The sequence below is a fragment of the Streptomyces sp. NPDC000229 genome (genome assembly GCF_040300825.1).
GTDB lineage: Bacteria > Actinomycetota > Actinomycetes > Streptomycetales > Streptomycetaceae > Streptomyces.
The window spans coordinates 56,206-171,548 of the sequence record NZ_JBEPEL010000003.1; the positions used below are offsets into that span (position 1 = coordinate 56,206).

Below are 115,343 nucleotides of genomic sequence, written 5' to 3' on the forward strand. Positions count from 1 at the left end.
AGACCAAGGTCACCGCCGCCGAGGCGCGGGTCTTCGTCGAGGCCAGGAAGGAGGGCCCCAAGGCCCTGACCACCGAGGCCGCCCAGTACAAGGTCCTCGGCCTCAAGGGCAAGGACGCGAACAACGTCTACGGCATCGCCCAGAGGCTCACCACCGAGAAGCAGGACTTCCAGGGCATCAGAGCGGCGTACGAGTTCGACCCCAAGGCCGAGAAGTACATTCCCGTCGCCCCCATGAAGGACGCCCGCTGGTACCCCACCCTGGTGACCCTCCAGGACGGCAAGGTGCTCGCCGTCTCCGGCCTCAACGACGTCGGCGACGTCGTGCCCGGCGACAACGAGATCTACGACCCGAAGACCAAGAAGTGGACCAAGGGCCCCTTCCGCTACTTCCCCACCTACCCCGCGCTCTTCCTCACCCAGGGCGGCAAGCTCTTCTACACCGGCTCCAACGCCGGCTACGGGCCCGCCGAGAAGGGCCGGGTCCCGGGCCTGTGGGACCTGAAGAAGAACACCTTCCAGGCGATCAGGGGCATCACGGACCCGGACCAGCTGGAGACCTCCGCCTCCCTGCTGCTGCCGCCCGCCCAGGACCAGAAGCTGATGGTGCTCGGCGGCGGAGGGGTCGGCGAGTCCGAGCTGTCCACGGCCCGCACCGCGCTGATCGACCTCAAGGCCGCCAAGCCCGCCTTCCGCACGGGCCCGTCCCTGCCCAAGGGCACCCGCTACCTCAGCAGCGTGCTCCTCCCCGACGACACCGTCTTCACCACCGGCGGGTCCGAGAAGTACCGGGGCCGCAGCGGCAGCGACATCCTCAAGGCGCAGGTCTACGAGCCGAAGACCGACTCCTTCCGGGAGGCCGCCGAGCCGACCGTGGGCCGCAACTACCACTCCGAGGCGCTGCTGCTGCCGGACGGGCGGGTGGCGACGTTCGGCTCGGACCCGCTGTTCGACGACAAGGACAACACCAAGCTCGGCACCTTCGAGCAGCGCGTGGAGATCTTCACCCCGCCCTACCTGCACGGCGGCGGCGCCGAGGCCCGGCCGGTGCTGGGCGAGGGCCCCCGGGAGCTCGACCAGAACGGCCGGGCCACCTTCCGCACGAAGGACGCCGCCCGCATCACCAAGGCGCGGCTGATGCGGCCCAGCGCGGTGACCCACACCACGGACGTGGAGCAGCGCTCCATCGAGCTGGGCCTGACCAAGGGCAGGGACGCGGTGACGGTCGAGGCGCCGCTGGACCGGACCCTGGTCCCGCCCGGCTGGTACATGCTGTTCGTGGTGGACAAGGACGGGCGCCCGTCGGTGGCGAAGTGGGTCCAGGTCGACTGAGCCCCGTACGCATCGGCCCGGGTCACGTCCTGAACGGGCTCACGTGACTGGCCCGGGTCACCCCCCTGACCCGGGTCACGTCCTGATGGGGGTCACGCCTTCGCGCGGCGCGCCAGGCCCAGGGCGTACTCGGGCCACCACGTCCCGGCCGCCGGGCCGCCCCGGCAGGTGCCGTCCGACTCGCCCGGGCGCTTGATCCACAGGTAGGCGTCCACCCGCGCGTCGCCGGTGTTCTCGGTCGGCGGTGTGCCCAGCGCCCGGCCCGGCGGGTTGCACCAGGCCTCCTCGCCGTCGCCCGCGAGCGGACCGGCCCCGTTGCGGCTGGTGTCGACGATGAAGTGGGTGCCGCCCAGCAGCGCGGACAGCTCCGTACCGAAGGCGGTGACCGTGGGTGTGGTCTGGAAATTCGACACGTTCAGCGCGAAGCCGTCCGCCTTCGCGACACCCGCCCGCCGCAGCGGCTCCACCAGCTTGCCGGCGTCCTTGATCCAGGCGGGGTTGCCCGCGTCCAGGTACACCTTGGTGTTCGGCTGCCGCTTGAACCGGTCCACCGCCTCGGCGAGCAGTTGGTAGCGCTCCTCGTGGTGCTGGGCGGGCGTACAGCCGTCCACCACGTGCGGCACGGCGTCCGGCTCCAGTACGACGACGGCGGGCGCGTCCCCGATGGCCTCGGCGAACGAGCCGATCCACTCCCGGTACGCCTCCGGGTTCGCCGCGCCGCCCGCCGAGTACAGGCCGCAGTCGCGGTGGGGGATGTTGTACGCGACGAGGACGACCTTCTGCTTCCCGGGCGCCGCGCCGCGCACGGCACGGCGGACGTCGGCCACGGGGTTGTTCCAGGCGGGCCACTGGGCGGCGGGCCGCTCCGAGATCCGTCGCAGCAGCTTGGCGTCCGCGGTGCGGCCCTCGGCCTCGTACGCCGTGACCTGGCGGGCGGCCGCGCTGTCCGGGTCGACCCAGAACGGCGAGCCCTTGGCGGGCGCGCTGCGGCCGACGGGTTCCTGCGCGGGCCCCTCCTCGCCACCGTCGCCGCCGCCCGGGGCGCAGCCGGCGGACAGCGCGGCGGCCAGGAGAAGGGTCGTGAGAACGCGGAAGGATCTGTGGCCGGACATCCAGCCCCCTCGTATGGCGTGAGCGACGGACGGACAGACCAGGTAATCGTGACATAACGGTCACAAGGTGTCGGGCTGCGACACCGTGCCGTCGTGGCGGAGGACCGAACCGCGAGACGGGGCTGACCAGCATGTGACCTGTCGGTAAGGTCGATCACGTGCCGAAACCGCTCAGTCTCCCGTTCGACCCCATCGCCCGCGCCGACGAGCTCTGGCAGCGCCGCTGGGGGCCCGTCCCCTCCATGGCCGCCATCACCTCGATCATGCGCGCGCACCAGATCCTGCTCGCGGAGGTCGACGCGGTGGTCAAGCCCTACGGGCTGACCTTCGCCCGGTACGAGGCGCTGGTGCTGCTCACCTTCTCCAAGGAGGGCGAGCTGCCGATGTCCAAGATCGGCGAGCGGCTGATGGTCCACCCGACGTCCGTGACGAACACGGTCGACCGGCTGGTGAAGTCCGGCCTGGTCGCCAAGCGCCCCAACCCCAACGACGGGCGCGGCACCCTCGCCTCCATCACCGACAAGGGCCGCGAGGTCGTCGAGGCGGCGACGGCGGACCTGATGGCGATGGACTTCGGCCTGGGTGTGTACGACGCCGAGGAGTGCGCCGAGATCTTCGCGATGCTGCGGCCGCTGCGGATCGCGGCACACGACTTCGAGGAGAAGTGACCCCGTAGGGGAGGCCCGCGCGAAGATCGCCCGGAACGTGACGTTACGCTCGACGCCATGAAGAGGAGCGTGCTGACCCGCTACCGGGTCATGGCCTATGTGACCGCCGTCATGCTGCTCGTGCTCTGCACGTGCATGGTGTTCAAGTACGGGTTCGACACGGGCGAGGACGTGACCTTCATGGTCTCCCAGGCGCACGGCGTCCTCTACATCATCTACCTGATCTTCGCTTTCGACCTGGGCTCCAAGGCCCGGTGGAAGTTCGGCAAGCTGCTGTGGATCCTGCTCTCCGGCACGATCCCCTTCGCCGCCTTCTTCGTGGAGCGCCAGGTCACCCGGGACGTCGAGCCGCTGCTCGCCGACGCCCCGCCGGTCGCCGCCAAGGCGTAAACGCCCCCGCGGAGCCCCCGCGAGCCGCCGCACGGCACGCCTGCGGCGGCTCCCCCATCGACATTTACTAGGACGTCCTAGTAAATTCGAAGGTATGGACGCTGACGCCATCGAGGAAGGCCGCCGACGCTGGCAGGCCCGTTACGACGCCGCCCGCAAGCGCGACGCCGACTTCACCACGCTCTCCGGCGACCCCGTGGAGCCCGTCTACGGGCCGCGGCCCGGGGACACCTACGACGGCTTCGAGCGGATCGGCTGGCCCGGTGAGTACCCCTTCACCCGCGGCCTCCACCCGACCGGCTACCGTGGCCGCACCTGGACCATCCGCCAGTTCGCCGGCTTCGGCAACGCCGAGCAGACCAACGAGCGCTACAAGATGATCCTCGGCAACGGAGGCGGTGGCCTGTCCGTCGCCTTCGACATGCCGACCCTCATGGGCCGTGACTCCGACGACCCGCGCTCGCTCGGCGAGGTCGGCCACTGCGGGGTCGCCATCGACTCCGCCGCCGACATGGAGGTCCTCTTCAAGGACATCCCCCTGGGGGACGTCACCACCTCCATGACCATCTCCGGGCCCGCCGTCCCGGTCTTCTGCATGTACCTCGTCGCCGCCGAACGGCAGGGCGTCGACCCGGGCGTCCTCAACGGCACCCTCCAGACGGACATCTTCAAGGAGTACATCGCACAGAAGGAGTGGCTCTTCCAGCCCGAGCCCCACCTCCGGCTCATCGGCGACCTGATGGAGCACTGCGCCCGCGACATCCCGGCGTACAAGCCGCTGTCCGTCTCCGGCTACCACATCCGCGAGGCCGGCGCGACGGCCGCGCAGGAGCTGGCGTACACGCTCGCCGACGGCTTCGGGTACGTCGAGCTGGGACTCAGCCGCGGCCTGGACGTCGACGTCTTCGCGCCCGGCCTGTCCTTCTTCTTCGACGCGCACGTCGACTTCTTCGAGGAGATCGCCAAGTTCCGTGCCGCCCGCCGGATCTGGGCCCGCTGGATGAAGGAGGTGTACGGCGCGAAGACGGACAAGGCGCAGTGGCTGCGCTTCCACACTCAGACCGCCGGTGTCTCGCTCACCGCCCAGCAGCCGTACAACAACGTGGTCCGTACGGCCGTGGAGGCGCTCGCGGCCGTCCTCGGCGGGACCAACTCGCTGCACACCAACGCCCTCGACGAGACCCTCGCCCTGCCCAGCGAGCAGGCCGCCGAGATCGCCCTGCGCACCCAGCAGGTGCTGATGGAGGAGACCGGCGTCGCCAACGTCGCCGACCCGCTGGGAGGTTCCTGGTACGTCGAGCAGCTCACCGACCGCATCGAGGCCGACGCCGAGAAGATCTTCGACCGGATCAAGGAGCGGGGCCTGCGCGCCCACCCCGACGGGCAGCACCCCATCGGGCCGGTCACCTCCGGCATCCTGCGCGGCATCGAGGACGGCTGGTTCACCGGCGAGATCGCCGAGTCCGCCTTCCGCTACCAGCAGGCCCTGGAGAAGGGCGACAAGCGGGTCGTCGGCGTCAACTGCCACCACGGGTCGGTCACCGGCGACCTGGAGATCCTGCGGGTCAGCCACGAGGTCGAGCGCGAGCAGGTCCGGGCCCTCGGCGAGCGCAAGGCGCGCCGCGACGACGCGCGCGTGCGCACCGCGCTGGACGGCATGCTGGCCGCCGCGCGGGACGGCTCCAACATGATCGGGCCGATGCTGGACGCCGTCCGGGCGGAGGCCACGCTCGGCGAGATCTGCGACGCCCTGCGCGACGAGTGGGGCACCTACACGGAGCCGCCCGGTTTCTAGACCGCCCGGTTTCCGCACCACCCGGTTCCTCCACTGAGCCGCATGGCAGCCCTCCCCGTACCGGTCCGCGGCGTCGCCGTCCGCTACTGGTACGTGGGGGCCTGCGGGCCGTTCGCGCTGTTCGACGCCGACTTCGAGCCGCCGGGACCGGACGGGGAGAGCGAGTTCCTCAACCTGGTCCCGGCCGGACTGCTGCCGCCCGAGTACGCGGACGCCTTCTGGGAGGGCATCCGGCAGGGGCTGGACGGCACGTCCGCCGCCGTCCTCCTCACCCACGGGCGGCACCACGAGGTGGACTCCTCGGAGCGGGCCTTCCGGGACGTCGGCGAGAGACGGCGCCGGGGCGGGCACGCACCGCGGAAACCCGGCTGCGCCCCTGGCCGCGGGCGGGGCATGCTGGACGGATGCAGATCAGCATCAGGGAAGCCACGGCCGACGACTGGCCCGCCATCTGGCCGTTCTTCCACAAGATCGTCGCTGCCGGTGACACCTTCACCTACCCGCTCGACCTGGGGGAGGAGGAGGGCCGCGGCTGGTGGCTGCTGCCCGCCCCGAACCGTACCGTCGTCGCCGTCGACGACGAGACCGGCACCGTCCTCGGCACCGCCAAGATGAACAACAACCAGGGCGGCAACGGCGCGCACATCGCCAGCGCCAGCTATATGACCGACCCCGCGCACGGCGGCCGGGGCGTGGGACGGGCGCTCGTCGAGTACACCCTGGAGTGGGCGCGTGAACGCGGGTTCCGAGGCATGCAGTTCAACGCGGTCGTGGAGACCAACGCCCACGCGGTACGGCTGTACGAACGGCTCGGCTTCCGGATCGTCGGCACGGTCCCGGAGGCGTTCCACCACCCCGGGCAGGGGTACGTGGGGCTGCACGTCATGCACCGTCCCCTCTGAAGGCGAGCCGGAACAGCGCGCCGCCGCCCGGGGCGTTCTCGGCGGTCAGCTCGGCGCCGTGCGCGCGGGCGATCTGACGGGCCATCGCCAGACCGAGACGTCATCCCCACGATCCTCGCCCAACTGCACTCGGGAGCACGGGAGATCAAGCTCGGCTCCCTCAGCCCCACCCGGGACTTCACCTACGTCACGGACACCACACGCGGCTTCCTCGCGCCGGCGGAGTGCGACCGGGCACTGGGCGAAGTGGTCAACCTCGGCACGGGCGGGAGATCGCCGTCGGGGAGCTGGCGCGCAAGCTGATCGAGGCCTCGGAGCGGGACGGCGTCGACATCGTCGTCGATCCGGCGCGGCTGCGCCCGTCGGGCAGCGAGGTGGAGCGTGCTGTCGGACAACGGGCGGGCGCGGGACGGGGCGGGCTGGTGGCCCGAGACGTCCCTGGAAGAGGGCCTGAAGCGTACGTCGGAGTGGATCGCGGAGAACCCGCACCTGTTCGCCGCCGACCGCTATCAGGTCTGAGCCGCGGCTCCCAGGCCCCCCAGCAGCAGGGCGGTGAAGCGCCGGACCCACTCCGTGTCGACGGGTTCGGCGCTCACCAGTGCCCGGTGGACCACCGCGCCCGCGATCACGTCGAAGATCAGGTCGTCGGTCCCGGTGGGCGACGCCGGGCTCGCGGGCAGCTCACCGCGGGCCTGCGCGCGCTGCCGCCCCGCCAGGACGAGCCGCTTCTGCCGCTCCACTATCGAGGTGCGGATCCGCTCGCGCAGCGGCTCGTCGCGGGTGGACTCGGCGATCACGGCCATCAGCGCCGTCTTGGTCTCGGGCCGCTCCAAGAGGGCCGCGAACTGCACGACCACGCCTTCGATGTCGGCCATGAGGCTGCCGCGGTCGGGCAGTTCCAGCTCGTCGAAGAGGACGGCGACGGCGTCGACGACGAGTTCGTTCTTGCTCGCCCAGCGCCGGTAGAGGGTGGTCTTGGCGACCCCGGCGCGGCCGGCGACGTCGCCCATCGTCAGCCTGGACCAGCCCAGCTCGACCAGGGCCGCCCGGGTCGCCTCCAGTATCGCGGCGTCGGCCTGTGCCGAGCGCGGGCGGCCGCCGGTACGGCCGCCACTGCGGGAGGGGGTGGGACTGCTGCACATGACGCCCGACCATACCGGCGAGTACGCCCGGTGTTACCGGCCCGTACGTGTGAGGCAGTTCACCGCGCGGTCCGGGCTCCGCGCGCCCCGGATCGGGGTTACGCTACGACCCGTAGCGAAAGGCTTTGAGCGGCCAGGAGCGACAACCACAGGCACCAGGGTGGGGACCCGGGGCCGAAAACATCTGCTGGATCGCGTACGTCCGTACGCCCCGCACACCGGCGGGGGGCGCGCGGGCGGTCGCGGTTCGGCCATGGCTTACCGGTTACGCGCGCGGAAGGGGGAGGATGTACCCATGCAGCCTAGGAACATGTCCATGAGCGGCGTCGTCGACCTCGCCGCGGTGAAGGCGGCCGGAGAGGCCAAGGCGAAGGCGGAGCAGGCACGCGCCCAGGCCGCCCGGCAGGGCGGCGGCGGAGCCGTTCCCCCGTCGGCCCTGGTGATCGATGTCGACGAGGCGGGGTTCGAGCGCGACATCCTCCAGCGCTCCACCGAGGTCCCGGTCGTCATCGACTTCTGGGCCGAGTGGTGCGAGCCGTGCAAGCAGCTCGGCCCGTTGCTGGAGCGGCTGGCCGCCGAGTACAACGGCCGGTTCGTGCTCGCCAAGATCGACGTCGACGCCAACCAGATGCTGATGCAGCAGTTCGGGATCCAGGGGATCCCGGCCGTTTTCGCGGTGGTCGCCGGACAGGCGCTGCCGCTGTTCCAGGGGGCGGCGCCCGAGGCGCAGATCCGCCAGACCCTGGACGAGCTGATCCGGGTCGGCGAGGAGCGGTTCGGCCTCACCGGCATCACGGTCGACGCGGACGCGGCCGGTGCCACCGCCGCCCCGGCGCAGCCGGCCGGCCCGTACGACGCGCTGCTGGAGGCGGCGGTACGGGCGCTGGACGCCAATGACTTCGGCGGCGCGATCCAGGCGTACAAGAACGTCCTGGTCGACGACCCGGGCAACACCGAGGCCAAGCTGGGCCTCGCCCAGGCGGAACTGCTCTCCCGGGTCCAGGGCATGGACCCGCAGACGGTCCGCAAGAACGCCGCGGACGACCCGGCCGACGTCCGGGCCCAGCTTGCCGCCGCCGACCTGGACCTGGTGGGCGGCCATGTGGAGGACGCCTTCGGCCGGCTCGTCGACACGGTGCGCCGCACGGCGGGCGAGGAGCGTGACACGGCGCGGGTGCGGCTGCTGGAGCTCTTCGAGGTGATCGGCCCCGACGACCCGCGCGTGACCAAGGCCCGTTCGGCGCTGGCGCGGGTGCTCTTCTGACGCCCTGACCCCGTACCGGGGCGCCGACGATTTGGCGACACAGTGACAAATCAGCGGCCGTGTTTACCAAAACTTGGTAAACACGGCCGCTGTTACTTGCAGTAAATCAACACCCTCTTTATGTCCGGCTTTTGCCGTCGAAATCACCTTCTGTCGAACCGGCGGGTAGCACCCTGTGTGCCCGGGCGACACCACCCCGTCGTGGCGTGGTTATCCACTCGTTACTAGCGAGTAATGAACCCCCTTGTGTCGAAGCCGTGAATGCACCACGATCGGCCACGCTCGGTCCAATCCCGTACCAGCCCGGCAACCAGCCGAGCTCACGGGAGCGGGTCCCCACCGAGCGGGCCGGCGACACTGCCGCCGGCCCCGGACAGGGGGGTTCCTGCCCATCCCGGCAGGGCCTGTCCAAGCAAGGTTGCGCGAAGGCGTGGCCAGTGGTTGTCGCTCGGGGGTGATCGCCGGTGATTCGGACGCGGCTAGCGCCTGATCTACGGGCGCTCTCCTTCCCGAGGACGTAGCACTTCTCCCATCCCAGGACGGGCCCTGGGCCCATCCGGAGATGTACGTCCGAGAAGGAGGAAATCTATGAAGTCCCAGGTTCGCGGTGGGACCAGATGGAAGCGGTTCGCCGTAGTCATGGTGCCGAGCGTGGCCGCGACGGCCGCGATAGGCGTCGGTCTGGCACAGGGAGCGCTGGCGGCGTCGTTCAGCATCTCCGGCCAGGAGTTCAAGGTCGAGGCCTCGGAGCTCACCGGCACTCAGTTCGTCCAGTACGGCAGCTATGCGGAGGGCAAGACCCTCAAGGGCGAGAAGTTCGCCGCGCCGGTGGCGGTGTCGGGCTTCAAGACGGCCACGATCACCAACATGTGCCAGTCCGTCGTGACGCCGCACGTGCCGCTGATCGGCACGGTCAGTCTGGAGCTGACGGCCGGTACCGGCAAGGAGAAGGTCAGGGCGACGGACATCTACCTCGATGTCTCCGACCTCAAGGCCAACGCCTACTTCGAGAAGATCGACATCGGCGTCGCCGCCGGTTCCCTGCCGAAGGAGAAGGGTGACCCCGGCATCCAGCCGGGCACCGAGGGCAAAGCCAGCCCGTTCGGCTTCGCGCAGCGCGCCGACTCGGTCAAGCTGACGGACGTGAGGCAGAGGGCGTGGGCGACCACGGCCGGAACGTTCAAGCTGCCGGACCTGAGCCTCAAGCTCCACCGTGGCACCAAGGAGTGCTTCCAGGACTAGCACTCGCCGGGCGGGTGGGAACGCGCATGGCGAACCTGCCCGTCCGGGCCACCTTCTCCCTCCTCTCTCTTCTTTCCAGCACCACCGCTTCCAGGGAGCTGTTTTCCATGAGCGCCGAGTCCACTGGTTCCCGCGGATTCACCTACTGGCGGCTGCGCTTCCGTGCGTGGCGGGGCAACCGGCCTTTCTGGGGCGGGCTGTTCACCATGATCGGCGGTCTGCCGATCGCCTATCTGCCGTATGCCGACCTCCGACTCGGCAACATGACGATCGCCATGGCCACCACAGCGGGTGCCGGTTCGCTGATCATCGGTGTCCTTCTCATCACGCTCGGCCTGACGATGTGGTTCCACTCCGTCGTGCGGGTGTTCGCGGGTATCGCCGCCATTGTGCTGGCGCTCGTCTCCTTGCCTGTCGCGAACATCGGCGGTTTCCTCATCGGCTTCCTGTTCGCCCTGATCGGTGGTGCTCTGTCTGCCTCGTGGGCGCCCGGTGCCCCGGTGAAGGAACCGACCGATGAGGCAGGACTGCCCGAGGTCGAGGGCGAGCGAGCCGATGAGTTGTCGGCCGTGGCCCCGCAGAGCAATGCGACCGACAGCACGATCGACGCCAACGGCGGGAGGAACAGTGCGGGGTGACGAGATACAGCCGGCGATGAGAAAGGGGCCGCGGCACGCGGCCCCCAGGAAGTCGCTGCTGTCCAAGCTTCAGGCACCGGCGGGCAAGGCGATGGCCCTGGCCGCGATGCCCACCGCGGTGTTCGTCGGCCTCGGACTGACCCCCAAGCTCGCCATCGCCGACGAGAAGGACATCCCCTTCGCGCCCGGTCCGTGCGTGACGCGGTCCGACGAGCCGTCGGAGTCCGAGAAGCCGACGGAGTCCGAGTCTCCGACGCCCACGCCGTCGCAGAGCGCGACCGAGTCTCCCGGGACCGAGTCTCCCGGAACGGACGAGGAGAAGGAGCCTGCACCCGGCGCCAGCCCGTCCGCGAGCGAGCCGGAGAAGGAGACGGAGACCACCGAGCCGAAGGCCGGCGAGACGAAGCCGCCCGCCGCCACGAGCCCGACTCCCTCCGCGACGCCCACGCCCACGCCGACGGAGACCAGGAACCCCCTGGACCCGCTGGGCATCGGTGACGCGATCAAGGACGTCTTCGACGGCCGGGAGGACGAGGAACCGTCGGCCACCCCGTCGACCAGCGCGCCCACGACGGTGGCTCCGTCCCCGTCCACGCAGACGCCGACGGTCAAGCCTTCCGCCGAGCCGTCGACCGAGCCCGCGGAGAGGCCGGCCGAGAAGGACGACGAGGCCGACGAGGTCGTCGACAAGGCCAAGGAAGCGATCAAGGACGCCGCCGACAAGGCCGGCGCCGAGGTCGAAGAGCTTCCGGAGGACGTCAAGGGACTCGACCCCAAGAAGGACGAGGACATCCCGGACGGCGCCAAGCCGCGCTTCCCCTGCCCGACCCCCGACCCGGAGGCACTCGCCGCCGCCGAGCTGGAGCCCGGTATCCCGCTGCTCCCCGACGAGCCGTGGAAGCTGCAAAGCACGGAGCTCACCCTGCGCGGGCTGGATTACCACGGCATCGTGGAAGTCAAGACGTACGGCGGCAAGGTGAAGAAGGTCCTCAAGTTCACCGCGAGCGAGGTCGACATCAAGGACCTCCACCAGCTCACGGCCCACTCCGAGGGCCACACCGGCCACGTGACGTCCAGCCGGGGCGAGAAGTCCACGATCCGGGGCGGCACGGTGACGATGTACACCGAGTCGCTGAAGGGCAAGCTCTTCGGCATCATCCCGATCGAGTTCAGCCCCGAGTCGCCGCCGCCACTGAACGTTCCCTACGCGGTCTTCACGGACGTGAACGTCACGCAGGCGGGCCAGTTCGGTGGCAACCTGACGGTGCCGGGCCTGAAGAACTTCATCGAGGGCTGACGCACGGAACCTCCGGGAGCCGCACAGCGAGATGGCCTCCTCGCCCTTCGGGGCGGGGAGGCCATCTCGTTTTCCGCGAGAGCTGCACCCGGCTACGACGATGCCCCCGGCACGTCACCGACGTACCGGGGGCACACACCGCGTACCGCGCTCAGTCCTCGAGGCGCGGGAGTACGTTGGTCTCGAGGCTGTAGTCGTTGAAGAGACCCACGAGCGCCCGGACCATGGAGTCCAGCCCGCCTTCACGGACCAGCACCAGGTCGTAGCACCGGAAGTAGTGCCCGTTGTCGTTTTCGCCGGTCGACTGCCAGCGATCCATGAGCTTCTGCGCATGGCGCAAGGTCATCAGGGACGCGGACCAGCGGTTGCCGTTCGGCGCGATGATCGTGGCGTCGACCTCCTCGATCGTGTCGGGGTCGTCGTCCCCGTCGAGGAGGAACTGCACCGTGAACTTCTCCGTCTGCACGGTTACATAGGGGCTAGAGTCCATAGAGCTTCTTCAACCTGTCGATGACTTGCTGCTCGTTGCTCTTGTCAGCCTTGGCGACGATCTCGACGCCTCCGTCGACGTTCCGGAAGAACAGACGTCCTGCGTTCTGGCCGCGGGCATAGCGTATGCCCTTGGTTCCCTCAAGGGCCTTGTTGCCCTTCCCGGGATTCATGTTTCCGTTCATCAGCTGCCGGAACATATTGTCGAGGTCGGTTTGGGCCGCTTGGTTCTTGCCCGCCTTCTGCGCCGCCTTCACCAAGAACTTGTCCTTGTTGATGGCCGACGAGACGCACACCTTGGAGGCGGCGGCCGCCTGGGCGGCAGCAGGCGCCGGACCGGACTTCCGAGGAGCGGCGGCGACGGCTCCGGCCAGGTCATCGGCGATGCTTACCAGGCACTTGAGCGGCTGGGAACCCTTGCGCAAAGTGTCCAGCACCTTGCGAAGGCGGTCCAGCGTGTGCTTCGCCTGCGCCACGTCGTCCAGGAATTTGGTGATGCCGGTGGCGACCCGGTAGATGGCCTTGGCCACCGCCGGCGCCTTACCGATCACCAGCCCGATGCTGGCCACGTCGACGAAGGACCACAGGCAGCTCTCGACATCACCCGAACCGAAGCACTTCTTGAGGTTGTCGACACCGATGACCTCGAGGAGGATGCCGGCGCCGTTCTCCTTCACCCAGTCGATGACGTCCATCGAGGCCATCGCCTTCGCGGCCCGGTACTCGTCGAGGCACTGCTGCCCGCACTCGGCCAGCAACAGCGCTTCGTCGTCCTGCGACAGGCCGGGGCCCGAGTCGGGGACACCGGTCTCGGCCTCGGCCGCCCGCTCGCGTTCGGCTTCCTCAAGGGCTTCCCGCTCGCTGCGGTCCGCCGCGGCGTCGGCGTCCTTCGCGGCGCCGTCGGCGTTCTTGGCGGCCGTCTCGGCGGAGGTGGCGTCCTTCTCCGCCTGTGTGGCGGCCTGACCGGCGGCGCCGGCGTCCTTCTCGGCGGCGGTGGCGGCCGAGCGGGCACTGGCCGCGTCGCGCTCGGCGTCGGTCGCCTCCCGGTCGGCCTGTACGGCCGCCGACTCGGCGTCGTTGGCGGCCATCGAGGCATGGACGGCGTCGGCGCCGGCCTGGGCGTCGTACTTCTGCGCGTTGGCGTCGGCCTTCTTGGCGGCAGCCGCGTCGGTCGCCGCCTGAGCGGCCGACGCCCGGGCCGCGGCTACCGACTGGAGCGCCCTGACCGCGTCGGCTGCGGCAGCGGCGGCGGCCTGGGCGGCGATCTTCGCGTCGCCCGCGGCCTTGTCCGCCAGCGCCTTGGCCGTGGCGGCCGCCTTGGCGGCCTCGTCGGCCTTGGCCTTGGCTGCGGCGGCCTGCTGCTCGGCCAACGGCTTGGCGGTCTGGCCCACCAGGACCGCGAACGCGGCCGAGGTATCGGTTTCGCGGTAGGGCGACCCGATGGAGATGGCCTCGTCGGCCGCCTTGGTCACGGCGTTCGCCGCGTCCCGGGCCGCCTGGGCGGCCTGGCCGGTCGCATAGGCGAAGCCCGCGGTCTTGACTGCCCACGCGGCCGTCTGCGCCGCCTCGGCCTTCGCCGCGGTGGCTTCCTGCCGGGCCTTCTCGGCCGCTGCCTGGGCCTTCTTGGCCTCCGCTTCGGCGTTGTCGGCGTTCTTCTTGGCGGCGGCCGCCGCATCGATCGCCTCGGCCGCCGCGGCGTGGGCGGTCGCCGCCGCCGCACTCGTGGTCGTGTACGCGGCCCAGGCGGCGTCCGCCGCCGCCCGTGAGCGCGCGGCGGCACCTTCGGAACGCGTCGCGGCGGCGCGTGAGTTCACCGCGGCCGAGGACGCCTCGTTCGCGGCGGTACGTGCGCGGCCCGCCGCACCTGCCGCGGCGTTGGCCTGGGAACGGGCCTCCGTCGCGGCGGCCCGTGTCTCGCCCGCGGCGGCCGTGCCCTCGGCCGCCGCAGCCGCTGCCTCCAGCGCGGCGGCACGTGACGCGGTGGCGTCGCGGTTGCGCTCGGCGCGTATCGCCGCGTCTCGTGCCTCGTAGGCGCGCCGCTCGGCTGCCTCTGCCTCGTCGAGCTTGCCGGAAGCCGTGGCGGCGGCCGTCTCCGCGCCGGTGCGGGCACGTCCGGCCGCGTCGCGCTCCGTCTGCGCCCGTTGCTCGGCCGCGGCGGCCTTTGCCCGCTCGGCGGCGGCGTTGTCGCGCTCACGCTCGGCGTTGGCCTTCTCGGCCTCCGCGATGGCGCGCTGCTTCTTCGCCTCGGCGGCGCCGGCCTGGGCCGTCTTCTCCGCTGCCTCGGCCGTGGCGCGCGCCTTCTTGGCGATCACCGCGTTGGCGGCTGCCTCCTTTGCCTGCTTGTCCGCGGCATCGGCCGCCGCCTTCGCCTGGGCGGCGGCCTCCAGCGCGGCGGCCTTGCGGAACTCGGTGTTCAGGGCGTGCGCCTGCGTCTTGCTCAGGGCGTAGAGAGCGCTGCTGTCCGCGACGGTCGCCTTGGCCGCGTTGGACGCGGTGAGCGCCGTCTTGGCAGCGGCCTGTGTGGCCGCGTACGAGGCCTTCGCCACCTGCACGGACTGCTGCGCGTACATCAGGCCGCGGCCACGGGGCAGTTGGGCCTTGTCGGCGATCGCCCATGCGGCGGTCTGCTGTGCGGCTGCCTTGTCGGCGGCGGTCTTGCTCCTGGTCACCGCCGCGTTGGCCACGGTCACCTGGGCGGCAGCCGCTGCTCGGGCCGCGTTCAGGTCGGCGGTGGCCTTGGCGAAGGCGGCCGGCTTCGGGTAGTCGAGGGCATCCTTGTTGGCCGCCCAGTGCTTCTGCCAGAAGAGGATCTGGTCGGCCTGCCAGGCCTGCCGGATGCCCTCGATCATGGCGTCCGTTGCGGTGCGCAGTTCCTTCGCCGTCGCCATCTCGGCGGTGACGATCTCCTTGCGGTGTGCCGCCTGGGACGTGTACTCCGCCTCCCATTCCGTATAGGCCTGGAGGACCACGCCGGACAGGGCCCGATAGTGGTCGATGGGATTGGCGCTGTCGCAGCCGGCCCAGGCGAGTTTCAGCGTCTCCACCTCGGAGCGGAACTCGGCGGAGTCCGGCTCCGGCGCCTTCGTCGGGAAGCCGCCGAAACGCAGGAAGGTGGCGATGTCGTTGGCCGAGCCGGGTGTCTCGTTCGGCTTCCCGAACAACTCGTCGCCCGCGAAGGGCTTGTACGCGGTCGCCCAGGAGTCCTCGGGTGTCGAGAGGGCGTCGAAGATCTGCCGCGCCTTGTCCAGGGAGGGCTTGCCCGGCCGTGGCGTGGGGTCGCCCCACGTCTTGTAGTAGAGGTCCCGCTGGTCACGCAGTGTGAACGTCAGGATGTCGCGGCCGAACTCGGGCGCGTGGTAGTCCCGGCCACCGAACCAATTGGTGGCCGCGTACGGCTTGTTGGTCTCGTCCAGTTTGAGCTGACGGGCCTTGTACACGTCCGCGTACGCGTCACCCGACGCCTTGTCCCGGTCCTGCGCCTGGCCGAGCGTCCCGAAGCTCCAGTCGGCGACGACCTGGCGCAGGTCGGCGTCCGTCCCCGCGAGTTTGTCGCGCGCGTGGGTCTTCATCTCCGGGCCGCCGTAGTGGACGGCGCGCGCGACCTGGCATCGGTCGTTGCGGGCCATGGCGCCCAGACTGATGCGCAAGGTGCGCTCGTAGGGGTTGGCCGGATTGTCACCCGGCTCATCGGCCACCGCCGGGGCGGCCGTCACCAGGCCGCCCAGGAGGGCGGCGGTCGTCGCCAGGACGATGCCTGACGTCATCCTCTTCGCCGGTCCGGCGCGTCTGCCACGCCGGCGTCCGGACAGGGGCGCTGTTCGCAACTTCTCAGCCTGTCTGCTCGACAAATGGGTCAGCCCAGGAGGAAGTACGCAAAGGAGCCCCAAGTCAGTGGCGTTGGGGCATGCCGCATGGATGCGTGGTGGTCGACTGGAAGGGGTCGCTGGTCAGTGCGACGGCCCTGGAAAATGCGTGCGCTCTCCACACGCACGGTTCCCCCGCCTTCCCCCCGAAGGCCGGGCGATCATCGCATGCCGGTCGCTGCGGGGGGAAGGGCGATTACCCGCCAGTATGCGGATGGGCCGCACCTTCCGCGTACGGAAGATGCGGCCCACGTGGGGGAGACGCGTCAGGAGGCGGACTGGCCGCCCAGGTGGTGCACCCGGACCATGTTGGTGGTGCCGGGGACGCCCGGAGGGGAGCCGGCGGTGATGATCATGGTGTCGCCGGCGTTGTAGCGCTGGAGCTTCAGCAGTTCGGCGTCCACGAGGTCGACCATGGCGTCGGTGTTGTCGACGTGGGGGACCACGAAGGACTCGACGCCCCAGCTCAGGGCGAGCTGGTTGCGGGTGGAGACCTCCGTCGTGAAGGCGAGGATCGGCTGCTGAGCGCGGTAGCGGGAGAGGCGGCGGGCCGTGTCACCGGACTTGGTGAAGGCGATCAGGGCCTTGCCGTCCAGGAAGTCCGCGATCTCGGCGGCGGCGCGGGCGACCGAGCCGCCCTGGGTGCGGGGCTTCTTGCCGGGGACCAGGGGCTGGAGGCCCTTGGAGAGGAGCTCCTCCTCCGCCGCGACGACGATCTTCGACATCGTCTTGACGGTCTCGATCGGGTAGGCGCCGACCGAGGACTCGGCGGAGAGCATGACCGCGTCGGCGCCGTCCAGGATCGCGTTGGCGACGTCGGACGCCTCGGCGCGCGTCGGGCGCGAGTTGGTGATCATCGACTCCATCATCTGGGTCGCCACGATCACCGGCTTGGCGTTGCGGCGGCACAGCTCGATGAGGCGCTTCTGCACCATCGGCACCCGCTCCAGCGGGTACTCGACGGCCAGGTCGCCGCGGGCCACCATCACACCGTCGAACGCCATGACGACGTCCTGCATGTTCTCGACGGCCTGCGGCTTCTCCACCTTGGCGATGACCGGCACCCGGCGGCCGACCTCGTCCATCACCTTGTGGACGTCCTTGACGTCGTCGGCGTCCCGCACGAAGGACAGGGCGACCAGGTCGCAGCCCATCCGCAGCGCGAACCGCAGGTCCTCGACGTCCTTCTCGGACAGGGCCGGCACGTTCACGGCGGCACCCGGAAGGTTGATGCCCTTGTGGTCGGAGATGACCCCGCCCTCGACGACGATCGACTTGACGCGCTGGCCGTCGACCTCGATGACGCGCAGTTCGACGTTGCCGTCGTTGATCAGGATCTGGTCGCCCTTGGAGACGTCCCCGGGCAGACCCTTGTACGTGGTGCCGCAGATGGACTTGTCGCCCGGCACGTCCTCGGTGGTGATGGTGAACTCGTCCCCGCGGACCAGCTCGACCGGCCCCTCGGCGAACGTTTCCAGACGGATCTTGGGGCCCTGGAGGTCGGCGAGGACGCCCACCGCGCGGCCGGTGTCCTCGGCGGCCTGACGGAGACGGTGGTACCGCTCCTCGTGCTCAGCGTGGGATCCGTGGCTCATGTTGAAACGGGCCACGTTCATACCGGCCTCGATGAGAGCCTTCAGCTGCTCATACGAGTCGACGGCGGGGCCCAGTGTGCAGACGATTTTGGAACGGCGCATAAGGCGGATCCTATCGGTTTGTTTCACTGCGGAATATTCCGTCTGGTGGAATGTACAAATGGGCGGACCGGCGCTCAATCGTGGGGCTCAATGGGCCGGTGAAGTGACCAGTGAGTAGGTTTGCTGCGCGATTTCCAGCTCCTCGTCCGTCGGCACCACGGCGACCGCCACCCGCGCGTACTCGGGCGAGATCAGCCGCGGCTCCGCCGAGCGCACCTCGTTGAGGCCCGCGTCCACCGCCAGGCCCAGCTCCTCCAGGCCCGCGACGGCAGCTTCCCGCACCGGAGCCGCGTTCTCGCCGACACCCGCCGTGAACACCACCGCGTCCACCCGGCCGAGTACGGCGTAATAGGCGCCGATGTACTTCTTCAGCCGGTGGATGTAAATGTCGAACGCGAGCCGCGCCCGCTCGTCGCCCTCATCGATCCGCCGACGGATCTCCCGCATGTCATTGTCGCCGCAAAGCCCCACCAATCCGCTCTTCTTGTTCAGCAGGACATCGATCTCATCGACCGACATTCCGGCCACCCGCTTCAGGTGGAAAACGACTGCCGGATCGACGTCGCCCGAGCGGGTACCCATGACGAGCCCCTCCAAGGGGGTCAGTCCCATCGAGGTGTCCACGCAGCGGCCGCCCGACACCGCCGACGCCGAGGCGCCGTTGCCCAGGTGCAGCACGATCACGTTCACCTCGGCCGGGTCCTTGCCCAGCAGCCCCGCGACCCGGCGGGAGACGTACGCGTGCGACGTGCCGTGGAAGCCGTACCGCCGGATCCGGTGCGCGTCGGCGGTCTCGGTGTCGATCGCGTACCGCGCCGCGTACTCCGGCATCGTCGTGTGGAACGCCGTGTCGAACACCGCCACCTGGGGAAGATCGGGGCGCAGCGCCCGGGCGGTACGGATGCCCGTGATGTTCGCCGGGTTGTGCAGGGGCGCGACCGGGACCAGCCGCTCGATCTCGGCGAGGACCTCGTCCGTGATGACGGTCGGCGCCGAGAACTTCAGGCCGCCGTGCACCACCCGGTGTCCGATCGCCGCCAGCTCCGGGGAGTCCAGGCCGAGCCCGTCCGCCGACAGTTCCTCGGCGAGGGCCTTCAGCGCCGCCTCGTGATCGGCGATCGGGGCCGTGCGCTCGCGCCGCTCGCCACCGGCGACGGGCGTGTGGACCAGGCGGGAGGTCTCCTCGCCGATCCGCTCGACGAGGCCGACCGCCAGGCGGGCGCCGTCGCGCATGTCGAGCAGCTGGTACTTCACCGACGACGAGCCGGAGTTGAGGACGAGGACACGGGTGGAGTCGGTCACTGGTGCGGTGCTTTCTGTCGTCATGCTCAGGCGGTGGGCTGGGACTGGATCGCGGTGATCGCGACCGTGTTCACGATGTCGCTGACGAGCGCGCCGCGCGACAGGTCGTTGACCGGCTTGCGCAGGCCCTGGAGCACCGGGCCCACGGCCACGGCACCCGCCGAGCGCTGCACGGCCTTGTAGGTGTTGTTGCCGGTGTTCAGGTCCGGGAAGATCAGCACCGTCGCCTGGCCCGCCACCTCCGAGCCCGGCAGCTTGGTCGCCGCCACGGACGGCTCGACGGCCGCGTCGTACTGGATCGGGCCCTCGATCTTCAGCTCCGGGTGCGCCTCGCGCACCAGCTTGGTCGCCTCGCGCACCTTGTCGACGTCCGCGCCGGAGCCCGAGGTGCCGGTCGAGTACGACAGCATCGCGATCCGCGGCTCCACGCCGAACCGGGCGGCCGTGGCCGCCGACTGGACCGCGATGTCCGCGAGCTGCTCGGCGTCCGGGTCCGGGTTGACCGCGCAGTCGCCGTACACCAGCACCCTGTCGGCCAGGCACATGAAGAAGACGGAGGAGACGATCGACGCGTCCGGCTTCGTCTTGATGATCTCGAAGGCGGGGCGGATGGTGGCCGCCGTGGAGTGCACCGAGCCCGACACCATGCCGTCGGCCAGGCCCTCCTGCACCATCAGCGTGCCGAAGTAGTTGACGTCCGACACCACGTCGTACGCCAGCTCCACGCTGACGCCCTTGTGGGCGCGCAGCTCCGCGTACCGCTCGGCGAAGCGCTGGCGCAGCTCGCTGGCCGACGGGTCGATCAGCTGCGTGTCCTTCAGGTCGATGCCGAGGTCCGCGGCCTTCTTGCGGATCACCTCGACGTCGCCCAGCAGCGTCAGTTCGCACACGTCGCGGCGTACGAGGACGTCGGCGGCGCGCAGCACACGCTCCTCCGCGCCCTCCGGCAGCACCACCCGGCGCCGGTCCGCCCGCGCCTGCTCCAGCAGGTCGTGCTCGAACATCATCGGCGTGACCCGGCCGGTGCGCGCCACCGAGATCCGCTTCAGCAGGTCGCCGGTGTCCACGTGCCGCTCGAACAGCCCGAGCGCGGTCTCGGCCTTGCGGGGCGTCGCCGCGTTCAGCTTGCCCTCCAGCGAGAACAGCTCGGCGGCCGTGGGGAAGCTGTTGCCGCTCACCGAGATCACCGGGGTGCCGGGCGCGAGCCGCCCGGCGAGGGTGAGGATCTCCCTGCTCGGCCGCTCGTTCAGGGTCAGCAGTACGCCCGCGATCGGCGGCGTCCCGGCCGAGTGCGCGGCCAGCGCGCCCACCACCAGGTCGGCGCGGTCGCCGGGGGTGACGACCAGACAGCCGGGGGTCAGGGCGTTGAGGAAGTTCGGCAGCATGGCGCCGCCGAAAACGAAGTCCAGGGCGTCGCGCGCCAGCCCCGAGTCGTCGCCCAGCACCACCTCGGCGCCCAGCGCCTGGCGGATCTGCGCGACCGTGGGCGCGGACAGCGCGGGCTCGTCGGGCAGCACGTAACAGGGGACGGGCAGCCGGGCGGCGAGGCGCTCGGCGATGGCGTCGCGGTCCTCGGGTGCCACCCGGTTGGCGACCATGGCGAGGATGTCGCAGCCGAGGCTCTCGTACGCCCGGAACGCGTTGCGCGTCTCGGCGCGCACGGCGTCGGCGTCCTGGCCCTTGCCGCCGACCACGGCTATCACCGAGGCGCCGAACTCATTGGCGAGCCGTGCGTTCAGCGCCAGTTCCTCGGGCAGTTGCGTGGCGTGGAAGTCCGTGCCGAGCACCAGGACGACCTCGTAGTCCCGCGCCACCCGGTGGAAGCGCTCGACCAGCTGGGCGACCAGCTCGTCGGTGCCCTTCTCGGCCTGGAGGGCGGACGCCTCCTGGTAGCCCATGCCGTAGACGGTGGCGGGGTCCTGCGACAGCCGGTAGCGCACCCGCAGCAGGTCGAAGAGGCGGTCGGGACCGTCGTGGACCAGTGGCCGGAACACCCCCACCCGGTCCACCTGGCGGGTCAGGAGCTCCATGACTCCCAGCTCCACGACCTGCCGGCCGTCCTTGCGGTCGATCCCGGTCACGTACACGCTGCGCGCCACGCAAGCTCTCCTGTCGCATGTCTGGCGTTCGAAAGAACGTGTGAACAAAAAACCCCGTGAGGGTGGCGATACCCTCTTGACAATACCTCTGTGGCTGGGTAGGGCGCCCGCCAGGTGTCTGGCCTGCGAAGACGGGGGAACCCGGTGCGGAAGCGCCTCCGGCGCGGGCGGCGTGAGCGCGAGCGGGACGCCCGACGTGGGACAATTCGGGAAGGCTCACCCGTACCACTACTGAGCAGGAGACACGGCACGATGCGCATCGGAGTTCTCACCGCAGGCGGCGACTGCCCCGGCCTGAACGCAGTGATCCGGTCGGTCGTGCACCGTGCCATGACCGGCCACGGCGACGAGGTGATCGGCTTCGAGGACGGGTTCAAAGGGCTGCTCGACGGCCATTACCGGCCGCTCGACCTCAACGCGGTCAGCGGCATCCTCGCCCGCGGCGGCACCATCCTCGGCTCCGCCCGCCTGGAGCGCGCGCGGCTCCAGGAAGCCGCCGAGAACTGCGAGGAGTTGCAGAAGCGGTACGGGATCGACGTCCTCATCCCCATCGGCGGCGAGGGCACGCTGACCGCCGCCCGGATGCTGTCGGACGCCGGAATGCCCGTGGTCGGCGTACCGAAGACCATCGACAACGACATCTCCTCCACCGACCGCACCTTCGGCTTCGACACGGCCGTGATGGTGGCGACGGAGGCCATAGACCGTCTGAAGACCACCGCCGAGTCCCACCAGCGGGTGATGGTCGTCGAGGTGATGGGCCGGCACGCCGGCTGGATCGCCCTGGAGTCCGGCATGGCGGGCGGCGCGCACGGCATCTGCCTGCCCGAACGGCCCTTCGAGGTCGACGACCTGGTGAAGATGGTCGAGGAACGGTTCGCGCGCGGCAAGAAGTTCGCGGTCATCTGTGTCGCGGAGGGCGCCCACCCGGCGGAGGGCTCGATGGAGTACGCCAAGGGCGCCATCGACCAGTTCGGCCACGAGCGCTTCCAGGGCATCGGCAACCGGCTCGCCGCCGAGCTGGAGAGGCGCCTCGGAAAGGAGGCCCGCCCGGTCATCCTGGGCCATGTCCAGCGGGGCGGCGTGCCGACCGCGTACGACCGTGTCCTCGCGACCCGTTTCGGCTGGCACGCGGTGGAGGCCGCGCACCGCAAGGAGTTCGGCAACATGACGGCGCTGCGCGGGACGGACGTGGTGACGGTGCCGCTCGCGGAGGCGGTCACGCGGCTGAAGACGGTGCCGGCGGACCGGATGTACGAAGCGGAGTCCGTCTTCTGACGCCGTCACCCCTCGCTCCGTTCCGAGCGGCCTTGATCGCCTCCCCCGTCGGCGATCGAGGCCGTTCGTCCTTCCGCTCTTGAGTCGGGCCGCGGATTCGGCAAGGCTTGCGCTTGTCCGGGACATGTCCCAACTCCGTCCCGGTGACGGGGTGGAGGGAGGGAGGGCGCATGGCCGACGGGGAGCAGGCCCCCGATCCCCGCGAGGCGCGCGACCCCGCCGGGTTCGTCGCACAGCTCCGGGCCCTCAAGGACTGGTCGGGCCTCACCCACCGCGAACTCTCGGCCCGCGCGGAGGCGGTCGGCGACGCCCTGCCCCCCTCCGCGGTCGCGAACATGCTCGCCCGCACCGCGGTGCCGCGCGAGGAACTCCTCGGGACGTTCGTCCGCGCGTGCGGCGCCGGGCCCGAGGCGCTGGAGAGCTGGCTGGCCGTGCGGAAGGAGCTCGCGTTGCGGGGGCCCTACGGCGGTACGGAGGGCCCGGCCGTCTCCTGGCCGGGCGCCGGGCACCACGACGACCCCGGCGCGGCGCCCCACGAGGGGCCCGGCGACGAGGCCGGTGGCGGGGCCTCGTGGTGGCGGCGGATGGTCGTGCCGGTGCTGGCCGGTGCCGCGCTCGTGGTCACCGCCTTCACGGTCGTGGTGTTCGTCCGGGGCGACGACGCCGGCCACCGATTACCGGAAGAGGGGCCCGTCGACATACGTGCCGTGCACTCGGGCCTGTGCCTGAACGAGCGGCGGGGGCAGCGGAGCGGCCAGGTGTACCAGGTGCCGTGCGCCGGGGCGGTCGTGCCGCGCTACTCGCTCGTACCGCTGGACGGCGGGCTGTGGCGGCTCCGCTCGGACCACCCCGACCACGGGCCCGGCTGCTCCGGCATCCCGGTGGAGGCCGTCGAGCAGGACGGGGCGCCCCTGGTGGACCAGGAGTGCGGCAAGCGGGGCCCGCGCGAGGCCTTCCGTATCGAGCCCGTCGACGGCTCCGCCAAGGGCTACCGCGTCCGGTCGGCGCACTCGGGCCTGTGCCTGGAGGTGCGGGACGCCTCGCGCGAGCCGTGGACGGACGTCGTCCAGCGGGCGTGCGACGACGGCGGTGCGGGTCAGCTGTTCAGCTTCGACCGGCGTCCGGGGTAGGGGTCAGATCCGGGCCAGCTCCCAGAAGTGTTCCACGATCCGCGCCAGGTACTGCCGGCCCGCCTCGCCGCCGCTGTCGCCGGTCACGTCGGAGCCCCAGCTGTTGGTGGCCACCATCCGCGACTGGTAGTCGGCGTACAGCTGCTGGAGCACGTCCTCCAGGTGGCGGCGGTCCATCGCCAGCAGTTTCGCCGCCGGTTTGACGTACGCCTGCCAGCGCGTCGTCGCCGCGCTGCGCAGCAGGTCCGCCAGCTCCTCGTCGCGGCCCGTGGCCGAGATCAGCTCACGCGGCCCGAGGGACAGCGCGTCCGCGAGAGCGGCGGTCTGCCGCTCGTTGCCGCGCCAGCGGCCGGACTCCTCCATGCGGAGGTACGTCTTGACGTCGAGGCCCACCCGGCGGGCGAGGTCCTCGGGTGCGATGGCCCGCGCCATGCGGTGCTCGCGCAGGGTCGTGGCGGCGGCCAGCAGCTCGCCGGGTGAGCACCACAGAACACCGGCCAGAGCGGTGAGCTCACGCGCGTCGGGTGCGGCGACGCCGCGTTCCCAGGCGATGACCGTTTCGGGCGGGACGCCGAGGCCGTACTGGGCGCGCAGGCCGTAGGCGACGTGCGCGGGAGCCATGCCCAGCGCCTCACGCAGTCGGCGCGCGGCGAGGGCGTTGAACGGTGGAGACGGGGGAGAGGGGTGCACGCCGCACACCGTAGAAGCGGAGGGTCACTTTTGGCTACCGTGGGTTCACCCAAGGCCAAATGTCGTAGGAACGTCCAGATGCGCCCACTACTTCCCTACCTGTCGGTAATTTACCCCGCCCCGGCGGGGGAGGACACCCAGCGGTACTGCAGCTCCGGGCGGCCGACCTGGCCGTACTGCGGGCTGCGCTCCGCCCGCCCGGAGGTCACCAGGTGCTCCAGGTAGCGGCGGGCGGTGATCCGCGAGATACCGACGGCCGCTCCTGCCTCGGTGGCCGTCAGCCCGGTGTCCGACGCGCGGAGGGTACGGGTGACGGCGGCCAGCGTCGGCGCGCTGAGGCCCTTGGGGAGGGCGGCGGGCTGCGGCGTACGCAGCGCGGCGAGCGCCCGGTCCACCTCCTCCTGGCCGGACGCCTCCCCGGCGGCCGCGCGGAACTCCGCGTACCGGGTGAGGCGGTCGCGCAGGGTCGCGAAGGTGAAGGGCTTCAGTACGTACTGGACGACGCCCAGGGAGACGCCCTCGCGGACGATCGCCAGGTCGCGGGCGGAGGTCACGGCGATGACGTCGGCATGGTGACCGGCGGCACGCAGTGACCGCAGCAGGTGCAGGCCGTGCCCGTCCGGCAGGTACAGGTCCAGGAGGATCAGGTCCACGGCCGTCCGCTCCAGCAGCCGCACGGCCGCGGCGCGCGAGTGGGCCACCCCGACGACGGTGAACCCCGCGACGCGCCCCGCGTACAGGGCGTGCGCGTCCGCCGCGACGGGGTCGTCCTCGACCACCAGCACTCTGATGGACGGACCGGCCGCCCCCGTCATGACGGCACCCCCACACCGCTGTCCGCCCCGTTCACCGGGGCCGGTGTGTCCGCCGCCGGCCCGGCGGGGCCCAGGGGCAGCCGGACCGTGAACTCCGCGCCCGCGTCAGGACCGTGACCCAGCTCGATGGTGCCGCGGGCGCGCTGGGCGGCCTGGCGGACGAGGGCGAGCCCCAGACCCCGCCCGGGGCCGCGGGTGGACCAGCCGCGTTCGAAGACGGCGTCGTGGTCGTGGGGGCCCACGCCCGGGCCGGAGTCGGCGACCCGCAGCAGCAGCTCGCCGGCGCCCTCGTCCGCCCGCGCGGTCACCGTGACGCGTGAGACCCGCGTGCCCTGGGCGGCCTCCAGGGCGTTGTCGATCAGGTTGCCCAGGATCGTCACCAGGTCACGCGCCGGCAGCGTCGGCGGCAGGACACCGTCGTCGATCCGGCTGTCCTCCGTCAGCACCAGCTCCACGCCCCGCTCGTTCGCCTGGGCCGCCTTGCCCAGCAGCAGGGCCGCCAGCACCGGCTCGGCGACCGCGTCGACCACCCGGTCCGTCAGCGCCTGCGCCAGCTCCAGCTCCGCCGTGGCGAACTCCACCGCCTCCTCCACGCGCCCCAGCTCGATCAGCGACACCACGGTGTGCAGCCGGTTCGCCGCCTCGTGCGCCTGGGAGCGCAGCGCCTGCGTGAACCCGCGCTCCGAGTCCAGCTCGCCCGACAGCGCCTGCAACTCCGTGTGGTCCCGCAGCGTCACCATCGTCCCGCGCCGCTCCCCGCCCACCACCGGCCGGGTGGACACCACCAGCACGCGCTCGGCCGTCAGGTGCAGCTCGTCCACCCGCGGCTCGGGGGAGAGCAACGCGCCCGTGAGTGAGACCGGCAGGCCGAGCTCCGCCACCGGCGTCCCCACCACGTCCCGGTCCAGCCCCAGCAACTCCCGCGCCCCGTCGTTGATCAGCGCGATACGCCGCTGCCCGTCCAGCATCAGCAGGCCCTCGCGCACCGCGTGCAACGCGGCCTCGTGGTAGTCGTGCATCCGGCTCAGCTCCGCGGCGTTCATCCCGTGCGTGTGCCGCCGCAGCCGCGCGTTGATCACGTACGTACCGGCGCCGCCGAGCACCAGCGCCGCGCCCGCCATCCCGAGCAGCGCGGTGACCTGGCCCCGCAGCTGCTCACTGATCCGGTCGACGGTGATGCCCGCACTCACCAGGGCGACCACTTCTCCACGGTCGAACACCGGCGCGACCGTCCGCACCGAGCGCCCCAGCGTTCCGCGGTAGGTCTCGGAGAACGTCCGGCCCTGCCGCGCCTCCTCGATGTGTCCCAGGTACTTCTGCCCGATCCGCTCCGGCTCGGGATGCGTCCAGCGCGTCCCGTCCGGCGCCATGATCGTCACAAAGGTCACGCCCGGTTCGCCGACCAGCGAGACGGCGTACGGCTGGAGGGCGGCGGTCGGGTCGGCCGAGCGGGCCGCCGCGACGACGGCGGGGGAGCGGGCGACCGCCGTCGCGGTCGCCGTCGTCTGCCGGCGCGCGGTCTCCTCGGCCTGGCCGCGGTCGTCGGCGTACGCGAAGAGCGCGCACCCCGCCACGATGGCGGCCACCAGTACGACCTGCATCGCGAAGAGCTGGCCGGCGAGGCTGCGGGGGCGGGTGTGCGAGATGCGCATGGGCCAAGTCTGCCTGTCCGAAAACGTGTGAACGAAAGGTACGCAACGGTGACCGCCGTCACCAGGTGAGAGATGGTCTCGGGGATCCACAGGGACAGTGGAGCGACTCACCGAGGAGGACCCCGTGGCCGCACGACGGGACCGTACCCACTATCTGTATCTGGCCGTCATCGCCGCGGTCGTGCTCGGCATCGCCGTGGGCTTCGCCGCCCCGGGCGTGGCCGTCGAGCTGAAGCCGCTGGGCGCCGGCTTCGTGAACCTGATCAAGATGATGATCTCGCCGATCATCTTCTGCACGATCGTGCTGGGCGTCGGCTCGGTCCGCAAGGCCGCGAAGGTCGGCGCGGTCGGCGGACTGGCCCTCGGCTACTTCATGGTCATGTCGACCGTCGCCCTCGCCATCGGCCTGCTCGTCGGCAACCTGCTGGAGCCGGGGGCGAGCCTGCGCCTGACGGACGAGGTCGCCGCAGCGGGCGAGAAGCAGGCGTCGGGGGCGAGCGAGGGCACCGTCGACTTCCTCCTCGGGATCATCCCCAAGACGCTGGTCTCCGCCTTCACCGAGGGCGAGGTCCTCCAGACGCTGCTGGTGGCGCTCCTCGCGGGCTTCGCCCTCCAGGCTTTGGGCAAGTCCGGCGAGCCGGTGCTGCGCGGCATCGGGCACATCCAGCGCCTGGTCTTCCGCATCCTCGCGATGATCATGTGGGCCGCCCCGGTGGGCGCGTTCGGCGCCATCGCCGCCGTGGTCGGCGAGACGGGCCTGGACGCGCTGAAGTCCCTCGCCGTCATCATGATCGGCTTCTACATCACCTGCGCCCTCTTCGTCTTCGTCGTCCTGGGTGCCCTGCTGCGGCTGGTGGCGGGCGTCAACATCCTGACGCTGCTGAAGTACCTGGGCCGGGAGTTCCTGCTGATCCTGTCCACCTCCTCGTCCGAGTCGGCGCTGCCGCGCCTGATCGCGAAGATGGAGCACCTGGGCGTCAGCAAGCCCGTCGTCGGCATCACCGTCCCGACCGGGTACTCCTTCAATCTGGACGGCACCGCCATCTACCTGACGATGGCCTCGCTGTTCGTCGCCGAGGCGATGGGCAACCCGCTCTCGCTCGCCGAGCAGATCTCGCTCCTCGTCTTCATGATCATCGCCTCGAAGGGCGCGGCGGGCGTCACCGGCGCGGGCCTGGCCACGCTGGCCGGCGGCCTCCAGTCGCACCGCCCCGAACTGGTCGACGGCGTCGGCCTGATCGTCGGCATCGACCGCTTCATGAGCGAGGCCCGCGCACTGACGAACTTCGCCGGCAACGCGGTCGCCACCGTCCTGGTCGGTACCTGGACCAAGGAGATCGACAAGGCGCGGGTCGCCGAAGTCCTCGCCGGACGGGTGCCGTTCGACGAGAAGACCCTGGTCGACGACCACGCCCCGGCGTCCGACCCCGAGGACGTGCCCGAGGCGCGTGAGCCCGCGAAGGTCTGACGTACGAAGACCTGACGTACGAACGGAGAACCGGGAACCGGGAACGGGGAGCCGCGCGGGAGCCCTCTCCCGCGCGGTTGCGCGTTCCCCGGCCTTACCCCGGGTAACGGGAGCGTGTCATCGTAGGGGCCCAGTTCTGGCATGTGCATGAAGGGACCCCCATGGCACGTCTTCCCGCACTGCTCGCCCTCACCCTCACCCTGGCCCTCGGCTCGGTCACCGCCTCCGCCGCAGAGGAGCCCCGGACCGCCCTGCGCGACGTCGTCGTCGTGGGCAACAGCGCCGACGGCACGGTCAGCTTCCTCGATTCCCGTACCTACGAGAACCTCGGCTCCCTGGACGTCGTCCCCGACCTCGACGAGATCCTCGCCGGCATGGACCCGATCCGCCGCGCCGCCTACGAGGTCGTCAAACAGCAGGCGGGCGGCGACAAGTTCGTCGACGACGCCCACCTCTCGCCCGACGGCCGCACCCTGTACGTCTCACGCGGCAACCTCGGCGACGCCGCCGCCTACGACATCGGCTCCGGCCGCCAGGTGTGGCGCACCCACCTCGACGGCCTCAAGGCCGACCACGCCGCCCTCTCCCCGGACGGCACCACCTTCGTCGTCTCCGCCATCACGGCCGCCAAGTCCCAGGCCCTGGACACCGCGACCGGCCGCATCACCGGGGAGTTCCCGACCGGCACGTACCCGCACGAGAACATGTACTCGGCGGACGGCAATCGCATCTACAACATGTCCATCGGCATCACCTCCTTCCCCAAGGCCCTCAACGCGCTCAAGGGCACCAAGCAGGTCACCGTCGCCGACGCCAAGACGCTCAAAGTGCTGCGGAAGTACACCTTCGACAAGGGTGTCCGTCCGGCCGTCGTCACGCCGGACGAGAAGACGATGTACGCCCAGCTCTCCTACCTCAACGGCTTCATCGAGTACGACCTGGTCGCCGGGCGCACGGTACGGACGGTCGAGATGCCCTTCAGCGCGGCGGGCGCGGCCCTGAAGCCCGACGACTACCCGCAGAACTCCGCCCACCACGGCATGGCCATGAACGGCGCGGGCGACAAGCTCTGCATGGCCGGCACCATCGACGACTACACGGCGATCGTCTCCCGCCCCGGCCTGACCACCGACGGCTTCGTCCACTACGAGCCCGGCGCCCTGCCCTACTGGTCCCTGACCGCCCCCGGCGGCCACCACTGCTTCGTCACGCTCTCCCACCGCGACGAGGTGTCGGTCGTCGACTACCGCACCGCCAAGGAGGTCGCCCGGGTGAAGGTCGGCGACTTCCCCCAGCGCGAGCGGGCCGGGAAGGTGGCGGAGGCAGCGCTGTCCGGACTGGACCGCTGAGCCTACGGCTCCAGCGACTCCACCAGTTCCTCCGCCCGCCCGGCCGGGACCCCGGCGGAGATCAGCATCGTCACCGCGGCGGACCGCCCGGCCCGGTCCGCCGCCAGCGCGCCCGCGTTGACGGCCTCCATCAGCCCGAACAGCACCTGCTCGTGCACGTAAGCGAGGGCGGCGGCGGGCAGCGGGGCGGCGAACACGCCGTCTTCCAGGCCCCGTTGGAGCACCGCCGTGCACGCCTCGCGCACCGGGGTGAGCCGCTCCCGGATGCCCTCCATCGTGACGCTGCGCTGGGCGAGGGCCACCAGCAGCCGGTAGCGGTCGGCGATCTCCCACACCGCGAGCGTGGCCCTGGCCAAGGCCTCGGCCGGATCGTCCACGCCTTCGCGGCCGCTCGCGTGCGCCCGGGCCACCGACTCGACGGCGCTGTCCACGAGCGCGGCGATCAGCGCCTCGCGGCTGGGGAAGTGCCCGTACACGGTCCGGCGTACGACACCGGCCGCGCGGGCGATCTGGTCCATGGAGGCGTCCGGGTCGCGCAGCAGCTCGGTGAGGGCCACCTGCTCGATGCGGCGCCGGTTGGCATCGGCTCGTCCAGAAGTCACGCCCTCATTTTGCACATACCTGTGCAGTGGCGTAACTTGCACAGCAGTGTGTAATTGCACACGACTGTGCAAGAGAGTGTCGTCGGAAGGGTGGAACGAGCCATGCGCCTCGTCATGAACGAGCCGGTGGAAAGGATGGAGCGGCCGTACGCCAAGCGCTGGTGGGCCCTGCTCGTGCTGTGCCTGAGCCTGCTGATCATCGTGATGGCGAACACCGCCCTCACCGTCGCCGCGCCCGACATGACCCAGGACCTCGGGCTGACCAGCTCCGACCTCCAGTGGGTCATCGACGGCTACACCGTCCCGTACGCGGCGCTGATGCTGCTGCTCGGCGCGATCGGCGACAAGTACAGCCGGCGCGGCGCGCTCGTCCTGGGCCTCGTCGTCTTCGGCGCGGGCTCGGTCGCCGGATCGCTCGTCGACTCCTCCACCGGAGTCATAGCCGCGCGGGCCGTGATGGGCGTCGGCGCGGCGATGATCATGCCCGCCACCCTCTCCCTGCTCGCCGCCACCTTCCCGCGCGCCGAGCGTGCCAAGGCCATCGTCCTGTGGACGGCCACCGCCGGTCTCGCCATCGCCGCCGGACCGCTGGTCGCGGGCGCGCTCCTGGAGAACCACGGCTGGGCGTCCACGTTCCTGATAAACGTCCCGGTCGCCGCGCTCGCGATCGTCGGCGCGTTCGCCCTCGTGCCGCCGTCGAAGGCGGCCCGGCACGGGCGCATCGACTACGTCGGCGGGCTGCTCTCCGTCGTCTGGACCGGCGCGCTCGTCTACATGATCATCCAGGGCCCGCACTTCGGCTGGGACGCCAAGGCCGTCGGGGCGGCGGTCGTCGCGGGCGCCGGACTGGTCGCCTTCGTCGCCTGGGAGCTGCGCCACCCCCGCCCCGTCCTGGACGTCCGCCGCTTCCTGAACCGCGGCTTCGCCGGCTCCAACCTGGCCGTCGCGCTCTTCTTCCTCGCGGTGTTCGGCGCCTTCTACTACCTCACCCAGCACCTGCAGTTCGTGCTCGGGTACGACCCGTTCGACACGGGTGTACGGATGCTGCCGCTGGCCGGCGCGGTGTTCGCCGGCTCGGCGCTGACCGGGTTCCTCACCCCGCGCCTGGGCATGCGGACCACGGTCACGGCCGGCATGGCCCTCGGTACGCTCGCCCTCGCCCTGCTGACCCGGGTCGACGCGGCGTCCGCGTACGGGGACTTCGTCGCCCCTCTCGTCATCCTCGGTGTCGCCATCGGCCTCGCGCTGTCCCCGTGCACCGACGCCATCATGGGCGCGTTCCCCGAGTCGGAACTGGGCGTCGGCGGCGCCGTCAACGACACCTCCCTGGAGCTGGGCGGCTCGCTCGGCATCGCGCTGCTCGGCTCGGTGCTGGCCTCCTCGTACTCCTCGCACCTCGCCGACGCCACCGAGGGCAGCGGCCTGCCGGCCGAGGCCCTCGCCACCGCGCAGGACTCGGTGGGCGCCGGGTACGCCGTCGCGCACGGCATCGGCGAGCAGGCCGCCCACGCCGCACCCGCGCAGGCCGCCCAGCTCGCCGAGGGCGCCCGCCGGATGACCGACGCGGTGGGCTCGGCCTTCTCCGACGCGGTCGCCCACACCAGCCTCGTCGGCGCGGCGATCCTGGCCGTCGGCACCGTCCTGGTGGCCGTCCTGCTGCCGGGGCGGAAGGCCCGTACGGACGAGGCCCAGACCGAGGCCCGCGAGCCCGAACTCGTCTGATCCCCCGCACGGCCAGGGTCTTTCGTTTGGATCAGGCGCCACGAGCCCAGCAAGATCCGAACGAGAGGCCCTGGGTCCGTGACGTGCTGCCGGGGGGCCGCACGTCACGGACCGAGCACGTCCAGCTCCCGCTCGTCCAGCACCAGTTCCGCCGCCGCGGCCGAGTCACGGGCCGTTTCCGGGCGGCTCGCGCCCGGGATGGGCACGACCACCGGGGAGCGGGCCAGCGCCCACGCGAGGGCCACCCGCTGCGGACTGACCCCGCGCTCCCGGGCCACCTGGTGGAACGCCCCGAAGCGGGGGTCCGCCTCCTGGGCGGACGTGCCGTCCAGCGAGCTGCGCGAGATCCCGCCGAGGGGGCTCCACGGCAGGAACGCCAACCCCAGCTCGGCGCAGAGCCGCAACTCGGGCTCGCTGTCCCGGACGGCGGGGGAGTACCGGTTCTGCACGGAGACCAGCCGGTCGCCCAGGACCTCACGGGCGAGGCGGATCTGCGCCACGTCCACGTTCGAGACGCCGGCCAGCCGGACGGTGCCCGCGTCCAGCAGCTCGCGGAGCGCGCCCAGCGACTCGGCGTACGGCACGGCCGGGTCCGGCTTGTGCAGCTGGTACAGCCCGATCGCCTCGACCCCCAGCCGCTTCGCCGACGCCTTGGCGGCACGCCGCAGGCGGGCGGGGTCGCCGTCGACGGTCCAGCCACCGTCGGGGGTGCGGCCCCGGCCGCCCTTGGTGGCGACGAGCACCCGGTCGCGGGCGCCGCCGTACGCCGCGAGGGCGCGGGCCACCAGGACCTCACCGTCACCGGGCGCGCCGCCGACGGGCGCGTGGTACGAGTCGGCCGTGTCGATCAGCGTGACGCCCGCGTCCAGCGCGGCGTGGACGGTCGCCAGGGCGCGGGCCTCGTCGGGGCGGCCCTCGATGGACAGGGGCATGGCACCGAGCCCGACGGCGCCGACCTCGACGTCCCCGACGTACCTCACGCCCGCCCTCCGAGCGTCTCGTCGACGGCCCGTTCCAGCCAGTCGGAACTGTGCCGGAAGGTGTAACCGAGGGCCGTGGCGCGCGTGTTGTCCATGGCGTACGAGCGCCGGAAGGAGAAGGGAGACACCTCGCCCACCTCCACCTCCTGGAACACGGCCCGGCGGCCGAGCCGCGCCTCGATGGGCGCGCAGATGCCGGCGGTCGTGAGCGGGCCGTGCGACGCGGCGTTCACGGGCCCGGTGAATTCCCGCTCGGCCGCCCACGCCAGGAAGTCGGCGATCTCCTCGACGTACACATAGGTCGCGGGGTGGTTCACGGCGGGTACGGCGATGGGCCGCCCCTCCCGTATCCGGTCCGCGTAATGCGCGAGGCGTCCGGTGAAGTCGTCGGCGCCGCCCAGCACATGGGCGACGCGCACGGCCGTGAACGCGAGGGACGGGTCCCCGGCGAAGACGGCTTCGGCCTGCCGCTTGCCCTCCCCGTAGGGCAGGTCCGCGGCCGGATCCACGGCCACCGTGCGCGGGTCGACGGCTTCCTCCCGCACGGGGGAGGCGGAGTCCTCGTACTCGTACACCTCGACCGTCGACGTCATCACATAGCGCCGGGTGCGGGGCCCGAGAACGCGCCGGGCGATGCCGGCCTGGCGCGGGGTGTAGCAGACCTGGTCGACGACGACGTCGAAAGTGCGGGAACCCAGCGCCTTTTCCAGGGCCCTTTCGTCGTCGCGGTCGGCGATGAGGTGAAAGGCTCCGGCGGGCGGCGCGGACGATCCGCGATTGACGACGGTGACACGGTGTCCCGCATTCAACAGCCGCTCTATGAGGCGCTTTCCGAAATACCGGCTCCCGCCGATCACGCAGATATCAGGCATGGGCACCAGTGTTACGGTGACGGGCCGCAGCCTGAAGGGGGAACCATGGGAGATCCGGCCGCCGCACCCAAAGAACAACGGCATCCGCGTCCCGCCGCCAGGGAAACGACGGCAGTCTCCTTCGACCAGCTGGACCGGCAGATTCTGGAGCTCCTCCAGACCGACGGCCGGATCAAGCTGAGCGAGCTCGGCCGCCGCGTCCGCCTCAGCCCGGCGGCCGTCGCCGAACGCGTCCGCCGCCTGGAGGCGTGCGGTGCCGTCACCGGGTACGGCGCGCAGGTGTCGGCGGTCCGGCTCGGCTACGGCATCCAGGCGTTCATCCGGGTCAATCCGCACGGCGGCTACACCTTCAAGCACCCCCGGACCCTGGAGCTGCTGGCCCGTCCCGAGATCCTGGAGGCCCACCACGTGGTGGGCGAGGACTGCTGGATCCTCAAGGTGGCGGTGACGGACACGGTCCACCTGGAGGACGTCCTGGAGCAGACGTCGGCGCTGGGCCGTACGACGACGTCGGTCGTGCTGTCGTCCCCGGTGCCCCGCAAACCGCTGTTGCCCTGACGCCGACGTCAACCTCTACCGTCGACGCATGCGAATCGGCGAGCTGGCCAGGCGCGCGGGTACGACCACCAGGACCCTGCGCTACTACGAGTCCCGGGGGCTGCTGCGCGCCCGGCGTGCGGAGAACGGCTACCGCACCTACGACGAGGACGACCTGCGGCTGCTCCAGCAGATCCGGACCCTCCAGGACTTCGGGTTCGAGCTGGAGGAGACCCGCCCGTTCGTCGACTGCCTGCGCGCCGGTCACCCGGCCGGGGACGCCTGCCCCGCCTCGCTCGACGTCTACCGGCGCAAGCTCGACGAGCTGGACGGCCTGATCGGCCAGCTCCGCTCGGTACGCGCCGAGGTCGCCGCCCGGCTCGCGCTGGCGACCGAGGTTCCCGAACCACGCTGCGAATTCGAGAGGACGACCGAATGACCCACGCCCCCGGGGTGCCCGAGGTGACGGACGCCGACTTCGACACGGAGGTCCTGTCCGCCGACCGCCCCGTCCTGGTCGAGTTCACGGCCGACTGGTGCGGCCCCTGCCGCCAACTGGCCCCGGTGCTGAGCGCGGTCGCCGCCGAGGAGGCGGACTGCCTGAAGGTGGTCCAGATCGACGTCGACCGGAACCCGGGGGTCACGGCCCGGTACGCCGTGCTGTCAATGCCGACCCTGATGGTCTTCCGCGCGGGCGAACCCGTGAAGTCGATGGTCGGCGCCCGCCCCAAGCGCCGCCTGCTCCAGGAACTGGAGGACGTACTGGCCTGAACACAGCTACGCCCCGGTCGCATTGACGGCCGGGGCGCTTCTTCGCGTATATTTGATAATTCGTGTGCAGGCATGGAAACGCGCACACGGAAGTTCAATAAACGCACCGTATCGCGTCAGGAGTTGGATTGTCAACCGAGGAATATCGGAAAGAGCAGCAATTCATCCATGAGCTCTACGCGCGACTCGACCACCTGCGCACCGAGGCCGAAACCGCCGTACAGGCCGCCCTCAAGGACGTGGGCACCGGGTTCCAGGCGCGGCTGGAGCGTGATGTGCTGGTCGCCGAGCAGTCCGGGCTGCTGGCCGCGTTCGACGCGGGGGAGAACGGGCTCTGCTTCGGCCGGCTCGAATTCCGGGACGGCCGTGACCACCACATCGGGCGCATCGGCATCCGCGAGGACGACGAGGAACGCACCCCGCTCGTCATCGACTGGCGCGCCGACGTAGCCCGGCCGTTCTACCTCGCCACCGGGTACGAGCCCATGGGGCTGCGCCGCCGACGCCACATCACCACCGAGGGCCGCGCCGTCACCGCCCTGCACGACGAGATCCTGGACCTCACCGACACCACCCGCACCGGGCACGAGGGCCGCGACGCCGACGAGGTCCTCCTCGCCGCGCTCGACGCCGCCCGCACCGGGCGCATGAGCGACATCGTGCAGACCATCCAGGCCGAGCAGGACCGCATCATCCGCGCCCCGCACCAGGGCGTCCTCGTCGTCGAGGGCGGCCCCGGCACCGGCAAGACCGCCGTGGCCCTGCACCGCGCCGCGTACCTGCTCTACGCGCACCGCGAGCAGCTGGCCCGCCGCGCCGTCCTGATCGTCGGACCCAACCCCGGCTTCCTCGGCTACATCGGCGAGGTGCTGCCCGCGCTCGGCGAGACGGGCGTGCTGCTGGCCACCATGGGCGAGCTGTTCCCCGGCGTCCGCGCCACCGGCACCGACACCCCCGAGGCCGCCGAGATCAAGGGCCGCGCGAGCATGGCCGACACCCTCGCCCAGGTCCTCCGCGACCGGCAGACCGTGCCGCCCACCGACGCGCCCCTCGAAATCGACCACGACGACTACGGCAGCCTCATGCTGGACCGGAACATGGCCGAGGACGCACGCTGGGACGCCCGCTCCACCGGCCTGCCGCACAACCTCGCCCGCCCCCGCTTCGCGTTCCGGATCATCGACGCCCTCACCGACCAGCTCGCCGAACGGCTCGGCGCCGACCCCTTCGGCGGACCCAACCTCCTCGACCCCGCCGACATCACCCAGATGCGCAAGGAGATCGCCGCCAGCCCCCACGTCCACGCCGCGATCGAGGAGTTGTGGCCCACCCTCACCCCGCAACAGCTCGTCGCCGGCTTCCTCGCCGAGCCGGACGGCCACCTGCCCGACGGGGAGGCGGAGTTCGTCCGCAGGACCGAAGGCCCCTGGACCGAGGCCGACGTACCGCTCCTCGACGAGGCCGCCGAACTGCTCGGCGAGGACGACACCGCCGCCCGCGCCGCCGCCGAACGCGAGCGCAGCGCCCGCATCGCCTACGCGCAGGGCGTGCTGGACGTCAGCTACGCCTCCCGGACGTACGAGTTCGAGGACGAGGAGTCGGAGGTGCTCGGCGCCCACGACATCATCGACGCCGAGCGGTTCGCCGAACGCCACGAGGAGGCCGACCACCGCAGCGCCGCCGAACGTGCCGCCGCCGACCGCACCTGGGCGTTCGGCCACGTCATCGTCGACGAGGCACAGGAGCTGTCCGCGATGGCGTGGCGGCTGCTCATGCGGCGCATCCCCACCCGCTCGATGACACTCGTCGGCGACCCGGCCCAGACCGGCGACGCGGCAGGTTGCGGCTCCTGGCAGGACATTCTCGGCCCGTACGTCGGTGACCGCTTCGAGCATGTACGCCTCGGCGTCAACTACCGCACGCCCGCCGAGATCATGGAGGTCGCGGCAGCGGTACGCCGCGCCGAGGACCCGGACTTCACCCCGCCCCGCTCGGTGCGCTCCACGGGCGTGGCGCCCTGGGAGAGGACCACGGACGACCTGGCCGGCGCGGTCGCCGACGCCGTACGCCGCGAGCGGCCCGCCGAGGGACGGCTCGCGGTCATCGCGCCGGCCGCGCACCACACGGCGCTGGCCGCCGCGCTGCCCGACGCCGCACACGGTCCGAACCCCGACCTCACCCGGCCGGTCGTCCTGCTGGAGCCGCGCCAGGCGAAGGGCCTGGAGTTCGACACGGTGATCGTCGCCGACCCGGACGCCATCCGGTCCGGGGGACCCCACGGCGTCAACGACCTGTACGTGGCGCTGACCCGCGCCACCCAGCGGCTGGGGGTCGTCCGCGTCAGCGGCTGAGGTGGAGGCGCGCCGGCTCCTCGGGGGTGGGCGCGGTGATCAGCCGCGCAGGACCGTCAGGCCGCCGATCGCGAGGGCGACCAGTGCGCACGTGACCAGGGTGTACACGGTCACGCGGCCGCCGCCCAGGGGCCGCTCGTCCGCCGGGGCGCCGGGCGGCAGGGTGCGTGGCTCGCACCAGAGGTACGTCAGGAACCCGGCGCCGGTGAGGAGACACGAGAGGTACCAGTACCCGGGGTTCGCGCGGGGCCGGGCCCGGAACGCGATGGCGGCCAGGACGGCGAGGCCGCACGCCAGGACGGACCAGCGCAGCCAGTCCTGGGGGATGAAGCGCCAGTAGAGGACGGGGACGAGCGCGGAAAGCCCGCCCAGTTCGGCCAGCGGGTCGTCCTCGGCGAAGACGACGGTCTTCCCCCGGGCGCGCGCCTCACCCCGCACGATGTCCTCGAAGATCCGGACACCGCCGGGGCGGAGCGGCAGTTCGGTGAAGCGGTGGGTGATCTCCTTGTCGCCGAGCAAGCCGGTCGACCAGCTCGCCCGGACCTCCAGGAGACCGCTCTGCCGGACGTGCACGACGGGAGATCCGTCCCGTCCGGCGTCCCGCACCAGGTCGGACACTCCGACCTGGGCGGGCAGCAGGTGCGACATCCCGCTGAGCATCCCGGTGAGCAGGACCATCAGGACCACCACGCGCACGGGACGGTCCGGTACGTGCCGGAGAGTGCGGCTCAGCAGGGATGTCGCGGCCACGATGTCAGTTCTCCTTCACTGGCGGACGGTCATTGTCCAGTAGTAGGTCTGGTGCACGCTGGCCATCTGCTTGCCCTGGCCCCGCTCCATGCCGATTCCCGTCCAGTCGGGCAGGTGGAACAAGGACTTGGTGCCCGTGTTGTTGAAGGCGGCGAAGGCGACGGTGAACTCCCGTTTCTTCTTGTTGATGTTCACCACCTGGTAGACCTGGTTGAAGCTGCCCATGAAGGCGTCCGGCGTACCGTGACCGCCCTGACCGTCCGTCTTCATCCCCCAGATGTCCTTGAGGATGTTCGTCTTGGGGTCACGATACGAGGCGTCGCCACCGACCTCGGCGAGCGGCATGTCCCAGTACGCGTCGATGGCCTGGCTCAGCCACTTCATGACCTGCTGGTTGTGCGGGCCGGTCGCGAGCTGCTGGGTGATTTTGGCCCCGGCGCCGAAGGACAGGGAACCGCCCTTCCCGTCCAGCCACCTCTGCAGCACGTCCTGCCAGACCACGTTCGACGTCTGGCCCTGCAGGTCGGCACACCCGGCTGCGACACCGGAGCTGACCTCGGCGCCGTTGACGCACGGTTTCGTGTTCCCGCCCAGCACGAACACGTAGTTGCGCAGCTCGACCGCCAGCCTCTTGTTGAGTCCCTTCTGGTCCCAGACCAGGGCGTTGAGGGCGTTCTTGCATGCCTGGTCGCAGCCCGGGGCGGGCGCCGTCGCCGGTCCGCGCGGGGCGTTGGGGATGCCGCCGCTCGTGTGCCGCCCGGTCGGCCGGCCGCCCACTTCCAGCGGTGGCCGGTCACCGCAGCGGCAGGCCCTGTCGAGGCCCGTGGGGTCGCTGTAGTTGACCGGATCGTTCGCCGAGTAGCTGTAGGAGCTCAGCTTCTGCGGCTGGTAGGGCGACTGCAGCGGGTCCGTGGAGAGGAACCGTCCCAGCTGGGGGTCGTAGACGCGGGCGCCCGTCAGGGAGAACCCGGTCGAATCGTCCTCCGCCATGCCGACGTACCCGCGATCGCTCGCCGAGGACAGGCCGGTGGACCCTCGCTGCGCCCCGAAAGGCGTGTACCGGCGCCGGGTGACCACGCCCGCCGTGGTGATCGCCAGCTGGGTGGATGCCTGGCCGTCGCCCAGCAGCCAGGTCAGCACCCCGGTGGCACTGCCGTCGGCCGTGCGCATCGCGAGGTTCGCGTCCTCGGCCGCGTAGTACCGGGTGGCCTTGGCGGCCGTGGTGCCCGCCTTGCGCAACTCGTGGCCGTCGAGGTACAGGACGTGCTCCCGGACCGAGGTGCGCAGGAGGACATTGCCGTCGGCATCGCGGACGTACCGGGTGGTCTCGTCACCGCCGGTCTTCTTCTGGGTGATCGAGGCCAACTGGCGCTCGGGGGTCCACGTGAGCGTGGAGGCGATCCCGGCGGCGGTACGGCTCGTGAGCTGACCCGCGGCGTCGTAGCCGTAGGTGTCCTTGCCCGAGGGCGAGGTCACCGAGGCCACAGCGTGCGGGCGGGGCTGGTCGGGGGTGTAGGCGGACTCGTCGGCGCTGTAGCCGGCGTAGGCGTAGTCCTTCGTCGTCGACCCGCTCGAGGTGGTGTCCACGACCGACTGGATGTTGCCCAGCCGGTCATAGGCGTACTTCGTCTGGTAGGGGGCCGGGCCCGTGAAGTCGGACTGTGGCGTGCTGCCGCAGCTCGTCGCCGCGGTGGTCCAGGCGTCCGTGAGCCGGTTCAGATCGTCGTAGCGGTAGCACTCCTGCTGGTTGTCGACCGATGCGCGCAGCGATGTCACCGAGCCGCCGTTGTCGCGGGTGTAGGTGTCGTCCTGCACCTTGGTGCCGGTGCCGTTCTTCAGCGTGCTGGTGACGACGTTCTTCAGCCAGCCGGTGCCGTTGGCATCGTCGTACCCGAAGGTCCGGGTGACGGACGTGCCGGTACCCGCGGTCCCGAGGGTGCGGGAGGTGAGCCGGCCGTAGTCGTCGTAGTCGGTGCCGGACAGGTACGTGGCCAGCCCGCTGGAAACCTTGGAGAGCCTGCCCTGCGCCGTGTAGCCGGTGGTGACGGTCTCCTGCGGCAGTCCCCCGATGGCCGGGTAGTTCACCGAGGTGACGTGGTCGGCGGTGTCGTAGCCGTATCCGAAGGTGTACGAGCCCGCGAGGCCCGCGCCGTCATCGGGCACGGTGACCGTCTTCGAGGTCGGGCGTCCGTTGGCGTCGTAGGCGTCCACCTTGCTGGTGTACGGCCGGCCGCCGGTGTACGTGGTGGCCGTGGCCGGCAGGCCCTTGCCACCGGTGACGGTGTCGTAGGTCCTGTTGGTCAGGACGGTGGTGCCCAGCTTGGTCCTGGTGGCCCGCATCAGGCTGTCGTACTCGTACGTCAGCACGGTGTCGTTGGCGTCCGTGGTGGTCGCCACCTGACCGTTGGCGTCATACGTCGACGAACTCGCACCCGCGTCGGGGTCATCGGTGGTGACCCGGTCGCCCGCCCAGTTGTAGGTGTAGTGGGTGGTGTTGCCGCGAGAGTCGTGGATGTACTTCAGCTTGCCGCTGCGCGTGTACTCGTACGACGTGGTGTACGACTCGGCGCCGATGTGCTCGATCACCTTCGCGGTCCGTCCGAAGACGTCCGTGTACGTGTCCACGGGCCCGCCGCTCGGCGGGAAGACCGTGGTCAGATCGGCGCCGCCGTAGCGGGTGACCGTCTTGTTGACCGGCTGCGTCACACCGTTGACCTGGATCTGGGTCAGGGTGGTGCGTCCCGCCCAGTCGACCACGGCGTCCGTGTACGAGGGAAGGTCGGTCAGGGCCGGATTGACCTGACCCGATCCGGCCGCTCCGGCGCTGTGGAAGGGGGCCGAGGTGCCGGCCACGTTGCCCGAGGAGTCGTACCGCGTCGTGGTCACGATGCGTCCCGTGCCGGACGGGGCAGGCTCCTGCTTCTCCCGTTCCCGGCCCAGGCCGTCGCTGTACACGACGCTCTTCGCGTACGTGGAACCGGACTGCAGTGCCTCGGACGTGGTCCTGAGGCCCGCGCCGGTGGCGACGTCGGGGACGCCCGTCGCGGAGGCGGCGACCGGCACGGAGTAGGCGAACCGGAGTGACGGGTTCCCGTCGGGGTAGTTCGCCGACTCGCTCGGCTTGAAGACCTTGGAGAGCCGGCCGACGGCGTCGTACTCCACTCGTGTGGTGTTGCCGTTGGCGTCCACGGTCTTCCACGGCCGCCCGAAGAAGCGGGAGGTGTGGACCGTGTTCTTCATGGCTGTGCCGGGGCCGGTGCCGTCCGGGTCGGGTGTCGTGGTGGTGATGCCGTCGGTGGGCCAGGACGTCGCGGGGCTGTAGGTCGTGGTGGTGGCGTTGTTCTTCCCGTCCCACGCCTTGATCCGGCGCCCGGCGTCGTCGTAGTCGCTCTTCGCGGACCGGTACGTGGAGGCGTCGGTGTAGACGCGCAGCTCGGTGGCGTTGCCGTCGTTGAGCTTGGTGTCGTTCTCCGTGAACGAGGTCGCGTGGTCGAAGAAGGTGACGGTCCGCCTGTCCTGGTGCAGCGTGTCGTTGCCGGCGGCCTGGTCGGCGGCCTGGGCGGTGCAGGACACGGAGTAGTGGCGCTCGTCGTCCTGGTAGACCATCCAGCGCTTGGTGCCGGTCGCGTCGAGGGTGTCGGTGTTGTAGGCGCGGCCGTACTCGGTGCAGGTGTTGTCGGAGACGGCGGTCACGCCCCAGTCGTCGATGCGCATCGGCAGGCCGAAGGAGGTCGAGGCCGTCTCGGTGTCGTCGTACTCGTTCTCGACGACGTGCTCTCGCCAGGTCACCGGGTCATCACTGGACGTCGACAGCTTCTCCAGGGTCCGGGTCTTGTTCTCACGGACGAACCGCGCGTCCGGAAGGCCGGTGTACTGCGCCGTGTTGTGCGTCCAGTACTCGTGCCACTGCCGTGACTGCGCCTTGTCCTCGTGGTCGCGGCTCGACGTCTCCAGCGTCCTGCCCGCCAGCCAGGGGGAGTCCGTCCACTCCTTGCCCTCCGAGTCGGTCACCTTCACCGCCCGTGTCTGCGACGGGTCCGTCTTGGCGGTCCGGTCACCGTCGAGGCCCCGGTACAGCCAGTGGTACGTGGAGTGCTTGTTGGCGTTGGCTCCGGTGGTCACCAGCACCTTGCCGTAGCCGCGCCACTCGGACCAGGATTCGTCCTCGTCCTTGGTGATCGGGTCCGCGGTGAACCGCCACCCGGGGGCTCCGTCGTACTCGTAGGTCGTGGTCATCGCCGGATCGCCCTCGGCCAGGTCGCCCGGATCGACGACCATCTTCTTCACCACGAACTTCTTGAACCAGCCGGTCCGCTCGGTTTCCGTGCCCTCGGGGGTCCACTTCTGCCAGAAGCACTCGTACGCGTTGGCCGACTGGGCCGGCGGATCGTTCTCGTCGCACTGGCGGCTGATCGCCCCGCCGTCGTCCGTGGCGTGCCCGTACGTGGCGGATATGGTCGCTCCGGTGTCGGTGAACACCTTGCTCACCCGGCGGAAGTTCAGCTCACCCGCGCCCACCTTGTTGTCCTGCCACTCGCCGTTGAAGTTGATCGTCGGCAGGGTGATGTCGGCACCCGAGTAACCGCGCCGTTGGATGTAGTCCAGCCACAGCTGGTCACCGACCGCTCCGGAGGGGTCCATCAGCGCGTACTTCATCTGGTACTGCCGCACGGTGTCCCAGGCCGCAGCGTTGTCGTCCCGGACCCTGACGACGATGTCCCACAGCATGGCGCGCTGGAAGAACGTGGGGAAGTACGTCTTGCCCGCGCAGCTCTCCCCGTCCTCAGGGCCGTCGCAGATCAGGTCGACGGGCACGTCCGGGTACGACTCCGGCTTGGCGTCGATGGTCGGGCAGTCCGGCGTGACGTTGTCCAGGGGGTCCTTCTCGGCCATCCGCTCGACACACCGGTTCACATGCTGGAAGTCCACCTGTCCCGGCAGCTGGGCACCCGGGATCTGGGAGGACCAGCCGTAGTCGATCCGCTCCAGGTAGGAGGCGGAGTCGTAGGAGCGCGCCTTGTCCGCAGCCGCCACCGAACGGTAGAAGTTCGTCTCCTTCGTGTAGAAGTAGGTGTTCTCCACCTCGTTGGGCGTCACCACGCGGTCGAGATTCCACCGGTACGCCTGCTTGCAGGGGTTCGGGTACGACGGCTTGCACGGTTCGCCCGCGTCGTCGCCGATCACGGGCACGGTGAGGACGGAATTCGTCTTCTCGTAGGTGTTCTGGGAATTGAGCCGCTCGGAGCGGCCCCAGCCGAAGTAGTAGCGGGTGCCGTCCTGGTGCGTGATGACCCAGAACTCGTCCGTGTTGTCGCTGCCGTAGCCGCCGTTGAGCTTCTGCACGCGCCAGCCCGGGTCGTCCAGCAGGTGGAATGACCCCGTGCCGTTGCCGTCCTGGACCAATGCCGAGGTGGTGCCGCCCAGATTGATCACATAATTGGCACCGTTGGGGTCCTGGCTCGAGTTGGGCGAGTCCCAGCACAGGTCGCCGAACGTCGGATGCCCGTCCTGGGCGCAGTTCTTGTAGCGCCGCTCGATGTAGCCGACATTGAGGTCCCAGCCCATGCCGACCCAGGAAGCCTGGTTGTTCGACGCGGAGGTCCGGCCGTCTATCGCCTGCGAGTTGTAGTTGAGGGAGATCTCCGGCGCCTTGCCCATCGGGGGCTCGGGGACTTCGATCGGCACCGAGTAGGTGAACGCGCCCGATCCGAGCGACACGTCCCACTTGCCGGTCGGCGACAGGGTGCTCGCGCGGTAGTCACCCTTGTCGGACGACGAGCCGGACGTCAGCGCGTACACGGCCGGCTCCGAGACGGCCGCCATGCCGGAGATCTGCCGCGTCTGCGGAGCCGCTTCGACCATCGCCGTCAGGGTCTGCCCCGAGGTGTCGTTGTCGGCGGCGACGAACCGGGATCGCTGGCACGCCTTGACTCCGGGAGTGGTGGCCGCACACGACGGGAGCTGGATCAGGCGCAGCCGGGAGGCGAAGTCGCCCCCATACGCGTGGGCGAAGCCCGAGTAGTCGATCGACACCTCGACCGGCCCCGCCGTGCTGCCGCCGTCCTTGCGGGACACCCGCAGGGCGAGGCCCAGACCACCGGCCGCCTCGGCCTTCTTGTGGTCCAGGACCTCCACATCGACCTTGGACGGGTCCGTCGCTCCGGCCGACGACCTCGCTCCCGCCGCTGCCCGCGGCTTCGCCGGCCGCACGGAGACGACGGATGTCCCGGCCGTGCGGGGCGCCGTCCGAAGGTCGACCGTGGCCTTCCCGGCCTTGGGCCAGGAGACGCCCGGAGCCTTCTCCAAGGTCGGCTCGGTGGCCTGCGGAACCGACGCGTCCAGCGCCCGGGCCCGGACACGGGGTTCGTCGCCCTCGGGCGCCGTCACCGCCGTCGCCGACGGTACGACCACCAAGGCGGACATCAGCCCCGCCACCATTGCCTTGCCGACCAACGCGGCCATGCCGCGCGAGCGCAATCGCCTCACAGAGTTTCGCCGACTTCCTCAAGCGCCGACGCACGGCGGCGTCTCGTCGGACTCTCGTGACTGCTGTGCCTCGGCTGTGGAGCTGCGCACCGAACGAGTCACAGCGAACGGACCCTAGACGGCACGGGAAAGTCATGTCTAGATCAACAAAGGGCGCAATCTTCACCAAACGCTCAACCCTCTGTTGCGATTGCAACTCTTCTGACAAGATCCGTCCCCGCCGCAGTCGCGGCACACGAACGCGTGGACGGATGCCCTCGTCAGGGCAGTCCGGACCACCAGGGGAGGAACTCGATGCGCTTCGCATCCCTGTGCAGATCACCCAGGATCGCCGCCGTACTCAGTACGGTTCTGCTGGTCGTGGGACTCCAGCTGACGGGTGCGTCACCGGCCGCCGCCACGGTGGCCGAGGGGCCGGTCTTCAACAAGCCCACCGGCACCGTGGCCGAGCAGGAGGCGATACGCGCGCGACTGCTGACGTACATCGACACCGCCGCCCCGGCGTCGGACATCAAGGTCGCGATGTACCACCTGTGGGACGAGGGCGTCGCCCAGGCGCTGGCCGACGCGCACACGAACCGCGGGGTCAACGTCCAGGTGATGCTCGATTCCACGAGCGCCGCCTCGACCACGGACACCTCTTACGCCATCCTGGCGAGCGCCCTCGGGACGGACCGGGCGCGAGCGTCCTTCGTCGGCACCTGTCCGCAGAAGCGGTCCTGCCTGGGTGATCCCGACGCCCTGACCAGCAACGGCATCAACCACAACAAGTTCTGGCTGTTCTCACAGGTCGACGGTGCCGCCAACCTCGTGGTGCAGAGCTCCTCGAACATGTCCCCGTCGGCGTACAGCCGCATGTGGAACAACGCCTTCGTGCTGCCGTTCAACACGCCCATGTACACCGCGTACTCGAACTACTTCTCGAAGCTCAAGGGGATGGACTGGCAGAGCTGGTCCTACAGCACCACCACGTCCAGCCCGTTCAAGGCCTACTTCTACCCCTACCCCGGCTCCGGGAACACACAGGACACCATCTGGAACGTCCTTGACAATGTGACCTGCAAGTACACCTCCGGCGGGGTCGCCAGGCAGACGAAGGTCCGTGTCGCCGTCCTCAAGATCACGAGGCAGGGAGTGGCGCAGAAGCTGACGGATCTGCAGCGGGCCGGCTGTGCGGTCGAGGTGGTGTACGCGGAAGCCGACAGCCTCGCCAGCAGCGGCGGCACGTCGACCGGCACCTGGGAGGCGTTGCACGCCTCGGGTGGCCCGACCGTGCGGTGCCACAACTGGGACGAGGACGGGAATCCGGCCACCACCAACTCGGTCATCCACTCCAAGTACCTGCTGATCGACGGCATGTACGACGGCGCGGTCAACAAGGTGCTGTGGACAGGCAGCCACAACTACTCGGGGCCCGCGCTCCGGGAGAACGACGAGGCGCTGCTCAAGGTCGACGTCACCGCGCACCACGACGCCTACGTCGCCAACTTCAACCAGGTGAAGACGGCCTCCGTGCCCGGCGCCGCCGACACCACCGACGAGTGCAAGGGCGTCAAGAAGACGGCGGACTGACCGTGTGCGCGCCGCCGCCGCAGCCGCCGGCTCGTCCGCGTCAGCGGCTGAGGTGGAGGCGCGCCAGTTCCTCGGGGGTGGGCGCGGGCGAGCCCGAGCTCCGCTCGATCCGCTCCCGCAGCGCGGCCATGTCCCGCTGCCCGGTCGCCTCGACGACGACCGGGCCCCGCCACCCCTCGGGCGCGGTCAGGGCGACCCGTTCACCGTCGACCGTGAAGGCCTCGTACGTCCCGTCCGCCACGTCGACCGCTTCGAACTCCAGGGCCGCGGCTTCGAAGGAAGGCACGACGTACACCCAGTCGTCACGGTCGAACACCAGCAGGGTCTGCGCGGGAAGGTCGGTCATGGCGGTCATGGTCACCCGCCCGCCGGCCTTCCCGCACCCGAATTTCGTACCGGCTGTCAGGCAGGTTTCATCCACACCGTCGCCAGCGGAGGCAGCGTCAGCCGGACGTGCCCGGCCTCCGGCTTCACCGGGTCGGCGTTGCGTACGCCGCTGCCGCCGTACTCGGCCGCGTCGGTGTTCAGGACCTCCGCCCACGCCGAGATCCGGTCCGGCACCCACAGCCGGTAGTCGTCGCGCACCACCGGCGAGAAGTTGCTCACCGACAGCAGCGGCGCCCCTTGCGCGTCGTACCGCAGGAAGGCGAAGACGTTGTCCTCGGCGGCGTCACCGAGCGACCACTGGAAGCCCTCCGGGACGGTGTCCCGCTCCCACAGGGCGGGCGTCGCCCCGTACACCGCGTTGAGGTCGCGGACCAGGTCCCGCATCCCGCGGTGGTCGCCCGCCGAGTGGTAGTCGTCCTCCGTGAGCCACCACTCCGGGCCGTGCGCCTCGGACCACTCGGCGCCCTGCGCGAACTCCTGCCCCATGAACAGCAGTTGCTTGCCGGGGTGCGCCCACATGAAGCCCAGGTAGGCGCGCTGGTTGGCACGCCGCTGCCACCAGTCGCCCGGCATCTTGGTCACCAGCGCCTGCTTGCCGTGCACCACCTCGTCGTGCGAGATCGGCAGGACGTAGTTCTCGCTGTACGCGTACACCATCGAGAACGTCATCTCGTTGTGGTGGTACTTGCGGTGCACGGGCTCCTTGGAGACGTACACCAGCGAGTCGTGCATCCAGCCCATGTTCCACTTCAGCCCGAAGCCGAGGCCGCCGCTGTCGGTGGGGCGGGTGACGCCCTCCCAGGCCGTGGACTCCTCGGCGATGGTCACCACGCCCGGGCAGCGGCGGTAAACGGTGGCGTTCATCTCCTGGAGGAAGGCGACCGCGTCGAAGTTCTCCCGCCCGCCGTGTTCGTTGGGGACCCAGTCGCCGCCCTCGCGCGAGTAGTCCAGGTACAGCATCGAGGCGACCGCGTCGACCCGCAGGCCGTCGATGTGGAACTCCTCGCACCAGTAGACGGCGTTCGCGACGAGGAAGTTGCGGACCTCGGTCCGCCCGTAGTCGAATTCGAGGGTGCCCCAGTCGGGGTGCTCGGCGCGCCGCGGGTCGGGGTGCTCGTACAGCGGCGTGCCGTCGAAGCGGGCCAGCGCCCAGTCGTCCTTCGGGAAATGGGCCGGCACCCAGTCGACGAGGACGCCGAGCCCGGCCCGGTGGCAGGCGTCCACGAAGTACCTGAAGTCGTCGGGCGTGCCGAGGCGGGCCGTGGGCGCGTAGAAACCGGTGACCTGGTAGCCCCAGGACGGGCTGTAGGGGTGCTCGGCGACCGGCATCAGCTCCACGTGCGTGAAGCCGAGGCCCTTGACGTACGCGGGCAGCTCCTCGGCCAGCTCCCGGTACGTCAGACCGGGCCGCCAGGACGGCAGGTGCACCTCGTACACGGAGAAGGGCGCCTCGTGGACCGGGCGGTCACCGCGGTGCGCCATCCACTCGGCGTCCTGCCACTCGTAGTGGGAAGCGGTGACGATGGAGGCCGTCTCCGGCGGGCACTGGGTGCGGCGGGCCATCGGGTCGGCGCGCAGCGAGCAGTGGCCGTCGGGCCCGGTGACGGCGAACTTGTACAGCGCGCCCTCGCCCAGCCCGGGCACGAACAGCTCCCACACACCGGTGCCGCCCAGCGACCGCAGCGGCAGGCCGGTGCCCGCGTCCCAGTAGTTGAACTCGCCGACGAGCCGCACCCCGCGCGCGTTCGGCGCCCACACCGTGAAACGGGTGCCGGCGACGCCCTGGTGGGTCATGGGCTGGGCGCCGAGCGCCTTCCACAGCTCCTCGTGCCGGCCCTCACCGATCAGATGCAGGTCCAGCTCCCCGAGCGCGGGCAGGAAGCGGTACGGGTCGTCCACGTCGACGACCCCGGAGTCGTAGGCGACCTGGAACGTGTACGCGGGGACCTCGGACAGCGGCAGCACGGTCGAGAACAGTCCGTCGCCGTCGTCGTGCAGCTCGGTGCGCGCCCCGTCCACCAGCACGGCCACGCTCTTCGCGCACGGGCGCAGGGCACGGACGGCGATGCCGCCGTCGACCGGATGGGCACCCAGCAGGGCGTGCGGGTCGTGGTGCTCACCCGCGAGCAGCCGCCCCCGGTCGGCGGGGTCGAGCGGCGGGGCTCCCACGGTGGTGGTGCCGCCCACGCGGGGCTTGGGCGTCGCGCCGGGCGGCGGCGCGGGCAGGGCGGTGGCGTCCCCGACCGGCGTCTTCCGGGTGGCCGGGGCCTTCTGGGTGGCGGGGGTACGGGTGGGACGACGGGGGGTCACGGGGGAGGGCCTCCTCAAGGGCGTTCACATCACGGAGTGGTGGTCTGCGCGGCAAGGCGGCGGATGGCCGCCATCGGGACCGGGAGCCAGTCGGGGCGGTGCCGGGCCTCGTACACGACCTCGTACACGGCTTTGTCCGTCTCGTACGCGCGCAGCAGCGCGGGCTCGGCGCGCGGGTCGGTGCCCGCGGCCTCGGCGTACCCGGTGCAGTAGGCGTCCCGGCACCGCTCGGCCCAGTCCGGGTTCCAGGGGCGGTAGGAGCGGGCCGCGTAGTCGAAGGAGCGCAGCATGCCGGCCACGTCACGCACCGGTGGCTGGGGGCGGCGGCGCTCGGCGAGCGGCTTCGCGGGCTCGCCCTCGAAGTCGATCACCGACCAGTCGCCGTCTTGCGTGCGGAGCGTCTGGCCCAGGTGCAGGTCGCCGTGGACCCGCTGGGCCCGCCACAGCCGGCTGCCCGATCTCATCTCGCCGACCGCCTCGAACGCGGCGCGCAGCCCGGGGACGTACGGCATCAGCGCGGGCACCGCCTGGGCGGCGGCGTCCAGGCGGCGGCTCATCCCGTGGACCAGGTTCTCGGTCTGCGGACGTCCCAGTGTGACCGTCGGCAGGGCGTCCGCCAGCGCGGTGTGCACCTCGGCGGTGGCCCGGCCGAGGGCCCGCGCCTCGGAGGCGAAGTCGCGCCCGGCGCCGAGCGCGTCCAGGGCGAGCTGCCAGCCGTCCTGGGACCCGCGCAGATACGGCTGGAGCACACCGAGGGTGCTGGCCTCCGGCCGGCCGTTGCCCGTCTCGTACCAGGCGACGGGCGCCGGGACCCGGGTGCAGCCGGCGCGGGCGAGCGCGAGCGGCAGCTCCAGGTCCGGGTTGGCGCCCGGGTAGACCCGGCGGAACACCTTCAGGATGTAGGAATCACCGTACACCAGCGAGGAGTTGGACTGCTCGGCGTCCAGGGCGCGGGGCGTGAGGCCCTCGGGGATCGCGACGGTCCGGGAGAACCGCAGCGGGCCCATCGGTCCGGGTGTGCGCAATCGTTCCAGCAGGAGCGCCGCGAGCCGTGGGTCGCTGAGCCCCTCGTAGATCGTCCGCCCGGCGAGCGGGCCGTCCGGGACGTGGCCGATCAGGGCGGACGCGAGCTGCGGCGGCAGGCTGCTCCGCACGCCCAGCAGCAGCTGGTAGCAGTCACCCTGGGCGGCGGTGTTGAGGCCGGGCTGCTGGACCCGCACGAGCAGGTGCAGCAGCCCGGGCCCGGTGGTGTCGAGCGGGAGCAGTTCGGTGACCGAGACGAGGGCGAAGCCGGTGACGGGCCGCCCCTTTCCGGCGAACCAGCGCTGGCGCGGCAGCCATTCGTGAAGCAGCGGCACCAGGGAGGGGAGCAGGGCGACCGGGGCCCGGGCGGTGGATGCGGTCTCCGACATGGCAGCGCGTCCTTTCCCCGGGCACTACGAAATGCACAGAACGTGCAGAGTGTCCCGGAATGCGGCGAGTGCTGTCCGGCTGTGCGGGACGTGTCGGGCGGGGATGGTCGAGATAGACCCGAATCGACGTATGAGGGGGAGAGTGCCCAGGGCGGGGCGTCGGAAACGCCCCGCCCCGATGTCCTCACCCCTTCCCGGCCGCCCGGGCTCCGCCATCGGTGGGTGCGCCGCTCCGTCCGGCCGCGCCCACCCCACCGGCTGACGTCCCGTCGGCCGCCACCATCCGGGCGGTCACGCCGGGCGCCCCGGTGGATGGCGCCGCCCCGGCCGTACTCGCCCGTGCCACCGCCTTCGCGGCGGTGGCGGGGCTCGCCGCCGTGCCGGGGTACGGCGCCGGGTGGTCGAGCCCGCCGGCCGCACCCGCCCGTGCCGTAGCCACGCCCACCGTGCCGGATGCCCCGGAAGCCGCCGTCCCGGAAGCCGCCGCGCCGGGGGGCGTCGCTCTGTCCGCCGGGGCCGGCGCGGCTACGGCCGCCGCGCCGGTCGGGGCCGGAGCCGCCGACGCCCCGGTGGACGCCGTGTGGGCCGGCCCGCCCGCCGTAGCCACGGCGCCCGTGACGGCCGTGCCGGACTTGGCCGGGGTCACCGTGCCGGACGTGGCCACGGTGGCTTCCGTGACCGTCTTGCCCTTGGCCGGCTTCGCGGTGTCCGCGCGGAGGCGGAACCAGTAGAAGCCGTGACCCGCGAGGGTGAGCAGATACGGCCATTCGCCGATCGCGGGGAAGCGGACCCCGCCGATCAGCTCCACCGGGTGCATCCCGTTGAACCGCCGCAGGTCCAGCTCCGTCGGTTGCGGGAAGCGCGAGAAGTTGTGCACGCACATCACCAGGTCGTCCCCGTACTCCCGGAGGAACGCGAGGACCGCCGGATTGGACGACGGCAGTTCCGTGTACGAGCCGAGGCCGAAGGCCACGTTCTGCTTGCGGATCTCGATCATCCGCCGCGTCCAGTGCAGCAGCGACGAGGGCGACGCCATCGACGCCTCGACGTTGGTGACCTGGTAGCCGTAGACCGGGTCCATGATGGTCGGCAGGTAGAGCCGGCCCGGGTCGCAGGACGAGAAGCCCGCGTTGCGGTCGGGCGTCCACTGCATGGGCGTGCGCACACCGTCGCGGTCGCCCAGCCAGATGTTGTCGCCCATGCCGATCTCGTCGCCGTAGTACAGGATCGGCGAGCCGGGCAGGGACAGCAGCAGCGCGGTGAACAGCTCGATCTGGTTCCGGTCGTTGTCGAGCAGCGGGGCCAGACGCCGCCGGATGCCGATGTTGGCGCGCATCCGCGGGTCCTTGGCGTACTCGGCGTACATGTAGTCACGCTCTTCGTCCGTGACCATTTCCAGCGTCAGCTCGTCGTGGTTGCGCAGGAAGATGCCCCACTGGCAGTTCGCCGGGATCGCCGGGGTCTTGGCCAGGACTTCGGAGACGGGGTAGCGGGACTCGCGGCGCACCGCCATGAAGATGCGCGGCATGACCGGGAAGTGGAACGCCATGTGGCACTCGTCGCCGCCGGCCGCGTAGTCGCCGAAGTAGTCGACGACGTCCTCCGGCCACTGGTTGGCCTCGGCGAGCAGCACGGTGTCGGGGTACGCGGCGTCGATCTCCTTGCGCACCCGCTTGAGGAAGGCGTGGGTGGCCGGGAGGTTCTCGCAGTTGGTGCCTTCCTCCTGGTAGAGGTACGGCACGGCGTCGAGGCGGAACCCGTCGATGCCGAGGTCCAGCCAGAAGCGCAGCGCGGACAGGATCTCCTGCTGCACGGCCGGGTTCTCGTAGTTGAGGTCCGGCTGGTGGGAGAAGAACCGGTGCCAGTAGTACTGCTTGCGCACCGGGTCGAAGGTCCAGTTGGACGTCTCGGTGTCGACGAAGATGATCCGCGCGTCCTGGAACTGCTTGTCGTCGTCGGCCCAGACGTAGTAGTCGCCGTAGGGGCCGTCGGGGTCGCTGCGGGATTCCTGGAACCACGGGTGCTGGTCGCTGGTGTGGTTCATCACGAAGTCGATGATCACTCGCATGCCGCGCTGGTGGGCGGCATCGACGAACTCGACGAAGTCGGCCAGGTCGCCGAATTCGGGCAGTACGGAGGTGTAGTCCGATACGTCGTAACCGCCGTCCCGCAGGGGGGACTTGAAGAACGGCGGGAGCCAGAGGCAGTCGACCCCGAGCCACTGCAGATAGTCCAGCTTGGCGGTGATGCCCTTGAGGTCGCCGACACCGTCGCCATTGCTGTCCTGGAACGAACGCACCAGAACCTCGTAGAAGACGGCTCGTTTGAACCAGTCGGGATCACGATCCTTTGCCGGTGTGTCCGCGAACGTGTCGTGGACGGGCTCGTTGACGATCATGATGTGGGTGACCCTCCGATCGGCGGGGACGGTCGCAGGACGAGAATGTGCGCGGGCGTGACACCCGGCTCGAGGCGCACATAGTTGGCCCTGCCCCAGTGATAGGTCTCACCGGTGAGCTCATCGCGCACCGGCACGGTCTCGTGCCAGTCGAGGCCGAGTTCCGGCATGTCCAACGACACCGTCGCCTCGTGGGTGTGGCGCGGGTCGAGGTTGACGACCGTCAGAACAATGTTCGAACCCGCTCGCTTGCTGTACGCGATGACGGCGTCGTTGTCGGCGTGGTGGAAGCGCACCGAGCGCAGCCGGCGCAGGGCGGCGTTGCGGCGCCTGATCCGGTTCAGTTTCGCGATCAGGGGGGCGATGGTGCGGCCCTCGCGCTCCGCCGACTCCCAGTCCCGGGGCCGGAGTTGGTACTTCTCCGAGTCGAGGTACTCCTCGCTGCCCTCCCGTACCGGGGTGTTCTCGCACAGCTCGTACCCGGCGTACACGCCCCACGTCGGGGACATCGTCGCGGCGAGCACCGCGCGCACCTCGAAGGCGGGGCGGCCACCGTGCTGGAGGTAGGCGTTCAGGATGTCCGGGGTGTTCACGAAGAAGTTCGGCCGCATGTAGGCGGCGGCGTCACCGGACAGCTCCGTCAGGTACTCGGTCAGCTCCTGCTTGGTGTTGCGCCAGGTGAAGTACGTGTACGACTGCTGGAAGCCGATCGCGCCGAGGGTGTGCATCATCGCGGGCCGGGTGAAGGCCTCCGCCAGGAAGATCACGTCCGGGTCGGACTTGTTGATGGCGCCGATGACCTTCTCCCAGAACACCACGGGCTTGGTGTGCGGGTTGTCGACGCGGAAGATGCGTACGCCGTGGTCCATCCAGTACCGCAGCACGCGCAGGGTCTCGCGGACGATGCCCCGCATGTCCCGGTCGAACGCGATCGGATAGATGTCCTGGTACTTCTTCGGCGGGTTCTCGGCGTACGCGATGGTCCCGTCGGCCCGGTGGTGGAACCAGGCCGGGCGCTTCTTCACCCACGGGTGGTCCGGCGAGCACTGGAGCGCGAAGTCCAGCGCCACCTCCAGGCGCAGTTCGCGCGCCCGTTCGACGAAGGCGTCGAAGTCCTCGATGGTTCCCAGGTCGGGGTGGATCGCGTCGTGGCCGCCCTCGTGGGAGCCGATCGCCCACGGCACGCCGACGTCGTCGGGGCCGGCCGTCAGGGTGTTGTTGGGGCCCTTGCGGTGGGTGGTGCCGATGGGGTGAATGGGCGGCAGATACACGACATCGAAGCCCATCGCGGCGATGGCCGGAAGTCGCTCTGCGGCCGTGCGGAAGGTCCCGGAGACCAGGCGGCCGTTCTCCACCCTGGCTCCCTCGGAGCGCGGGAACATCTCGTACCACGACCCGAACAGCGCCCTCTCGCGCTCCACCAGCAACGGCAACGGCCGCGAGGAGGTGACCAGTTCGCGCAGTGGATGGGCGGCGAGCGCCTGGACCGCCTCCGTGCCGAGGGCGGCGGCGAGCCGGTCCTCGGCGGAGCGCCGCTCGTCGCGCAGCGCGTCCACCACGGCGAGCACCGCCTCGCGGCCCTCGCCCTTCGGTACGCCGTCGGCGGCCCGCTCGTGCAGGGAGGCGCCCTCGGCCAGGACCAGGTCGGTGTCGATACCGGCCGGGATCTTGATGCCGGCGGTGTGGCGCCAGGTGGCGATCGGGTCGCTCCACGCCTCGACGGTGAAAGTCCAACGCCCTTCGGCCGTTGGAGTGACCTCGGCGCCCCAGCGATCGGTGCCGGGCGCCAGTTCCCGCATCGGGGTGAACGGGCCCGGCTGTCCGGCCGGGTCCGTCAGGACGACGTTCGCGGCCACGGCGTCGTGGCCTTCACGGAACACCGTGGCCGTGATCTGGAAGGTTTCGCCGACCACCGCCTTGGCGGGCCTTCTGCCGCAGTCGACGAGCGGGCGTACATCGAGAACGGGAATGCGGCCAATCAGCGAGTTCACGGCATCACCTGAGGGTTGCGTACGGGGTATCGCTCTTTGTACTTGCTCGGTTGACGAGTGGCAGAGCGCAGGCATCACCGCTCCTGTCCGGGTTCACTCGGGTGGGCGGGTACCGGAGGAGCCCTACCCACACCCTTCGGGTGGGCAATCCGGCGCGTTGCTAACTACTCAGGCGTAGACGGAGACGAAAAGAACCGGCCCCGTTCGAGTGGAAAATCGAGGCCGGTTCCTGCTCGGGTGTGTCCAGTGGCGTTCAGGTGAGCGTTTGGGCGTCCTGCTCCTCCGGATCGCTCGCCCACATCTGCCACGGCTGGCGCGACACCCACTCCTCGACCGGCGTGGGCGGCACCGACAGCGCCCGGGCCGACGCGCCGTCGTCACCCGCCATCAGCAGCGGCTCCTGACCCCCCGCCATGTAGTGGTAGATGCCCGCCACTCCGGCCGCCGCCGCCGGGCCGATCGCCTCGGCCAGGCCCCGCTCGAAGACGTCCGGCGCCAGCGCCTGGTAGCGCACCTCGCGCCCCAGCCCCCTGCCGAACGCCTCCGCCAGCTCATCACCCGTCAGCGCCCGCACGCCGCCGATGTCGTACGTACGCCCCTCCAGGCCGTCCACGGTGAGCGCCGCGTACACCGCCCGCGCCAGGTCCCGGTGCGAGAGCCACGCCGTCGGCGTGTCGGCCGGCAGCGGATAGGCGAGGATGCCGTCGTTGACCAGAGCCGGTCCGTTCCACGGGCTGAACAGGTTGTCCAGGTAGACCGGCGGCCGCAGCACCACCAGCGGCACGCCGCTCTCCCGCAGCACCTCCTCGGCGATCCGCCGCGTCTCGAACGCGGCCACATCGGTGGGCGTACGGGGGACGCGGGTGTTGGCGTTGTACACCAGCCGCCGCACCCCGGCGGCGACGGCCGCCTCCGCGATGTTCCGGGCGTAGGCACGCACCCGCTTCGCCTCGTACACCAGCGGCATCACCACCGCGGCGTGCGTCGCGCCCGCGAACAGCTGCCGTACGGCCTCGGCGTCGTCGAGGTCGCCCGTGGCGCACGAGACCCCGGGCAGCGGGGGCCGGTCGCCCTCGGGGCGCCGGGAGAGCGTACGTACCCGGTGGTCACGCTCGGTCAGCAGACGGGCGACCGCGCCGCCCTGGAAACCGGTCGCTCCCACCACTGCTACCCGCATCTGATTCTGCTCGGACATTGGCTCCGACATATTCCTGATTGGCCCTTCGATAGGGTGTGACTGCTGCCATGACGGCTCCTCTCAGGCTGGCGGCGGCGGCTTTGGCCGATCAATTAACAATTCGGGGCGGGGGTTGAAGGATCGTCCATGGACACCGTGCGCACCGAAACCGGGAACGACGACCGCAACGACGACCTCCTCAGTGAGCTGTTGCAACCGCTGCGCCTCACCGGCGTCTTCGACAGCCGCTGGCACGTCCGCGCCCCCTGGGCGATCGAGGGCGACGCCGAGCAGGGCTGTGCCGTCCTCCACTACATCGTCGAGGGCGGCTGCTGGATCACCGCCGACGGCCAGCCGCCGCAGGAACTGCACGCCGGTGACCTGGCCGTCTTCCCCACCGGCACCGCCCACCGGCTCTCCGACCGGCCCGACCGGCAGGGCGTGCCGCTCAAGGCGGTCCTGCCCGAGCGCCAGCCCGGCACCTCGGGCGAGATCCGCATCGGCGGCACCGGGCCGGAGAGCCGGCTGCTGTGCGCCGGGCTGCACTACGACTCCAGCGCCGCCACAGGTCTGTACAAGGCGCTGCCCTGGGCGCTGGTCCTCGACCGTTCGCAGGTCGACCGGGAGCCGCTGCTGCGCGACACCCTGCGGCTGCTCGCCGCCCCCGACCGGCCCGTCGGCCCCGGCGACCGGCTGATCACCCTGCGGGCCTTCGAGATGGCCCTGGTGCTCGCGCTGCGCCCGCTGCTGCGGGAGTTCGCCGAGAACCCCGCCTCCCTGCCGGTCCTCCGCCACCCCGGGGTGAGCCGTGCCCTGGTGATGATCGCGACCCGGTTCGCCGAGCCGTGGACCATCGAGTCGCTGGCCCGCGAGGTCGGTATGTCCCGCTCCGCGTTCACGGCCGCGTTCCGCGCGCTGGTCGGCGAGGCCCCGGCACGCCATCTGACCGGGCGGCGCATGCAGGAGGCGGCGCGGCTGCTCGGCGAGACGTCACTGCCGCAGTCGGCGGTGCCGCAGCGGGTCGGCTACCAGAGCGCGGTCGGTTTCCACCTTGCCTTCCGCAAATGGTTCGGCGTCACTCCGGGTGAGTACCGGGCCGGTGCGGCGAACGCCGCGTAATGGTTTCCGGAAGCTGACTGGCCGGTTCTTAAGGACCATTGGACGGACGTTCATTGCCGTAGGTGTGGACCAACGGACAAGCTCTGCTGCGGCAATGACATCCGCAAGAGGAGAAAAGGTGACGAGGTCCGGTCACGAGTATCTGGCGTCGCTGCGCGACGGCCGGGAGATCTGGCTCGACGGGGAGCGGGTCGAGGACGTGACCTCGCACCCGGCGTTCCGCAACACCGCGGCCTCGATCGCCCGCCTGTACGACCTGGCGCACGACTCCGAGCACACCCCGGTCCTCACCCAGGGCGGCGTCCACCGCGCGTACGCGATCCCGCGTTCCTACGAGGACCTCGTCGCGCGCCGTGAGGCGTACAAGGTGTGGGCCGAGGCGAGCTTCGGCTTCCTGGGCCGCACGCCCGACTACATGGCGGGCGGCGCGGCGGGCTTCGCGGCGCTGCCGTCCCTGTTCAGGACGGAGGGCTACGACGGCTCCGCCGCGGCCCTCGCCTACCACCGGCGGCTGGCCGAGGGCGACCTGTACCCGACCTTCACCATCACCAACCCGCAGATCGACCGCACCAGGTCCGCCTCCGAGCAGGAGGAGGACGACCTGGTGGTGCGGGTGGTCGCCGAGAAGGACGGCGGGATCGTCGTGCGCGGCGCCAAGATGATCGGCACCGCGGCGGTCTTCGGCAACGAGGTGATCGTCGGCACGATCGAGCCGCTCGCCCCGCAGGACGTCGAGCACGCGGTGTGCTTCTCGGTCCCGATCGGCACGCCGGGGCTGAAGCTCATCTCCCGCACCTCCTACGAGGCGCAGGCGCGGAGCGTCTTCGACAACCCGCTCTCCTCCCGCTTCGACGAGAACGACGCGCTGCTCGTGTGCGACGACGTGTTCGTGCCGTGGGAGCGGGTGCTGGCCTACCGGAACGTCGACGTGTCGTTCCGGATGTGGTGGCAGACCCCCGCGTACCTGAACTTCGTGCACCAGGCCGCCACCCGCTTCTGGACGAAGCTGGAGTTCCTCACCGGCATCGCGATCCTGGTCACCAAGGCCAACAACACCTACGAACTGCCGCCCGTCACCCAGGCCATCGGCCGGCTCCTCGGCCGCGTCGCCCAGGCCAAGGCCTTCGTCCTGGCGGCGGAGGCGTCGTACGAGGAGGTCGACGGCGGCCGCGGCGGCGTCGCGCCCGGCAAGGACATCTCCTTCGCGCAGCGCATCATGGCGGGCGAGCTGTACCCGCAGGCCGTCCAGGAGATCAAGCTCCTCGCGGGCGGCGGGCTCATCCAGCTGCCCGCGTCGGGCGAGGACCTGCTGCACCCGGAGCTCGGCCCGCTGGTCCGCAAGTACATCCGCTCGCCCGGCACCCCGGCCGAGGACCGCGTCAAGCTGCTGAAACTGGCCTGGGACGCGCTCGGTTCGGAATTCGCGGGCCGCCACGAGCAGTACGAACGCTTCTACCACGGCGCCCCGCACGTCTACCTCATGCAGCAGGCATGGGAGGGCGGCGCCCCCGCCTGCGAGGCCCTCGCCCAGGCCTGCCTGGACGGCTACGACCTGGGGCGTACCCGATGACCGCCCCGGCGCGGCTCCGCGCGGCCGACCCGGGACAGTGCGCCCGGGGGGGACGTGCGGTGCGATCGGCGGGCGAACCGTACCCGGGCCTCCCGTGCGCCGCCGATCCCGGCTGGACGCGCGCCGAGGGCGGGCGGTGAGCGCCGTGGCGGGAACGCGCGGTGCGCTGGGGTTGCTGGCGGCGACACAACTGTTGATGATCATGGACACGGCCATCGTCAACGTCGCCCTGCCGTCCGTCGGCGACGACCTCGGGGCCGGATCCGCCGGCCTGTCGTGGGTGGCCAACGCCTACCTCATCACCTTCGGCGGGCTGCTCCTCCTCGGCGGCCGCACCGCCGACCTGTTCGGCCACCGGCGGCTGTTCACGGCCGGGCTCGCGCTCCTCGCGGCCGCCTCCGCCGCCGGGGGGCTCGCGCAGTCGACCGGCGCGCTGATCGCCGCCCGCGCCGTGCAGGGCGTCGGGGCGGCGCTCGCCGCGGCCGCCGCTTTCGCGCTGCTGCTGATCCTCTTCCCGGACGGGCCCGCCCGGCACAAGGCGCTCGGCGCGTTCGCCGCGATGGGCGGCCTCGGCGGGGTCCTCGGCACCGTCCTCGGCGGGGTCCTCACCGACCTGCTCGGCTGGCGCTCCACCTTCTGGCTGAACGTCGTCGTCGCCGCGGTGCTCGGCCTGCTGGCCCTCCGCCTCCTGGAGGGCGGCACCCGGGGCGCCGAGCCCGGGTTCGACCTGCTCGGTGCGCTCACCGCCACCGGCGGCCTCGGCCTCCTCGCGTACGCACTCGTCGGACGCAGCCTCCTCGCGGGCGCTGCCGGGCTGGCCCTGCTCGCCGCCTTCGCCGTCACCGAGGCCCGCGTCGCCCGGCCCCTCGTACCGCCCGCCGTACTGAAGCGGCCCGCCCTGCGCCTCGCCAACGGCCTCAGCGCGCTGGCCCAGATGGCGCTGTTCCCCATGTTCTTCCTGGTCAGCCTGTACCTCCAGAGCGTGCTGGGACAGTCCCCGCTCGCCGGCGGCCTCGGCCTGCTGCCGCTGTCCCTGGTCGTCGTCGCCACCGCCCCGCTGACCGGCCGCCTGATCCTCCGCCTCGGCCTCGGCCGGACCATGACCCTCGGCTTCGGGCTGCTGCTCGCCGGCATGGTCTGGCTCGCCCTGTCGCTGAGTGCCGACGGCACCTTCGCCACCACCGTCCTCGCACCCAGCCTCGTGCTGGGTGCCGCCCTGCCGCTGGTCATGGTCACCACCAATGTGGCCGCCACGGCAGAGGCCACGCCTGAGGAGACCGGCCTCGCCTCCGGGCTGATCAACACCAGCCAGCAGTTCGGATCCGTCCTGGGCCTGGCCGTCCTCGTGGCCGTGGCCACCACCCGTACCGGCACGGCCACACCCCAGGCCGAAACCGCGGGCTTCCAAGCGGCGCTGCTCACCGGCGCCGCGTTCGCCGCAGCGGCCGCACTGCTGTCCGTACGGCTCAGCCCGCCCGCGCCCGCACCGGCGCCGCCACGCCGAGGCCGGGTGGGCGACCCGCGGTGACCGCCTGACCAGCGAGCACCGCGCCACTTTCGAACCCACACTGCCCGAGGGGGGCATCCCGTTGACCCTGTACGACCTTGTCGCGCCCGGTCTCGATACCTGCGCCGAACCGCGCTACCGCATCACCGAGATACGCGACGCCGACCCGCTCGGCGCCGACGCGCTGCTCGCCGCGCTCCCCGCGATGAACCGTGACGCCGACGTCGCCGCGCTCACCGTCGCGCTGCGCACCCTCGTACCCGACCTCGACCGGGTCGCCGAGTGGTGCGTCATCGAGGCGCTCGCCGCGATGCGCGACCTCGGCATGCTGCTCGGCTCCCTCAAACGGCACGGCGTCCAGCCGGTCGCCGCCGTCCCCGAGGTCCTGCCGGTCCTGGAGGAACTGGCCCGCCGCACCGACATGGTGCCCCGCGACACCGTGCACCACTACACCACCTGGAACCCGCTCGGCGACCGGCAGCGGATGTACACCGGCCACGAGATGGAGGCCCACCTCCAGGAAGCCGTCCGGATGGTCTTCCCCAGTCTCGTCGCCGCCCTCGACACCTGCGGCCAGCTGGCCCGCCTCGAACCGTACGACCCGGGCTTCGCCCTCGCCCTGGACCGCACCGCACAGCACGTCCAGGCGATGGTCGACTCCATCGACTTCACCATCTCCCACGTCTCCCCGTCCTACTTCGCCCGCACCCTGCGGCCGTACTTCGAGGAGGTGGACGTCGCCGGCCGCGACTACCTCGGCCCGGCGGCCGCCCAGGTGCCGCTGTGGCTGGTCGACCTGACGGTCTGGCAGTGCGACCGCACCGACCCCGGCTACGACGCCTTCCTCGCCGAATCGGTCGAGTACAGCCTCCCGTCGTGGCGCGCCTTCCACGCGGCCCACAAGGGCGGCGTCTCCGCCGTCAGCAAACTGTCCGCCGCGCTGAGCTGGGAGACCGTCCACCGGCTGCCTCCCCGGCTGGTCGCGTCCGCCCACTCGCTGGCGCGGGTGCTGCGCATCCTCAAGACCTTCCGCGCCCGCCACCTGGGGATCGCCCGCAAGGCCTACAGCGACGACCTGCGGCTCTACGACGAGGGCAGCGGCGGCGCGCCGGTCGTGCTGCTGCGCTCGGTGCTCGACCTGACCAGGGACAACGAGACGCTGGTGCGCCAGGCCACCCAGCGGCCGCGCCCCGCGGCCGCGTGAGAGGAGCGACCGCATGACCCCGCACATACTCGTGGCCGGCGGCGGAGTCGCCGGCCTCACCACCGCGCTCGCGCTGCACGCCGTCGGGTTCCACCGCGTCACCGTCGTCGAGGCGGCGCGCGAGATCCGGCCGGTCGGCGCCGGGCTGAACATCATGCCCAACGCCGTCCGCGAACTCGACGCGCTCGGAATCCTCGACGACCTGGAGGCCGACGCCGTACGCACCCGGGAGCTGCGGTACTACCACCGCTCCGGCGGACTCATCTCCCGGGAACCGCGCGGGCTGCGCGCCGGTTACCACTGGCCCCAGCTGTCCATCCACCGGGGCCGGCTCCAGCAGGTCCTCGCCGACGCGGTACGCAGCCGGCTCGGCACCTCCGCGATCGTCACCGGCGTCCGGGTGTCCGGCCTGGAGCAGCGGCCCGACGGGCGCCCGCGTGTGCGCCTGGAACACCGCGAGGGTGACGTGCGCGGCCGGGCGTCGCTGGAGCCGGACGTCCTGATCGGCGCCGACGGCATCCGCTCGGCGGTCCGCGCCTCCCTCAACCCGCGCGAGGGCGAGCCGCCCTGGAACGGGATGCTGGTGTGGCGCGGAGTGTCGTGGATGGAGGCGCGCCGGGCAGGAACGTTCATGCTCATCGCGGGTGACGACCGGCAGAAGGCCGTCGTGTACCCGATGGCCGAGCGGCCCTCCGGGGACGTCCTCGTCAACTGGGCGCTCGCGATGCCCGCCGACAGCATCGCGAGCACCACCCGCCGGGACTCCTCCCGGGGCGACTGGAACCGTGCCGTACCGGTATCGGACTTCCTCCACCACTACGCCGGCTGGGAGTTCGACGGCGTCAGCGTCCCCGACGTGCTGCGCGCCGCCGACACCGCGTACGAGTACCCCATGGTCGACCGCGAGCCCCTGCCGCGCTGGAGCCACGGCCGCACCACCCTCGTCGGCGACGCCGCCCACGCCATGTACCCCATCGGCTCCAACGGCGCCACCCAGTCGATCATCGACGCCCGGGCCCTCGCCCACGCCATGGCCCTGCACCGCGACCCGGCCGACGCCCTCGCCGCCTACGAGGCGGACCGCCGCCCCGCCATGACGGAGCTTCAGCGCGCCAACCGGCGCCTGGGCCCCGAGGTCGTCATCAATCTGGCCCATGAGCGCGCCCCCGGGGGCTTCACACACATCGACGAGGTGATCCCCCCGTACGAACGGCGCGAAATCGCCGCCCGGTACGCCGCGACCGGCGCGTTCGACCCCGAAACGGTCAACGCGGGCTCCCCGTACGAGGTCCCGGTGAGCGCGCTGTGAACGCGCCCCCCTGAGTGCGCCGTGGTTGCGGAGGGCGGGGTCCCGATAACGTCGGAGGGTGAAGGCGGACGCACAACGCCCGTGCGTTCCGCCCCGATACGTACCTGCCCTGCGAAGGTGGAACACGTGAAGGCAATCCGTCGATTCACCGTGCGCCCCGTCCTCCCCGACCCGCTCCGGCCGCTCAGCGACCTCGCGCGCAATCTGCGCTGGTCCTGGCACGCCGAGACCCGTGAACTGTTCCAGGCCGTCGACCCCGAGGGGTGGCGGGCGGCCGGCGGCGATCCCGTGCGGCTGCTGGGCTCCGTGTCCGCGGCCAGACTCGCCGAGCTCGCCCGCGACCGGCGCTTCCTGCGCCGCCTGTCCGCCGCCGCCGACGACCTCGACGACTATCTGCGCGGCCGCCGCTGGTACCAGAACCACACGCTGCCGGACGGCGACCTGCCCGCCGCCGTCGCCTACTTCTCGCCCGAATTCGGCGTCACCGCCGCTCTGCCCCAGTACTCCGGCGGCCTCGGCATCCTCGCCGGCGACCACCTGAAGGCCGCCTCCGACCTGGGCGTACCGCTCATCGGCGTGGGGCTGCTCTACCGGCACGGCTACTTCCGCCAGTCCCTCTCCCGGGACGGCTGGCAACTGGAGCACTACCCGCTCCTGGACCCCAACGAGATGCCCGTCAGCCTGCTGCGGCAGCCGAACGGCACCCCCGTGCGGGTCTCCCTCGCCCTGCCGGGCGGCCGCTGCCTGCACGCCCACATCTGGGTGGCGCAGGTCGGCCGCGTACCGCTGCTGATGCTCGACTCGGACGTGGAGGAGAACGGCCCGTCCGAGCGCGACGTCACCGACCGGCTGTACGGCGGGGGCAGCGAGCACCGACTGTTGCAGGAGATGCTGCTGGGAATAGGAGGTGTCCGGGCGGTACGCGCGTACTGCGAGCTCACCGGCCACCCCGCCCCCGAGGTGTTCCACACCAACGAGGGGCACGCCGGTTTCCTCGGCCTGGAGCGCATCCGGGAACTGAGCGAGGAGGGCGTCGAGTTCGACGCCGCCCTGGAGGCCGTCCGCGCGGGCACGGTCTTCACCACCCACACCCCCGTCCCCGCCGGCATCGACCGGTTCGACCGCGAACTCGTCGCCCGGCACTTCGGCGACGGTGCGGAACTGCCCGGCGTCGACGTCGAGCGCATCCTCCAGCTCGGCATGGAGACCTACCCCGGCGGCGAGCCCAACCTCTTCAACATGGCCGTGATGGGACTGCGCCTCGCCCAGCGCGCCAACGGCGTGTCCACCCTCCACGGCGCCGTCAGCCGCGGGATGTTCGCCGGCCTGTGGCCCGGGTTCGACGCCGACGAGGTGCCGATCACCTCCATCACCAACGGCGTGCACGCCCCGACCTGGGTGGCGCCCGAGGTCTTCCGGCTCGGCGCGCGCAAGATCGGCACCCAGCGGGCGGAGGACGCCCTGAGCGTCGGCGGATCCCAGCGGTGGGACGCCCTCGGCGAGATCGCCGACTCCGAGATCTGGGACCTCCGCCGTGAGCTGCGCGAACAGCTGGTGACGGAGGTCCGCACCCGGCTGCGCGCCTCCTGGCGGCAGCGCGGCGCGGGCTCGGCCGAGCTGGGCTGGATCGACGGGGTCCTGGACCCCGACATCCTCACCATCGGGTTCGCCCGCCGCGTCCCCTCGTACAAGCGCCTGACGCTGATGCTGCGGGACCGCGACCGGCTGATGGAGATGCTGCTGCACCCGGAGCGGCCGGTGCAGATCGTCGTCGCGGGCAAGGCCCACCCGGCGGACGACGGCGGCAAGCGGCTGGTGCGGGAGCTGGTGCGGTTCGCCGACGACCCGCGCGTACGCCACCGGATCGTGTTCCTGCCCGACTACGGCATGGGCATGGCCCAGAAGCTCTATCCCGGCTGCGACGTGTGGCTGAACAACCCGCTGCGGCCCCTGGAGGCCTGCGGCACCTCCGGGATGAAGGCGGCGCTGAACGGCTGCCTCAACCTCTCCGTCCTGGACGGCTGGTGGGACGAGTGGTACGAACCGGACTTCGGCTGGGCCATCCCGACCGCCGACGGCCCGGCCATGGACGAGGACCGGCGCGACGACCTGGAGGCGAACGCGCTGTACGAGCTGATCGAGAAGCGCGTCGCGCCCCGCTTCTACGACCGGGGCGCGAACGGGCTGCCCGAGCGGTGGATCGAGATGGTCCGCCGTACGCTCGCCAACCTGGGCCCCAAGGTGCTGGCGGGACGCATGGTGCGGGAGTACGTGGAGCGGCTGTACGCCCCGGCCGCCCTCGCCCACCGGTCGCTGAGCACCGACGCGGCCCGTGAGCTCGCCGCCTGGAAGGCCAAGGTGCGCGCCGCGTGGCCGCGCGTGGCGGTCGACCACGTCGAGGTCGACGAGGCCAACGGCGTCGCCGAACTCGGCTCCACCCTGGCGCTGCGGGTACGGGTCGCCCTCGGGGACCTCCAGCCGGAGGACGTCGAGGTCCAGGCGGTCGCGGGCCGCGTCGACACCGACGACCGGCTCCGGGACGCCCAGACGGTGCCGCTCAAGCCGGCGGGCGGACCGGACCAGCAGGGGCGCTGGGTCTACGAGGGCCCCCTCACCCTCGACCGGACCGGACCCTTCGGGTACACGGTCCGGATACTGCCCACCCACCGGCTGCTGGCGGCGGGCACCGACCTCGGCCTGGTCGCCCTGCCCACGGAGGCGACGGGGGAGGGCGCCGGCGTCCTGATGAGGTAGCGGTTTCCCCGGCTCGTCGCCTTCTCTCCGTGGGGGCGACGAGCCGGCGACACGACGAGCCGCCCGGGGAACGACCCCGGGCGGCTCCGGTGCCTCGTGGACGCCGACCCGTTACGGGAAGGTCAGCTTGAAGCCGTTGATGTAACCGGTGTCCTGCGCGGCCTTGTCCTGGACGCGGAGCTTCCAGCTGCCGTTTGCGACCTCGCTGGAGGCGTTGACCGTATAGGTGGCCTTGACGTTGTCGGCCGAGTCGGAGGAGCTGAACGGCTTCAGGTTGTAGACCGAGCCGTCGGGGGCGACCAGGTCGACGACCAGGTCACCGCGCCAGGTGTGGACGATGTCCACGTCCACCTTCAGCGCGGAGGGGGCGTTGCCGGTGACACCGGTGACGTTGACGGCCGAGGTGACGGCGGCGCCGTTGTCGGGGATGGCGACGTCGGCGGTGTTCTCGAAGGTCTTGCCGGTGCCGGGGTCGCCGCCGCCGGGACGGGAGCCGACGTTGACACCCGCCCAGGCGTGCTCGACGGCCTTCACCTCGGCGCTGCCGGCGCCGTACAGCTCCGTGGCGACCGCGACGGTGCCGGTGCGGGCGCCGGCGTAGGTGGTCGTCGAGGTGAACTTGGTGGTGAGCGCCTTGTACCAGATCAGTGCGGCCTTGTCGCGGCCGATGCCGGTGACGGGCAGGCCGTCGGAGGTCGGCGAGTCGTAGTTCACGCCGTTGATGGACTTGGCGCCGCTGCCCTCGGAGAGCAGGTAGAACCAGTGGTTCGCCGGGCCCGAGGAGTAGTGGACGTCGATGCCGCCGATACCGGAGTACCAGGCGTCCTTCGACGAGCCGTCCCTGCTCGGCTTGTCCATGTAGCGCAGCGGGGTGCCGTTGCCGCGGATGTCGATCTTCTCGCCGACCAGGTAGTCGCCCTTGTCCTGGGCGTTGTTGGCGTGGAACTCGACGGCGGCGGCGAAGATGTCGGAGGTCGCCTCGTTCAGGCCGCCGGACTCGCCGCTGTAGACCAGCTTGGCGGTCGCGGAGGTGATGCCGTGGGTCATCTCGTGGGCGGCGACGTCGATGGACGTGAGCGGCTTGGCGTTGCCCGCGCCGTCGCCGTACGTCATGCAGAAGCAGCTGTCGGTCCAGAAGGCGTTGACGTACGCGTTGCCGTAGTGGACGCGGGAGTACGCGCCGACGCCGTCGCCCTTGATGCCGGAGCGGCCGTGGACGTTCTTGTAGTAGTCCCAGGTGACCCCGGCGCCGTAGTGGGCGTCGGCGCCGGCCGTCTCCAGGTTCTGCGGGGTGCCGTCGCCCCAGGTGTCGTCGGGCCCGGAGAACAGCGTCCCGGTGCCGGAGGTGCCGCGGTTGAGGTTGTACGTCTTGTGGTTGCCGCGCCCGGTGTCGGTCAGCGTGTACGAGGGCGCGGTGCCGAGCGTCACCTGGCCGCTGTACTGGGTGTTGCCGGTCCCGTTGTGGACGGCCTGCCACTCGAAGAGCTTGGCGCCCGTGGTGGCGTCGGTGACGACGTGCAGCTCGTTCGGGGTGCCGTCGTGCTGGAGACCGCCGACGACCGTCTCGTACGCGAGGACCGGCTTGCCCTGCGCGAGCCACACCACCTTGCGCGGGGCGCGCTCGGGGGCGGTGGCCTTGGAGCCCTCGGCACGCGCCGCGCTCAGGGCCTGCTTCTGGGCCGCGGCCGGGGCGACGTCCGCGGAGGTGTCCACGCCCTTGAGTTCCGCCCGGGAGGCCTTGCTCACCGCCTCGGTGCGCCCGGCCCCGGTCTCGGTGACGACGAGGTCGCCGCCGAGGACCGGGAGCCCGGCGTAGGTGCGCTCGTAGCGCGTGTGGGTGGTGCCGTCGCGGTCCTGGACGACGTCGCGGACGGCGAGCTTCTCCTGGGCGCCGAGGCCGAGTTCCCTGGCCGTCTGCGCCTTGGCGGCGTCGGCCGCGCGTATCAGCGCGGTGCGCTGGGCGGGGGAGAGGTCGGCGGGCAGGGAGCCGGGGTCGGCCTTGCCGGCCGCCTGGCCCTTGGGGGCGGCGGTCCAGGGGTCGTCGGCGGCGGTGGCGGCACCGGTCTGCACGCCCACGGCGAGCATGGCGGCGGCGGCGATCAGAGCGCCGGTCGCGGTGGCGCGACGGCTTGGCGTGGATCTCACGCAGACTCCTTTTGCGAGGGGGGTACCGGGCGGCTGGGTGGGCCGGCCGGGCGGAGCAGCCTGAAAGAGCGCGGAACACGTGCGGAACGAACGTGAGAACGTCCGTCGAACAGGTGATGCGGAGAATGGGGTAAGAGTGGAGGCAGCTGCGGCGTCCTGTCAGGAGCGCGTCAACAGATTGGCCGGAAATCGTCCGTTGCCCGAAAAGCCGTGTTCGTTAAGCGGACGTTTCGCCGTTGCGTGCCGCCGCGTGCTCGGATGTCCCGCGCGGCCCCGAAGCGACGGGCGCGCCGGGGCCGAACGCGAACCCGCCCGTGTGAACGGGGCGTTGAGCACGGGATACGTGCCCTCCGTCGCGACCTCCCGGCCCCGGGGCACGCTTCCGGCCATCCGGTCCCGGCCCCCTCGCGGGCCGGTGTTCCGTACGCGCCGCCGTGCGGCTACCGCTCCTCGTGGGGGAAGCGGGCGAGCGGGGCCTCCCGCTGGAAGAAGCTCTTGGCGCGGATCATCGCCCGCTCGTCGTTCCGCACCTGGCCGGGCCGGGACCCGTTGCCGAACAGCACCCCGCCGAACCGCATCCCCAGGTACGCCGCCGAGTTGTTGAGCGTGGTCACCAGGCCGTCGGCCACGGACTCGTCGCGGTCCGCCATCACCGTCACCCCCCACAGGGTCCGGCCCGCCATCCGCTCCTTGAAGTCGGAGCCGGGCACCGTCAGCCAGCCCGACCAGTAGTCGAGGTAGCGCTTGGTCTGCGCGGAGAGGGTGTACCAGTACAGGGGTGAGACGAGGACGACGTCGGTGGCGCCCACGGTCGCCTGCCGCAGCGCCTCCTCGCTCTCGCCCGGCGCCCAGGACAGGCTCTCGTGCCGTCCGTCCTGGAAGTCGGGCAGGGGCAGTTCGTTCAGGTCCACCCATCGCTGCGGTATCGCGGCGGGCAACTGCGCGGCCGCGGCCCGGGCGAGGATCTCGGTATTGCCGTCGGCGCGGGAACTGCCCAGGACGAAGAGGAACGAGCGGTCGGTACCGGGGATGGTGTCGGTGGTCATGTCCGTCTCCAACTCCCGGTCCCGGGGCGGGTATTCCTGGGGGCCCGACGGTTGACCTGTAGGGCGCGGGCTGGGGGTCTGTCGAGAGGGCGGTCAGCCGGCGAGCTGGCTCTGCCAGTGGTGCAACGGCTGGATGAGGCGGCCTCCGGCCTGGTGGTCGATGGCTTCGGCGAGGCCGTGCAGGAGGGAGGTGAGCATGGCGCGGGTAGTGGGGTCGGTCAGCCGCTCGCCAGGCTCGGCCTCGTGGTCAAGGCGGGTGTGGACTTCGGGGACGGCGACCTGGGGGCCGCCGACCACGTAGACGTTGAGCAGGGCGAACAGTTCACGCAGCTGGCTCTGGGCGCGGATACCGCCGAAGATGCCCGGGGAGGCTGACAGGACTATCGCGGCGTGGCCGGGCAGGGCGCTCGCGCCGTAGGGGCGTGAAGCCCAGTCCAGGGCGTTCTTCAGCACGCCGGGCATGGCGCCGTTGTATTCGGGGGTGGCCACGATAAGGCCGTCGGCCTCGGCGATGGCCTGCCACATCCTCCGCACGGTGGCCGGCGGGTCGGTCTCGAGGTCTTCGTTGAAGTGGGGCAGTTCGTCCAGGCCCTTGAACAGCTCGATGTGCATGCCTTCGGGGGCGAGGGTCTGAAGGTTCTGGAGCATCTGGGTGTTGAACGAGGCGGCTCGCAGAGAGCCAGAAATGGCCAGGACACGGCTCATGAGGGGGACTCCGGGACAGACACGGGCGTGGCAGTGTCGCCGCGCCGACATGGACAAGCGGCATTGGGGGACAAAGGCTGGCCCCGCCGGGCGGGGCAGCGGGGCGGGGCCGGCGGTCAGGACAGTTCGGTGGGTCAGCCGCGGAAGCTCTCACGCTGGGCGAAGTCGGGGATCTCACCGGCCGCGAAGGCGTCCGTGTAGTGCAGGGGGCGGGCGGTGTCGATGTTCCACACGTAGATCGGCAGCCGGTCCCGAACCACGGCCAGGCGTGCCTGGTTGGGGCCGTGGTTCATCCCGCCGGGGGTGACGCTCATCAGCCCGGGGGGCGGGCCGACCCTGCGGCCGTCGGGGGCGCCGAGGGGGACGATCACCTCGTCGTAGTCGACGTTGCGGTGGTACGGCTGTGCGCGCTCGGCGTCCTCGGCGGTCTGCATCGGGCGCGGGGCCATGGTGACGATCCAGTTCTCGCCCGCCTGGAACGTGGCCTGTGCCATAGGCGGTACATCCAGCCGCTCCGATGTCAACGGCCGGATGTCCGCCAGCCGGAGACGAAACGGGGCGAGGCTGCCGGTCCAGCCCTCGACGTCGGCGGGATCGAAGGCGTAGAAGATCGACGACAGCTCCCCGTCGCGCGTGACGAGCACCTCCCACTCCCCGCTCGCGTTTTCCGGCGCCGGGACGGCGTCCTGGGCGTCGAGCTGGGGGACGTCCAGGACGCCCCTGTCGAAGGGCAGGAAGTGACCGAGCAGGCCGCGTTCGGGAAGCGCGATCGGCTCCCGCGTCTCCACCACATACGTCAGGTGCTCGACACCTTCGTCGGGCACGAGGCGGTAGTTGGTGCCCTTCGGGATGACCAGGTACTCCAGCGGCCCGTAGGCCAGGGTGCCGTAGTCGCAGACCAGGGTGCCGCTACCGGACTGGGTCAGCAGCAGCGTGTCGCCGTCGGCGTTGCGGAAGTAGTACGGCATCGCAGCGGACCGCTTGGACACCGAGATCTTGATGTCGTCGTTGAACATCAGCAGCGTCGGCAGCGCCCTGGGGTCGGACGCGTCAGCAGTCGCGAGGGCGGCGAGCTGGATACCGCGTGGCCGGATCGGGCCTTCGACGCGCAGCCAGTCGGTGGTGGGGTGGGCGTGGTAGAGCTGGGAGACCTCCCCCTCGAAGCCGCGGCGTGCGTGGTGTTCTTCGAAGGTGCCGTCCGGCACCTTCGAGTGGGCCTGACCGGATACCCGGCCCTGGACGTGCTTGGCGAACATGGAGACTCCTCCACCGGCGCAAACCGGTGCCGCGCCAGTCGGGTGAGTGGTGTGAGGGTGCGGCGGGGCAGGCGGCAGCCCCGCCGCACCGTTCGGGGGAGGCGGGGGTGCCGCCGTGCTGGTAGCGGGTCAGTCCAGGGTGAGGACGAGCTTGCCGCGTTGGCCGCCGGTCTCCATCAGCCGGTGCGCCTCGCTCAGCTCCGCCAGTGTGAAGCGGCGGGCGATGGGCAGGTCCAGGTCGCCGCGGGCGGCGAGGCCGGCGACCTGGGCCACGGTCTCGGCCGCGCGGGTGCCGAACATCATCGTGATGCCGTACTGCTTGGCCAGCGGCGGGCTGGCCAGCGTCACGATCCGGCCCTTGTCGCCGGTCACGGAGATCGAGACGGTGATCGCCTCCTGGGAGCCGGTCAGATCGAGGGAGGCATCAACCCCCTGCGGGGCCAGCTCCCGCACACGCTCCTGAAGGCCCTCGCCGTACGTCACAGGCGTACCGCCGAGGGATCGCACGTAGTCGTGGTTGTCGTCACTGACGGTGCCGATCACCCGGGCGCCCCAGGCACGGGCGAACTGGACGGCAACCGAGCCGACCCCGCCGGCCGCACCGTGAATCAGCACGGTCTCGCCCGCTGCCACCTCCAGCATCCGCAGCGCGTTGTACGCCGCCTGGCCGACCGCGCCGATGACCGCTGCCGTCTCCCAGGAGAGTTCTGCAGGCTTCAAGGCCAGGTTCTCGACGGGGACGACGACCTGCTCGGCGCAGGCCGCCAGATCGACGAACCCGATCACCTCATCCCCCACCGCGAAGCCCTCGACTCCGGCGCCGACCTGGTCGACCATGCCCGCGAACTCGTTGCCGAGCTGCTGCGGGAAAGAGATGTCGAAGACCGCGTCGAACTCCCCGCGCCGGATCTTCGCGTCGATCGGGTTCAGCCCCGCCGCCTTGACCCGCACCCGCACCTCGCCCGGCCCGGCCTTCGGCTCGGGAAGATCAGCCACCCGAAGAACCTCCGGAGTGCCGTAGGAGTCCATCACTACTGCCTTCACGCTGCCGCCGCCTTACCTTCGATTAAGTGAATCAGTGCCGGAAACGGCCTTCGATCAGTGCCGTCCGGCGCCCTTCCGGTAACTAAGTCAACGCCTACGGCTCACTCGCGTCCAACACTCCCGAGCTGATACATGACAGTCAAAGGCTGTTAACGTGGAAGGCGTGGACCTTGACCTGCGCCAGGTGCGCTACGCCGTCACCCTCGCCGAGGAACTGCACTTCGGCCGGGCGGCAGCGGCGCTGACCATTGCCCAGCAGACGCTTTCCTCGCAGATCAGCGCCCTGGAAAGCCGTGTCGGTGTACCCCTGTTCACCCGCGACCGCCGCCATGTAGCCCTCACCCCCGCCGGCGAAATCTTCATCAAACGCGGCCGACGCCTGCTGGCCGACGCCCAGCGCCTGGTCGACGAGGTCGCCCTCACCCGGGCACCGCTGCGGATCGACGTCCTCACCGAAGGGCTCACCCCTTCACTCATCACCCAGCACTTGCGCGGCGAGTCACCGTGCCTGCCCTTCGAGGTGTTCCAGAGCCAGGGCCTGGCCGCCGCCCTGCCCCGCCTGCTCGCCGGAGACCTCGACATCGCCTTCGGCCGACCCCACGGGCTCGGCCAGGATCTCCAAACGCCCCTGGGCACCATGCCCGTCCGGCTGGAACCCATCGGCATCGTTATGCCCACCGATCACCCCCTGGCGGCCCACGACGAGGTGACGCTCGCCGCGCTTGCCGACCACCCACTCCTCGTCCACACCGCCGAGGAAGCCGCAGAATGGCGCGACTGGATCGACGAAGCCATCAACGACTTCAACCTCCAGGCCGCATTGCGCCTACGCGGGCACGGCCGCGCCGCCATCCACGCCACCGTCCTCGCTCGCGGCTACCCCGCCTTCGGCCTCATCACCGGAGGACTCCCCGACGGCCTCACCGCTCGCCCCCTGATCAACCCCATACCGCTCTACCCATGGCACGCCGTGTGGAATACGCAAACAGCCGCACCTACCGTCAACCGCGCCCTGGAACTCATCCACACCTACGCCCAAGACCACCACTGGCACCAGTTCCCCGACCGCACCTGGTGGCTCCCAGACCCAGACCGGACCCACCTGCCCGGCCCCTCCTGACAACTGTCGCGCCCGACCCGTAAATCCCGCGTCGGCAAGGGGAAACCAATCGCACCTGCCGGAAATTGCGGCGGATCCTGTCCAGGATCCGCAACTCGCCGTACACGGGTTCCTGCAAAACGTCGGAATCCGCGCGGAGGTCGCCTGCTGCGGCCGGTGGCCGGGCACTCTGTCGCCATACCGGAACGGTGCGAACAGTCGCGCCGCCCAGCCGGAAGTTCACGAACAACCGTCACTGACTGCTACTGACCGTGACAACTGCTCATGATCGCGTGGAAATGCTCGATCGGTGCTCATGATCACGCGGAAGTGCTCACGAAACCGCCGAACCTCCATGGCCGGTCACCCCACCAGGCTCTCCCGCCACGCCCGGTGCAGACCCGCGAACCGGCCCTTGCCCTCAATCAGTTCGGACGGTGACCCGTCCTCCACGATCCTGCCGCCCTCCATCACCAGCACCCGGTCCGCGATCTCGACCGTCGACAGCCGGTGGGCGATCACCACCGCCGTGCGGCCGTGCAGCACCGTGTCCATGGCACGCTGCACGGCCCGTTCGCCGGGGATGTCGAGGGAGCTGGTCGCCTCGTCGAGGATCAGCACCGCCGGGTCGGCCAGCAGGGCCCGGGCGAAGGCCACGAGCTGGCGCTGACCGGCCGAGATACGGCCGCCGCGCTTGCGTACGTCGGTGTCGTAGCCCTCCGGGAGGCCCGCGATGAAGTCGTGGGCGCCGATGGCCTTCGCGGCCTGCTCGATCTCCTCCCGAGTGGCGTCCGGCCGCCCGATCGCGATGTTCTCCGCCACCGTCCCGGAGAACAGGAACGCCTCCTGGGTCACCATCACCACCCCGCGCCGCAACTCCGGCGTGGCCAGCTCCCGCAGGTCGACGCCGTCGAGCAGGACCCGTCCCCCGGTGGGGTCGTAGAACCGGGCCAGCAGCTTGGCGAGCGTCGACTTGCCCGCGCCCGTCGAACCGACCACCGCGACGGTCTGCCCCGCCGGGATGGTCAGCCCGAAGGGCGACAGCACCTCACCGCCCGTGCGGTACCCGAAGCGGACGTCCTCGAAGACGACCTCCCGGCCCGGACTCCCGGCCCGGGGCGGCGGCAGGGGACGGGGTGCCGCGGGCTCCCGGACCGTCGGGGTCTGCGCCAGCAGTCCGGCGATCTTCTCCAGCGAGGCGGCCGCCGACTGGTACGAGTTGAGGAACATCGCCAGCCGGTCGATCGGGTCGTACAGCCGCCGCATGTAGAGCACGGCCGCCGCCAGCACCCCGAGCGCCAGCGTCCCGGCCGCCACCCGGTAGGCGCCCCACAGGACCATGCCGGCCACCGCCGTGTTCGCCACCAGCCGGGAGCCGACGACATAGCGGGCCATCTCCAGTATCGCGTCGCCGTTGCGGCGCTCGTGGCGGTGGTTGAGCGTGCCGAACGCCGCGTCATTGGCCCGTTCCCGCCGGAACGCCCGCACCGGACGGATGCCGTTCATCGTCTCCGCGAACTTCACGATGACGGCGGCGACGGCCGTCGACCGCGCGCTGAACGCGACGGCGGCGCGCCGCCGGTAGAGCCGCACGAGCAGGTACAGCGGCAGGAAGGAGGCCACCGCGACGGCGCCGATGCCCAGGTCCAGCCAGAGCAGGAGCACGGAGATGAACGCGAACGAGAGGAAGACCCCGACCAGCTCCTGGAGCCCCTCGCCGAGCAGCTCGCGCAACGACTCGACGTCGGTGGTGGAGCGGGAGATCAGCCGGCCGGAGGTGTACCGCTCGTGGAAGTCGATGCTCAGCGCCTGCGCGTGCCGGAAGATCCGCCCGCGGAGATCGAGCAGGACGTCCTGGTTGACGCGGGCGGAGGTACGGATGAACGCGTAATGGAGGAGCCCGGCGCCCGCCGCGCACACCGCGTACCCGACGCCCACCGCGACCAGCGGCCCGTGGTCCCCGCGCCGGAGGGCGGGCACGGCCCGGTCGATGGCGAACGCGACGAGCAGCGGACCGGCCTGCACGGCGGCCTGCTGGAACAACAGCAACAACGCGGCCAGCACTACACGTCCCCGGCGCGGCGCCAGCAGCGTCCGCAGCAGCCCGCGCGTGGCTCCCTCCGCCACGGGCAGGTCGTCCCGGTCGAACGCGTCCGCCCCACCGGTACCGGACGCCTCACCGGCGCCGCTCGCCCCGTCCGCGGTGGGCGTCCCGCCGGCGCCAGGTGCCCCGCCGCCCGTGCCCGGCGCCTCGTCCCCACCGGGCGCCCCGCCGTCCGTGCCGCCCGCCCCGTCCTTGCCGGGCGCGGCGCCCCTGCGGTGGGCGTTCCGGGTGGCCGGAGTCCGGCTGCTGCCGCCCGCCCCGCCGTGCCCGCCGTCCCCGCCGGGCGGATCACCGAGCGGGGGTGTCGGGGGTGTTCCACCGACCGTGTCCGTCATCGTGCACCACCCGTCCTTTCGGCTCCCGACATCAGCCAGGCGTACTCCGCGCTGTCCCTGAGCAGTTCCTGGTGGGTGCCCACCGCCGTGATGCGGCCCGCCGAGAGGAGCGCGACACGGTCGGCCAGCATGACCGTGGACGGGCGGTGGGCCACGACCAGGGCGGTGGTGTCCCGCAGCACGTCCCGGAGCGCCGCTTCGACCAGCGCCTCGGTGTGGACGTCCAGCGCCGACAGCGGGTCGTCCAGCACCAGGAACCGCGGCCTGCCCACCACCGCCCGCGCCAGGGCGAGGCGCTGGCGCTGGCCGCCCGAGAGGCTCAGGCCCTGCTCGCCGACCTGCGTCGCGGCGCCCTGCGGCAGGTTCCGTACGAACCCGGCCTGGGCGACCTCCAGAGCCCGCCGCAGCTCGGGCTCGCCCGCGCCCCCGGGGCCGGCGCCCATCAGCACGTTCTCACCGACGCTCGCCGAGAACAGCGTGGGTTCCTCGAACGCCACCGACACCAGCTCCCGCAGCCGCTCCCGGGGCATCACCGCCACATCGACCCCGTCCAGCAGGATGCGCCCGCCCGTCACCTCGTGCAGCCGCGGCACGAGCGCCGTCAGCGTGGTCTTGCCCGAGCCGGTGGCACCGACCAGCGCCATGGTCTCGCCGGGGCGGACGACCAGGTCGACCCCGTCCAGGACCGGCCGTGCGTCCTCCGGAGCGTCCGGATACCGGAACGACACGTTCTCGAAGCGGATTCCGCCGGACGGCACCGCGGACGAACCGCTTCCGCCCGTGTCCTCCTCCGCCTCGTCCATCACCTCGAAGAACCGCTCCACCGACGTCGCCGCCTCCTGGCTCATCGCCAGCAGGAACCCGATCGACTCCACCGGCCACCGCAGCGCCAGCGCCGTCGACAGGAACGCCACCAGCGTCCCGGCGGACAGCTCACCGTCCGCCACCTGGACCGTGCCCAGCACCAGGGCGGCCCCGATGGCCAGCTCGGGCACGATCGTGATGACCGCCCAGATGCCCGCCAGCAGCCGCGCCTTGCCCAGCTCCGTGCCCCGCAGCCGTTCCGCCAGACCGTGGAACGCCTCCGCCTGTGTGCGGTGGCGGCCGAAGCCCTTGATGATCCGGATGCCGAGCACGCTCTCCTCGACGACCGTCGTCAGGTCACCGACCTGGTCCTGTGCGCGCCGCGCCACCAGCGAGTACCGCGACTCGAACAGCGAGCAGACCATGATCAGCGGAACCACCGGCACCAGCAGCACCAGTCCCAGTGTCCAGTCCTGCACCAGCAGCACTCCGCAACCGACCACCACGGTCACGCCGTTGACGAACAGGAACGTCATCGGGAACGCCAGGAACATCCGTATCAGCGACAGGTCCGTCGTCGCCCGGGACAGCAACTGCCCCGACGCCCACCGGTCGTGGAACGCGATCGGCAGCCGCTGCAGATGCCGGTACAGGTCGGCCCGCATGGCGGCCTCGACACCCGCCAGCGGCCGGGCCACCAGCCACCGCCGCAGCCCGAACAGCACCGCCTCAGCGATCCCCAGCGCCAGCACCACCAGCGCCCCGAACCACACCCCTCCCGGGTCGCGTCCGGCCACCGGCCCGTCCACGATCCACTTCAGGACGAGCGGGATGACCAGGCCCAGGCAGGACGCCACGACCGCGACGACCGCCGCCGTGCCCACCCGCGCCCGCACCGGACGCACATACGGCCACAGCCGCAGCAACGTGCGAACGGCTGAACGGTCCTTGGTTGTTGCATCCTGTTCCGACATCAGCAGCGAGCCTACGATTCACCACTGACATCGCCCACCCGGTTTTCGCCGGCCTCGTCAGCGGTCGTACCCCCGCATCAACCGATCGGCTGATGCCGGTCCGAGCGGGACGGCCGATGTGGCGCACCCCGCCCCACCGGCACGCTCTTCACATGTCGACCACCCACATGATGGAAGTGCGCGGGCTGCGCAAGGCCTACGGAGGCAGGACGGCCGTCGCGGACGTCTCCTTCGCCGTCGCGGAGGGCGAGATCTTCGGGATCCTCGGCCCCAACGGCGCCGGCAAGACCACCACCGTCGAATGCGTCGAAGGGCTCCGCGTTCCCGACGCCGGCACCGTACGCGTCGCCGGCCTCGACCCCGTGACCGACCACGACCGGGTGACCCGCCTCCTCGGCGCCCAGCTCCAGCAGAGCGAGCTCCAGCCCAAGCTCACCGTCCGCGAGGCCCTGGAGCTGTACGCCTCCTTCCACCACCGTCCCGCCGACTGGCGGGTCCTCGCCGAACGGCTCGGCCTCACCGATCACCTCACCGCCCGCTACGCCACGCTCTCCGGCGGCCAGAAACAGCGGCTGTCCATCGCCCTCGCCCTCATCGGCAACCCGAAGGCCGTCGTCCTGGACGAGCTGACCACCGGCCTCGACCCGCGCGCCCGCCGCGAGACATGGGCGCTGATCGAGGAGGTACGCGACAGCGGCGTCACCGTCCTGCTCGTCACCCACTTCATGGAGGAGGCCCAGCGGCTCTGCGACCGGATCGCCGTCATCGACAAGGGGCGGGTCGCCGCGCTCGACACCCCCGCCGGGCTGGTCCGCCGCGCCGGCGTCTCCACCGTCATCTCCTTCACGCCCTCCGGGCCGCTCGACGACCGGGAGCTGACCGCGCTCCCGCACGCCACCTCCGTACGGACCAAGGAAGGCCGGATCGTCGTCGAAGGCACCGACGAGACCGTCAACGCCGTCATCTCGCTGCTCGCCCGCCACCGCATCACCGCCCGCCAACTGCGCGTCACCGAAGCCACCCTGGACGACGCGTTCCTGGACCTCACCACGGGAGCCGACCGATGAACACCACCGTCCTGAAGGCCGAGGCCCGCCTGTTCACCCGCGAACCCGGCTCCGTGTTCTGGGTGACCGTCTCCCCGACCCTCCTCCTGGTGATCCTCGGACTCGTCCCCGCCTTCCGGAAGGCGTCCGACGACCTCGGCGGGCTGCGGGTCATCGACCTGTACGTCCCCGTCTCCGTGCTCTTCGCCCTCATCATGGCCGGACTCCAGGCCATGCCGCCCGTCCTGGCCGGTTACCGGGAACGCGGCATCCTGCGCCGCATGTCCACCACCCCCGTACGCCCCTCCGCCCTCCTGGCCGCCCAACTGCTCGTCCACGCCGCCGTAGCGCTGCTCTCGGCGGTCCTGGTCGTCGCCGTCGGCCGGGCCGCCTTCGGCGTACGCCTCCCCGAACAGCCCGCCGGATACGCCCTGGCGCTGCTCCTCGCCGCCGCCGGAGCCCTGGCGCTCGGCGCGGCCGTCTGCGCGGTCTCCCGCACCCAGAAGATCGCGACGGCCGTCGGCTCGGCGGTCTTCTTCCCCACGATGTTCACCGCCGGCGTGTGGGTGCCCGTGCAGGCCATGCCGGACACCCTGCAGCGCATCGTCCACCTCACCCCGTTCGGCGCGACCTCCGAGGCGCTGGACAACGCGGCGGCGGGCGGCTGGCCCGGCTGGACGCACCTGGGCGTGCTGACCCTGTGGACCGCGCTGCTGACATGGGCGGCCGCCCGCTGGTTCCGCTGGGAATGAGCCACCGGGAGACTGGCCCCATGACACCGACGACCGTCGAGGAGCGCTGGGACAGGTTCTTCCGCTGGGGCCCCTACGGCCTGCTGGCCCTGGCCACCGCCATCGGGGCGGTGACGTCGGACTTCTTCATGACCCGGAGCGAGACGTACGCAGCCGGCGGGCTCGTCCTGGCCGTCCTCGCCCTCCAGGCGGGGTGGGGCGAGCCTCGGCCGGGCCACCCGGTACGGGGGCAGGTGTACTTCGCCGTACGGACCGTGCTGGCCGCCGCGCTCTCCTGGTTCAACCCGCTGTTCTCCATCTACGCCGTCATCGGCTACTTCGACGCCGGGCGGCTGCTGCCCGCCCGGCGGGCCCGCCTCGGACTCCTCGCCACGGCCGTCGTCATGGCCGGCTCCCAGTCCGGCGGTCTGCCGCCGGCCTCCGCCCTCCAGTGGGTGCTGTTCGCCGCCCTGCTCGTCCTCAACGTCTGCCTCGCCCTGGTCTTCGCCCACCTCGGCGACAAGGAGGCCGAGCGGACCGCCGAGCGGGCCGCCACCATCGCCGAACTGGAACGCGCCAACGCCCGCCTGGAACAGGCCCTCGCCGAGAACGCGGGCCTGCACGCCCAGCTCCTCGTGCAGGCCCGGGAGGCGGGCGTCGCCGACGAGCGCCGCCGGCTGGCCGCCGAGATCCACGACACGATCGCCCAGGGCCTGACGGGCATCATCACCCAGCTCCAGGTCGTCTCCGCCGCCCCGGACCCCCGCCTCGCGCGCGTGCACCTGGAGCGCGCCACCGCACTGGCCCGCCACAGCCTGGGCGAGGCACGCCGTTCCGTGCAGAACCTCGGCCCTGCCGCCCTGGAGCACGGCACCCTCCCCGAAGCGCTCCACAAGACGGTGACCGACTGGTCCGAACGCACCGGGGTCGCCGCCCGGTTCACCGTCACCGGTACCGAGGAGCCCCTGCACGAGGAGGTCGCCGCCACGCTCCTCCGCATCGCCGAGGAGGCCCTCGCCAACACCGCTCGGCACGCGGGCGCCACCCGCACCGGCGTCACCCTGTCCTACATGGGCGACGAGGTCACCCTGGACGTACGCGACGACGGCCGCGGCTTCGAGCCCGCCGCCGTGCCGCCCCGCTCCGGCACCGGCGGCTTCGGGCTGGACGGCATGCGCGCCCGTGCCGCCCGCCTCGCCGGCACCGTGTCGGTCGAATCCGAATCGGACGGCGGTACGGCGGTGTCGGCTCGCGTACCGTTGGTGTCCCATGGCTGACCGCGTGATCACCCTGCTGATCGTCGACGACCACCCCGTCGTACGGGACGGGCTGCGCGGCATGTTCACCACCGAGCCGGGCTTCGAGGTGCTCGGCGAGGCGTCCGGCGGTGTCGAGGGCGTGGCGTGCGCGATGCGCCTGGACCCGGACGTCGTCCTGATGGACCTGCGCATGCCGGGCGGCAGCGGGGTGGACGCCATCAGGGAGCTGACCCGGCGCGGCGCCCGCACGAAGGTCCTCGTCCTCACCACCTACGACACGGACTCCGACACGATTCCCGCCATCGAGGCGGGCGCCACGGGCTACCTCCTCAAGGACGCGCCGCGCGAGGAGCTGTTCACGGCCGTCCGGGCCGCCGCCGACGGCCGCACCGTCCTGTCGCCCGCCGTCGCGTCCCGCCTGGTCTGCGCCGTCCGCTCCCCGACCGCGCCCGGCGGCACCCGCGCCGAGGCGCTGTCCGCCCGCGAAAGAGAGGTCCTGGGGCTCGTCGCCAAGGGCACCTCCAACCGGCGGATCGCGGCCGAGCTGTTCATCAGCGAGGCCACCGTGAAGACGCACCTCACCCACATCTACGGCAAGCTCGGCGTGGGCGACCGCGCCGCGGCGGTCGCCGCCGGGTACGAACGCGGGATCCTCGGGTAGTCAGTCCCGCACCCTCAGCAGCAGCACCGACCGCGCCGGCACCGTCACCACCTCCCCGCCCGGACACACCGTGCCCGGCGCCTCGGACTGGTCCTCCCGCGAGGTGTCCACCACCAGCTCGTACGCCGCCGCCCACGGCGGGCCCGGGAGGCGGAAGCCGACCGGCTCGGCACCCGCGTGGAGGACCGCCAGGAAGCTGTCGTCCGTGATGGGCTCCCCGCGCGCGTCCCGGCCCGGGATGTCCCGCCCCGACAGGTACATCCCGATCGTCGCGGTCCGCGCGTACCAGTCCGCCTCCGTCATCTCCGTGCCCGCCACCGTGAACCACGCCAGGTCCCGCAGCCCGTCCGCGCCCTGCGGGCGGCCCGAGAAGAACGCCCGGCGCCGCAGCACCGGGTGGGCGTGGCGCAGCGCCAGCAGCCGGGACGTCAGCTCCAGCAGCCCCTTGGGACCCGGTTGTTCCGGCAAGGACCAGTCGACCCAGCCGATCTCGTTGTCCTGGCAGTAGGCGTTGTTGTTGCCGCCCTGGGTGCGGCCCATCTCGTCGCCCGCGACGAGCATCGGCACGCCCGTCGACAGCAGCAGGGTGGTGAGCAGGTTGCGCACCTGCCGCCGGCGCAGCGCGTTGATGTCCGGGTCGTCCGTCTCGCCCTCGGCGCCGCAGTTCCAGGCCCGGTTGTCGTTGGTGCCGTCCCGGTTGCCCTCGCCGTTGGCCTCGTTGTGCTTGTGCTCGTACGACACCAGGTCGCGCAGCGTGAAGCCGTCGTGGGCGGTGATGAAGTTGACGGAGGCGTACGGCCGCCGCCCGCCCCACGCGTACAGGTCGCTCGAGCCCGACAGCCGGTAGCCCAGGTCCCGTACGTCGGGCAGGGCGCCGCGCCAGAAGTCGCGGACGGCGTCCCGGTAGCGGTCGTTCCACTCGGTCCACAGCGGCGGGAAGGCGCCCACCTGGTAGCCGCCGTTGCCCACGTCCCACGGCTCGGCGATCAGCTTCACGCGCCGCAGCACCGGGTCCTGGGCGATCGTCGCGAGGAAGGGCGAGAGCATGTCGACGTCGTGCATGGAGCGGGCCAGCGCCGCCGCCAGGTCGAAGCGGAAGCCGTCGACGCCCATCTCCGTGACCCAGTAGCGCAGCGAGTCGGTGATCAGGCGCAGCACGTGCGGCTGGACGACGTGCAGGGTGTTGCCGCAGCCCGTGTAGTCGGCGTACCGGCGGGGGTCGGCGGCCAGCCGGTAGTAGCCGCGGTTGTCGATGCCGCGCAGCGACAGCATGGGGCCCAGCTCGCTCGCCTCGGCCGTGTGGTTGTAGACCACGTCGAGGACGACCTCGATGCCGGCCGCGTGCAGCGCCTTGACCATCCGCTTGAACTCACCGACCTGCTGCCCGGTCGTGCCCGACGCGCTGTACGCGGCGTGCGGCGCGAAGTATCCGATGGAGTTGTAGCCCCAGTAGTTCTTCAGCCCGCGCCGCAGCAGGTGGTCCTCGTGCGCGAACTGGTGCACCGGCAACAACTCCACCGCCGTCACCCCGAGGGCCACCAGGTGCTCGATCGCCGCCGGGTGGGCGAGGCCCGCGTAGGTACCGCGCAGCTCCTCCGGGATGCCCGGGTGGCGCTTGGTGAAGCCGCGTACGTGCACCTCGTAGATGACCGAGTCCGCCCACGGTGTCTTGGGCCGCCGGTCGTCGGACCAGTCGTCGTCGTCGTGGACGACGACGCCCTTGGGGACGTACGGGGCGGAGTCCCGGGTGTCGCGCACCGTGTCGGCGACATGCTGCTCGGGCCAGTCCCGCACATGCCCGTACACCTCGGGCGGCAGGGTGAAGTCTCCGTCGACCGCCCGCGCGTACGGGTCCAGGAGCAGCTTCGCCGGGTTCCAGCGGGCGCCCGTCCACGGGTCCCAGCGGCCGTGCACCCGGTAGCCGTACCGCTGGCCCGGCCGTACGCCCGGGACGAAGCCGTGCCAGATCTCGTGCGTCAGTTCGGTCAGCGGCAGCCGGGTCTCGGTGCCGTCCTCGTCGAACAGGCACAGCTCGACCGCTTCCGCCCCACCCGCCCAGAGCGCGAAGTTCGTCCCCGTGGCCCCGCCCGGTCCGGCCCGGAAGCGGGCGCCCAGTGGCGTGGGCGCGCCCGGCCATACGGGTGGGGCGGGCGCGCCGGGGTCCCGGGGGAGCCCGTTCAGCCCTTGGCGCCGCGCCCCGGCGGGGGCGGCCCTCCCGTCCAGCAGTGCGTCACCCACCGCACGCTGCACTGCCTGCTGCTCGGCTGCGCTCGACACCTGCCGGCCTCCTGCGGCTCGTCCGGCTCCATGAGGCGCGGGGCGCGCGGCGTCCCGGCCGCGGCCCCGCACATGGTCCTTCACCTGTTCTGCCCGGACTGCCCGGCTCCCAACATGACCCGCACTCACGTTTCCCCTGGAGGGTGGCAGTCGTTGGTCGCATCGTGAGACACGTACTGAAGCGGGCAGGGCTCGGCATCGCCGCTGCCGTGACATGTGCAGGGCTGATGGCGGGGGCGGCGGGGTGCACCGGCGGCGGCGGTCTGGACATCGGCATGGGCGACAAGGGGCGGTCGCCGGAGGACACCATCCGGGTGATGCCGGACGACGGTGCGAAGGGCGTGGCCCCGGACGGCAGGGTGGAGGTGCGCGTACCCAGCGGGCGCCTGGAGCGGGTCGAGGTGGTCAAGGTCGAGGACGACCGGCCGGTCCGGGTGCCGGGCGCCATCTCGGAGGACGGGCTGCGCTGGCGCCCCGTCCCCGGTACGCGGCTCGCGCTGGCGGCCAAGTACAGGGTGGACGCGGTCGCGCTGGACGGGCACGGCCGGCGCTCGGCCCGGCACACCACGTTCACCACCGCGGTCCCCGAGCACCGGTTCATCGGCTACTTCAAGCCGGAGAACCGCTCCACCGTCGGCACCGGCATGATCGTCTCCTTCGGTTTCAGCCGGCCGATCGAGAACCGCGCGGCCGTCGAGCGTGCCATCCGGGTCACCTCCCGGCCGCCGGTGGAGGTGGTGGGCCACTGGTTCGGCAAGGAACGCCTGGACTTCCGGCCGCGCGCGTACTGGAAGCCGGGCACGGAGGTCACCGTCGACCTGCGGCTGCGCGATGTGGAGGCGGCGCCGGGCGTGTACGGCATCCAGCGGAAGACCGTGGGCTTCACGGTCGGCCGCTCGCAGATCTCCCGGGTGGACGCGGAGAAGCACACCATGGAGGTACGGCGCGACGGCCGGCTCGTCACCACGCTGCCGATCACGGCCGGGGCGCCGAAGACCACCACGTACAACGGGAGGATGGTGGTGACGGAGCTGTTCGACGTGACCCGGATGAACGGTGCCACGGTGGGTTTCAAGGACAAGGACGGCAAGGGCGAGTACGACATCAAGGACGTCCCGCACGCGATGCGGCTGACCGACTCGGGGACCTTCCTGCACGGCAACTACTGGGCGCCCGAGTCCACCTTCGGCAGGGCCAACGTCAGCCACGGGTGTGTGGGGCTGCGCGATGTGAAGGGCGGGAGCGCGGATTCCCCGGCGGGCTGGTTCTTCGACCGGACGCTGATCGGGGACGTCGTGGAGGTGGTCAACTCCAAAGACCGGAAGGTCTCTCCCGACAACGGCCTGGGCGGCTGGAACATGGACTGGACCCGCTGGAGGGCCGGTTCCGCCCTGCGGTGACCCCGGTCGGCCACGGCCGACCCTCGCCGTGCCGGCGGGATCCGGCATGGCGCCCCCCCCGGTCCTGGACACGTTGGGACTGAACGGTGACATTCGCGGGCGCTCCGGGGCGCCCGCGGTGTGATTATCTATCGCGGTGCACGCGCGTGTGGCGTGCGGGGGTGCGGGCCGTGGCGGGGCCAGGCCGTGCGAGGGGAGAACAGCAAAGTGAACGTGCAGCCGATATCGGGGGCATCGGCCGGGGCGGGCAGGCGCGGATCCGGAGCCGGCAAGGGTCTGCCGGCTCTGGTGCTGGGGGCGTTGCTGCTGCTGGTGACGGCGTGTGGAGGATCGGGGTCCGCCGACAGCGGCAAGGGCGGGGAGAAGGCCAGGGACGGTGCGAAGGTGGAGAACGCGGCCTCGCAGGCCGTCGTCACCATCGCACCCAAGGACGGTGCCGCGTCGGTCGCGACGAGCGGCGCACTGAAGGTCACCGCCGAGAAGGGCAAGCTGACCACGGTCACCGTCGCCGACCCCAAGGGCAACCAGGTCGAGGGCAGGCTGACCGCCGACGGCACCAGCTGGGAGCCGGTACGGCACCTGGCCGCCGCCACCAAATACAAGGTCCACGCGGTCGCCAAGGACGCCGACGGACGCGAGTCGGCCAAGGACACCACCTTCACCACCCTCGTGCCGAAGAACACCTTCATCGGCCACTACACGCCGGAGGACGGCTCGACCGTCGGCGTCGGCATGCCGGTGTCCATCAACTTCACGCGCGGCATCACCAACCCGGAGGCCGTGGAGAAGGCCATCAAGGTGACCGCCGAGCCGTCCGTGCCGATCGAGGGTCACTGGTTCGGCAACGACCGCCTCGACTTCCGCCCCAAGAAGTACTGGGCGGCGGGTACCAAGGTGACCGTGCGGCTGAACCTGGACGGCGTCGAGGGCCGTCCGGGCGTGTACGGCAAGCAGGCCAAGACGGTGAAGTTCACCGTCGGCCGCAGCCAGGTCTCCACGGTCGACGCGAGCGAGAAGACCATGAAGGTCGTCCGTGACGGGAAGCTGATCAAGACCATCCCGATCACCGCCGGCGCGCCGTCGACGACGACGTACAACGGCCAGATGGTCATCAGCGAGAAGTACAAGGTGACCCGGATGAACGGCGCCACCGTGGGCTTCGGCGGCGAGTACGACATCAAGGACGTGCCGCACGCGATGCGCCTGTCCACCTCGGGCACCTTCGTCCACGGCAACTACTGGGCGTCGGCCGGCACGTTCGGCTCGGCCAACGTCAGCCACGGCTGCGTGGGTCTGCGGGACGTGCGGGGCGCCTACGACGGCTCGACCCCGGCGGCCTGGTTCTACAACAACTCGATCATCGGTGACGTGGTGGTCGTGAAGAACTCCAAGGACAAGCAGATCCAGCCGGAGAACGGCCTCAACGGGTGGAACATGCCCTGGTCGGAGTGGATCAAGTAACGCCTGACGCGTACGGGCCCGGTGCTGTGAGGAACAGCACCGGGCCCGTACGCGTTAACGGCGGCTAACCTGCCCTCCATGACAGTCACTCTCGAAGTCTCCGAAGGCGTCGGCACCATCCGCCTGGACCGCCCGCCGATGAACGCGCTGGACATCGCCACCCAGGACCGGCTGCGCGAGCTCGCCGAGGAGGCGAGCCGCCGCGACGACGTCCGCGCCGTGGTGCTGTACGGCGGCGAGAAGGTGTTCGCGGCCGGCGCGGACATCAAGGAGATGCAGGTGATGGACCACGCGGCCATGGTGCTGCGCTCCAAGGCCCTCCAGGACTCGTTCACCGCCGTCGCCCGCATCCCCAAGCCCGTCGTCGCCGCCGTCACCGGGTACGCCCTGGGCGGCGGCTGCGAGCTGGCGCTGTGCGCCGACTTCCGGATCGCCGGTGACAACGCCAAGCTGGGCCAGCCCGAGATCCTGCTGGGGCTCATCCCCGGCGCGGGCGGTACGCAGCGGCTCGCCCGCCTCGTCGGCCCGTCCAAGGCCAAGGACCTGATCTTCACGGGCCGTCATGTGAAGGCCGACGAGGCGCTCACGATCGGTCTCGTCGACCGGGTCGTACCGGCGGCCGAGGTGTACGAGCAGGCGCACGCGTGGGCCGCCAAGCTGGCCCAGGGACCCGCGCTGGCGTTGCGTGCGGCCAAGGAGTCCATCGACGCGGGCCTGGAGACCGATATCGACACGGGCCTGACCGTCGAACGCAATTGGTTCGCCGGGCTGTTCGCCACGGAGGACCGGGAGCGCGGCATGCGCAGCTTCGTGGAGGAAGGGCCCGGCAAGGCCAAGTTCCTCTGATCGAAAGCGAGTTGTCAGCCGTGTGGGTGGTTTGGGCAGCCTTGACCGGGCCTTGAGCGCGGTGCGTCGTACGGCCGGTCCACTCTTTGGTGTCGGCGGTGTCGCCGCAGGTCAGAACCATCTTTCCGGACTCTGTGTGCCAACGTCATATGCCGGGCGATGCCCCAGGAGCTCTCTGTTCCGGGGCATCGATTCCGGAGGAACGGCCACGCGGAGGCCGTCGGGCGGCCATGATGGTGGGCATGGCGGGGCTGGAAGGTGTAGAGCAACCGGGGCAGCGCGGCAGCGCTACCGCCGCGCGGTGGGTACCCGCCGCGGATGACGAACAGGCGCTCAAGGCGCTCGAACTGTTCGGCAACCCGACGGAGGAAGAGGTGCGGCTGCCGTCCCGCCCCGAATCCGCCGCGACCGCCCGCCGGCTCACCCAGTGCGTCGTGCTCCGCCAGTGGGGCCTCCCCCCGCAGACCGCCGAGCACGCGGTCCTCCTCGTCTCCGAGCTCGTCGGCAACGCCGTCCGGCACACCGGGGCGCGCGTCTTCGGCCTGCGGATGCTGCGCCGCCGCGGCTGGCTCCGGATCGAAGTGCGCGACCCGTCACGCGGGCTGCCCTGTCTGATGCCGGTGCACGAGATGGACACCAGCGGCCGTGGGCTCTTCCTCGTCGACAAGCTCTCCGACCGCTGGGGTGTGGACCTGCTCCCGCGCGGCAAGACCACCTGGTTCGAGATGCGGGTCTCCGACCACTGACGGTCATGGCCGCCCCGAAGCACGGAAGCCCCCTCGCGCCGTGATGAGGCGCCGCGGGGGCTTCCATGAAGGGCGTCGTGGACTTGGGGGGTGTATCCACGGCCGCTGGACGACCTGGCCCGGGTCAATGGGGGTCGTGTGTCTCCGACTATGGCAGACAGGGGGCCTTGCCACCAAAAGACCAAACCGCGTCAAAATCAGCAAATCGGTCCAGTCGGGGAATGAATCGCAGGTGAGATGAGCCACGAGCCTCATAAACCATGAATAAATATGGGTTCTGATGCGTGATTCATCGACCGGGTGGGCCGTTGACGTGGACCGGTGACATCACTGAGGCAGCGGACCGGAGGCCCCGGCGCCCTAATGGGGCGCGTGACGATGCTGCACCTGACGAAGCGATCGAAGAGCCTCCTCGCGGCCGCCGCCCTGCTCGCCGTCGCGGCGACGCTCCCCGGGTGCGGCAGCGGCGGCGAGAACCGGCCGGAGGCGCGCGGTACCGCCGTCCCCGTCTCCGTACCGAAGAAGACCGCCCCGGCGGGGCTGCCGGGTATGCCGCCCGTCCTGGATCCCCGGGACATCTACGCGGCCGACCGCCCGGGCCGGCTGTCCCCGGTGGTCAAGGGCTTCCCGTCGCGGGTGTACGTCCCCAACACCCTGTCCAACACCGTCTCGGTCATCGACCCCAGGACGTACAAGGTCGTCGAGACCATCCCGGTCGGCGTCCAGCCGCAGCACGTCGTGCCGTCCTGGGACCTCAAGACGCTCTGGGTCAACAACAACCGGGGCCACACCCTCACCCCCATCGACCCCGCCACCGGCACCCGGGGCAAGGACGTCGACGTGCACGACCCGTACAACCTGTACTTCACGCCCAACGGCAAGTACGCCGTCGTCATGGCCTCCCTCGACCGGGAGCTGGTCTTCCGCGACCCGCACACCATGGAACGGCGCCACACCGAGCCGGTGACCTGCTACGGCGTCAACCACGCCGACTTCTCCGCCGACGGCCGGTACTTCATCGTCAGCTGCGAGTTCTCCGGCGAACTGCTCAAGGTCGACACCGAACGGATGAAGGTCGTCGCCCAGCAGAAGCTCCCCTTCCAGGGCGCCATGCCGCAGGACGTGAAGGTCTCACCGGACGGAAAGACCTTCTACGTCGCCGACATGATGGCGCACGGCGTGTGGGTCCTGGACGGCGACTCCTTCGCCACCCCCCGGCTCCTGCCCACCGGCAAGGGCGCCCACGGCCTGTACGTCTCCCGCGACTCCAAGGAGATGTACATCCCCAACCGGGGCGAGGGCTCCGTCTCCGTGTTCGACTTCGCGCGGAACGAACTGACCAAGAAGTGGTGGCTGCCGGACGGCGGTTCACCGGACATGGGCGGGGTCTCGGCCGACGGCAAGGTGCTCTGGCTCTCCGGGCGGTACGACTCGGAGGTGTACGCGATCGACACCAGGACCGGGAAGCAACTGGCCCGGATCCCGGTGGGCGGCGGCCCGCACGGCCTGGCCGTCTACCCCCAGCCCGGCCGGTACTCGCTCGGCCACACGGGCGTCTTCCGCTGACGCGCCACCGGCCGCGCTCCCGCTCATTCCGCTCAGCCGCTCAGCCCGCGATGAACAGCGCCTCCGAGCCGACCGGGCGATAACCGGCGGCCTGGAAGGTGCGGACGCTGCGGGCGTTGCCCGGGGACTGCTGGGCCCACACCACCGGGCCGGGCACCAGGTGGCGGGCCGCGACCGCCAGGTCCCGGCCCAGCCCCCGGCCCCTGGCGTCCTCGTCGACCTCCACGGCCGCCTCCCAGCGGCCCGCGACGCCCCGCCCGAGTACGACCACGCCGCCGTCGGCCGCCCAGACCCGTACGCCGTCACGGAACTTCACCGCCCGGGCGACCCGGGGGTGCTCCGGGTCGACGATCTCGCGCAGTGCGACGGGCGGCGGGCCGGGCAGCGCGTCGGCGACGGTCAGCAGGTCGATGGTGTTCATGTGCCGGCCGCGACGGGCCATCAGCCGGGCGAGGAACACCGGGTTCATCGCGGCGGCCAGAGCGTCGCTCGACGTGGCCGCCAACTCGGCCCGCACCCAGTCGGGGTCCTCGTCCGTGAAGACCACCGAGTGCGCCGTGAAGGCCAGCACCCCGGCGTCGCGCTCGTTCGGCTGCGCGACCACCGTGACCGTGCCGTCCGCGGGCGGGAACTCCCCCCGGGAAGCCGCCGCAAGGATCCGCGCCACCTCGTCACTCATGCCTCCATGGTGGACCATGGCCCCCGAGCTCCTTCCCCAGCACCTGCCGATAATCTGACCGGCGTCAGTTATGCACCAAGAAGGGGTGGACCAGTGGCGGACATCGAGGCGGCGCGCAAGGCGTTCGAGCGGTACGACGTGAACGGGGACGGGCTCATCTCGGCCGCCGAGTACAAGAGCGTCATGGCGCAGCTGGGCGACTTCAACGTCACGGAGACCGTTGCCCAGGCCGTGATCAACGCGCAGGACGGCAACGGTGACGGGCTGCTCACCTTCGACGAGTTCTGGACGCACCTGAACAAGGCGTGACCGTACACACGGAAGACGGCGCCGCCCGGCGATCCGGGCGGCGCCGTACTCGTACCGCGCTCGTCATCGGTGCGCTCGTGGCGGTGGCCGTGGCGCTGTTCGGCGCGGGCATCGCCGCGCGCGGCACCGGAGAGCTGCACATCCCGGCGGCCGGGGCGACGACCGTGCTGCGCGTCGCCGTCTTCGCCGCCCTCGCCCTGCACCTCGGCGAACTGGTCGGTGCCCGGCTCGCCGGCCCCGGGCGTACGCCCCGCTCCTGCGCCGTGTGGGCCGCCCTCGGCGGGGCCGCCGCGTCGGCCGGGCAGATCGTGCTGCTGGCCGACATCAGCGACCTGGACCTCACCGCCACGTACGGGACCAGGGACGGCCGGCTGCTGCTGGCCATGGCCAACGGCTTCGCGCTGGCGGCCGGATGCGCCGCGCTGGGGCGCCCCGGCCGGGCGGTCGTCCCGCTGGCCCTGGTGGTCGGCGCGGAGGCGCTGCGCGCCCATCCCGAGCCGTACACCCCGGAGCTGGGCACCGCCCTCACGGTGGTCCACCTCACCGCCGCCTCCCTGTGGGCGGGCGGGCTGTTCCACGTGCTGCGGACGGCGTGGCTGCGCGGCGGCGGCCGGGACGTGCCGGCCCGGTACGCCCGGCTCGCCGTCTGGCTGTACGCCGCGCTCGCCGTCACCGGCACCTGCTCGACGCTGCGCCGCCTGCCCGCCGAGGCGGTGTTCACCTCGGCGTACGGCAGGGTCCTGATCGCCAAGCTGGCGCTGGTGGCCCTGGTGAGCGTCCTGGCGCTGGCCGCCCGCCGGCGGCTGCGCGGCGGCGGTGACGCGACGCGCCCCGCCGGCGCCGAAGCGGCGGCGCTGGCGGGGGTCGTGCTGGTCTCCGCGATCCTGACCGTGGTGCCCGACCCCCACTGGCTCAGCGTGCACTCCGCGGTGCTCAGGTGACGGCCGCGGCCAGCACCGTCGCCGCACGGGCGACCAGCGGGTCGTCCGCGGGGGCGTCCTGCTCCGGCTTGGTGGTCAGCACGGCGAGGACGACCGGGGCGCCCTGTGGCGTCCAGGCGACGCCGACGTCGTTGTTGGTGCCGTACGAGCCGCCGCCCGTCTTGTCGGCCAGCCGCCAGTCCTCCGGCAGCCCCTTGCGGAACCGGTGGGTGCTGGTGGTGTTGCCCAGCAGCCAGCCGGTCAGCCGCTCCCGGTCGCCCCGGTTCAGCGCGTCACCGAGCACCAGCCGCTCGTAGGTACCGGCGATGGCCGCGGGCGTGGTGGTGTCCTCGACGCGCCACGGCTCGCAGCTGTTCAGCTCCGGCTCCCAGCGGTCGAGCCGGGTCGTGCCGTCCCCGAGGGAGCGGCAGAACCGGGTGACGGCGGTGGGGCCGCCGAGTTCGCGCAGGAGCAGGTTGGCCGCCGTGTTGTCGCTGTGGCAGATGGCGGCCCAGCACAGCTCCGCGACGGTCATGCCCGTGGCCAGGCACTCCTCCGCCGTGTCGGAGTTCACCACGAGGTCGTCCTCGGTGTACCGAATGCGCTTGGCGAGCACCTCGCCGTGCCGGTCGAGGTCCCGCAGGACGGCCGCCGCCGCGAGGGTCTTGAACGTCGAGCACATGGGGAAGCGCTCGTCGGACCGGTACAGCACCGTCGCCCCGGTGACCGTGTTGCGGGCGACCGCGCCCAGCCGGGCCCCGTGCCGGCGCTCCAGCGCCCGCAGCTGCCCGATGGCAGCCGCGCGGCGGGAGGAGCCACCGCGCGGTCCGGCCCCGTCGCGCGACTGCCCGCGAGCGTGGGCGGCGGAAGCGCCGGCCGTGCCGCTCGTGAGGAGCGCGGCTGCGCCCGCCGCGGCGGTCAGCAGCGCGCGGCGGGAGGCCCGGCCCCGTAACGTCGATACCGTCTCGTTCTCTGTCATGGGCCGAGCCCATCACGGGCAGAACGCCGGAAGGAAACGTTCCGGGCGGCGTGTCAGCACTCGATGATGTTGACCGCCAGGCCGCCGCGCGCGGTCTCCTTGTACTTCACGCTCATGTCGGCGCCCGTCTCCTTCATGGTCTTGATGACCTTGTCCAGGGAGACCTTGTGGCTGCCGTCGCCACGCATCGCCATGCGCGCCGCCGTGACCGCCTTGACCGCCGCCATGCCGTTGCGCTCGATGCACGGGATCTGGACCAGGCCGCCCACCGGGTCGCAGGTCAGGCCGAGGTTGTGCTCCATGCCGATCTCGGCGGCGTTCTCCACCTGTTCGGGGCTGCCGCCCAGCACCTCGGCGAGCGCGCCCGCCGCCATCGAGCAGGCCGAGCCGACCTCGCCCTGGCAGCCGACCTCTGCGCCGGAGATGGAGGCGTTCTCCTTGAAGAGCATGCCGATCGCGCCCGCGGCGAGCAGGAAGCGGACCACACCCTCCTCGTCCGCGCCGGGCACGAAGTTCATGTAGTAGTGCAGGACCGCCGGGATGATGCCGGCGGCACCGTTCGTCGGGGCCGTGACGACCCGGCCGCCCGCGGCGTTCTCCTCGTTCACGGCCATCGCGTAGAGCGTGATCCACTCCATGGCCAGCGCCTGCGAGTCGCCCTCGGAGCGCAGCTTGCGCGCGGTGTTCGCGGCGCGGCGGCGGACCTTCAGGCCGCCCGGCAGGATGCCCTCCCGGGACATGCCGCGGTCCACGCACGCCTGCATGACGCGCCAGATCTCCAGCAGACCCTCGCGGATCTCCTGCTCCGTGCGCCAGGCCTTCTCGTTCTCCAGCATCAGCGCGGAGATCGACAGGCCGGTCTCCTTGGTGAGCCGCAGCAGCTCGTCACCGGTGCGGAAGGGGTACTTCAGCACGGTGTCGTCGGGGACGATCGGGTTCTCGCCCTGGACGGCGGCCTCGTCGACGACGAACCCGCCGCCGACCGAGTAGTACGTCTTCTCCAGCAGGGTGGCGCCGTCGGAGTCGTACGCCCACAGGGTCATGCCGTTGGCGTGGTACGGCAGCGCCTTGCGGCGGTGCAGGACCAGGTCCTCGTCGAAGTCGAAGCCGATCTCGTGGGCGCCCAGCAGGTTGATGCGCTTGTCCGCCTTGATCCGCTCGACCTGCTCGTCGGCGGTCTCGACGTCGACCGTGCGGGGCGAGTTGCCCTCCAGACCCAGCAGGACGGCCTTGGGGGTGCCGTGGCCGTGGCCGGTCGCGCCCAGCGAGCCGTACAGCTCCGCGCGTATCGAGGCGGTCGGGGCCAGCAGGCCCTCGTTCTTCAGGCGTCGGGCGAACATCCGGGCGGCGCGCATGGGGCCCACCGTGTGGGAGCTGGACGGGCCGATGCCGATCGAGAACAGGTCGAAGACCGAGATGGCCACGGGGAACTCCTTGGTTGGTAGACGTCGCTGTCTGCCGGGGTGGTGCAGGGGCGCAACGGGTGGTGCTCGGGTGGGACGGGTGACGGGGCAAGAGATGGGGCACCGCACTCACTGTCCAGTGTGCGCGGTGCCCCGCAGATCAGTCTGTTACGTACGTAACGCCGTAAGGGCTACAGACCAGGGTAAAGCGGGTGCTTCGCGGCGAGGGCCGACACCCGGGTCTTGAGTGCGTCCGCGTCGTACGACGGCTTCAGCGCCTCGGCGATGATGTCGGCGACCTCGGTGAAGTCCTCGGCCTGGAAGCCACGGGTGGCCAGGGCCGGGGTACCGATCCGCAGGCCCGAGGTGACCATCGGGGGCCGCGGGTCGTTCGGGATCGCGTTGCGGTTGACGGTGATGCCGACCTCGTGGAGCCGGTCCTCGGCCTGCTGGCCGTCCAGCTCGCTGTTGCGCAGGTCGACCAGGACCAGGTGCACGTCGGTGCCGCCGGTCAGGACCGACACGCCGTGCTCCGTGACGTCCGGCTGGATCAGGCGCTCGGCCAGGATGCGGGCGCCGTCCAGGGTGCGCTGCTGGCGCTCCTTGAAGTCCTCGGTCGCGGCGACCTTGAACGCCACGGCCTTGGCGGCGATCACATGCTCCAGCGGGCCGCCCTGCTGGCCGGGGAAGACCGCGGAGTTGATCTTCTTGGCGAGCTCGGCGGTGGACAGGATCACGCCACCGCGCGGGCCGCCCAGCGTCTTGTGGGTGGTGGTGGTGACCACGTGGGCGTGCGGCACCGGGTTGGGGTGCAGACCGGCGGCGACCAGGCCCGCGAAGTGGGCCATGTCGACCATCAGGTACGCGCCGACCTCGTCCGCGATGCGGCGGAAGGCGGCGAAGTCCAGCTGGCGGGGGTAGGCGGACCAGCCGGCGACGATCAGCTTCGGCTTGGACTCCTTGGCCAGGCGCTCGACCTCGGCCATGTCGACCTGACCGGTCGCGTCGTCGACGTGGTACGCGACGACGTTGTAGAGCTTGCCGGAGAAGTTGATCTTCATGCCGTGGGTCAGGTGACCACCGTGGGCCAGGTTCAGACCCATGATCGTGTCGCCCGGCTTCAGCAGCGCGAACATCGCGGCGGCGTTGGCCTGGGCACCCGAGTGCGGCTGGACGTTGGCGTGCTCGGCACCGAAGAGGGCCTTGATGCGGTCGATGGCGATCTGCTCGACGACATCGACGTGCTCACAGCCGCCGTAGTAGCGGCGTCCGGGGTAGCCCTCGGCGTACTTGTTGGTCAGGACGGAGCCCTGGGCCTCCATGACCGCGACCGGAGCGAAGTTCTCCGAGGCGATCATCTCGAGGGTGGACTGCTGACGGTGGAGCTCGGCGTCGACGGCGGCGGCGACGTCCGGGTCCAGCTCGTGGAGAGGGGTGTTCAGAAGCGACATCGGGGAGGGGTCCTTAGCTGCCGGAGAACTCGGTGTACTCGTCGGCGGAGAGCAGGTCCTTCGGCTCCTCCGCGACGCGTACCTTGAACAGCCAGCCGCCCTCGAACGGGGCGGTGTTCACCAGCGAGGGGTCGTCGACGACGTCCTGGTTGGCCTCGACGACCTCGCCGGTCACCGGGGAGTACAGGTCGCTGACGGACTTGGTCGACTCCAGCTCACCGCAGGTCTCGCCCGCGGTGACCGTGTCGCCGACCTCAGGGAGCTGGACGTACACCACGTCGCCGAGCGCGTTCGCCGCGTGCTCCGTGATGCCGACCGTCGACACGCCGTCCTCGGCGGTCGACAGCCACTCGTGCTCCTTGCTGTAGCGCAGCTGCTGGGGGTTGCTCATGACTGGAATTCTCCTGTACGCGGGGGAGTGCTGGTGAACGGGGGAGTGGTGCGGGTGGTCACTTCTGGCGCTTGTAGAAGGGCAGCGCCACGACCTCGTACGGCTCATGGGTACCGCGGATGTCGACCCCGACCCCCTCGGTGCCCGGCGCGGCGTGCGCCGCGTCCACGTACGCCATGGCGATCGGCTTGCCGAGCGTCGGCGACGGGGCGCCCGAGGTGACCTCACCGATCACCGTGCCGCCGGCGACCACGGCCATCCCGGCGCGCGGCACACGGCGGCCCTGGGCGATCAGGCCGACCAGCTTGCGCGGCGGGGCGATCTGGGCCCGCTCGGCGGCGGCGGCCAGGGCCTCGCGGCCCACGAAGTCGCCCTCCTTCTCGAACTTGACCACGCGGCCCAGGCCCGCGTCGAACGGGGTCAGGGACGTCGTCAGCTCGTGCCCGTACAGCGGCATGCCCGCCTCCAGGCGCAGCGTGTCGCGGCAGGACAGCCCGCACGGGATCAGGCCGACCGGGGCGCCCGCCTCGGTCAGCGCCTGCCACAGCTTCTCGGCGTGCTGCGGCTCGACGAACAGCTCGAACCCGTCCTCCCCCGTGTAGCCGGTGCGGGCGATCAGCGCGGGGACGCCCGCGACGGTGCCCGGCAGGCCCGCGTAGTACTTCAGCCCGTCGAGATCGGCGTCGGTGAGCGACTTCAGGATGCCGGGGGACTCCGGGCCCTGCACGGCGAGCAGCGCGTACGCGTCGCGGTCGTCGCGTACGGCGGCGTCGAACCCGGCGGCGCGGGCGGTCAGCGCGTCCAGCACGGTCTGCGCGTTGGAGGCGTTGGCGACCACCATGTACTCCTGCTCCTGGAGCCGGTACACGATCAGGTCGTCGAGGATGCCGCCGTCCTCCTGGCAGATCATCGTGTAGCGGGCGCGGCCGACCCCGACGCTGCCGATGTTGCCGACGAGCGCGTAGTTCAGGAGGTCCGCTGCCTGCGGCCCGGTGACGGTGATCTCACCCATGTGGGAGAGGTCGAAGAGTCCGGCCTTCGTACGGACGGCGTTGTGCTCGTCGCGCTCGCTCCCGTACCGCAGCGGCATGTCCCAGCCCGCGAAGTCGGTCATGGTCGCGCCCAGCGCACGATGCACGGCATCGAGGGCGGTAAGGCGGGGTGCAGTGCTCATGGATGTGGCTCCCAGGGCATGGCTCGAAGACGATCCTCCCCATCTGTCATCGGAACCTGAGAGGTTCACCGTGACCGTACGGGGACGGCCTTCGGCTTGCACCTTGGGTGGAGCCGCCGTGGCGGCCCGCTTTTCAGATCTGCCTCATCCACGCGGTACGGGGCCTGAGAGATTCAAGGGAGGAACTTGCTCCTTCGGCGCCCGGGTGGGACCCGGGACTCTCCCGCGCGGATTCAAGCGGCCGGTATGCGGTTGTGAACGCACGAGTGTGCGTCGGCGCGCACATCATTGCATGCGGGTCCTCCTCGGCAAATCGCTTGTGGCTTATTACCCTTTCTTTACACTTCTTGGGCAAGGGTCGGGACAAGCCGACCCAGCAGGGGGAGTAGCGATGACGTTGCAGCGGACCGGGGCGTACGCGACGACCACCGGCGTGCCCGGGCAGCCGGGCCTGCCCGCCCGGGGGCGGGCGGCGGCCGGGGCGCCCGCCCTGCCGGTCGTGCGCGACCTGCGGGACCGGGGCGGGCGCGGCCCCCGGGCGCTGGCCTTCGCGGCCGGTGACCTGGTGGTCGTCTCGGGCCTGCCGGGCAGCGGCAAGTCGACCCTGATCGCCCGGGCGGCCCAGGGGCGCGGCATCGACTCGCAGGACGCCCGGGAGCGCTGGGAGCAGCGGGTGCCCGGAATCCTGCCGTACGGGATCTACCGCCCCCTCGTCCGGCTCGCGCACTACGCGGGGCTGCGGCGGGCGCTGCGCTCCGGTGAGAGCGTCGTCGTCCACGACTGCGGCACGCAGGCCTGGGTGCGCCGCTGGCTGGCCCGGGAGGCCCGGCGGCGCGGCACGGCCCTGCACCTGATCCTGCTCGACGTCCCGCCCGGCACGGCCCGCGAGGGGCAGCGCGAGCGGGGCCGCGGTGTGTCGGGGTACGCCTTCGGGCGGCACCGCAGGGCGGTGGGGCGGCTGGTGCGGGACGCGGAGCGGGGCGTCGTGCCGCGTGGGTGCGCGTCCGCCGTGCTGCTGGACCGGCCGGCGGCGTCCGCGCTGGCCCGGATCGCGTTCGGCTGACCCGGGCGGCGGGGCCCGCGTTAGGGTGCTGCGGGCAGCGAAGGCACGCGCGGGAAGGACCAGGAACACCAGTGGACACTGCATGGCCGGGCAATGAGCTCGAAGAGGTGCTCGCCGCCTCCCTCGGCAACCCCGCGGCCGGAGGCCGCCTCGTCGAGGTGCTGGGCCGCAGCCACGTCTGGGTGCCCCTGCCCAACGGCGGCGCCCCCGACAGCCCGAACCTGGACCTGCCGACCCTGGAGATCGAAGGGCAGGCATACGTCCCCGTCTTCAGCTCCCAGCAGCAGTTCACCCAGTGCGTCGGCGCACACATGGCCTACGCCGTCGCCCCGGCCGTCGAGTTCGCGCGCGGGCTGCCGCCGCAGCTCGGCATCGCCGTGAACCCGGGCGGTGCCGTCGGCGCCCCGCTGCCCCCGCCCGCCGTCGCCGAGCTGTGCCGGACCGGGCGCACCCCCCTGGACGGGCCCGCGAGCGGCGCCCGGGTGCGGCTGTTCGAGCCGGACTGGCAGGAGGACCCGGTCGACTTCCTGTCCGCCGCGGCCGCCGAGTTCGACGCCACGCTCACCGTTCTGACGGCCCGCCGCTGCCTCGCGAGCATCGAGGGCGGCAGCCCGACCCTTTTCATCGGCGTCCAGCTCTCCTCCTGGGAGGGCGCCGACCGTAACGTACCGATGGACGCACTCGGCCGGGCGCTGGGCCGGATCCAGGTGCCGTGGCCGGTCAACATGGTCCTGCTCGACATCGCGCAGGACCCGGTGGGCGACTGGATGCTGGAGAAGGTACGGCCCTTCTACCAGCGCGGGCACGCATAAGCTGGTCGGGTGGACGGAAGAGGGGCGGGACCCAGGGTGAGTGCGTCAGGCACCGCGGCGGCCGGAGCGGCGGCCGGGCACGCGGCAGAGCGGGTCGAGCACATGCTGAGCCAGGTGACGCCCGGGCGCTACGACACCTACGAGGCGCTCCTGCACGCCCTCGCCGAAGGCCGGCTGTGGATGCTGCTCTGGCACGGCCAGGCCGGCTCGCCCGACGCCCAGTACGGCAACATGGAGGTCGACGGCCTCGGGTACGCCCCGTGCGTGACCTCCGCCCAGGAGCTCGCCGTCTCCGGCTGGAACCGCGCCCACGAGGTCATCGGCGGCCGTGACATCGCCCGCGCCCTCTACCCCGACCGCTGGGGCATCTGGCTCAATCCGCACGCTCCGGGCGGCGGTGTCGGCATCCCCTGGCCCGACCTGCGCCGGATCGCCACCGGACTCGACCGGATGCCCGCCGGGCCGCTGAAGCTGTCCGAACCGGGCATCCAACTGCCGCAGTTCTACGCCCTGCTCACCCAGAACGCCCACCGCACCCCCGCCGTCCGCTCGCTGCGCCGCGCCTGGGTCCAGCCCGCTCTCGGCACCCCGTACCTCGCCATCGGCCTGGACCTGTACGACACCGGGCAGGCGTCCGTCGACGCGGTGCGCGCGATGATGCAGCAGTCCATCGCCGCCGTCCCGGACGGCTTGCCCGTCTCCACGGTCGCGATGTCCGACGAGTACGACCCGGTGACCATGTGGATGCGGGCCAACGCCCGCCCCTTCTACGACCGCGAGGCCCACGCCACCGCGCCCGTCGTGCCCGGTACGGGGTACGGATACCCGCCCCGCGGCTGACGCTCCCGCTTGTCCGTTTCGATGGAATAGCGGCCGAGTTGGTCCGCTGAGGCGATCACCTCGTCCGGATAACGGAAGCCGACAACCCGCATCACGGTTGCGCAAACATTCACCGTGAGGTCTGGCGGGTGATCGTGAACCCATTGAAGACTCCCCCCAACCAGGGGTGGTCGCACATGCGTGCAGCGCATTCGCGCATCCCCTGAACGGACCGCGCCGCAGACCCGGGCGGTCCGTCGAGCACTGTCGGCGACCGTCGGCACGGGCGAGCACGAGGGACGATGACCGCACCCATTGAGACCACCGGATCACAGGCCGAGGCGGCGCCTGAGGCCGTACTTGAAGGCGTCAAGTCCAAGCAGATCGAAGGTCGTTCACTCGGTCAGATCGCCTGGACCCGCTTCAAGCGGGACAAGATGGCGGTCACCGGCGGAGTGGTCGTCATTCTGCTCATTCTGATCGCTCTGCTGTCCCGGCCGCTCCAGTCGCTGCTGGGCCTCGACCCGAACGCCTTCCAGCAGGACCTGGTCGATCCCAACACCTCCCTCCCCAAGGGCGGATTCGGCGGGATGAGCTGGGACCACCCGCTGGGCGTCGACCCGAAGTTCGGCCGTGACATCCTCGCCCGCATCCTGGAGGGATCCTGGGTCTCGCTGGTCGTCGCCTTCGGCGCGACGATCCTGTCCAACGTCATCGGTGTGGTGCTCGGTCTGATCGCCGGGTACTACGGCGGCCGGGTGGACACCGTCATCAGCCGGCTCATGGACACGTTCCTCGCCTTCCCGCTGCTGCTGTTCGCCATCGCCATCTCGGCGACCCTCCAGGGCGGCGCCTTCGGCCTGGAGGGCCTGCCGCTGCACATCAGCGTGCTGATCTTCGTGATCGGGTTCTTCAACTGGCCCTACATGGCCCGTATCGTGCGCGGCCAGACCCTGGCCCTGCGGGAACGGGAGTTCATCGACGCCTCGCGCGGGATGGGGGCCAGGGGCCCGTACATCCTCTTCCGCGAGCTGCTGCCGAACCTCGTGGGGCCGATCACCGTCTACGCGACACTGCTCATTCCGACCAACATCATCTTCGAGGCGTCGCTGAGCTTCCTCGGTGTCGGAATCCAGCCACCGCAGGCCTCATGGGGCGGCATGCTGAGGGAGGCGGTCACCTTCTTCGAGGTTGATCCGCAGTTCATGCTCGTCCCCGGCCTCGCGATCTTCATCACCGTACTGGCCTTCAACCTGCTCGGTGATGGCCTTCGGGACGCTCTCGACCCGCGCAGCCGCTGACGTCTGCCACGTCATCCAAGGCGGCCGCACCACCGGTCCGGGACCGTACCGACAAGTTTCCGAAAACAAAGGGGAGTTCGACGAAAATGCGAAGGTCAGCAGTGGCCGCGATCGCGGTCGTCAGCAGTGCCAGCCTGCTCCTCGCGGGCTGCAGCAAGGCGGATGACGGCGACTCGAGTGCCAAGGGCAATGCCAAGGCGAACGCCGCGACGACCGGTGTCGTCAACGCCTCGGACAAGAAGGGCGGCACGGTCACCTACGCGATGGCCGACGCCCCCGAGTCGTTCGACCCGGGCAACACGTACTACTCGTTCCTCTACAACTTCAGCCGGCTGTACGCGCGTCCGCTGACGACCTTCAAGCCGGGCCCCGGCGAGAAGGGCAACGAGCTCGTCCCCGACCTCGCCGAGGGCATGGGCACGCCCAGCGACGGCGGCAAGACCTGGACGTACAAGATCCGCAAGGGCGTCAAGTACAGCGACGGCACGCCGGTCACGGCCAAGGACGTCAAGTACGCCGTCGAGCGCTCCAACTTCGCGCGTGACGTGCTCTCCAACGGCCCGAACTACTTCCAGCAGCTCCTCGACGACCCCACCAAGTACAAGGGTCCGTACAAGGACAAGAGCGACAAGGGTCTCGCGTCCATCCAGACGCCCGACGACCACACCATCGTCTTCAAGCTCAAGAGGCCGTTCGCGGACTTCGACTACCTGGTCAGCGCCCCGCAGACCGCCCCGGTGCCGAAGGCCAAGGACAAGGGCTCGGACTACACCAAGTCCGTCGTCTCCTCGGGCTCGTACAAGTTCGAGACGTATGAGGACGGCAAGCAGGTCGTCCTCGTCCGCAACGAGCACTGGGACGCCAAGACCGACCCGCTGCGCAAGCAGTACCCGGACAAGATCGTCCTGAACCTCAAGGTCAACCAGGCCACCATCGACAAGGACCTGATGTCCGGCGACATCATCGCCGACCTCAAGGGCGGCGGTGTCGACGCCCAGACGCAGGCGCAGATCCTGGCCAAGGAAGACCTCAAGGCCAACACGGACAACACCTACGGTGGCCGGCTCGTCTACACGGCGATCAACACCAAGGTGAAGCCGTTCGACAACGTCGAGTGCCGCAAGGCCGTGCAGTACGCCATCGACAAGGTCTCCGTCCAGACCTCGATGGGCGGCCCCATCCGCGGTGACATCGCCAGCACCGTGATGCCGAACGACCTCCCCGGCCACGAGAAGTTCGACCTGTACCCCAGCGAGGGCAACAAGGGTGACGCCGCCAAGGCCAAGCAGCACCTGAAGGCCTGCGGCCAGGAGAAGATCTCCACCTTCATCTCCGCGCGAAGCGACCGCCAGACCGAGGTCGACGCCGCCACCGCCGTCGTCGCGTCGCTGAAGAAGGTCGGCATCGACGCCAAGATCAAGCAGTACCCGTCGTCGAAGTACTTCTCCGACTACGCCGGTGTCCCGTCCTTCACCAAGAAGGAGAACATCGGCCTGATCATGATGCAGTGGGGTGCCGACTGGCCGACCGGCTACGGCTTCCTCCAGCAGATCGTCCACGGCAAGGCCATCGGTCAGTCCGGAAACACCAACCTCTCCGAGCTGAACGACCCGGCGATCAACAAGCTGCTGGACGACGCCATCGCCAACACGGACGAGAACGCGCGCAACGCGGCGTACGTCCAGGTCGACAAGAAGGTCATGGAGCAGGCGGCCATCGTCCCGCTGTCGTACTTCAAGGTCCTGAACTACCGCTCGCCCCACGGCACCAACATGACCGCCTCCGCGGCCTGGAGCGGTCAGTACGACTACCTCAACATCGGCACCACGAAGAAGTAGCCCCGGAAGGCAGGTGAAGGCATTGGTGCCCGCGGGCCTCCGCGTTCAGCGCGACGCGGCCCGCGGGCACCGGCGCCGGTCCCCGTGATCTCGTACATCATCCGCCGGCTGATCGCGGCAGTGATCCTGCTGCTGGTCGTCACGGCGGTCACCTTCGGCATCTTCTTCATCCTGCCGAAGCTGGCCGGACAGACCGCCGATCAGCTCGCCCAGCAGTACATCGGCAAGAACCCCACGCCCGAGGACATCGAAGCGGTCAAGCGGAACCTTGGCCTCGACGAACCGGTCTACCTCCAGTACTGGGACTTCATCAAGGGGATCGTCACCGGCGCCACCTACGAGCGGGGCCCCAGCACCGTCCGGTGCGACATGCCCTGCTTCGGCTACTCCTTCAAGACCAACCTGGAGGTCTGGCCGCAGCTCGTCGACCGGCTTCCGATCACCATCTCGCTCGCCATCGGCGCCGCCGTGCTGTGGCTGGTGTCCGGCATCGTCGTCGGCGTCATCTCGGCGCTCAAGCCCGGCTCGTTCTTCGACCGGGCCGCCATGGGCGGCGCGCTCGCCGGCGTCTCGCTGCCGATCTTCTTCACCGCCCAGCTGTTCCTGCTGCTCTTCAGCTACAAGCTGGAGATCTTCGGCCGGACGTACGTCCCGTTCACCGAGAACCCCTCGCAGTGGGCCAACACCCTTTTCCTGCCGTGGTGTTCGCTCGCCCTGCTGTACGCGGCGATCTACGCCCGCCTCACCCGCTCCGGGATGCTGGAGGCGATGAGCGAGGACTTCATCCGCACCGCCCGCGCCAAGGGCATGCGCGAACGGCGGGTCGTCGCCAAGCACGGTCTGCGGGCCGCGCTCACCCCGATCGTCACCGTCTTCGGCATGGACATCGGCCTGCTGCTCGGCGGCGCCGTGATCACCGAGTCGGTGTACTCGCTGCACGGCATCGGCGAGTACGCGGTCCAGTCGATCGTCGCCAACGACCTGCCGCCGATCCTCGGCGTCACTCTGCTCGCGGCGTTCTTCGTCGTCTTCCTCAACCTCGTGGTTGACCTTCTGTACGCCGTCGTCGACCCGCGCGTGAGGGTGTCATGACCGAACTGTCCAAGACCGGCGCCGTGGTGGAGGACCGCCCCGGCACCTCGGAACCGCGCGCCTTCCTCGACGTACGCGACCTCAAGGTCCACTTCCCGACCGACGACGGCCTGGTCAAGTCCGTCGACGGGCTCTCCTTCCAGCTGGAGAAGGGCAAGACCCTCGGTGTCGTCGGCGAGTCCGGCTCCGGCAAGTCCGTCACCTCGCTCGCCATCATGGGCCTGCACCGGCTCGGCGCGCGCGGCAAGAACGTACGGATGAGCGGTGAGATCTGGCTCGACGGCAAGGAGCTGGTGAACGCCGACCCGGACGAGGTGCGGCGGCTGCGCGGCCGCGAGATGGCGATGATCTTCCAGGACCCGCTGTCCGCGATGCACCCGTACTACACGGTCGGCAACCAGATCGTTGAGGCGTACCGCATCCACAACAAGGTGACCAAGAAGGTCGCCCGCACCCGGGCCATCGAGCTGCTGGACCGGGTCGGCATCCCCGAGCCCGGCAAGCGCGTGGACGCCTACCCGCACGAGTTCTCGGGCGGTATGCGCCAGCGCGCGATGATCGCCATGGCGCTGGTCAACAACCCCGAGCTGCTGATCGCCGACGAGCCGACGACCGCGCTGGACGTCACCGTCCAGGCGCAGATCCTCGACCTCATCCGGGACCTGCAGAAGGAGTTCGGCTCGGCGGTCGTCATCATCACGCACGACCTCGGAGTGGTGGCCGAGATCGCCGACGACATCCTGGTGATGTACGGCGGCCGGTGCGTGGAGCGCGGCCCGGTCGACAAGATCTTCTACGAGCCGCAGCACCCCTACACCTGGGGCCTGCTCGGCTCGATGCCCCGCATCGACCGGGAGCAGACCGACCGGCTCATCCCGGTCAAGGGCCAGCCGCCGTCCCTCATCAACGTACCGAGCGGCTGCGCCTTCAACCCGCGCTGCCCGTACGCGGATGTGCCCAAGGGCGGGATCACCCGCACCGAGCGCCCGGAACTGCGTGAAGTGGGCTCCGGCCACTTCTCCGCCTGTCACATGGACCAGGCGGAGCGCACGCGGATCTGGACCGAAGAGATTGCGCCGAAGCTGTGACCGACACCAAAGCGACGTCCGAGCCCCTCCTCAAGGTCGAGGGCCTGGTCAAACACTTCCCCATCAAGAAGGGCCTGCTCCAGCGGAAGGTCGGCGCCGTGAAGGCGGTCGACGGCATCGACTTCGAGGTGCGCCGCGGGGAGACCCTCGGCGTGGTCGGCGAGTCCGGCTGCGGCAAGTCCACGATGGGCCGGCTGATCACCCGGTTGCTGGAGCCCAGCGGCGGCAAGGTCGAGTTCGACGGCACCGACATCACGCACCTCAGCACCGGCGGGATGCGGCCGCTGCGGCGCGACATCCAGATGATCTTCCAGGACCCGTACGGTTCGCTGAACCCGCGGCACACCATCGGCTCGATCGTCTCCGCGCCGTTCCGCCTCCAGGGCGTCGAGCCGGAGGGCGGGGTGAAGAAGGAGGTCCAGGCCCTCCTGGAGCGGGTGGGCCTGAGCCCCGAGCACTACAACCGCTACCCGCACGAGTTCTCGGGCGGCCAGCGCCAGCGCATCGGCATCGCGCGGGCTCTCGCCCTGAAGCCGCGGCTCGTCGTCGCCGACGAGCCGGTCTCCGCGCTGGACGTGTCCATCCAGGCGCAGGTGGTGAACCTGCTGGACGACCTCCAGGACGAGCTGGGCCTGACGTACGTGATCATCGCGCACGACCTGTCGGTCATCCGGCACGTCTCGGACCGGATCGCGGTGATGTACCTGGGCAAGATCGTGGAGCTGGCGGACCGCACGTCGCTGTACGAGGCGCCGATGCACCCCTACACCAAGGCCCTGATGTCGGCGGTCCCGGTACCGGATCCGAGGCGGCGGGGCGCCAAGAGCGAGCGGATCCTGCTGAAGGGCGATGTGCCGTCGCCGATCTCCCCGCCGAGCGGGTGCCGGTTCCACACGCGCTGCTGGAAGGCCACGCAGGTCTGCACGACCCAGGAGCCCCCGCTGCTGGAGCTGGCCCCGGGCCGGCGCGTGGCGTGCCACCACCCCGAGAACGCCCCGGACCAGGTGCCGGGCGACGCGGCCCTGGCCTCGGCGGGCGAGGCGATCGAGATCGTGCCGGTGACCCCGAAGGCCGCGGAGACGGAGCCTGCCGCCGAGGACTCGGCGGCCGAGGCGCCCTCGCTGGTGAAGGCCCCGGCCGGGGACGCCGCGGAGTCGGAGAAGGCGGCCGAGCCGGAGCCGGCGGGTGGGGAGCCGGAGTCGGCGGCCGAGCCGGAGTCGGCGGCCGAGCCGGAGTCGGCGGGTAAGGACGGCCCGCCGGAGGGCGGGCCGGTGAAGAAGCCGTAGTCCCCTGACCACCGCCTGCGCCCCGGAGCCGCCCTGGCCCGGGGCGCAGGCGTGTCGGCCCTCCGGCGCCGCTCCGGCGTCCCTCTAGCGCTCGAGTTCGCGCAGCACCCGCTGCCGGTCGGCCACGTACCGGCCGGGGGCGAAGTGCTCGACGGCCGCGACGACCGCCCGCCGCCGCTCCGCGTGCCGCTCCCGGCCGAGCCCGTAGCCGTCGTTGTGGACGGTCACCAGCGGGTGGGACGAGGTGTGCCGGTGGAGGCGGACCTGGAGCAGCCGGTCGTGGAGGACGACGAACCGGATGTTGTCCCACGGGACCAGCTCGCCGTTGCCGCCGGTGATGCCGTGCGCGTCGACGCGCAGCCGCCCGCTGCGCCCGTGCAGCAGCACAAGTGCCAGGACGGAGAGGCCGAAGGCGAGCGCGGCGCAGACGAGGAGCCAGCCGACCGAGAGGTCACCGGCCGCCCATGCCCCGAACGCGGTGAACAGCGCCGTCGGCACCAGCGCCACCAGCACCTGCCGCCCCACGCGCGACCGGTACTCCGGCCGCAGGTCCAGCCCGTACGCGGACACGCCGTCCATCCCCGCCCCCCTCGTTCGCCGAACGGCAGGCTAACAGCGCGCTCGCGGCGCACCGGCACGGGCCGCACGGCGGGGCCGGGGCGCCCGGGAGAACCGGCACAATTGGGCGGTGCTCCAGGAATTCTTCACCCCCTCCGTGCAACACGCGCTCGACCTCGCCGGGATCTTCGTGTTCGCGATCTCCGGCGCCCTGCTCGCCGTGCGCAAGAACTTCGACGTCTTCGGCATCGCCGTCCTCGCCGAGGTCACCGCCCTGGGCGGAGGGCTGTTCCGGGACCTGGTCATCGGCGCCGTACCGCCCGCCGCCTTCACCGACCTGGGGTACTTCGTCATGCCCCTCGTCGCCACCGTGCTCGTCTTCTTCCTGCACCCGGTGGTCGAGCGGACCCAGGCGGCCGTGAACGTCTTCGACGCCGCCGGGCTCGGGCTCTTCTGCGTCGCGGGCACGACCAAGGCGTACGAGCACGGCCTCGGTCTCACCTTCTCGGCCGTGCTCGGCCTGGCCACCGGTGTCGGCGGGGGCGTCCTGCGCGACGTACTGGCCAATGAGGTCCCGTCGCTGCTTCGCTGGGACCGGGACCTGTACGCCGTGCCGGCCATCGTGGGCGCCACCATGGTCGCGCTCTGCATCCGGTTCGAGATGCTGAACCCCTTCACCAGCGCCCTCGCCGCCGTGACCACCTTCCTGCTGCGTCTGCTGGCCATGCGCTTCCACTGGCGCGCGCCCCGCGCGTGGAACCGTCGCTCTGCCGCCCGCGAAGAGGAGCTCCCTGAGAAAGCTACCGCTTAGTAATTTCCTGTTGTACTGTGCCGCCATGGACAGCGAGTTCGACCGCGACACCGCGGTGACCCTCCGCGAGCCCGGCGTCTACGACGCGGAGCTCTCCGCAGGCTGGACGATCATCCAGGCCGTCAACGGCGGCTACCTGCTCGCCCTGCTCGGCCGCGCGCTCGGCGATGCCCTGCCGCACCCCCACCCGTTCACCATCTCGGCGCACTACCTGACGCCGTCGGTGCCGGGCCCCGCGGTCGTACGGACGGAGACGGTCCGCACCGGCCGCACCCTCTCCACCGGCCAGGCCTCGCTCTTCCAGTACGCGGAGGACGGCACCGAGGTCGAGCGCATCCGGGTCCTCGCCTCCTACGGCGACCTGGACGCCCTTCCCGACGACGTACGGACGACCGCCAAGCCGCCCGCCATCCCGCCGCGCGAGCACTGCCTCGGCCCGTCCGACGGCCCGGCGCCCATCCCCGGTTCCTCCGCCATCACCGAGCGCCTCGACATCAAACTCGACCCCACCACCCTGGGCTGGGCCGTCGGCGCCCCGTCCGGCAAGGGCGAGATGCGCGGCTGGTTCGGCCTGGCCGACGGCCGCGAGCCCGACCCGCTGTCCCTGCTCCTCACCGTCGACGCCCTGCCCCCGACCTCCTTCGAGCTCGGCCTCACCGGCTGGACCCCGACCGTGGAGCTCACCGCCCACATACGGTGCCGCCCGGCCCCCGGCCCGCTGCGGGTCTCCATCACCACCCGCAACCTCGCGGGCGGTTTCCTGGAGGAGGACGCGGAAGTCTGGGACAGCGCCGACCGCCTGGTCGCCCAGTCCCGTCAACTCGCCCGCGCACCACGGGGCTAGGGCCTCTCGTTCGGATCTTGCTGGGCACCCCCTAGTGTCAGCCGGGTGAAGTCCGACCGGCTGCTCTCCGTCCTCCTGCTCCTCCAGACCCGGGGCCTGGTCCCGGCCACCGAGCTCGCCGAGCGCCTCGACGTCTCCGTACGCACCATCTACCGGGACGTCGAGGCGCTCTCCGCGTCCGGCGTCCCCGTCTACGCCGAACGCGGCCGGCACGGCGGCATCGCGCTGCTGCCGGGTTTCCGCACGGACGTCACCGGCCTGACCGCCGACGAGTCGCGCGCCCTGTTCGTGCTCGCCGCCCAGGGCGCGCACGCCGCGCTCGGTCTCGACCGGGCCCTCGGCTCCGCGCTCCGCAAGGTCATGGCCGCCCTCCCCGAACCACACCGCCCGGCGGCCGAGTCGACCAGCCGCCGCATCCTCGTCGACCCGGACCGCTGGCTGCGCGGCCCGGCGCCGGAGGTGGACCTCGACGTCCTGCACGACGCCGTCTTCGCCGACCGGCGGCTGCGGCTGCGCTACCGCCACAGCGGTACGGAGGCGGTGAGGACGTACACCGTGGATCCCTACGGACTCGTGGTCAAGGCGGGCGTCTGGTACCTGGTCGCCGACCACCGCGGCACACCCCGCCTCTACCGGGCGGACCGGATCCGCCGGGCGGCCGCCATGGAGGAGCCGGTGCGGCGGCGTGCCGGGGTGGAACTCGCGGACGTGTGGGAGGTGTTGCGGCGCCAGGTGGAGGACCGGCCGACGGGGCTGCGCGTACGGGCCCGGGTGGAGGCCTCGCGCCTCGACCTGTTCGTACGGATCCATGGCGCGCAGCTCGTACGGGAACCGGAGCGGGAGGGGGAGTGGGCCCATGTCGAGCTCGCCTTCCCGGACGTGCCCCACACCCGTGCGCTGCTGGCCTTCGGGCCGAGTCTGGAGGTACTCGATCCGCCCGAGGTGCGCGCCGAACTGGCGCGGCGGGCGGCGGCGGTGCTCGGCCTGTACGCGGACGTCAGTCCAGCCAGTGGCGGCGTCCCAGACTGACCAGCCGCAGCCGGCGCCGTGCGGTACGCGCCACCCGGTTCCAGTCCGGCGGAGGCGTCGCCAGGAACGCCGAGGCGGTCATCACCATGTGGTCGACGTACAGTCCGGCGAGCATGAGCAGGTCGTCCCGCTCCCAGGCCTCGCTCCCGGGATGCTGGGCCAGCTCGTCGGCCACCTCTTGTGCGAACCGGTCGAGTTGGGCGCCGATCGCCTCGCGCACCCGTGCCACGCCGCCGTGCCGTTCGCGAGCGATGAACCGGACGTGAGCGGGGTACTCGCGTACGAGCGCGGCGATCAACTCGACGGTGGCGGCGATCCGTTCGTCGCTGTCGCCGGTCGCCGCCAGGGTCGTACGGATCGTGCCGTGCAGACTGCCGAGGGCCTCGTCGACGAGGGCGACGCCGAGGTCCGCGGTGTCGCGGAAGTGCCGGTAGAAGGCTGCCGGGGCGACACCGACCGCGCGGGTCACCTCGCGCAGGCCGAGGCTGCTCAGGCTCTGCTCCTCCAGCAGCCGGAGGGCGGCGTCCAGGAGCGCCTGACGGGTTTTCTGTTTCTGGGCCTGCCGGATCCCGGAGGTGTGACTCATGCCATTCAGTAAACAACCGTTCTCCGGACTGCTCCAGCACTGAGGCTCGCTAGACTGGGTAGTCAGTGAACAAGTGTTTTCCGATTCAACCCTACTGAGGACCGAGGGAGGTCATCCGATGTTCTTCATCGTCGCCGCCCTGCTGATGCTGGGTGTCGTCCTCGGGACCGTGGCGCACGTGCCCGTCCCGGTCACTCTGGTCGCCGCGGCCGTCATCGGCGCCTGGCTGCTGATCTTCGCCATCCGGGAACGGCAGCACCGCTGATCCTCGCCGTCCGGGAACGCCAGCACCGCTGAGGAGACAGTCATGGAACTCACCACCTCCACCTCCACGTCCAGCTCCGCCCCGCGACCCCGCAACCGCGTCCGCGACGCCGACGGGATGGCCGTTGCCGCGTTCGTGCTGGGGCTGGTGGGCCTGCTGGTGATGAACATCCTGCTCGGGCCCATCGCCATCGGCCTCGCCGTCCTCGCCCTGCGGCGCGGCACCACGCGCCGGGGGCGGGCCATGCTGGGCCTCGGCCTGGGCATCGCCGACCTGGCCGTCCTGGCCACCCTGGTCACGATGGACGGCACGGTGTCCTGGAGCATCGCCTGACGGGCCCGGTGAGATACGGCTGGTACGGCGCTGATCCTTCGCCGTCGGGGGGCTCGTAGAATCGTTGCACCATGGCTTACCTCGACCACGCCGCGACCACTCCGATGCTGCCGGAGGCCATCGAGGCGATGACCGCCCAGCTCGCCGTGACGGGCAACGCGTCCTCGCTGCACGCCGCCGGCCGCCGGGCCCGCCGTACCGTCGAGGAGGCCCGCGAGACCCTCGCCGAGGCACTCGGGGCGCGCCCCAGCGAGGTCGTCCTGACCTCCGGCGGCACGGAGGCGGACAACCTCGCCGTCAAGGGCCTGTACTGGGCCCGCCGGGACGCCGACCCGCGCCGCGTGAGGGTGCTGGCCAGCCCCGTCGAGCACCACGCCGTCCTCGACGTCGTGCACTGGCTCGGCGAGCACGAGGGCGCCACCGTCGAGTACCTGCCCGTCGACCCCTACGGGCGCGTGCACCCCGAGGCGCTCCGGGAGGCCATCGAGCGCGACCCGTCGACCGTCGCCCTCGCCACCGTGATGTGGGCCAACAACGAGATCGGCACGGTCATGCCGGTGCCGGAACTGGCCGCCGTCGCCCGCGAGTTCGACGTCCCGCTGCACTCCGACGCCGTCCAGGCCTTCGGGCAGGTCCCGGTGGGCTTCGCCGACTCCGGCCTCGCCGCCATGACGGTTTCCAGCCACAAGATCGGCGGCCCCTACGGCATCGGGGCGCTCCTGCTGGGCCGCGAGTACAGCCCGGTGCCGGTGCTGCACGGCGGCGGGCAGGAGCGCCACGTCCGCTCCGGCACGCTCGACGTCCCGGCCGTCGCCGCCTTCGCGGTGGCGGGGCGGCTGGCGGCCGAGCGCCGGGAGGCGTACGCCCGCGAGATCGGCGCCCTGCGCGACGAGCTGGTCGACGCCGTCCGCACGGCCGTCCCGGACGCGGTCCTCGGCGGCGACCCCGCCCCGGAGGGCCGCCTGCCCGCCAACGCCCACTTCTCCTTCCCCGGCTGCGAGGGTGACTCGCTGCTGCTGCTCCTGGACGCCCAGGGCATCGAGTGCTCCACGGGCTCCGCCTGCACGGCGGGGGTGGCGCAGCCCAGCCACGTCCTGCTGGCCACCGGCACCGATCCGGACCTGGCGCGCGGCACGCTCCGCTTCACGCTGGGCCACACCTCGACCCGCGCCGACGTCGAGGCGGTCGCCAAGGCCATCGGCCCGGCGGTGGAGCGCGCCCGGACGGCGGGCCTCAGCTAGCGGTCGTAAGCGGCCGGGCGGCGTCCCGTACGAGCTTCATGTACCGGTCCCAGTCCCAGTGGGGCCCCGGATCGGTGTGGTCGGTGCCCTCCACCTCCACATGGCCGATGATGTGCTCGCGGTCCACCGGTATCCCGTACCGCGCGCATATCCCGGCCGTCAGCCGCGCAGACGACGCGTACATCGCCGCCGTGAAATCCTGCGGCCGGTCCACGAACCCCTCGTGCTCGATGCCGATGCTGCGCTCGTTCATGTCCCGGTCGCCCGCGTGAAAGGCCACGTCCAGCTCGCGGATCATCTGCGCGACGTGCCCGTCCTTGCGTACGACGTAATGCGTCGCCGCACCGTGCCCCGGGTCCTTGAACACCTTCAGGGCGGTCGGGAAGCTGCCCTGGACGACATGGATCACCACCCGGTCGATGCCGAAGTCGTCCGGCCGGTCCGCCCGCCGCCAGTTCGCCCGTGAGGCAGCCGTCCACTCCGCGCCCGCGTGGTCCAGCTCACCTTCGACGCGGTCCTTCTCCACGCCGGGCACCTGGTACCAGGCGCGTCTCAGCTCGTCCCGCGCCAGCACCGCCGCGCCCACGACGGCCGCCCCGCCCCCGATCAGCACGGCACGACGGCCCACCGCACCCGGCTTCTTCTCTCCCATGTGACCGTGAACGCATACTCGCACGACCATGGTTCCCGCGGCCCGTACCCTGGTAGGGCTATGACTCAGACTCCCCAGCGCCCCCTCCGTGTGCTCGCCGCCATGTCGGGCGGCGTGGACTCCGCCGTCGCCGCCGCCCGCGCCGCCGAGGCCGGCCACGACGTCACCGGTGTGCACCTCGCCCTGTCCGCGAACCCGCAGTCCTTCCGCACCGGCGCCCGGGGCTGTTGCACCATCGAGGACTCGCGCGACGCCCGCCGCGCGGCCGATGTCATCGGCATCCCGTTCTACGTGTGGGACCTGGCCGAGCGGTTCCGCGAGGACGTCGTCGACGACTTCATCGCCGAGTACGAGGCCGGGCGCACCCCCAACCCGTGCCTGCGCTGCAACGAGAAGATCAAGTTCGCGGCGCTGCTGGACAAGGCGCTCGCGCTGGGCTTCGACGCGGTCTGCACCGGCCACTACGCGACCGTGGTCGTCCGCGAGGACGGCACGCGCGAGCTGCACCGGGCGAGCGACATGGCCAAGGACCAGTCGTACGTCCTCGGCGTCCTCGACGAGAAGCAGCTCGCCCACGCGATGTTCCCGCTGGGCGACACCCTCACCACCAAGGACGAGATCCGCGCGGAGGCGGAGCGCCGGGGCCTGGCCGTGGCGAAGAAGCCCGACAGCCACGACATCTGCTTCATCGCGGACGGCGACACCCAGGGCTTCCTGGCGTCCCGCCTGGGCAAGGCGGAGGGCGACATCGTGGACGAGTCCGGCAACCGGATCGGTACCCACGAGGGCGCCTACGGTTTCACGATCGGCCAGCGCAAGGGGCTCCGCATCGGCCACCCCGCCCCGGACGGCAAGCCGCGGTACGTCCTGGACATCTCGCCCGTGAACAACACCGTGACCGTGGGCCCCGCCGAGGCCCTCGACGTCACCGCCCTGACGGCCATCAAGCCCCGCTGGTGCGGCACCGCCCCCTCGGGGCCCGGCGCCTACACGGCCCAGCTGCGCGCCCACGGCGACGAAACCCCGGTCACGGCGACCCTGGAGGACGGCGAGCTGCACGTCACGTTCACCGCGCCGGTCCGCGGCGTCGCCCCCGGCCAGGCGATCGTCCTCTACGACGGCACCCGCGTGGTCGGCTCGGCCACCATCGCCGCGACGACCCGCCGGACGGCGGTCAACGCCTGACCGCACGGGCGTCAACCCGGGGCACCGGGCGGTCGCCCCGGTCCGTGCCCCGCCACTCATCACCTGCGCTAACGTCGCCGCGCGCACAGTGCGTCGCTGTGCGTGACCATCGACGTGCGGGGGATGACGTACGTGACGTATACGCAGCGCTGGCAAGAACTGCTCGACCTTGCGCCGGGGCACGGCGCGCTGCAGCACAGCGGCGGGCCCTGGACCAAGGCGTCCGGCGCCGCCGATGAGTTGCGGGTCCGGACCGAGATTGGTCGCCGCTCGCTGAGCACCGGCCACGAGGGCGTCGGGGCCGCGGTGGCGGGGCTGACGTCCGTGACCTCCTTACGGGCCGTGCTGACCTCCTGGGAGGAACGCCTCGCCGCGGTACGGGACGAGTGTGCGTACCTGACCGGGGCCCTGTCGAAGGTCGCCAAGGAGATGGGTGAGACCGACATGGAGGTCGGGCACTCATTCCACGCCGTCCCGGAGGGCGGCCGGCAGCGGTGAGCGGCACCACCCTGACGTGGCGACTCCTGCGGGACCTGCGGCCGACCGCGCTGGAGGGCGCGGGCGACGCGTGGCACGAGGTGTCCGGCCGGTCCGGTTCGGACCGCGTTCGTGTGGACCGCCTGATGACGGCGCGGCTGCGGGAGACACAGGAGAGCCGGTCCGCGGCGGCGGCCCTCGTCCGCCTCCAGCGGTTGAGCCGCAACTACCAGTACCTGCACACCGAGTGCGGCCTGATCCGTACGACCCTGAACGCCCTGGCGGCCGATCTGGCGGTACCCCAGCGGCAGTTGCGGCAGGCCCTGGACGAGGCGGCCGAGCTGCGGTTCACCGTCCACGAGGACGGCTCCGTCAGCTTCCCGGCCGCCACTACGGCCACCCTTGCGGGTGAGATCTCCACCCCGGGCGGCCACGTCCGTGGTGACGCCCGCCTGCCCCTGGATCAGGCCCCGGGCCTGTCCGGCCCGCCCCCGACGGTGAAGCCGCTCAACCCGAACGCGGAGAAGGCCCAAGCCATCGCGGACCGCATCGCCCGCGCCGTCAGCGAGGCCGCGGACATCGACCGCACGTACGCCGAGACGCTGGACCGGCTCAAGGCGGCGAAGGGCCTGGACGTCACCGCCGCCACCCTCGCCGACGCCGCCCGCGACACCGCGGGCGTCCGCGCGGCAGCGGGGCGGCACCTCGGCGGCGGCATCCCTGCCGACCGGTCGCCCGCCGAACTCAAGGCCTGGTGGGACGGCCTCCCCGAGGAGCAGCGCCGCGAGTACATCGACGTCGCCCCGGACCTGATCGGCGGCCTGGACGGTCTCCCGGCGGCGGTACGCGACGAGGCGAACCGGAACCATCTGCCCGTGCTCATCGACGAGCTGGCACGGCGGCACGACGACGACTCGCGCACCAAGCTGGAAGCGCTCCGCCTGATCCAGGACCGCCTCACCGAACCGAGCGTCCCGCCCATGTACCTGCTGGGCATCGGCGACGAGGGCAACGGCCGCGCGATCGTCGCCTACGGCAACCCGGACACCTCGCGGAACGTGTCGGCGTACGTGCCGGGCCTCGGCACGAAGCTGAACGGCGAGTTCGTCGAGGACACGATGAAACGGGCGGAGGACACGGCTATCGGCGCGCGGAGGGTGGATCCGTCGAGCGCGTCCATCATCTGGCTGGGTTACGACGCCCCCCAGTTCGGAGACGTCATGACCGACGGTGACGCGCGCAGAGGAGCTCCCGCGTACAACCAGTTCATGGCGGGACTGGAAGCGACGAACACCAACCACGACCCGCACCTCACGGCGATCGGTCACTCCTACGGCTCGTACACCGTCGGCACGGCGGCCAAACAGTCCGGAGGGATTCCTGGAGTCGACGACGTGATTCTGCTCGGAAGCCCGGGTGTGGGTGTGGAGAAGGCGGGAGATCTCGGTGTCGCCGCGAACCACGTATTCGTCGGCGCGGCCGACAACGATCTGGTCACCAGGGCTCCGACGAAGGGTGAGATGGCTTTCGGCGGCCCAGTCGGCTCGCTCTTCTACGGTGACGTCGTCGACCGAGGGAACGATGACAACTACTTCGGCAAGGATCCGGCGAGTGAGGCCTTCGGCGCCCAGCGCTTCAAGGTCGATCCCGGGCCTCCGTTCGCGGGTGTCAGCGCGTCGGAAGGGATGCGGCTGGGGCTGATGGATGCCCACTCGCAGTACTTCGACCCGACGCTGGACGCAGAGTCGGCGAGCAACATCGCCAGAATCGTCGGTGGCAGACCCGACAAAATCACCACGGAGGAATGGCGATGACAGCAATGCGGCGCGTGACTCCCGTAGCGGCTCTGTTGATCGGG

Annotated in this window: 91 protein-coding genes, 2 pseudogenes and 1 riboswitch (1 of these 94 running past the window's edge); of the genes and pseudogenes, 55 read left to right on the forward strand and 38 right to left on the reverse strand. The window is 71.2% G+C overall.

The window, feature by feature from the left end:
• Positions 1-1,331, forward strand: the 3' portion of a protein-coding gene (locus ABT360_RS02875) for a kelch motif-containing protein (RefSeq protein ID WP_351809668.1). The gene continues 628 nt to the left of window position 1, outside the view; the window shows 1,331 of its 1,959 coding nt (coding positions 629-1,959); its start codon lies off the left edge, out of view; the stop codon is at positions 1,329-1,331.
• A 92-nt stretch (positions 1,332-1,423) separates the two neighbouring features.
• Here the strand turns inward: ABT360_RS02875 and ABT360_RS02880 are convergent, their stop codons facing one another.
• Entirely contained in the window at positions 1,424-2,443 is a 1,020-nt protein-coding gene (locus ABT360_RS02880) for a glycoside hydrolase family 6 protein (RefSeq protein ID WP_351809671.1), read from the reverse strand.
• A gap of 158 nt (positions 2,444-2,601) precedes the next feature.
• Here ABT360_RS02880 and ABT360_RS02885 point away from each other — a divergent pair, with 158 nt between their 5' ends.
• The 5 genes and pseudogenes from ABT360_RS02885 to ABT360_RS02910 form a co-directional block, all read left to right on the forward strand.
• Positions 2,602-3,111 (forward strand): MarR family winged helix-turn-helix transcriptional regulator, encoded by a 510-nt coding sequence (locus tag ABT360_RS02885; protein WP_351809673.1) that lies wholly within the window; start codon positions 2,602-2,604, stop codon positions 3,109-3,111.
• A 57-nt stretch (positions 3,112-3,168) separates the two neighbouring features.
• Entirely contained in the window at positions 3,169-3,501 is a 333-nt protein-coding gene (locus tag ABT360_RS02890; protein ID WP_351809676.1) for a DUF3817 domain-containing protein, read from the forward strand.
• Positions 3,502-3,595: 94 nt separating this feature from the next.
• Positions 3,596-5,296, forward strand: a complete 1,701-nt coding sequence (locus tag ABT360_RS02895; protein ID WP_351809679.1) for an acyl-CoA mutase large subunit family protein — start codon at positions 3,596-3,598, stop codon at positions 5,294-5,296.
• 410 nt (positions 5,297-5,706) lie between these two features.
• Positions 5,707-6,198 (forward strand): GNAT family N-acetyltransferase, encoded by a 492-nt coding sequence (locus ABT360_RS02900; RefSeq protein WP_351810019.1) that lies wholly within the window; start codon positions 5,707-5,709, stop codon positions 6,196-6,198.
• 93 nt (positions 6,199-6,291) lie between these two features.
• Positions 6,292-6,717 (forward strand): annotated as a pseudogene (locus tag ABT360_RS02910) (GDP-mannose 4,6-dehydratase); the annotation flags it as partial.
• On the opposite strand, the gene ABT360_RS02915 reads toward ABT360_RS02910, so the two are convergent.
• Positions 6,708-7,340, reverse strand: coding sequence for a TetR/AcrR family transcriptional regulator (locus tag ABT360_RS02915; protein WP_351809682.1), 633 nt, complete (start codon positions 7,338-7,340; stop codon positions 6,708-6,710). The pseudogene ABT360_RS02910 and the gene ABT360_RS02915 overlap by 10 nt on opposite strands.
• 295 nt (positions 7,341-7,635) lie before the next feature.
• Here ABT360_RS02915 and ABT360_RS02920 point away from each other — a divergent pair, with 295 nt between their 5' ends.
• From ABT360_RS02920 to ABT360_RS02935, 4 genes are all read left to right on the forward strand, one after another.
• Positions 7,636-8,604 (forward strand): tetratricopeptide repeat protein, encoded by a 969-nt coding sequence (locus tag ABT360_RS02920; protein ID WP_351809685.1) that lies wholly within the window; start codon positions 7,636-7,638, stop codon positions 8,602-8,604.
• A gap of 588 nt (positions 8,605-9,192) precedes the next feature.
• Positions 9,193-9,846 carry a DUF6230 family protein gene (locus ABT360_RS02925; RefSeq protein WP_351809688.1) on the forward strand — a complete coding sequence of 218 codons (654 nt, stop codon included), beginning with the start codon at positions 9,193-9,195 and terminating at the stop codon, positions 9,844-9,846.
• A 107-nt stretch (positions 9,847-9,953) separates the two neighbouring features.
• Positions 9,954-10,484 (forward strand): DUF6114 domain-containing protein, encoded by a 531-nt coding sequence (locus ABT360_RS02930; protein ID WP_351810022.1) that lies wholly within the window; start codon positions 9,954-9,956, stop codon positions 10,482-10,484.
• Positions 10,485-10,500: 16 nt separating this feature from the next.
• Positions 10,501-11,781: a hypothetical protein gene (locus tag ABT360_RS02935; protein WP_351809691.1), complete on the forward strand. Its 1,281-nt coding sequence runs from the start codon at positions 10,501-10,503 to the stop codon at positions 11,779-11,781.
• A gap of 151 nt (positions 11,782-11,932) precedes the next feature.
• Here ABT360_RS02935 and ABT360_RS02940 read toward each other — a convergent pair whose 3' ends face one another.
• From ABT360_RS02940 to pta, 5 genes are all read right to left on the reverse strand, one after another.
• The gene (locus ABT360_RS02940; protein WP_351809694.1) at positions 11,933-12,247 is read right to left on the reverse strand and encodes a hypothetical protein; all 315 of its coding nucleotides are present in this window, start codon (positions 12,245-12,247) and stop codon (positions 11,933-11,935) included.
• Positions 12,248-12,260: 13 nt separating this feature from the next.
• Entirely contained in the window at positions 12,261-16,034 is a 3,774-nt protein-coding gene (locus ABT360_RS02945) for a hypothetical protein (RefSeq protein ID WP_351809697.1), read from the reverse strand.
• Between the two features lie 365 nt (positions 16,035-16,399).
• Positions 16,400-17,830: a pyruvate kinase gene (gene pyk, locus ABT360_RS02950; protein ID WP_351809700.1), complete on the reverse strand. Its 1,431-nt coding sequence runs from the start codon at positions 17,828-17,830 to the stop codon at positions 16,400-16,402.
• 87 nt (positions 17,831-17,917) lie between these two features.
• Positions 17,918-19,156: an acetate kinase gene (locus ABT360_RS02955; protein WP_351809703.1), complete on the reverse strand. Its 1,239-nt coding sequence runs from the start codon at positions 19,154-19,156 to the stop codon at positions 17,918-17,920.
• Positions 19,157-19,158: 2 nt separating this feature from the next.
• Positions 19,159-21,231: a phosphate acetyltransferase gene (gene pta / locus ABT360_RS02960; RefSeq protein WP_351809705.1), complete on the reverse strand. Its 2,073-nt coding sequence runs from the start codon at positions 21,229-21,231 to the stop codon at positions 19,159-19,161.
• 252 nt (positions 21,232-21,483) lie between these two features.
• Here pta and ABT360_RS02965 point away from each other — a divergent pair, with 252 nt between their 5' ends.
• Both ABT360_RS02965 and ABT360_RS02970 read left to right on the forward strand, forming a co-directional pair.
• Positions 21,484-22,509, forward strand: a complete 1,026-nt coding sequence (locus tag ABT360_RS02965) for an ATP-dependent 6-phosphofructokinase (RefSeq protein WP_351809708.1) — start codon at positions 21,484-21,486, stop codon at positions 22,507-22,509.
• Between the two features lie 170 nt (positions 22,510-22,679).
• Entirely contained in the window at positions 22,680-23,639 is a 960-nt protein-coding gene (locus ABT360_RS02970) for a helix-turn-helix domain-containing protein (RefSeq protein WP_351809711.1), read from the forward strand.
• Positions 23,640-23,642: 3 nt separating this feature from the next.
• Here ABT360_RS02970 and ABT360_RS02975 read toward each other — a convergent pair whose 3' ends face one another.
• The 3 genes from ABT360_RS02975 to ABT360_RS02985 all read right to left on the reverse strand — a co-directional run bounded on the left by ABT360_RS02975 (position 23,643) and on the right by ABT360_RS02985 (position 26,796).
• A complete protein-coding gene (locus tag ABT360_RS02975; protein ID WP_444852167.1) occupies positions 23,643-24,329 on the reverse strand; it encodes a helix-turn-helix domain-containing protein in 687 nt (228 codons plus the stop codon).
• A gap of 110 nt (positions 24,330-24,439) precedes the next feature.
• Positions 24,440-25,144 (reverse strand): response regulator, encoded by a 705-nt coding sequence (locus tag ABT360_RS02980; protein ID WP_351809714.1) that lies wholly within the window; start codon positions 25,142-25,144, stop codon positions 24,440-24,442.
• Positions 25,141-26,796: a sensor histidine kinase gene (locus ABT360_RS02985; protein ID WP_351809717.1), complete on the reverse strand. Its 1,656-nt coding sequence runs from the start codon at positions 26,794-26,796 to the stop codon at positions 25,141-25,143. The genes ABT360_RS02980 and ABT360_RS02985 overlap by 4 nt, the downstream gene beginning before the upstream one ends.
• A 124-nt stretch (positions 26,797-26,920) precedes the next feature.
• Here ABT360_RS02985 and ABT360_RS02990 point away from each other — a divergent pair, with 124 nt between their 5' ends.
• A complete protein-coding gene (locus ABT360_RS02990; RefSeq protein WP_351809720.1) occupies positions 26,921-28,264 on the forward strand; it encodes a cation:dicarboxylate symporter family transporter in 1,344 nt (447 codons plus the stop codon).
• 161 nt (positions 28,265-28,425) lie between these two features.
• Positions 28,426-29,613 carry a YncE family protein gene (locus ABT360_RS02995; RefSeq protein WP_351809723.1) on the forward strand — a complete coding sequence of 396 codons (1,188 nt, stop codon included), beginning with the start codon at positions 28,426-28,428 and terminating at the stop codon, positions 29,611-29,613.
• A 2-nt stretch (positions 29,614-29,615) separates the two neighbouring features.
• Here ABT360_RS02995 and ABT360_RS03000 read toward each other — a convergent pair whose 3' ends face one another.
• On the reverse strand, positions 29,616-30,215 hold the full coding sequence (locus ABT360_RS03000; protein WP_351809726.1) for a TetR/AcrR family transcriptional regulator: 600 nt from the start codon (positions 30,213-30,215) through the stop codon (positions 29,616-29,618).
• Positions 30,216-30,317: 102 nt separating this feature from the next.
• Here ABT360_RS03000 and ABT360_RS03005 point away from each other — a divergent pair, with 102 nt between their 5' ends.
• Complete coding sequence (locus ABT360_RS03005; RefSeq protein WP_351809729.1) at positions 30,318-31,937, forward strand: MFS transporter; 1,620 nt, start codon at positions 30,318-30,320, stop codon at positions 31,935-31,937.
• A 104-nt stretch (positions 31,938-32,041) separates the two neighbouring features.
• Here ABT360_RS03005 and ABT360_RS03010 read toward each other — a convergent pair whose 3' ends face one another.
• Both ABT360_RS03010 and ABT360_RS03015 read right to left on the reverse strand, forming a co-directional pair.
• Positions 32,042-32,917, reverse strand: coding sequence for an aldo/keto reductase (locus ABT360_RS03010; RefSeq protein ID WP_351809732.1), 876 nt, complete (start codon positions 32,915-32,917; stop codon positions 32,042-32,044).
• Positions 32,914-33,789, reverse strand: a complete 876-nt coding sequence (locus ABT360_RS03015; protein WP_351809735.1) for an NAD-dependent epimerase/dehydratase family protein — start codon at positions 33,787-33,789, stop codon at positions 32,914-32,916. Before ABT360_RS03015 ends, ABT360_RS03010 begins: the two co-directional genes overlap by 4 nt.
• 45 nt (positions 33,790-33,834) lie before the next feature.
• On the opposite strand from ABT360_RS03015, the gene ABT360_RS03020 reads away from it, so the two are divergent.
• The 4 genes from ABT360_RS03020 (at position 33,835) to ABT360_RS03035 (ending at position 37,448) form a co-directional block, all read left to right on the forward strand.
• Positions 33,835-34,347 (forward strand): Lrp/AsnC family transcriptional regulator, encoded by a 513-nt coding sequence (locus ABT360_RS03020; RefSeq protein WP_351809738.1) that lies wholly within the window; start codon positions 33,835-33,837, stop codon positions 34,345-34,347.
• A 28-nt stretch (positions 34,348-34,375) separates the two neighbouring features.
• Positions 34,376-34,765, forward strand: a complete 390-nt coding sequence (locus tag ABT360_RS03025; protein WP_351809741.1) for a MerR family transcriptional regulator — start codon at positions 34,376-34,378, stop codon at positions 34,763-34,765.
• Complete coding sequence (gene trxA, locus ABT360_RS03030) at positions 34,762-35,097, forward strand: thioredoxin (protein ID WP_351809744.1); 336 nt, start codon at positions 34,762-34,764, stop codon at positions 35,095-35,097. Before ABT360_RS03025 ends, trxA begins: the two co-directional genes overlap by 4 nt.
• 128 nt (positions 35,098-35,225) lie before the next feature.
• Entirely contained in the window at positions 35,226-37,448 is a 2,223-nt protein-coding gene (locus ABT360_RS03035; protein ID WP_351809747.1) for a HelD family protein, read from the forward strand.
• Between the two features lie 39 nt (positions 37,449-37,487).
• Here ABT360_RS03035 and ABT360_RS03040 read toward each other — a convergent pair whose 3' ends face one another.
• Both ABT360_RS03040 and ABT360_RS03045 read right to left on the reverse strand, forming a co-directional pair.
• Positions 37,488-38,198 (reverse strand): hypothetical protein, encoded by a 711-nt coding sequence (locus ABT360_RS03040; RefSeq protein WP_351809750.1) that lies wholly within the window; start codon positions 38,196-38,198, stop codon positions 37,488-37,490.
• A 15-nt stretch (positions 38,199-38,213) separates the two neighbouring features.
• Positions 38,214-44,660 carry an RHS repeat-associated core domain-containing protein gene (locus ABT360_RS03045; protein ID WP_351809752.1) on the reverse strand — a complete coding sequence of 2,149 codons (6,447 nt, stop codon included), beginning with the start codon at positions 44,658-44,660 and terminating at the stop codon, positions 38,214-38,216.
• A 318-nt stretch (positions 44,661-44,978) separates the two neighbouring features.
• Between ABT360_RS03045 and ABT360_RS03050 the strand changes: the two genes are divergently transcribed.
• Positions 44,979-46,256 carry a phospholipase D-like domain-containing protein gene (locus tag ABT360_RS03050; RefSeq protein WP_351809755.1) on the forward strand — a complete coding sequence of 426 codons (1,278 nt, stop codon included), beginning with the start codon at positions 44,979-44,981 and terminating at the stop codon, positions 46,254-46,256.
• A gap of 40 nt (positions 46,257-46,296) precedes the next feature.
• On the opposite strand, the gene ABT360_RS03055 is transcribed toward ABT360_RS03050, so the two are convergent.
• From ABT360_RS03055 to ABT360_RS03080, 6 genes and pseudogenes are all read right to left on the reverse strand, one after another.
• Complete coding sequence (locus ABT360_RS03055) at positions 46,297-46,602, reverse strand: hypothetical protein (RefSeq protein WP_351809758.1); 306 nt, start codon at positions 46,600-46,602, stop codon at positions 46,297-46,299.
• 56 nt (positions 46,603-46,658) lie between these two features.
• Positions 46,659-48,971 carry a 1,4-alpha-glucan branching enzyme gene (gene glgB, locus ABT360_RS03060; protein WP_444852168.1) on the reverse strand — a complete coding sequence of 771 codons (2,313 nt, stop codon included), beginning with the start codon at positions 48,969-48,971 and terminating at the stop codon, positions 46,659-46,661.
• 11 nt (positions 48,972-48,982) lie between these two features.
• Complete coding sequence (locus ABT360_RS03065; protein ID WP_351809761.1) at positions 48,983-50,365, reverse strand: maltokinase N-terminal cap-like domain-containing protein; 1,383 nt, start codon at positions 50,363-50,365, stop codon at positions 48,983-48,985.
• Positions 50,366-51,056: 691 nt separating this feature from the next.
• A pseudogene (gene treS / locus ABT360_RS03070) lies at positions 51,057-52,763 on the reverse strand (maltose alpha-D-glucosyltransferase); the annotation flags it as partial.
• Complete coding sequence (locus ABT360_RS03075) at positions 52,760-54,745, reverse strand: alpha-1,4-glucan--maltose-1-phosphate maltosyltransferase (RefSeq protein WP_351810030.1); 1,986 nt, start codon at positions 54,743-54,745, stop codon at positions 52,760-52,762. The gene ABT360_RS03075 and the pseudogene treS, both read right to left, overlap by 4 nt.
• Before the next feature lie 262 nt (positions 54,746-55,007).
• Positions 55,008-55,949, reverse strand: coding sequence for an SDR family oxidoreductase (locus ABT360_RS03080; protein WP_351809763.1), 942 nt, complete (start codon positions 55,947-55,949; stop codon positions 55,008-55,010).
• Between the two features lie 129 nt (positions 55,950-56,078).
• On the opposite strand from ABT360_RS03080, the gene ABT360_RS03085 reads away from it, so the two are divergent.
• From ABT360_RS03085 to glgP, 6 genes are all read left to right on the forward strand, one after another.
• Positions 56,079-57,050, forward strand: a complete 972-nt coding sequence (locus tag ABT360_RS03085; protein ID WP_351809766.1) for an AraC family transcriptional regulator — start codon at positions 56,079-56,081, stop codon at positions 57,048-57,050.
• A 118-nt stretch (positions 57,051-57,168) separates the two neighbouring features.
• The gene (locus ABT360_RS03090; RefSeq protein WP_351809769.1) at positions 57,169-58,620 is read left to right on the forward strand and encodes a 4-hydroxyphenylacetate 3-hydroxylase family protein; all 1,452 of its coding nucleotides are present in this window, start codon (positions 57,169-57,171) and stop codon (positions 58,618-58,620) included.
• 145 nt (positions 58,621-58,765) lie between these two features.
• A complete protein-coding gene (locus ABT360_RS03095) occupies positions 58,766-60,148 on the forward strand; it encodes an MFS transporter (RefSeq protein WP_351809772.1) in 1,383 nt (460 codons plus the stop codon).
• A 61-nt stretch (positions 60,149-60,209) separates the two neighbouring features.
• The gene (locus tag ABT360_RS03100; RefSeq protein ID WP_351809775.1) at positions 60,210-61,331 is read left to right on the forward strand and encodes a monodechloroaminopyrrolnitrin synthase PrnB family protein; all 1,122 of its coding nucleotides are present in this window, start codon (positions 60,210-60,212) and stop codon (positions 61,329-61,331) included.
• A gap of 13 nt (positions 61,332-61,344) precedes the next feature.
• Complete coding sequence (locus tag ABT360_RS03105; protein ID WP_351809778.1) at positions 61,345-62,640, forward strand: flavin-dependent oxidoreductase; 1,296 nt, start codon at positions 61,345-61,347, stop codon at positions 62,638-62,640.
• A 126-nt stretch (positions 62,641-62,766) separates the two neighbouring features.
• Complete coding sequence (gene glgP / locus ABT360_RS03110; RefSeq protein ID WP_351809780.1) at positions 62,767-65,394, forward strand: alpha-glucan family phosphorylase; 2,628 nt, start codon at positions 62,767-62,769, stop codon at positions 65,392-65,394.
• A 111-nt stretch (positions 65,395-65,505) separates the two neighbouring features.
• On the opposite strand, the gene ABT360_RS03115 is transcribed toward glgP, so the two are convergent.
• The 5 genes from ABT360_RS03115 to ABT360_RS03135 form a co-directional block, all read right to left on the reverse strand.
• Positions 65,506-67,539 (reverse strand): M4 family metallopeptidase, encoded by a 2,034-nt coding sequence (locus ABT360_RS03115; protein WP_351809783.1) that lies wholly within the window; start codon positions 67,537-67,539, stop codon positions 65,506-65,508.
• A gap of 440 nt (positions 67,540-67,979) precedes the next feature.
• Positions 67,980-68,585, reverse strand: coding sequence for a flavodoxin family protein (locus tag ABT360_RS03120; protein WP_351809786.1), 606 nt, complete (start codon positions 68,583-68,585; stop codon positions 67,980-67,982).
• Between the two features lie 93 nt (positions 68,586-68,678).
• Positions 68,679-69,290 carry an NADPH-dependent FMN reductase gene (locus tag ABT360_RS03125; RefSeq protein WP_351809789.1) on the reverse strand — a complete coding sequence of 204 codons (612 nt, stop codon included), beginning with the start codon at positions 69,288-69,290 and terminating at the stop codon, positions 68,679-68,681.
• A gap of 134 nt (positions 69,291-69,424) precedes the next feature.
• The gene (locus tag ABT360_RS03130) at positions 69,425-70,546 is read right to left on the reverse strand and encodes a homogentisate 1,2-dioxygenase (RefSeq protein WP_351809792.1); all 1,122 of its coding nucleotides are present in this window, start codon (positions 70,544-70,546) and stop codon (positions 69,425-69,427) included.
• 129 nt (positions 70,547-70,675) lie between these two features.
• Entirely contained in the window at positions 70,676-71,542 is an 867-nt protein-coding gene (locus ABT360_RS03135) for an NADP-dependent oxidoreductase (protein ID WP_351809795.1), read from the reverse strand.
• Between the two features lie 211 nt (positions 71,543-71,753).
• Between ABT360_RS03135 and ABT360_RS03140 the strand changes: the two genes are divergently transcribed.
• Positions 71,754-72,710 carry a LysR family transcriptional regulator gene (locus tag ABT360_RS03140; protein WP_351809798.1) on the forward strand — a complete coding sequence of 319 codons (957 nt, stop codon included), beginning with the start codon at positions 71,754-71,756 and terminating at the stop codon, positions 72,708-72,710.
• Between the two features lie 342 nt (positions 72,711-73,052).
• Here ABT360_RS03140 and ABT360_RS03145 read toward each other — a convergent pair whose 3' ends face one another.
• Entirely contained in the window at positions 73,053-75,128 is a 2,076-nt protein-coding gene (locus tag ABT360_RS03145) for an ABC transporter ATP-binding protein (RefSeq protein WP_351809801.1), read from the reverse strand.
• Complete coding sequence (locus ABT360_RS03150) at positions 75,125-76,906, reverse strand: ABC transporter ATP-binding protein (RefSeq protein ID WP_351809803.1); 1,782 nt, start codon at positions 76,904-76,906, stop codon at positions 75,125-75,127. The genes ABT360_RS03145 and ABT360_RS03150 overlap by 4 nt, the downstream gene beginning before the upstream one ends.
• A 152-nt stretch (positions 76,907-77,058) precedes the next feature.
• On the opposite strand from ABT360_RS03150, the gene ABT360_RS03155 reads away from it, so the two are divergent.
• The 4 genes from ABT360_RS03155 to ABT360_RS03170 are packed head-to-tail and all read left to right on the forward strand — an operon-like array spanning position 77,059 to position 80,603.
• Positions 77,059-77,973: an ABC transporter ATP-binding protein gene (locus ABT360_RS03155; RefSeq protein ID WP_351809806.1), complete on the forward strand. Its 915-nt coding sequence runs from the start codon at positions 77,059-77,061 to the stop codon at positions 77,971-77,973.
• Positions 77,970-78,704, forward strand: a complete 735-nt coding sequence (locus tag ABT360_RS03160) for an ABC transporter permease (RefSeq protein WP_351809809.1) — start codon at positions 77,970-77,972, stop codon at positions 78,702-78,704. The genes ABT360_RS03155 and ABT360_RS03160 overlap by 4 nt, the downstream gene beginning before the upstream one ends.
• A gap of 20 nt (positions 78,705-78,724) precedes the next feature.
• Positions 78,725-79,960, forward strand: a complete 1,236-nt coding sequence (locus ABT360_RS03165) for a sensor histidine kinase (RefSeq protein ID WP_351809813.1) — start codon at positions 78,725-78,727, stop codon at positions 79,958-79,960.
• Entirely contained in the window at positions 79,953-80,603 is a 651-nt protein-coding gene (locus tag ABT360_RS03170) for a response regulator transcription factor (protein ID WP_351809816.1), read from the forward strand. Before ABT360_RS03165 ends, ABT360_RS03170 begins: the two co-directional genes overlap by 8 nt.
• Here the strand turns inward: ABT360_RS03170 and glgX are convergent, their stop codons facing one another.
• On the reverse strand, positions 80,604-82,880 hold the full coding sequence (glgX, locus tag ABT360_RS03175; RefSeq protein ID WP_444852169.1) for a glycogen debranching protein GlgX: 2,277 nt from the start codon (positions 82,878-82,880) through the stop codon (positions 80,604-80,606).
• A 164-nt stretch (positions 82,881-83,044) separates the two neighbouring features.
• Between glgX and ABT360_RS03180 the strand changes: the two genes are divergently transcribed.
• From ABT360_RS03180 to ABT360_RS03200, 5 genes are all read left to right on the forward strand, one after another.
• Complete coding sequence (locus tag ABT360_RS03180; protein WP_444852170.1) at positions 83,045-84,280, forward strand: L,D-transpeptidase; 1,236 nt, start codon at positions 83,045-83,047, stop codon at positions 84,278-84,280.
• Between the two features lie 207 nt (positions 84,281-84,487).
• Positions 84,488-85,741, forward strand: coding sequence for a L,D-transpeptidase (locus ABT360_RS03185; RefSeq protein ID WP_351809819.1), 1,254 nt, complete (start codon positions 84,488-84,490; stop codon positions 85,739-85,741).
• Between the two features lie 78 nt (positions 85,742-85,819).
• Positions 85,820-86,587: an enoyl-CoA hydratase/isomerase family protein gene (locus ABT360_RS03190; RefSeq protein WP_351809822.1), complete on the forward strand. Its 768-nt coding sequence runs from the start codon at positions 85,820-85,822 to the stop codon at positions 86,585-86,587.
• 230 nt (positions 86,588-86,817) lie between these two features.
• On the forward strand, positions 86,818-87,333 hold the full coding sequence (locus tag ABT360_RS03195) for an ATP-binding protein (protein ID WP_351809825.1): 516 nt from the start codon (positions 86,818-86,820) through the stop codon (positions 87,331-87,333).
• Positions 87,334-87,711: 378 nt separating this feature from the next.
• A complete protein-coding gene (locus ABT360_RS03200; RefSeq protein WP_351810039.1) occupies positions 87,712-88,899 on the forward strand; it encodes a YncE family protein in 1,188 nt (395 codons plus the stop codon).
• A gap of 40 nt (positions 88,900-88,939) precedes the next feature.
• Here the strand turns inward: ABT360_RS03200 and ABT360_RS03205 are convergent, their stop codons facing one another.
• Complete coding sequence (locus tag ABT360_RS03205) at positions 88,940-89,578, reverse strand: GNAT family N-acetyltransferase (RefSeq protein ID WP_351809828.1); 639 nt, start codon at positions 89,576-89,578, stop codon at positions 88,940-88,942.
• Between the two features lie 93 nt (positions 89,579-89,671).
• Here ABT360_RS03205 and ABT360_RS03210 point away from each other — a divergent pair, with 93 nt between their 5' ends.
• Positions 89,672-89,887: an EF-hand domain-containing protein gene (locus tag ABT360_RS03210; RefSeq protein WP_351809831.1), complete on the forward strand. Its 216-nt coding sequence runs from the start codon at positions 89,672-89,674 to the stop codon at positions 89,885-89,887.
• Positions 89,884-90,828, forward strand: coding sequence for a CopD family protein (locus tag ABT360_RS03215; protein ID WP_351809834.1), 945 nt, complete (start codon positions 89,884-89,886; stop codon positions 90,826-90,828). Before ABT360_RS03210 ends, ABT360_RS03215 begins: the two co-directional genes overlap by 4 nt.
• On the opposite strand, the gene bla is transcribed toward ABT360_RS03215, so the two are convergent.
• The 5 genes from bla to gcvT all read right to left on the reverse strand — a co-directional run bounded on the left by bla (position 90,821) and on the right by gcvT (position 96,205).
• Positions 90,821-91,786, reverse strand: coding sequence for a class A beta-lactamase (gene bla / locus ABT360_RS03220; RefSeq protein WP_351809837.1), 966 nt, complete (start codon positions 91,784-91,786; stop codon positions 90,821-90,823). The two genes, ABT360_RS03215 and bla, sit on opposite strands and share 8 nt — an antisense overlap.
• 53 nt (positions 91,787-91,839) lie before the next feature.
• Positions 91,840-93,210 carry an L-serine ammonia-lyase gene (locus tag ABT360_RS03225; RefSeq protein WP_351809840.1) on the reverse strand — a complete coding sequence of 457 codons (1,371 nt, stop codon included), beginning with the start codon at positions 93,208-93,210 and terminating at the stop codon, positions 91,840-91,842.
• A gap of 170 nt (positions 93,211-93,380) precedes the next feature.
• Positions 93,381-94,640, reverse strand: a complete 1,260-nt coding sequence (glyA, locus tag ABT360_RS03230; protein ID WP_351809843.1) for a serine hydroxymethyltransferase — start codon at positions 94,638-94,640, stop codon at positions 93,381-93,383.
• Between the two features lie 13 nt (positions 94,641-94,653).
• A complete protein-coding gene (gcvH, locus tag ABT360_RS03235) occupies positions 94,654-95,031 on the reverse strand; it encodes a glycine cleavage system protein GcvH (RefSeq protein WP_351809846.1) in 378 nt (125 codons plus the stop codon).
• 58 nt (positions 95,032-95,089) lie between these two features.
• Positions 95,090-96,205: a glycine cleavage system aminomethyltransferase GcvT gene (gene gcvT / locus ABT360_RS03240; RefSeq protein WP_351809849.1), complete on the reverse strand. Its 1,116-nt coding sequence runs from the start codon at positions 96,203-96,205 to the stop codon at positions 95,090-95,092.
• A gap of 143 nt (positions 96,206-96,348) precedes the next feature.
• Positions 96,349-96,441, reverse strand: a riboswitch (glycine riboswitch).
• Positions 96,442-96,596: 155 nt separating this feature from the next.
• Here gcvT and ABT360_RS03245 point away from each other — a divergent pair.
• The 8 genes from ABT360_RS03245 to ABT360_RS03280 all read left to right on the forward strand — a co-directional run bounded on the left by ABT360_RS03245 (position 96,597) and on the right by ABT360_RS03280 (position 105,504).
• Positions 96,597-97,268 carry an AAA family ATPase gene (locus tag ABT360_RS03245; RefSeq protein ID WP_351809852.1) on the forward strand — a complete coding sequence of 224 codons (672 nt, stop codon included), beginning with the start codon at positions 96,597-96,599 and terminating at the stop codon, positions 97,266-97,268.
• A 71-nt stretch (positions 97,269-97,339) separates the two neighbouring features.
• Positions 97,340-98,080 carry an enhanced serine sensitivity protein SseB gene (locus ABT360_RS03250; RefSeq protein ID WP_351809855.1) on the forward strand — a complete coding sequence of 247 codons (741 nt, stop codon included), beginning with the start codon at positions 97,340-97,342 and terminating at the stop codon, positions 98,078-98,080.
• 36 nt (positions 98,081-98,116) lie between these two features.
• A complete protein-coding gene (locus ABT360_RS03255) occupies positions 98,117-98,920 on the forward strand; it encodes an enhanced serine sensitivity protein SseB C-terminal domain-containing protein (RefSeq protein WP_351809858.1) in 804 nt (267 codons plus the stop codon).
• Positions 98,921-99,201: 281 nt separating this feature from the next.
• Positions 99,202-100,200 carry an ABC transporter permease gene (locus ABT360_RS03260; RefSeq protein ID WP_351809861.1) on the forward strand — a complete coding sequence of 333 codons (999 nt, stop codon included), beginning with the start codon at positions 99,202-99,204 and terminating at the stop codon, positions 100,198-100,200.
• 86 nt (positions 100,201-100,286) lie between these two features.
• Entirely contained in the window at positions 100,287-102,038 is a 1,752-nt protein-coding gene (locus ABT360_RS03265; protein ID WP_351809864.1) for an ABC transporter substrate-binding protein, read from the forward strand.
• An 84-nt stretch (positions 102,039-102,122) separates the two neighbouring features.
• Entirely contained in the window at positions 102,123-103,130 is a 1,008-nt protein-coding gene (locus ABT360_RS03270) for an ABC transporter permease (protein ID WP_351809867.1), read from the forward strand.
• Positions 103,127-104,218, forward strand: a complete 1,092-nt coding sequence (locus ABT360_RS03275) for an ABC transporter ATP-binding protein (protein ID WP_351809870.1) — start codon at positions 103,127-103,129, stop codon at positions 104,216-104,218. Before ABT360_RS03270 ends, ABT360_RS03275 begins: the two co-directional genes overlap by 4 nt.
• Positions 104,215-105,504, forward strand: coding sequence for an ABC transporter ATP-binding protein (locus ABT360_RS03280; protein WP_351809873.1), 1,290 nt, complete (start codon positions 104,215-104,217; stop codon positions 105,502-105,504). The genes ABT360_RS03275 and ABT360_RS03280 overlap by 4 nt, the downstream gene beginning before the upstream one ends.
• A gap of 84 nt (positions 105,505-105,588) precedes the next feature.
• On the opposite strand, the gene ABT360_RS03285 is transcribed toward ABT360_RS03280, so the two are convergent.
• Positions 105,589-106,083 carry a hypothetical protein gene (locus ABT360_RS03285; protein ID WP_351809876.1) on the reverse strand — a complete coding sequence of 165 codons (495 nt, stop codon included), beginning with the start codon at positions 106,081-106,083 and terminating at the stop codon, positions 105,589-105,591.
• Between the two features lie 109 nt (positions 106,084-106,192).
• Here ABT360_RS03285 and ABT360_RS03290 point away from each other — a divergent pair, with 109 nt between their 5' ends.
• From ABT360_RS03290 to ABT360_RS03300, 3 genes are read left to right on the forward strand one after another with little or no spacing between them, the layout of a single operon-like run.
• On the forward strand, positions 106,193-106,873 hold the full coding sequence (locus tag ABT360_RS03290) for a trimeric intracellular cation channel family protein (RefSeq protein WP_351809879.1): 681 nt from the start codon (positions 106,193-106,195) through the stop codon (positions 106,871-106,873).
• Between the two features lie 25 nt (positions 106,874-106,898).
• On the forward strand, positions 106,899-107,717 hold the full coding sequence (locus ABT360_RS03295) for a thioesterase family protein (RefSeq protein WP_351809882.1): 819 nt from the start codon (positions 106,899-106,901) through the stop codon (positions 107,715-107,717).
• A gap of 45 nt (positions 107,718-107,762) precedes the next feature.
• A complete protein-coding gene (locus ABT360_RS03300) occupies positions 107,763-108,746 on the forward strand; it encodes a helix-turn-helix transcriptional regulator (RefSeq protein ID WP_351809885.1) in 984 nt (327 codons plus the stop codon).
• Here the strand turns inward: ABT360_RS03300 and ABT360_RS03305 are convergent.
• Positions 108,715-109,332: a TetR family transcriptional regulator gene (locus ABT360_RS03305; protein ID WP_351809888.1), complete on the reverse strand. Its 618-nt coding sequence runs from the start codon at positions 109,330-109,332 to the stop codon at positions 108,715-108,717. The two genes, ABT360_RS03300 and ABT360_RS03305, sit on opposite strands and share 32 nt — an antisense overlap.
• A gap of 118 nt (positions 109,333-109,450) precedes the next feature.
• On the opposite strand from ABT360_RS03305, the gene ABT360_RS03310 reads away from it, so the two are divergent.
• From ABT360_RS03310 to ABT360_RS03320, 3 genes are all read left to right on the forward strand, one after another.
• Complete coding sequence (locus ABT360_RS03310) at positions 109,451-109,597, forward strand: hypothetical protein (protein ID WP_351809891.1); 147 nt, start codon at positions 109,451-109,453, stop codon at positions 109,595-109,597.
• A gap of 42 nt (positions 109,598-109,639) precedes the next feature.
• On the forward strand, positions 109,640-109,930 hold the full coding sequence (locus tag ABT360_RS03315; protein ID WP_351809894.1) for a DUF4190 domain-containing protein: 291 nt from the start codon (positions 109,640-109,642) through the stop codon (positions 109,928-109,930).
• A 71-nt stretch (positions 109,931-110,001) separates the two neighbouring features.
• Complete coding sequence (locus tag ABT360_RS03320; RefSeq protein ID WP_351809897.1) at positions 110,002-111,171, forward strand: cysteine desulfurase family protein; 1,170 nt, start codon at positions 110,002-110,004, stop codon at positions 111,169-111,171.
• Here the strand turns inward: ABT360_RS03320 and ABT360_RS03325 are convergent.
• Positions 111,164-111,823: an N-acetylmuramoyl-L-alanine amidase gene (locus ABT360_RS03325; protein ID WP_351809900.1), complete on the reverse strand. Its 660-nt coding sequence runs from the start codon at positions 111,821-111,823 to the stop codon at positions 111,164-111,166. The two genes, ABT360_RS03320 and ABT360_RS03325, sit on opposite strands and share 8 nt — an antisense overlap.
• A 60-nt stretch (positions 111,824-111,883) precedes the next feature.
• Between ABT360_RS03325 and mnmA the strand changes: the two genes are divergently transcribed.
• The 3 genes from mnmA (at position 111,884) to ABT360_RS03340 (ending at position 115,299) form a co-directional block, all read left to right on the forward strand.
• A complete protein-coding gene (gene mnmA, locus ABT360_RS03330; protein WP_351809902.1) occupies positions 111,884-113,008 on the forward strand; it encodes a tRNA 2-thiouridine(34) synthase MnmA in 1,125 nt (374 codons plus the stop codon).
• Between the two features lie 102 nt (positions 113,009-113,110).
• Positions 113,111-113,506, forward strand: coding sequence for a hypothetical protein (locus tag ABT360_RS03335; protein WP_351809905.1), 396 nt, complete (start codon positions 113,111-113,113; stop codon positions 113,504-113,506).
• Positions 113,503-115,299 (forward strand): alpha/beta hydrolase, encoded by a 1,797-nt coding sequence (locus tag ABT360_RS03340; protein WP_351809908.1) that lies wholly within the window; start codon positions 113,503-113,505, stop codon positions 115,297-115,299. Before ABT360_RS03335 ends, ABT360_RS03340 begins: the two co-directional genes overlap by 4 nt.
• Positions 115,300-115,343 lie beyond the last annotated feature (44 nt).

Coding starts and splice junctions, on each gene's coding strand:
- ABT360_RS03165 (WP_351809813.1), top strand. CDS start 78,725: ATGACACCGACGACCGTCGAGGAGCGCTGGGACAGGTTCTTCCGCTGG.
- ABT360_RS02985 (WP_351809717.1), bottom strand. CDS start 26,796: ATGCGCATCTCGCACACCCGCCCCCGCAGCCTCGCCGGCCAGCTCTTC.
- bla (WP_351809837.1), bottom strand. CDS start 91,786: ATGACAGAGAACGAGACGGTATCGACGTTACGGGGCCGGGCCTCCCGC.
- ABT360_RS03325 (WP_351809900.1), bottom strand. CDS start 111,823: ATGGGAGAGAAGAAGCCGGGTGCGGTGGGCCGTCGTGCCGTGCTGATC.
- ABT360_RS03315 (WP_351809894.1), top strand. CDS start 109,640: ATGGAACTCACCACCTCCACCTCCACGTCCAGCTCCGCCCCGCGACCC.
- ABT360_RS02925 (WP_351809688.1), top strand. CDS start 9,193: ATGAAGTCCCAGGTTCGCGGTGGGACCAGATGGAAGCGGTTCGCCGTA.
- ABT360_RS03200 (WP_351810039.1), top strand. CDS start 87,712: ATGCTGCACCTGACGAAGCGATCGAAGAGCCTCCTCGCGGCCGCCGCC.
- ABT360_RS02970 (WP_351809711.1), top strand. CDS start 22,680: ATGGCCGACGGGGAGCAGGCCCCCGATCCCCGCGAGGCGCGCGACCCC.
- ABT360_RS03245 (WP_351809852.1), top strand. CDS start 96,597: ATGACGTTGCAGCGGACCGGGGCGTACGCGACGACCACCGGCGTGCCC.
- ABT360_RS03145 (WP_351809801.1), bottom strand. CDS start 75,128: ATGACGGACACGGTCGGTGGAACACCCCCGACACCCCCGCTCGGTGAT.
- ABT360_RS03310 (WP_351809891.1), top strand. CDS start 109,451: ATGTTCTTCATCGTCGCCGCCCTGCTGATGCTGGGTGTCGTCCTCGGG.
- mnmA (WP_351809902.1), top strand. CDS start 111,884: ATGACTCAGACTCCCCAGCGCCCCCTCCGTGTGCTCGCCGCCATGTCG.
- ABT360_RS02955 (WP_351809703.1), bottom strand. CDS start 19,156: ATGACGACAGAAAGCACCGCACCAGTGACCGACTCCACCCGTGTCCTC.
- ABT360_RS03105 (WP_351809778.1), top strand. CDS start 61,345: ATGACCCCGCACATACTCGTGGCCGGCGGCGGAGTCGCCGGCCTCACC.
- ABT360_RS03265 (WP_351809864.1), top strand. CDS start 100,287: ATGCGAAGGTCAGCAGTGGCCGCGATCGCGGTCGTCAGCAGTGCCAGC.
- ABT360_RS03285 (WP_351809876.1), bottom strand. CDS start 106,083: ATGGACGGCGTGTCCGCGTACGGGCTGGACCTGCGGCCGGAGTACCGG.
- ABT360_RS02915 (WP_351809682.1), bottom strand. CDS start 7,340: ATGTGCAGCAGTCCCACCCCCTCCCGCAGTGGCGGCCGTACCGGCGGC.
- ABT360_RS03025 (WP_351809741.1), top strand. CDS start 34,376: ATGCGAATCGGCGAGCTGGCCAGGCGCGCGGGTACGACCACCAGGACC.
- ABT360_RS03305 (WP_351809888.1), bottom strand. CDS start 109,332: ATGAGTCACACCTCCGGGATCCGGCAGGCCCAGAAACAGAAAACCCGT.
- ABT360_RS03080 (WP_351809763.1), bottom strand. CDS start 55,949: ATGTCCGAGCAGAATCAGATGCGGGTAGCAGTGGTGGGAGCGACCGGT.
- ABT360_RS02965 (WP_351809708.1), top strand. CDS start 21,484: ATGCGCATCGGAGTTCTCACCGCAGGCGGCGACTGCCCCGGCCTGAAC.
- ABT360_RS03015 (WP_351809735.1), bottom strand. CDS start 33,789: ATGCCTGATATCTGCGTGATCGGCGGGAGCCGGTATTTCGGAAAGCGC.
- ABT360_RS02930 (WP_351810022.1), top strand. CDS start 9,954: ATGAGCGCCGAGTCCACTGGTTCCCGCGGATTCACCTACTGGCGGCTG.
- pyk (WP_351809700.1), bottom strand. CDS start 17,830: ATGCGCCGTTCCAAAATCGTCTGCACACTGGGCCCCGCCGTCGACTCG.
- ABT360_RS02995 (WP_351809723.1), top strand. CDS start 28,426: ATGGCACGTCTTCCCGCACTGCTCGCCCTCACCCTCACCCTGGCCCTC.
- glyA (WP_351809843.1), bottom strand. CDS start 94,640: ATGTCGCTTCTGAACACCCCTCTCCACGAGCTGGACCCGGACGTCGCC.
- ABT360_RS03295 (WP_351809882.1), top strand. CDS start 106,899: ATGGACAGCGAGTTCGACCGCGACACCGCGGTGACCCTCCGCGAGCCC.
- ABT360_RS03050 (WP_351809755.1), top strand. CDS start 44,979: ATGCGCTTCGCATCCCTGTGCAGATCACCCAGGATCGCCGCCGTACTC.
- ABT360_RS03190 (WP_351809822.1), top strand. CDS start 85,820: ATGACAGTCACTCTCGAAGTCTCCGAAGGCGTCGGCACCATCCGCCTG.
- ABT360_RS03150 (WP_351809803.1), bottom strand. CDS start 76,906: ATGTCGGAACAGGATGCAACAACCAAGGACCGTTCAGCCGTTCGCACG.
- ABT360_RS03065 (WP_351809761.1), bottom strand. CDS start 50,365: ATGTCGGAGACCGCATCCACCGCCCGGGCCCCGGTCGCCCTGCTCCCC.
- gcvT (WP_351809849.1), bottom strand. CDS start 96,205: ATGAGCACTGCACCCCGCCTTACCGCCCTCGATGCCGTGCATCGTGCG.
- gcvH (WP_351809846.1), bottom strand. CDS start 95,031: ATGAGCAACCCCCAGCAGCTGCGCTACAGCAAGGAGCACGAGTGGCTG.
- ABT360_RS03275 (WP_351809870.1), top strand. CDS start 103,127: ATGACCGAACTGTCCAAGACCGGCGCCGTGGTGGAGGACCGCCCCGGC.
- ABT360_RS02935 (WP_351809691.1), top strand. CDS start 10,501: ATGAGAAAGGGGCCGCGGCACGCGGCCCCCAGGAAGTCGCTGCTGTCC.
- ABT360_RS03160 (WP_351809809.1), top strand. CDS start 77,970: ATGAACACCACCGTCCTGAAGGCCGAGGCCCGCCTGTTCACCCGCGAA.
- ABT360_RS03055 (WP_351809758.1), bottom strand. CDS start 46,602: ATGACCGACCTTCCCGCGCAGACCCTGCTGGTGTTCGACCGTGACGAC.
- ABT360_RS03195 (WP_351809825.1), top strand. CDS start 86,818: ATGATGGTGGGCATGGCGGGGCTGGAAGGTGTAGAGCAACCGGGGCAG.
- ABT360_RS03320 (WP_351809897.1), top strand. CDS start 110,002: ATGGCTTACCTCGACCACGCCGCGACCACTCCGATGCTGCCGGAGGCC.
- ABT360_RS02890 (WP_351809676.1), top strand. CDS start 3,169: ATGAAGAGGAGCGTGCTGACCCGCTACCGGGTCATGGCCTATGTGACC.
- ABT360_RS03170 (WP_351809816.1), top strand. CDS start 79,953: ATGGCTGACCGCGTGATCACCCTGCTGATCGTCGACGACCACCCCGTC.
- ABT360_RS03045 (WP_351809752.1), bottom strand. CDS start 44,660: ATGGCCGCGTTGGTCGGCAAGGCAATGGTGGCGGGGCTGATGTCCGCC.
- ABT360_RS03130 (WP_351809792.1), bottom strand. CDS start 70,546: ATGTTCGCCAAGCACGTCCAGGGCCGGGTATCCGGTCAGGCCCACTCG.
- ABT360_RS03005 (WP_351809729.1), top strand. CDS start 30,318: ATGCGCCTCGTCATGAACGAGCCGGTGGAAAGGATGGAGCGGCCGTAC.
- ABT360_RS03085 (WP_351809766.1), top strand. CDS start 56,079: ATGGACACCGTGCGCACCGAAACCGGGAACGACGACCGCAACGACGAC.
- trxA (WP_351809744.1), top strand. CDS start 34,762: ATGACCCACGCCCCCGGGGTGCCCGAGGTGACGGACGCCGACTTCGAC.
- ABT360_RS02920 (WP_351809685.1), top strand. CDS start 7,636: ATGCAGCCTAGGAACATGTCCATGAGCGGCGTCGTCGACCTCGCCGCG.
- ABT360_RS02945 (WP_351809697.1), bottom strand. CDS start 16,034: ATGACGTCAGGCATCGTCCTGGCGACGACCGCCGCCCTCCTGGGCGGC.
- ABT360_RS03020 (WP_351809738.1), top strand. CDS start 33,835: ATGGGAGATCCGGCCGCCGCACCCAAAGAACAACGGCATCCGCGTCCC.
- ABT360_RS03205 (WP_351809828.1), bottom strand. CDS start 89,578: ATGAGTGACGAGGTGGCGCGGATCCTTGCGGCGGCTTCCCGGGGGGAG.
- ABT360_RS02895 (WP_351809679.1), top strand. CDS start 3,596: ATGGACGCTGACGCCATCGAGGAAGGCCGCCGACGCTGGCAGGCCCGT.
- ABT360_RS03260 (WP_351809861.1), top strand. CDS start 99,202: ATGACCGCACCCATTGAGACCACCGGATCACAGGCCGAGGCGGCGCCT.
- ABT360_RS02880 (WP_351809671.1), bottom strand. CDS start 2,443: ATGTCCGGCCACAGATCCTTCCGCGTTCTCACGACCCTTCTCCTGGCC.
- ABT360_RS03125 (WP_351809789.1), bottom strand. CDS start 69,290: ATGAGCCGTGTCCTGGCCATTTCTGGCTCTCTGCGAGCCGCCTCGTTC.
- ABT360_RS03155 (WP_351809806.1), top strand. CDS start 77,059: ATGTCGACCACCCACATGATGGAAGTGCGCGGGCTGCGCAAGGCCTAC.
- ABT360_RS02980 (WP_351809714.1), bottom strand. CDS start 25,144: ATGACGGGGGCGGCCGGTCCGTCCATCAGAGTGCTGGTGGTCGAGGAC.
- ABT360_RS03120 (WP_351809786.1), bottom strand. CDS start 68,585: ATGACCACCGACACCATCCCCGGTACCGACCGCTCGTTCCTCTTCGTC.